This is a genomic window from Pseudomonas sp. Z003-0.4C(8344-21), from assembly GCF_900104975.1.
GTDB lineage: Bacteria > Pseudomonadota > Gammaproteobacteria > Pseudomonadales > Pseudomonadaceae > Aquipseudomonas > Aquipseudomonas granadensis.
In genome coordinates this window covers 3,703,571-3,816,422 of the sequence record NZ_LT629756.1, presented here as the reverse complement: position 1 = coordinate 3,816,422, position 112,852 = coordinate 3,703,571, and the positions used below count along the sequence as shown (strand labels likewise).

The window sequence follows — 112,852 nt, the reverse complement described above, 5'->3', positions numbered from 1 at the left end:
CTGACGGTGATTCCGGCGACGACCTGGCTCAACGGCAACACCGCCACCGCGCCGGTGTTGGCGGCGTATGTGCCGGGGTTGTCGCTGGAGCGCGCGCAGGCGCTGATCAATGAGCGCGATGCCGGGCGCTGGTTCATCAACCGGGGCGATTTCGTCAACCGCTTGCGCATGCCTGAGCTGGAGCTGACCACTGTGCGGGTCGGCATCACCAGTGACTGGTTTCGTCTGCGCGGCGAAGCGCGGCGCGATCAGCGACGGGTCAGGCTTGAGGCGTTGCTTCATCGCAGTCAGGACCGTTTGCCGCAAGTGATCTGGTCGCGGGTGGGTGCATGAGTCAGATCAGAGTGGCGCTGCCGCCATTGGCGGATCTTGACCTCGACAGCGAGTTCCGCGTTGCGTGGCTGGACCGTGCCGGTCAGGTCAGTCGTGAACAATCCATGAGCTTGAGGCAGTTGAGCCAAGTGCCGAAACTGCCGCCGCTGCTGTGTTTTCTGCACCCGGCGGACAGCCTGTTGGCGAGTATCGACCTGCCGCCGCTGCCGGCCACTAAAACCGCAGCGGCGGTGCAGTGCGCGGCGCAGGCCTTGGTGCTCGGCGACCTCAGCGAGATGCACGTTGCCCACGGGCCTCGCGACGAGGCCGGGCGGGTGCAGATCGCCTGGGCACCGCGTCAGCCGTTGCAGCAACTGGCGCAATTATTGAAACACGCGGGCCTGAATTTGCGAGGGCTTTACCCTGCGGCGTACAGCTTGCCGGTATTGCCGGGCACCGTCGCCTGCGTGCAGGACGGGCATCTGCTGCTGCGCGACAGCGTGCAGGCGGCGCAGGTGCAGCCCTTGTTCGACGAGGACGTCGACACGGCGATGTGGAAGCCGGGCACCACGCTGCACTGGATTGGCGATCAGGCGCCGGCGTCTGCCGAGTTGCCAATGGCCGATGCCCAGCGCTGGACCGGACCGTTGCCGGGTTGGGGCTTGCACGGCGCGGTGTCGCAAACCCCCGAGCATCGCGGTTGGGGCCGGGCAATCGGTTTGTTGGCACTGGCTGTCGCGGTGTGGGTTGTTGGCCTGAATCTGTACGCCGCGCGCGAAGCCAGCCAGGGCCAGCAGCTCAAGGCGCAGATGAGCCAGCGGGTCAAACAGGCCTTCCCGCAGTTGCCGGTGATCCTCAACCCGCTGCAACAGGCGCGGCAGCAATTGGCCGAGCGGCAGAAGGGCGCGACAGATGATCCGGCGCAAACCTTCAATCGCCTGGTGTTGCAGGCCGGCAGCGGCATGCCGTTCATGGCCGGCACGGTCGAGCGCCTGACCTTTGCCGACGGCACGTTGCAACTGGCGTTGCTCAGCGAGGCCCGGCGTAGCGGGAACAATCAGGATTGGCAAAGCACGTTGGCGCAGGCCGGCATCAGCGTCACCGCCGATGAGGAGGGCTGGATTTTGCGCCCGTCCGGCGAAGCCACCGCAAGCGACAGCGACGACAGCAGCGGAGCAAATGAAGATGAATAAGCTCGCGCCTTACCGCGCCAAATGGCAGCGCTTCAGCGCTCAGGTGCAGGCGCGCTGGCAGCCGTTGGCGCCGCGCGAGAAACGCATGGTTGGCGGCATGGCCGTGGCGCTGCTCGGCCTGCTGCTGTGGGTTGCGCTGATCCAGCCGCCGCTGAAAAAAATCACCTACTGGCAGGCCGAAACGCCGAAATTGCGCGCACAAACCGAAGCGCTCGAGGTGCTGCTGCGCGAAGTCAGCGTGCGCCCGGACGGGCAAAGCGTGGCCCAGGCGCTGGAGCAAACCCTGCAGGCCAGCAGCCTGGCCGGGCACTATCAACTGCAACCCGGTGAGGCCGGCGCCTGGCAACTGACCTTCGACGGCGCGCCAGCCGACGCCGTACTCGACTGGCTGCTGAGCACGCCGTCGCAACTTTCTCTGCAAGTGGTCGAGGCCCGTTTGCAACGCGCAGACAACCCCTCGACCGAAGTCACTGCCGGCACGTTGTCAGGCACCGTTCGCATGGATCAGGCGCTGGGCGCTAAGGAAGCTTCATGAAGGGGTCAGGATCCAAACCGGCACAACTGGCATTGCCGTTGTTGCTGATGGCGTTGAGTGCGTGCAGCAACACCGGAGCGCCGCAAAATCAGCCGCCGCTGCTGGTCGACAGTGAATTGGGCCGACCGCTGGCGAGTACCCAGCGCAGCGGCGACGCGGTGCTCGATCGCGAACGCGCGCAGGCGCAGGCGCGACCGGCACCCAAGCAATTGCACAACATCAGCAAAAGCGCACGTGCCGGTGCCGCGTCAACGGGCAGCACGTTGCCGAGCAATCCGTTGGGTGATCAACCGGTGACATTGAATTTTGTCGACGCCGATATTCCAGCGGTGGTGCGCGCATTGTCGCGTTCGACCGGCCAGCAGTTTCTTGTCGATCCACGGGTCAAGGGCACGCTGACGCTGGTTTCGGAAGGGCAGGTGCCGGCGCGGCAGGCTTACGACATGCTGCTGGCGGCATTGCGCATGCAGGGTTTCAGCGTGGTCGATGTCGGCGGCGTCGCCCAGGTGGTGCCGGAGGCCGATGCGAAATTGCTCGGCGGGCCGATCTACAGCGCCGATAAACCGGCCGGCAATGGCATGCTCACCCGCACCTTTCGCCTGCAATACGAAAACGCGGTGAACCTGATTCCGGTGCTGCGGCCGATCGTCTCGCCGAACAACCCGATCAACGCCTATCCCGGCAACAACACCATCGTCATCACTGACTACGCCGAAAACCTCACTCGCGTCGCACAGTTGATCACCAGCATCGATTCGCCAAGCGCGATCGACACCGACGTGGTGCAGATCCAGAACGGTATCGCCGCCGACATCGCGCCGATGGTCGCTGATCTGCTTGACGCACCGGGCAACGATCCGACGCAGAAAATCGCCGTGATCGGTGATCCGCGTTCCAACAGCATCATCATTCGCGCCGGCAGCCCCGAGCGCACCGAGCTGGCGCGCAACCTGATCTACAAGCTCGACAACGCGCAGAGCAATCCGAGCAACCTGCACGTGGTGTACCTGCGCAACGCGCAAGCGGCGAAACTGGCGCAAGCCCTGCGTGGCCTGCTCACCGGTGAGAGCGACAGCGGCAGCGGCGACAGTGCGCGCTCGGTGCTCAGCAGCATGGGCAGCAGCACCGGCGGCAACGCTGGGCAGGCTGGTCAGAGCGGCACACCCACCAGCGGCAATTCGACGACGACCAACAGCGGCAGCAGCGGCGGCAGTTACGCTCAGGGCAGCAGCGCCAGCAGCAGTAGCGGCGGGGCGCAGAGCGGCGAGCAGAACGTGGCGTTCACCGCCGGCGGCGTGACCATCCAGGCCGACGCCACCACCAACACCTTGCTGATTTCCGCGCCGGAGCCGCTGTACCGCAACCTGCGCGAGGTGATCGATTTGCTCGACCAGCGTCGCGCGCAAGTGGTGATCGAAAGTTTGATCGTCGAAGTCGGCGAGGACGATGCCAGCGAATTCGGCGTGCAATGGCAGACCGGCGATCTCGGCGGCAAAGGCGTGATCGGCGGCGCCAATCTCGGTGGTTCGGGAATCAACCTCAGCGGCAAGACCAGCCTTGATGTGCTGCCGCAGGGCCTGAACCTTGGCTACGTCAACGGCACCGTCGACATTCCCGGTATCGGCAAGATTCTCGACCTGAAAGTGCTGGCCCGCGCGCTGAAGAGCAAGGGTGGCACCAACGTGCTGTCGACGCCGAACCTGCTGACACTGGACAACGAAGCGGCGAGCATTTTCGTCGGCCAGACCATCCCCTTTGTCAGCGGCAGTTACGTCACCGGCGGCGGTGGCACCAGCAACAACCCGTTCCAGACCGTGACCCGCGAAGAGGTCGGCCTCAAGCTCAACGTGCGCCCGCAGATTTCCGAGGGCGGTACGGTCAAGCTCGACATCTATCAGGAAGTCAGCAGCATCGACGAACGCGCTTCCGCCAGCGCGAACGCGGCCGGCATCGTCACCAACAAACGCGCGATCGACACCAGCATTCTGCTCGATGACGGGCAGATCATGGTCCTCGGCGGACTGCTGCAGGACGGCTACAGCCAGAGCAACGACGCGGTGCCGTGGCTGTCGACGATTCCGGGGATTGGCGCGCTGTTTCGCAACGAGCGCCGAGCGATCACCAAGACCAACCTGATGGTGTTCCTTCGCCCGTACATCATTCGCGACAGCGAAGCGGGGCGCAGCATCACCCTCAACCGCTACGACTTCATGCGCCGCGCGCAGGGCGGTCTGCAACCGGAGCGCAGCTGGGCGATGCCGGACATGCAGGCACCGCAGTTGCCTTCGGCGGCGCAAGGTGTGCCGGCGGTGGTGCCGACTTCCGGCCCGCGTGCGACCATCAAGGCAGTGCCAATTCCGGGAGGCCCGCGCCTGTGAGTCGCTTGCCGTACGCCTGGGCCAAGGCGCAGCGGATTCTGCTGCGTGATGACGTGCTGACCGTGTGCCCGTCGACGCCGGGCTGGTCGATCAGCGAAGCGCGGCGCCAGTTTGGCGTGGCGCGGCTGGAGCGGGTGCGCGATGACGAACTCGACGGCTTGCTCGCCGCCGCGTATTCCGACACCGGCAGCGCTGCGGCCGTGGTCGGTGCTGCGGAAAACGAAGTCGACCTCGACCGCCTGATGCAGGACATGCCGGAAATCACCGACCTGCTCGACACCCAGGACGGCGCGCCGGTGATCCGCATGATCAACGCCTTGCTGACCCAGGCAGCGCGCGATGAGGCCAGCGACATTCACATCGAGCCGTTCGAAACCCATTCGGTGGTGCGCTACCGCGTCGACGGCACCCTGCGCGATGTGGTCTCGCCGCGCAAGGCGCTGCACGGCGCACTGGTGTCGCGGATCAAGATCATGGCCCAGCTCGACATTGCCGAAAAACGCCTGCCGCAGGACGGCCGAATCGCCTTGCGCGTGGCCGGGCGGCCGATCGATATTCGTGTGTCGACGGTGCCGACCGGCCATGGCGAACGGGTGGTGATGCGCTTGCTCGACAAACAGGCCGGGCGCCTGCAACTGGAAACCCTCGGCATGGACGCGCAGGTGCTGGCCAAGCTCGATCATCTGATCCGCCAGCCCCACGGCATCGTGCTGGTCACCGGGCCGACCGGCAGCGGCAAGACCACCAGCCTCTACGCGGCACTGGCACGACTGGACGCCAGCACCAGCAACATTCTGACCGTCGAAGACCCGGTCGAATATGACTTGCCCGGGATCAGCCAGATTCAGGTCAACGCCAAGATCGACATGACCTTCGCCCTGGCGCTGCGGGCGATTCTGCGCCAGGACCCGGACATCATCATGATCGGCGAGATCCGCGATCTGGAAACCGCACAAATCGCCGTGCAGGCCTCGCTGACCGGTCACCTGGTGCTGGCGACGCTGCACACCAACGACGCGGTGTCGGCGGTCAACCGCTTGATCGACATGGGTGTCGAGCCGTTCCTGCTGGCCTCGTCGATGCTTGGCGTGCTCGCGCAGCGACTGGTGCGACGCCTGTGCAACCAGTGCAAACAGGAAGACCCGGCCGCGCCCGGCACCTGGCGCCCGGTCGGCTGCGCCGCGTGCAATCAGACCGGTTACAGCGGCCGCACCGGCATTCACGAGTTGTTCTGTATCGACGACGACATCCGCACACTGATTCACCAAGGGGCAGGGGAGCAGGCCTTGCGCGCTTCCGCCGCCAAAGCCGGGATGTTCAGTTTGCGTGAGGACGGTGAGCGCTGGATCCGCAGCGGCGCCACCGCGCCGGAAGAAATCCTGCGTGTAACCCGGGACGCCTGATGAATCGCTATCGTTTTGAGGCCGCCGATGCCAGCGGCAAGATCGAGTCCGGGCATCTGGAGGCGGACAGTCAGGGCGCCGCGTTCAGTGCCTTGCGCGGGCGTGGTTTGACCGCGCTGTCGGTGCACAAAGAGAGCAATGTTGCCCAGCACGGCGGCGGATTGTTCAGTGCCAGGCTGTCGGACAACGATCTGGCCTGGGCCACGCGGCAACTGGCGAGCCTGCTCGGCGCGAGTCTGCCACTGGAAGCGGCGCTGAGTGCCACGGTCGAGCAGGCGGAAAAAAAGCACATCGCCCACACCCTCAGTGCGGTGCGCGCCGATGTGCGCAGCGGCATGCGCCTGGCGGAATCGCTGGCGGCGCGACCGCGCGATTTCCCCGAGATCTATCGGGCGCTGATTGCCGCGGGGGAAGAGTCCGGGGATCTGGCGCAGGTCATGGAACGCCTCGCCGACTACATCGAGGAGCGCAACAACCTGCGCGGCAAGATTCTCACCGCGTTCATCTATCCGGGTGTGGTCGGGCTGGTGTCGATCGGCATTGTGATTTTCCTGCTCAGTTACGTGGTGCCGCAGGTGGTCAGCGCGTTTTCCCAAGCGCGCCAGGATCTGCCGGGGCTGACCTTGGCGATGCTCACTGCGAGTGATTTCATTCGTGCCTGGGGCTGGTTGTGTGCGGCGATCATCGCCGGGGCGTTCTGGTGTTGGCGATTGTATTTGCGCAACCCGGCAGCGCGGTTGCGCTGGCATCATCGGGTGCTGAAGTTCCCACTGTTCGGGCGTTTTATCTTGGGCCTGAACACCGCGCGGTTCGCCTCGACCCTGGCGATTCTCGGCGGCGCCGGGGTGCCGTTGTTGCGCGCGCTGGAGGCGGCGCGGCAGACGTTGTCCAATGATCGCTTGAGTCTGAGCGTCAGCGAGGCGACCGCGAAAGTGCGCGAGGGCGCGAATCTGGCGGCGGCGTTGCGCGTCGAAAATGTGTTTCCGCCGGTGCTGATTCACCTGATCGCCAGCGGCGAAAAAACCGGCTCGTTGCCGCCCATGCTCGAGCGCGCGGCGCAGACCTTGTCGCGCGACATCGAGCGCCGGGCGATGGGCATGACCGCACTGCTGGAGCCGCTGATGATTGTGGTGATGGGTGGGGTGGTGCTGGTAATTGTGATGGCGGTGTTGTTGCCGATCATTGAGATCAATCAGCTAGTCCAGTAGCGGTGAGTCTGAAGTATTGAGGGTGGCCGGGGCCGGCCTCATCGCTGGCAAGCCAGCTCCCACAAGGAGCCAGGTTGACAATGCGAACTGCGACACAACACAAAACCCTGTGGGAGCTGGCTTGCCAGCGATGAGGCCAGTCAGGCCAATGAACAATTCAAAGTTTTTGCAAAAGATTCTCCATCACCCGACCCTCGCTTTCCCCGTCCTCGGGTTCTCCTTTCTGTCATCTGCAACCACCCGCCAACGGCTCCAGCCCGATTGCGCCAAAACCGCGAGCCAGACACTGCGCCAAACCCTGCAAACACCCGAGAAAACCCCTCTGAAAACAGCGTTCAGCTCCCGAGGTTTTTTCCTTTATCTGTCACCGGAAACTGCGAATTTCTCAGTGCGACTTAACCCAGGCCAGCCAGCGAGGGCCCGGTGAGTCCTCATAAAAGCGTCATGCAAGTCATCCGAAAACCTGTGTTCTCAACCGAGTTGAAAAGGAGATTCTTCATGTTCAAGCGCACTCTGATCGCCGCATCCCTGACCGTCGCCGCTCTGGCTTCCGCACAAGCCATGGCCGTCACCGGTGGTGGTGCTACTCTGCCTGCCGCTCTGTACAAAGGTTCTGCCGACAGCATCCTGCCGGCCAACTTCAGCTACGCAGCCATCGGCAGCGGCGGTGGCAAGACCGCTTTCCTGACCAACAACCCGGCTGGCTTCAACACCACCGGCACCGTGCACTTCGCCGGTAGCGACTCGATCCTCAGCGCTTCGGAAATCAGCACCTACAACACCAACTTCCGCAGCGCTTACGGCCCGCTGATCCAGTTGCCATCGGTGGCCACTTCGGTTGCCATCCCTTACAAAAAGGCCGGCCAGACTGCGCTGAACCTGACCAGCGCCCAGTTGTGCGATGCCTTCTCCGGCGCCAAAACCACCTGGGGCGCTCTGCTGGGCACTGCCGACACCACGCCGATCCGCATCGTTTATCGCAACGTTTCCAGCGGCACCACCGAAATCCTCAGCCGCCACTTGAACTCGGTCTGCCCGACGCAGTTCGCCACCAACTCGACGTTCACCAACGCTCGTCTGCCAGCCGGTTCGACGCTGCCTTCGAACTGGGTAGGCGTTGCCAGCACTGCCGAAGTCGCCACTACCGTGAACGCAGTTGACGGTTCGCTCGGTTATGTCGGTCCGGACGGTGTCGACGCTACCAGCAATGCTGTTGTTGCTCGCGTCAACGGTGTACAGCCGACGTCGGTGAACGTGACTCTGGCGTTGTCGTCGGTCGCTGCGCCTTCGACTGCCGCTCAGGCTGCAAACCCGGCCAACTGGTCGCCAGTAGTGGCTAACCCGGCTTCGGGTTACAAACTGGCTGCCTACACCAACTTCATCTTCGGCCAGTGCTACAAGGATGCAGCCGTGGCCGCGGATGTGAAAGCGTTCCTCACCACTCACTACAGTGTTCCGGGCAACAACGCTGCGGTTCAGGCGCACAAGTTTGTCGCCGTGCCTAGCGCCTGGAAAACCGCTGTGACTGCCAACTTCATCACCAACTCGTCGGGCAACAACCTGGACATCAACAACGCTAGCGTTTGCAACGCGATTGGTCGTCCTTTGTAAGATCTGAAAGCTGTGGGAAGAGCGGCGGCCTTTGGGTCGCCGCTTTTTTTTGGCTTTTGATGTACCTGGTCCAACTGTGGGAGCCAGCCTGCTGGCGATGGCTTTCTTTCAGGCGCTGGTTTTTTTTGGTTTGGGGTACATATCCGTTGCTGCGGTAACGGCGGCTTAGGGTTCCGCCCTGACGGCGGGTCACCTTTTTCAAACGCCAAAAAGGTAACCGAAAAGGCTTGCTCCTACGTTCGGCCCTCGCAGGCTCGGGTCCCTTCGCTGCGGAATCGATCCGGGCGCAGCGGCTACGGTTTGCTTCGCTGCACCTACTTCCGCTGTGTCTGGCTGCGCCAGACGGTCGCTACGCTCCCACGCCCGGATCGATCCCTCCACTCAGCCTTCCGATGTCGCTGGTTAGGCAAGATCAAGATCAAGTGCACTCGAGCTAACGCTCATTGTTGAGTGGTTAGAAGCGGGTGGTCGGCTTTGGATTTGTGGTGTGGATGCCCTCATCGGAACGACGCCCGCCCAGCCCTCTCCCGAGGGAGAGGGGGCCGATTTTAGTTGGCTTCGGAGTTTGCGTACGTCACGGTATCGCAGGTCGGTGTAGCTCTCACATCCACCCCAGTCAGTTCCCTCTCCCTCCGGGAGAGGGCTAGGGTGAGGGGGCGAGGCGGGCCGGGAATTTTGTCGTGAAGCAGGTTCCCGATTCGGCGTCTGACGTCACGTGCAGCGTGCCGTTGTGCGCGGTCGCTATCTGCGCGGCGATGTACAGGCCCAGGCCCAGACCTTCGCGGCTTTGCTCGGCTTCGGCGCGGGTGAACGGTTCGAACAGGCGTGGCAACAGTTGCGCCGGAATCGGGGTGCCGTGGTTGGTCAGGGTGATGACGATCTCGTCGTTTTCGGCAAGGGCCTTGAGCACAATCGGCGCGCTGTTCAAGCCATGGGTGGCGGCGTTGCTCAGCAGGTTGGAGAGCAATTGGCTGATGCGCAGGGCGTCGCAGTAGACTCCCGACGGTAAATCCAGATCATGAACAAACGTTGCCTGGGGATAAGCCGCCTGCGCTTCGGCAACGCTTAGTTGCAGGACTTGCTCCAGGTCGTGCACGAACTTGCGCTGGACCGGGATACCACTGCCCAGGCGACCGCGAGCGAAGTCGAGGATGTTTTCGATCAGTACGCCCATGCGCACTGAGCTGTTGCGAATCGCCGCGATCAGGTTCAGCGAGCGCTTGTCCTCGGTTCTGCTGTGCAGCAGGTCGGCGCTCATGCGCACGGCGCTCAGCGGGGTGCGCAGGTCGTGGCCCAGCACGGCGATGAATTGCTCGCGCAGGCGCCCGAGTTCGTTGGCGTTGCTCAGTTCGGCGGTGGTCGCTTCCAGACGATTCTGGGTATCGAGGCTCATGGCAATCAGTTGCGCGAACAGCGTGAGCGTCTTGGCGATGGCCGGTTCGTCGAGGTTTGCTGGCACCGAGTCGATCGCACAGAGGGTGCCGAAGAAGTCGCCGTTGGCCTGGATGATCGGGATCGAAATGTAGCTTTCCAGCCCGTAGGTCTTCGGCGTGTGGTGCACGGAGAAGATCGGGTGCGCACTGGCGTGGCCGAAGATCACCGGTTGCTGGTGTTGGCGGATTTCATGGCAAATGGTCGATTCGAGCACCAGTTCGCCGCCGGGCAACAGGCCGAAATCGATCGAGTCGTCTACGGCGCAGGCTACCCAGTTGCGCTCGGTCACGCGCGCCACCGCGGCGAAGCGCATGCCGGTGAGGTGTTTGACCATGCTCAGGATCACCGGCACCGCGTCAATGCGGTTGATGGCTTCGATGTCGGGGGCAAATGCCGGGTTGGTCATGGTGCGGTGCTTCTTGAGGAATTCGCTGGGAGACTATCGCGGATTGCGGTTGATGACTAATAGTCGGTAGCGAAAACAGGGCGCTGCGGACGGTTCCGGGGCGCCCTACGGGTAACGAATTTTTTCATATGAGCGGATGTGGGGGCATATCCGTTGCTGCGGTAACGGCGGCTTATGGTTTCGCCCTTACGGCGACTCACTTTTTTTACAAACGCCTAAAAAAAGTAAGCAAAAAAACGCTTGCTCCTGCGTTCGGCCCTCGCAGGCTCGGGTTCCTTCGCTGCGGGATCGATCCGGGCGCAGCGGCTACGGTTTGCTTCGCTGCACCTACTTCCGCTGTGTCTGGCTGCGCCAGACGGTCGCTGCGCTCCCACCCCCGGATCAATCCCTCCACTCAGCCTTCCGACGTCGCCGGTGAGTCAAGATCAAAAGCACTCGAGCTAACGCTCATTGTTGAGTGGTTAGAAGCGGGTGGTTGGCTTGGGATTGGTGGTGGATTCGCCCCTCACCCCAGCCCTCTCCCTCAGGAGAGGGAGCCGATTTGTGGGCTGTTCCAGACCTGTGTGCGACTCGGTATTTCACGTCGGCGTAGCTTTCGCATCCACCCCGGTCAGTCCCCTCTCCCTCCGGGAGAGGGCTAGGGTGAGGGGCTTTTGATTTTCAGGCTGATTTCAAGCCTCAGCTTCCAACGTCGCCGGTGATCAAGATCAAAAGCACTCGAGCTAACGCTCATTGTTGAGTGGTTTAGAAGCGGGTGGTTGGCTTTGGATTTGTGGTGTATTCGCCCGTCATCGGAACGCCGCCCGCCCAGCCCTCTCCCAAGGGAGAGGGAGCCGATTTGTGGGCATTTCAAAGTCTGAGTTCAACTCGATATTGCATGTCGGCGTATGCCTTCCAATCACCCCGGTCAGTCCCCTCTCCCTCCGGGAGAGGGCTAGGGTGAGGGGCTTTTGATTTTCAGGCTGATTTCAAGCCTCAGTCTTCAACGTCGCCGGTGATCAAACTGTGGGAGCCAGCCTGCTGGCGATGGCTTTCTTTCAGTCAATTCGATGTTGAATGTTCAACCGCTATCGCTTGCAGGCAAGCTCCCACAGGTTGAGCGCGTTCCGACTGAAAGAACGCGGTCATCCTGTGGGAGGTGCCGGCGAGGGCGGTATCAGTTCAGGTCATCTGCGCTATGGCGTTCCGGCACTTGGCTGGCTTCGTCGCCCCAGGTGCGATTGACCCGCTGGCCGCGTATTACCGCCGGGCGTTTGGCGATGTCTTCGGCCCAGCGCTGGACATGGGTGTATTCGTGCGCGGCGAGGAATTCGGCGGCGGAGTAGACGTTGTTGCGCACCAGTTGCCCGTACCACGGCCATACCGCGATGTCGGCGATGCTATACCCGTCGCCGGCAAGGTAAGTGTTTTCTGCGAGACGCTGATTGAGCACGTCCAGTTGCCGCTTGGCTTCCATGGTGAAGCGGTTGATCGGGTATTCCAGTTTTTCCGGGGCATACGCGTAGAAATGCCCGAAGCCACCGCCCAGATAAGGCGCCGAGCCCATTTGCCAGAACAGCCAGTTGAGTGTTTCGGTGCGTCCAGCTGGGTCTTTGGGCAGGAATGCGCCGAATTTTTCCGCCAGGTACAGCAGGATCGAGCCGGACTCGAACACGCGGATCGGTGGTTCGACGCTACGGTCCAGCAGCGCCGGAATCTTCGAGTTCGGGTTGATCTCGACGAAGCCGCTGGAGAACTGATCGCCCTCGCCGATGCGGATCAGCCAGGCGTCGTATTCGGCGCCGGCATGCCCCAGCGCCAGCAGTTCCTCGAGCAGGATGGTCACTTTTACGCCGTTGGGCGTGGCCAGCGAATACAGCTGCAAGGGGTGTTTGCCAACCGGCAGGGTCTTGTCGTGAGTCGGCCCGGCGATCGGGCGGTTGATGCTGGCGAAGTGGCCGCCGGACGGGGCTTCGTGTTTCCAGACTTTGGGCGGAACGTAAGGCGCATTGCTCATGAATCGGACCTCATCGTGGGCAGGCTGACAGTAGATGATCACCGTAAGGAAAATTTCCGGCGCGTGCCAGAGTTAGTTGCTGGCAGCAGACTCGTCCTTCGGCCAGCGTGCGGCCAGTTGCTGCGTCAGGTACGCTAGAAACGCACGGACTTTGGGCGTCATCGCCGCGCGTTCCTGCACGCAGGCGTAGATATCCATTGGCTCGGTCACTGCGCTGTGCGGGTTGTCGAACAACGGCAGCAGTTGGCCGCTGGCCAGATATGGCGCAGCGACGAACTCGGCCAGACGGGTGATACCCGCGCCATGCACGGCCATTTGCGTCAGCGCGTCGATATCGTCGCTGATCGCGCTGGCCTGGATGGGCGCGTCATAACGCTGCCCGTTGCGGACAAAACCCCAGCGCAGGAAGCGCCCGTCCAGCGGGTAACGAAAGGCCAGGCAGGCGTGGTGTTGCAAGTCATCAGGCGATTGCGGCCAACCGGCGCGCTCGAGATAGGCCGGTGCGGCGCAAAAAATGAAGGGCAACGAGACCAGCTTGCGCGCGACAATGCCGTCTTCGAGTTGCGGGCGGATGCGCAGGCTCAGGTCGATGCCATCCTGAATATGGTTGATCCTGCCGTCGGTGGTCGACAGCTCGATCAGCAGGCCTGGGTGTTGCGCGGCGAATCCGGTGATCGGGCCCGCGAGCACGTGCCGGCCGAACGCGGCGGTGGACGCGATGACCAGACGTCCTTTGAGTTCTTCCTGATCGCCGCAGATCGAACTCTGCGCAGATTCCAGATCCGCCGCAATCTGCCTGACCTTTTCGTAATACACCGCGCCGTTCTCAGTCAGCGCCATGCTCCGGGTAGTGCGTTGCAGCAGGCGTACGCCCAGATGCGCTTCGAGACGGTTGAGCGTCTGGCTCACGGCCGCCGCGCTGACCCCCAGCGATTTGGCGGCGCCGACAATCGAGCCGGATTCCACCACTTTGATAAAACTGGCAATCGCCGCGAGAAGATTCATTCAGGGGCCGTGCACCGCAGATTCGTAAGTTCTGCTTTATAAAGTACCTGCCGGTAGCCGTCTAGTTGCGTGCCGGCGGCGTTGCTAAGGTGCGGGCTCCCTGTCAACGCCAATGGAAAAAAGCCCTATGAGTGAAGCCACCGAAACCGCCATCTCCAGCCGCCGCAAGCTCTCGCCGCGAGCCACGCCGTATGTGTTCGCGTTGTACATGGCGACGATCATGGCCTTTCTCATGTCGCTGGTGATCACCGCGGCGAACGCCGGCATTGATAACGATTACCTGAGCAATGCCTTGCACGCCTACAAACTCGCGATGCCGGTGGCCTTTCTATGCATTCTGGTGGTTCGGCCAGTGGTGAGCAGACTCGTCGCGCTGACCGTGCACCCGCATCGCTGAGCGCTATCTGGCCCAGTGCTGCAACAGCGCGCCGTGCTCGCCCTGCACGGGGTCTTGCTGCGGGAATTTCACATTGGCGAGATTCTGAAGTTGCTCGACATTCGGCGCTTCAGTGCAAATATCGCCTTGCTGCCCCGGCGGATACGCGCCGACCACGAGAAAGTCGGGGCTGGATTCCAGGCTGCAATGGCCGGTGCCGACCGGCAGCAGCAGCACATCACCGGCACTGACTTGCACCTCGCGTCCACCGGGCCCGCCGAGCATCAGCCGGGCATGACCCTGGGCGACCCCCAGCACCTCATGGCCCTGGGTGTGGTAGTGGTGAAAATCGTAAACGTGGTAGCGAAACTGCGGCGGCCAGCCGTTGACACGAAAGGTCTGTTCGAACAGCGCGGCCGGGTCGTCACCTTCGAGGGCTATCGCGCTGGAATACACCAGCACCGGTAATTGCGGATTGTTCGGTACCCAGTCGTTACGCTCGAGCAAAAAAGAAGTTACGTCAGTCATCATTCGTCCTCCGGCGGTCGTTGTGCAGTCGACCGCGGGGGAGGGCGAACGCCTCAGAAAAACTCGTCGAATGGCTGACAAAAGGCTCTTCGATGCGTCATCCAGTCTCGCTGTCGAATCGCTCGCCAGTGCAAATCATCGAAACTTCGCCGTTCCGTCGATGGTCCAGACCCATACACCTGCCGGCGCGTGCCGCGTCGCAAATGCACCCTGTAAACGGTGAAAGGCGAGGATCAAGATGACGATGACAGTGGGAGATTTTCTGGTCGAACGGCTCAGCGAGTGGGGCGTGACGCGCATTTTTGGCTACCCGGGCGACGGCATCAATGGCGTGTTCGGGGCGCTGAGCCGGGCGCAGGGCAAGATCGAATTCGTCCAGGCGCGGCATGAGGAAATGGCCGCGTTCATGGCCTCGGCCCATGCCAAGTTCACCGGTGAGCTCGGCGTGTGCATCGCCACTTCCGGTCCTGGTGCGTCGCACTTGATCACCGGGTTATACGATGCGCGGATGGACCACATGCCGGTGCTGGCCATCGTCGGCCAGCAGGCGCGCACGGCGCTGGGCAGTCACTACCAGCAGGAACTCGATCTGGTGTCGATGTTCAAGGACGTTGCCGGCGCGTTCGTGCAGCAGGCATCGGCGCCGGCGCAAGTGCGCCATCTGCTCGATCGTGCGGTGCGGACGGCTGTCGGTGAGCGGCGAGTGACGGCGATTATCCTGCCCAATGATTTGCAGGACCTGCCCTACGAAGCGCCGCCCAGAGCCCATGGCACGGCGCATTCAGGCGTCGGCTACAGCAAGCCGAAAGTGCTGCCTTACGAGGCGGATCTGCAGCGCGCCGCCGAAGTGCTCAACGCCGGCCAGAAAGTCGCCATTCTGGTGGGCGCCGGGGCGTTGCAGGCGACCGATGAAGTGATTGCCGTGGCGGAAAAACTCGGCGCCGGGGTGGCCAAGGCGTTGCTCGGCAAAGCCGTGTTGCCCGACGAGTTGCCGTGGGTCACCGGCAGCATCGGCCTGCTTGGCACCGAGCCGAGCTACAAGCTGATGAGCGAGTGCGACACCTTGCTGATGATTGGTTCAGGCTTCCCGTATTCGGAATTCCTGCCCAAGGAAGGCCAGGCCCGTGGCGTGCAGATCGATCTGCAACCCGACATGCTCAGCCTGCGCTACCCAATGGAGGTCAACCTGGTCGGCGACGCAGCAGAAACCCTCGCCGCGCTGTTGCCGCTGCTGGAGAAAAAAGATGCGGGCAAATGGCGCAAGAAAATCGAAGGCTGGCGCGGTACCTGGGAGAAGACCCTGGAAAAACGCGCCATGGCCAAAGCCAATCCGATCAACCCGCAACGCGTGGTCTATGAGCTGTCACCGCGCTTGCCCGAGCAGGCGATCATCACCAGCGATTCCGGCTCGTGCGCCAACTGGTACGCACGCGATCTGAAAACCCGCCGGGGCATGAAATGCTCGCTGTCCGGCGGCCTTGCCTCGATGGGCGCCGCCGTGCCCTACGCGATTGCTGCCAAGTTCGCCTACCCCGAACGTTCGGTCATCGCGCTGGTTGGCGATGGCGCGATGCAGATGAACAACATGGCCGAGCTGATCACAGTCGCCAAATACTGGCGGCAGTGGGCAAGCCCGAAATGGATCTGCGCGGTGTTCAACAACGAAGACCTCAATCAGGTGACCTGGGAGCAGCGGGTGATGGAGGGCGATCCGAAGTTCGAGGCTTCGCAAAGCATTCCCGATGTGCCGTATCACCTGTTCGCCATCTCGATTGGTCTCAAGGGCATCTACGTTGATCGCGAAGAGGATGTTGCCGCCGCGTGGGAGCAGGCGCTGGCGTCGGATGTGCCGGTGCTGATCGAATTCAAGACCGACCCGAACGTGCCGCCGCTACCGCCGCACATCAAGCTGGAACAGGCGAAAAAGTTCGCCACCACGCTGCTCAAAGGTGACCCGGACGAGGCCGGCGTGATTGTGCAAACCGCCAAGCAAGTCCTCGGCGCGGTGTTGCCAGGCAAGAAATGAACAGCGATGAGCGTGCAGCGAAGCTGTTGATTGGCTGTGCCGGCTGGAGTCTGGGCCGTGAGTATTGGCCGCAATTTCCTTCGGTCGGCACGCATTTGCAGCGCTATGCGGCGCGGCTGAATGCGGTGGAAATCAACAGCTCGTTCTACCGTCCGCATCGACGCCAGACCTATGAACGCTGGGCGGACTCGGTGGCGGACGGTTTTCGCTTTTCGGTGAAAATGCCCAAACAGATTACCCATGAGCGGCGCTTGCTCGGTTGTGAAGTGCTGCTTGATGAATTCCTTGCGCAGTGCGGGGGGTTGGGGGATCGATTGGGGTGTCTGCTGGTGCAGTTGCCGCCTTCGCTGGCGTTTGATGCGCTTGGGGCGGAAGGTTTTTTCCGTGCTTTGCGTGAGCGCTTTAACGGCGCGGTGGTGCTGGAGCCGCGTCACGAATCCTGGGTGGCGGCTGAGCCGATGCTGGTCAGTCATCGAATCGCTCAGGCAGCGGTGGATCCTCCGCGCATCAGTACCGACAGCGAACCGCGAGGTTGGGCGGGGGTGCGGTATTGGCGGCTGCATGGATCGCCGCGGATTTATTTCAGCGATTATTCGGCGGATTTTCTTCGGGGGCTTGGGAAGAGGTTGCAGGCCGAGGCGGCGCAAGGTGTCGAGACCTGGTGCATTTTTGATAACACGGCGGGTGGGGCTGCTCTGGGAAATGCGTTGAGCCTGCAACAGCCCTCACCCTAGCCCTCTCCCAGAGGGAGAGGGGACCGACTGCGGTGTCTTTTGTCATACATCGACCTGAAGAACCGAGTCGATTATGGACTCGAAGCGAATCGTTCAGGTCGGCGCAGCTCTCCAATATTCCCCAATCGGTTCCCTCTCCCTCCGGGCGGTCCGACGTTTCGGGAGGGCCAGGGTGAGGGCAGACGGTCTCGAATCCGAAGAACATTCGGCGCCGAGCAGACTCTCCCTCATCACCTCGGGGCAGAACGGGCTACAACTGAAAAACCCCCTCAATTGCCATCCGCCACCTTGCGCTCGATCTCATCCACCTTGCGCTGCAGCTCTTCGGCGTCCTGCTCCTTCACCCGGGTCGACGACGGTGTAATGACCTTGTCCACGCCCTCGGTGGTTTCATCGCGATCTTCAAGCGCACGCTCCACCACATTCACCGGTTTACCGGAAGTGTCGGTAGGTGGGCCGTTCGGGGTTTTGTCGTTGTGGTTGCTGTTCATGGTGGTGACCTCCATTGGTGTAACCATTGGAGGCGTCACAAAGCGGCGGGTTCGATCTTTTTCAGCCGGCTGACAGCGAATGGCGCCCACCCATTGCAAGCGGGCGCCGTGATCACCGATCAGTCCTTGAGAATGTCGCGGTCCTTGGTTTCCGGAAGGAAGAACGTGCCGAGCACCGCTGTCATCACGGCGATGACAATCGGGTACCACAGGCCGTAATAGATATCCCCGGTGGCCGCGACCATGGCGAAGGCCACCGTCGGCAGGAAGCCGCCGAACCAGCCGTTGCCGATGTGGTAGGGCAGCGACATCGAGGTGTAGCGGATGCGCGTCGGGAACAGTTCGACCAGCCATGCCGCAATCGGCCCGTAGACCATGGTCACGTAGATCACCAGGATGGTCAGCAACAGCAGCACCATCGGGTAGTTGATCTTCGCCGGATCGGCTTTTTCCGGGTAACCGGCTTCCTTCAGCGCGGCGGCGAGGTTGGCGGTGAAGGCGTCGTTGCGCGCCTTGAAGTCGGCGGCGGGCAGGGCGCTGCCTTCGAAGCTCTCGATGACCTTGTCGCCGATGCGCACTTGCGCCACGGTGCCCGGTTCGGCGTTAACGTTTTCGTAAGGGATCGCGCGTTTCGCCAGCAGCGTCTTCGCCAGATCGCAGGAACTGGTGAATCGGGCCTTGCCCACCGGGTCGAACTGGAACGAGCACTGATCGGGATTGGCGATCACCTTGACCGGGTTTTTATCCTGCGCCACGAACACATCGGGATTGCCGTACTGGGTCAGCGCGTTAAAGATCGGGAAGTAAGTCAGCGCCGCCAGAATGCAACCGACCATGATGATCGGCTTGCGCCCGATGCGGTCGGAGAGGCTGCCGAAGATCACGAAGAACGGCGTGCCGATGATCAACGAACCGGCGATCAGCAGGTTGGCGGTCTGCGCATCGATCTTCAGCGTCTGCAACAGGAAGAACAACGCGTAGAACTGCCCGGTGTACCAGACCACCGCTTGCCCGGCCGTGCCGCCGAGCAGCGACATGATCACCACTTTGAGGTTGTCCCAGCGGGCGAAGGATTCGGTCAGCGGCGCTTTCGACGCCTTGCCTTCGGCCTTCATTTTCTGGAACACCGGCGACTCGCTCAGTTGCAGGCGGATGTACACCGAGACGATCAGCAGCAGGATCGACAGCAGAAACGGAATCCGCCAGCCCCACGCTTCGAACGCTTCCGTGCCCAGCGCGGTGCGGCAGGCCAGAATCACCAGCAGCGACAGAAACAGCCCGAGCGTGGCGGTGGTTTGAATCCACGAGGTGAAAAAGCCGCGCCGGTTGCGCGGCGCGTGCTCGGCCACATAAGTCGCGGCGCCGCCATATTCGCCGCCCAGCGCCAGACCCTGGAGCAAACGCAGGATGATCAGGATGATCGGTGCGGCGACGCCGATGGTCGCATAACTGGGCAACAAGCCGACAATGGCGGTGGACACGCCCATGATCACGATGGTGATCAGAAAAGTGTGTTTGCGCCCGATCATGTCGCCGAGCCGGCCGAACACGATCGCGCCGAACGGCCGCACCGCAAAGCCCGCCGCAAAGGCGAGCAGGGCAAAGATGAACGCGGTGGTTTCGTTGACGCCGGCAAAGAAGTGTTTAGCGATGATCGCCGCCAGTGAGCCGTAGAGGTAAAAGTCGTACCACTCGAAAACCGTGCCCAGGGATGAAGCGAAGATAACCTTGCGCTCTTCCTTGGTGATGCCGCCGCTGCGCGGTGGACTGCCGGTGGATGCTGTGTCGATTAAGGCCATGGGTGTTCTCCGTTGTGCTTATTGTTGTAGGCCGGAGTCCCCCGTTACTGCTTGTTCACTCTGGCCTTGTGGCAAATATCGCCCTTGCTGTCGCGTGTCGCGTGCACAGTCTGACCGCCTCGCCGGGCGGCGAGGTTTCCTCAAGCATAATCAGCTTTTGCCAGATATCCACTGAGCTGCCTGTAAACCCTAGGCCTTGACCCAGCGCTGGCGGCTCCAGGCACTCAACCAGTCGACCAGAAACACCAGCACCAGCATCGCCAGAATCACCGTACTGGCCTGGGCTTCCTGGAACAGGCTCAGGCTGACGTAGAGCATCTGCCCCAGCCCGCCAGCGCCGACAAAGCCCAGCACGCTGGCCATGCGGATGTTGTTTTCCCAGCGATACAGCATGTACGCGAGCAGTTGCGGCGCAAGGTTCGGCAGGGTGCCGTAGCAGAACGCGAGCAGCGGATTGCCGCCCTGCAAACGGATCGCTTCCGCCGGTTGCGGCGGGGTGTTTTCCAGCGCTTCGGCGAACAGCCGACCGAGCACACCGGTGGTGTGCAAGGCGAGGGCGAGGGTGCCAGCGTTGGGCCCGAGACCGGCCGCCAACACCATCAGCGCCGCCCAGACCAGTTCCGGAATCGCCCGCAAACCATTGAGCAGCAGGCGCGAAAGGCTTTGCAGCGGCCAGCCGAAACGCCCGGCAGCGGGCAGCGCCAGAACGATGCCGAACACCGCGGCGAGCAACGTGCCGAGTGCCGACATGGCCAGGGTTTCCAGCGAACCGTGCAGAATCGCTTTGAGATAGCCCGCGCTCAGATCCGGGCTGAGAAAGCGCTGCACATAAGCACCCATCTGCTTGAGGCTGGCAGCGCTGCCCAGTTCGCCGAGGTTGAGCCCCAGATAGCTGAACGATGCAATGACCGCGACGCCGATCGCCGCGATCAGCAGCAGATTGATCAGGCGATTCATGCCAGCCTCCAGCGCAGCAAACGGCTGAACTGGTCGGCCAGCAGCACCAGCAGCAGAAACATCAGCAGCATGCTCGCCACTTCGCCGCCAGCGAACATGCGGATCGACAAGTCGATCTGCTGGCCCAGACCTCCGGCGCCGACAAAGCCCATCACCACGGAAGCGCGGATTGCGCATTCCCAGCGATACACGCTGTAGGACAGCAGTTCTGCCGCGACATTGGGCAGGGTGCCGTAGGCGAACGCCGCCAATCGACCGCTGCCGGCCTGCATCAAGGCGTGGGCCGGGCGTTGGTCGGTGGACTCGTAAATCTCCGCGTACACCTTCCCGAGCATGCCGCTGTACGTGATGGCAATCGCCAGCACGCCTGCCGCCGGGCCGAGGCCGACCGCACGCACGAACAGCAGCGCCCAGACGATCTCTGGCACGCTGCGCAGGAAAATCAGCAAACCACGCACCGGCCAGCGCAGCAGCCGACCCAAGCGACTCGGCACGCCGCCCCGTGACGCCGCCGACAGCGACAACGCGCGGCTGGCGAGCAGGCTGGCCGGCACCGCCAGCAGCAGCGCCAAGGCCATGCCGGCCGTGGCAATTGCCAGGGTTTGCAAGGTAGCGGTGAGGAGGATCTGCATGAAAGCGGCGTCATGCGCCGGAGGCCAGAACTGCGCGACGAAGCGGCCCATCTCGTTCTGACTGTCGGGCAGTAACACGCCCAGATTCAGCTCGCTCAAATGAATGCCCGGCCACAGCACGGCAATCGCCAACAGCGTCAGAAGCAATCGCGGCCAGGCCGCCGGGTCGCGTGAATCGGCCTTCAGCATCGTGGGATCTGCATAGTCAGCGGCGCCATCGCCGCAGTCGGCGATTGCAGTTTTTCGTTGGCGTACAGCGCGTCGAGCATTTCCTGACTGACGTCCGCCGAAGGGCTGTCGAACAGGATCTGTCCGTCACGTAGACCAATGATGCGCGGGAAGTGCGACAGCGCCAGGTCCACCGCGTGCAGGCTCGCCACCAGGGTGACGTTATGCTCGCGAGCATGCCGCGACAGCACCGACAAGGTATGCCCGGCCATAACCGGGTCCATCGCCGACACCGGCTCGTCGGCCAGCAGCACTTCTGGCGCCTGATACAGCACCCGGGCGATGCCGACACGCTGCAACTGGCCGCCGGACAATTGCTGGCAATGCGCGAACAGCTTGTCACCGAGATCCAGCCGCGCAAGCGCCGCACGCGCACCGGCCACGTCCAGCGGATGCAACAGATTCAACAGGCTTTTTCCCAGACTCCATTGGCCAAGCTTGCCGGCCAATACCGCCGTGACCACTCGCTGACGGGGCGGCAGCGGCGGCGCCTGATGCACCAGGCCAATCCGCGCCCGCAGGCGTTGACGCTGGCGGGCGGACAAATGCCAGGCGCGTTCGCCGAGCACTTCGATGTCACCGCTGCTGGGCCGCAGTGCGGTGGACAGCAGGTTGAGCAGGCTCGATTTGCCGGCGCCGGACGGGCCGATGATCGCCACCTGCTCGCCCGCGGCAATCTGTAAATCGACAGAGCGAAGGGCATCGACGCCATTGGCATGGCGCAGGCTGCCCTGGTTGAGGCGTAGGGTCATTTCAACAATTCGGCGGCGCGGGCGGCTTCCTCGATGCCCTTGTAATTCTCGGGTTTGGTGTCGATGAAGCGGCTGGCGGCCTGCAGATCGAGGATCTTCTTCTGCTCAGGCTTGGCCGGGTCGAGATCGAGGAAAGCTTTCTTGATCTTCGCCGCGAGCGCCGGATCAAGGGTGCCGCGCACAGTCCAGTTGTAATCGAAGTAGGTCGGCGTGGTGGCGAAGACCTTGACCTTGTTGGTGTCGACCTTGCCAGCATCCACCAGTTTCTGCCAGACGCTGGCGTTTAGTACACCGGCATCGACCTTGCCGGCCTGCACCCAGGCGACGGTGGCGTCGTGGGCGCCGGAATAGGCGACACGGCTGAAATACGCTTCTGGCTTGATGCCGTCGTTTTTCAGCATGAAATAACGCGGCATCAGGCTGCCGGAAGTCGACGACACCGAACCGAAGGCGAAGGTCTTGCCCTTGAGATCCGCGAGGCTTTTGACGTTCGGGTCGGCCGTGATGAATTTGCTGGTGAACTGCGCGTCCTGCTCACGCTGGACCAAGGGAATTACTGGCGTCGTCGCCTCGGTCTTCAAACGTGCCTGAACAAAAGTGAAGCCACCGAGCCAGGCCATGTCGAGGCGATCGGTAGCCAAGGCTTCAACCACGGCCGGATAATCGGCCACCGGCACGAACTGCACCTTCATGCCCAGTTGCTGTTCCAGATACGCGCCCAGCGGTTCGAACTTGCGCAGCAGTTCGGTCGGCGCTTCGTCCGGAATCGCACTGACGCGCAACACATCAGCGGCTTGCGCCATCAGCGCAGACACGGACAGGACCAGGCCGGCGGTCAGTGCCAGGGTTCGTTTGAGCATGAAATTCTCCGTTTCGTAAGCGTCCAAAAGGCTGAAGTCGCGACGTGTGACGCACACTCAGGGTAGACGAGTCGGCGAGGTTATACGTATTCACACGCACAAAGGCCAGCGCCTTGGTCAGGCGCTCTGCCCAGGAGTGAAAGCTCCGGGGCCTTTTTGTTGAAGATAAAAAGATGCGATCGTTCCCATGCTCCGCGTGGGTATGCCTCAAGGGACGCTCTGCGTCCAGTGACGCGGAGCGTCACGGGCTGCATTCCCACGCAGAGCGTGGGAACGATCAGATGCCTCAGGTGAGCCCGTGATTGAGGATGGCTATGCAACCAGACACGGCTGGCCTTGGCAACCGGTCGGCTATGTCCGGGTATTTAGTCCTGGTCGTGGCGCGGCATGCGCTCGCTGATTCTGCCTTCGGTGTCGCGGTCGATAAGCGTGCGCAACGCAGCGAAAACCGGTGCGACGCTGGTGTGTTTCTGGCCGTAGGTGAGATTGAAGCGGTAGTCGAAATCTGCCGGATTGAGCCCCTGAGTGTGTTGCAGCAGGGTTTCCAACTTATCCAGCGCCTTGACCGCTCTTGCCTCGGCGGACTCAGCGTTTTCGTAATCATCCCAGAGCGCCAGAATCTCGTTTCTCAGCGGTTCGTCGAGTGAGCGCATCAGCAAGAGCAAATCGTTCCGCTCCTGCGCGCCCTTGTCCGGGAATGCCGCTTGATCGACGGCCGGGATATCACCGTTAAGCGCTTCGCCCAAATCATGAATGACGCACATTTTCAGCATTTCCAGCAGATCAAGCCCGGGCAATTCGTCAGCGAACACCATTGCCATCAGGCACAGGCGCCAGCTGTGTTCGGCGGTGCTTTCGGGGCGACCGCTGGACGTGTGTGCGCTTCTGAGCACGTTCTTGAGTCTTTCAGCCTCGCGGAGAAATTCAAGACGCCCGCTGATTTTTTCAAGATCCATAAACCTGCCCTTGGGGTTGACCGAAAGGCAAGCCTAGGACCGGGAGGCTGCAGCGTCCACGCATAAAATATGCGTTCAGAGCGTCTCGACCAGCCGTGCCGCAGTGCCGTCGGACAAGGCGATGCGCGTCCAGCGACACAGGCTCTGGCGAATCGGCACGAGCTCGGAATCGTTGCTGCCGGTGGCGAACTCCAGCGCCGGCGGTGCCTGGACTTCCCGCCAGCCCAGGGCATCGAGTGCTCGTTCATGGCGGGCGATTTCAGGCGTGACAAAACGCCAGAGCGACTGACCGAGCAGTTCGCTTAGCGGACTGGCGAACTGCGCGGCACGGGCAGGGGAGCAGGCGAGCAAACGGTGCGTCAGGTCGCAGACCAGATGCACTGGCCGCGCGCTGCCGCAGACCAGCCGGGCAAGGGCTTGATCGGCAGCCGTGTCGAGGCGCGCGGCCAGCAGTTGCTCCAGCTGCAGATGCGCCGCCGGATCCATCAGCAAAGCGCCGCTTTCCCAACGCGAAATAGTCGACTGCGTGACGTTGAACAGTTGCGCAGCATGGTCCTGCTTGATCCGGTGCAGCCGGCGCCAGCGGCGCAGGGCAATGCCAGGCAGGGCAGGTTTGAGCAAGGCTTCAGGCATGGCGATGGTCAGAAAGCAACAGGGGCCGACAGTCTGAAGACTAGCGGCCCCTGCAGCAAATCGACCTGACGATCAGGCAGCGTCCGGCAACCGGGCGATCACCTTGATCTCGAAATCGAACCCGTACAGCCAGGTTACGCCCACCGCCGTCACCGTCGGGTGCGGTGCATCGCCCCAGAATTCGCTCAGGACGACATTCCAGATGGTTTCGAATTTCGATTGCGGGTCGACGATGAAGATCGTCACGTCGACCACGTCCTCGAAGCTGGCGCCGGCCTCATCGAGGATCGCGTTGAGGTTGTGGAAAGCCTGGCGTACCTGATCTTTCAGATCCGGTTCTGGCGTGCCGTCCTCGGTGCTGCCGACTTGCCCGGACACAAACAGGAAACCATTGGAGCGAATCGCCGGTGAATAGCGGTGGCGCTCGTACAGCGTGCGGCGGGTCGGTGGGAAAACAACGTCGCGCTGAGTCATAAAGGTGTCTCCATCAGTAAGGTGATGGCGCCACTTTAGGTATTTGCAGCGGGCCGATAAACGCGCAAGCTTGGCGTTCACTGTTTGTAAATTCCAAACAATCGAGGCGCGCACCGTGGATCGTTTTGACGCAATGCAGGCCTTCGCCAGGGTGGTCGAGGCGGGGAGCTTCACCAAAGCGGCAGAAACCCTGCACATGAGCAAGACCACTGTGACCCAGCTGGTGCAACAGCTGGAGGCACGCTTGCGGGTCAAACTGCTCAACCGCACCACACGCAAGGTCAACGTCACCGCCGATGGCGCCGCTTATTACCTGCGAGTGGTCAAGCTGCTGGCCGACCTGGACGACGCGGAAACCAGCCTGCCGGGCGTTGCGGCAGTGCCGTCGGGGCGATTGCGTATCGATGTACCGAGTCCGTTTGCGCGGCATATTCTGGTGCCGGCACTGCCGGAGTTCCATGCGCGATATCCGGACATTCAAATCGACATGGGCGTCAGCGACCGCATCGTCGACATCATCGATGAGAACGTCGATTGCGTGGTGCGCGGGGGCGAACTGCTGGATCTGTCGTTGATGGCGCGCAAAGTCGCCGATCTGCCATTGGGCGTATTTGCCGCGCCGCAATATCTGGCTCGCGCTGGCACGCCTGAGCATCCGCGGGAGCTGGAAGACTCGCACCATCGGGTGGTCGGGTTTCTCTGGGCGCGTACGGGCAAACCCGTGCCATACGCCTTGGACAACGGCCGTGAACATTTGCAAATCAAGGGTCGCCATGTTCTGGCGGTCGACGACGGCAATGCCTATCTGGCGGCGGGTCTGGCCGGGATGGGGGTGCTTTGGCTGCCGACGTACATGTCCGATGCGCATGTTGCGCGCGGCGAACTGGTGCCATTGTTCGAAGGCTGGCGGTTGGAAAGCATGCCGCTTTACCTGGCGTATCCGCCGAACCGGCATGTCAGCTTGAAGTTGCGGGTGTTTATCGACTGGATCGTGGCGTTAATGGCGTGACGAGTCTGGTGCGCTTATTGCTTTACGCGAATCAATGTCGTCAAAAAAACAACGATCCCGTCGACCCGAACGCGAGCAATGATGAGATGCGCACGTTCGACTCAAGGAGCAATGCTCATAATGAATATGTACATCGATATTGTCGGCGCCTGCAATCTGAGCTGCCCGTCATGCCCAATGGGTAATTCGGAAAATCTCAATTTCAAAAAAGCCATGCAACTGGACATGTTCCGGCAGATTGTCGAAAAGGCCCGGTCGGAGGGCGTGCGGACAATCTTCCTCTATAACTGGACCGAGCCTTTGGTTCATCCGAAAATCGGCGAGTTTATCGAGATCATCAACGCCGCCGGCATGGCGAGCGGTATCAGCACCAACCTGAATCTGGCCAAGAACATGGAAAAGGCCTTGCTGGCCGAGCCGAGCTACTTCCGCATATCGCTGTCGGGTTTCTATCAGGAAACCTACAAAAAGGGCCATGTGGGCGGGGATATCGAAGTCGTCAAACAGAACATGATTGCCCTGCATGAGATCAAGCAACGCCTGGGCTTGAGCACCCGTGTCGATGTCTACTATCACCGCTACCTGGACAACATCGACGAAGAAGCACTGATGCGCGACTTCAGTGAGCGTCTCGGATTTGTGTTTACCACTGGCTATTCGGTGATGATGCCTTTGGAAAAGACGCTGGCAATCGTCGAGCGCGACCCCTCTGTTACGGCTACCGATTACGAAACCCTGAAACGCCTTGCATTGCCGCCGTACGATGACCTGGTCAACGTCATGCAGCAATATCCCAAGCAGGCGTGCCAGCTCAAGGATAACTGGCTGGTGATCGACTGCAATGGCAATACCGTACTGTGCTGCACGATCTTCAATCAGTCCGAGTATCAGGTCGGCAAGTATCTCGACATGCCGTTGGCCGAACTGACGCAGCGTAAATCGACCCAGCAAAATTGCGTGGACATGTGCAACCGCTGCGCGAAAAAAGGCTTGCACATTTATTCGACGTTTCCCAATCAGGGCGCACTCGAGCAACACGCCGTCAATCGCATCATTGATTTCGAACGCCTCGAAAACCTCGGGTTTCCCGTGGACAGCGAACGGCTGGGGCGTGCCGGCGAAGTCAGTGCGGAAAACTTCGACGAGGCGCAATACCTGCGCCTGAACGACGATGTCCGGGTTGCGGTTTCCAACGGGGCTTTCAGCAGCGGTTACCAGCATTACGTGCTTTGTGGCCGACTCGAGGGGCGAGCAGGCGCGGGGATGTTCTCGTTCGTTTGAGGCGCGGCTGATCATCCCGTCACACGCACGATTGACTCTTTACCGCTTCCGGCCAACTATCGGCGCACAACAACATGACCGATGGACTGAAACTTGACCGAACGACGCCAATTCAGCGGAGGCATGAAGGGCAAAAACCTCCGCTATCTGAATGAGCAAAGCGATAGCGCGCCGCTGACGCGCACCGGTTTTCTGCTGCTCGAACACTTCTCACTGCCGGCTTTTACCCAGACGCTGGACGCCGTGGTAACTACCAATCTGTTGCGCCCGGGGCTGTTTACTTCGCGCACGTTCGGGCTGGGCGAGGGCGAGGTCATCAGCGACCTGGGGCTGGTGATCCGTCCCGATGCACGCCTTGACGCAGCTGCGCTCGAAGATCTGGATCTGCTGGTGGTGTGCGGCGGTTATCGCACCGAGCTGCGCGCGAGCGATGGGTTTGTGCATGTGCTCAAGCTCGCGGCGGAGCGGGGCGTCAGTCTGGCCGGGTTGTGGAATGGTTCGTGGTTTCTCGGCCGCGCCGGGCTGCTTGACGGCTACCGCTGCGCGATACACCCGGAACATCGCCCGGCGCTGACCGAAATCGCCAAGGCCACCCATGTCAGCAGCGAACCTTATGTGATCGATCGCGACCGCCTCACCGCGTCGAGCCCGTCGGGGGCTTTCCATATGGCGCTGGACTGGATCAAGAGCCTGCACGGCAAGGCGCTGGTCGAGGGTGTCGAGGACATTCTCGCGTTCGAGGAGTCGCGCTACCGGCGGATCAAACCGGACGAAAACCTCTGCGTCAGTGCACCGTTGCGTGAAGTGGTCAAACTGATGGATGCCAACCTGGAGGAGCCGCTGGAACTGGAACAACTGGCGGTGTACGCCGGACGTTCCCGCCGTCAACTGGAGCGCCTGTTCAAGGAACAACTCGGCACTACGCCGCAGCGTTATTACCTGGAACTGCGCATCACCGAAGCCCGCCGCCTGCTGCAACACACCGAACTGTCGCAAGTGGAAGTGCTGGTGGCCTGCGGGTTTGTCTCGCCGAGTCATTTCAGCAAGTGCTACAGCGCCTATTTCGGGTATCGGCCTTCCAAAGAGAAGCGCTTGGTCAAATAACCCAAGTCTCCACCAACCTGAGTTCACCTCGGTATTCCAAGTCGGCGTATCTCTCCCAATCACCCCGATCAGTCCCCTCTCCCTCTGGGAGAGGGCTAGGGTGAGGGTCGCCCTCAAAGCAAAAACCAGGCGCAAAAAAAGGGCGCCTCATCAGGCGCCCTTTTTTATTCAAGCTTGATCCATAACCGATCAGCGCGATTTCTTGGCATTCGGCGTTGCCGCGTTGCTCAAGCCCTTCGCATTGTGATCCCCAGGCGTCGAGGCCGAGATCGCCGTAGCCTTGGCCACGCCGCGAGTATCTCTGGAGTTGGCGATGCCTGACGTGGTTGAGCCATGGCCCGTCTCACCGTTGCGATCGTTGCCATAGTGGTTACCGCTTTCGCCACGGTCGCGAACAGCCTTGCCGGCATGATCGCTGCTGAGTCCATTGCCACGGCCGTTGCTGTTGGCGCCGCCGTGATCGGAACCGCTGCGGCCACCGCCGATACCGCCGCCATGGCCACCGCCGTTGCCACCACCATTACCACCGCCGCCGCCATTACCGCCACCGCCACCATTACCACCGCCACCGCCGTCCTTCGCATAGGCAGCGTTCATGATCGAGAGATCAGCAGGGAGCAGCGGGGCGGCTCCGAGCATCATGGCGCAGGACATGACGGCAACGAGACTCTTGTTTTTTAACAGCATGATAGTGTCCGAAAGGGGCGGGTAATACCGCATGTACTCAGACGCCATCGGCTCGTTCTGGTTCAAATCCTGCGACAGACGGAGCGGCAACTTGCGGCGGTAGAAGTAGGCGCACCGCCGTCCCGGCCAATCGTGAGCAATTCAGGGCGTTTGCGGTGTTTAAACGTTCCTGCGCACGCCCGTTTAAGTTACACCAGTTGTTACGCCATAGCGGCTACAACACCTTGCGCCGTTGCCTACGCGTACGCCAGAATCCGCCGGCTTACGAGCCTTGAGGCGGGCTGTATCGTTTCCCTGTCACTGCAAAACAGTGATCGGGTTTGGTAGCCCGTTTCTCGACAAACGTTTGGCATCGCCAGAACCAGTCTCTTTCCGGGACTCGGTTTTATATGGTGGCCATGCGTGGGGCTCCTTCGGGGGCGCCGGGTTTTCTCTGTCTTGACCGGTCTACCAACCCACGTGTGGCCGCCACCCTTCGTTTGGTAGCGAAGTGATGGCTCTTTCATTTCCTCAAGACAAAAAGTGCTTTATGTTCAAAGTCACACCCAACCCGCCAGACACCGATCCAATCCCTTACGACGCCGCGCTTGAACCTCAAAACATCAAAGACGCCGCCGATCGCGCCATCAACTTCTACCTCAGTCCCGGGGCGCACAAGATTTCGATTCCCTCGCGCAACACCGGCAGGATCTACCTCATCGACCCCACCGTGGATAACGAAACGCTGCTCGTCGAAGCAACGGAAACCCTGTCCTCGGCCAGTGACATGGCTCGTGAACTCGCCGATTCGATTGACAGTTCCCAGCGCAAAAAAATGCTCATCCTGCGACCGGTGATCATGCTCAGCGAGCTGACGGTAAACCGCGTGCTGGATAATCAGCGCTTGCCCAACCCGTCGCAGTGACGATCATCCGTTAACGAGCCTTGAGGGGTTCCTGTCTGGAGTTGCAGCTGATGTCCAAGCCACCCGAAGCACCGCTCACTGACCCGGCTTCGCCGTACGCATTCCCCAACTCGCGAAAGCTCCACGAAGCGGCGGAACGCGCGCTTGACCATTACCTGCTGCCCGCCGCGATCATGGCCACGCCCTATACGCCCAGCCCGCTGTTCATGGTCAACCCGCAATCGGACGCCGAGACGTTGCTGACCAATGCCAGCTGTTCCCTGGCGTCCGCCACGGTCATGCTTGGCAATTTTGCGGGGGTATTGGAGGGCTCGCACCGTCAGACCTTGCTGGGCATTGCGCAGGTGGTCATGTTGGGTGAGCTGGCGGTGAACAAGGCGTTGGATCTGGTTGTGCCAACCGAGTGATCGCGCACGTTAGGCGGGCTTGAGGGTATCTGAACGGGCGTCATCGCGAGCAGGCTCACTCCTACCTTTGAAATGCGTTCCCCTGTAGGAGTGAGCCTGCTCGCGATAACGTCCGTTCAGGCAAAGAATCTGCAAGCTTTTACACTAAACCTGACCGTCCCTCGAGCCTCAAGCCCACCTTTAACCAATCAAGCAGTCAGCCGTTGCGGCTGACTGCTTTTGTGTTTCTACAGGTGATCAGCGTCGATGACAGCCTGCGCAAACGCCTTCGGATCTTCCTGCGGCAAGTTGTGCCCGATGCCGCCGCTGATCAAGCGGAACTGATATTTGCCGGTGAAGCGCTTGGCGTAATCCTCCGGTGCCGGGTGCGGTGCGCCGTTGGCGTCGCCTTCGAGGGTGATGGTCGGCACGCCAATCGACGGCGCGGTGGCGAGTTTCTGTTCCAGCGCCGCGTATCGCGCTTCGCCCTGCACCAGGCCCAGGCGCCAGCGGTAATTGAACACGGTGATCTCGACATGATCGGGGTTCTGCAAGGCCTTGGCGCTGCGATCGAAAGTCGCGTCGTCGAATTTCCATTGCGGTGAGGCGAGTTGCCAGATCAGTTTGGCGAAGTCATGGGTGTTCTTTTCATAACCGGCGCGACCGCGCTCGGTAGCAAAGTAGAACTGGTACCACCATTGCAATTCGGCTTTCGGCGGCAGCGGGTTTTGCCCGGCGGCCTGGTTGCCGATCAGGTAGCCGCTGACCGCCACCAGCGCCTTGACGCGTTCCGGCCACAGCGCCGCGACGATGTCCGCTGAACGCGCGCCCCAGTCGTAGCCGCCGAGCACGGCTTGCTTGATCTTCAGTGCGTCCATGAAGTCGATGACGTCACTGGCCAGCGCCGCCGGTTGGCCGTTGCGCAGAGTGTCTTTGGAGAGGAACTGCGTATCGCCGTAACCGCGTGCATAGGGCATCAGCACCCGGTAACCCTTGGCGGCCAGCAGCGGCGCGACTTCGTCGTAGCTGTGAATGTCGTAGGGCCAGCCGTGCAACAGGATCACCACCGGGCCGTTGGCCGGGCCGGTTTCGGCATAGGCGACGTCGAGCACGCCGGCCTTCACGTGTTTCAGCGGGCCGAAGGGCGAGGGCGCGGAATAGCTGATCGCAGCCGGTTCGGCGGTTTGCGCCTGAACGCTGGCGACAGTGCCGAACAGCGACAGCGCCAGGATCGACAAACCGAGTGCGGTTTTACGGGTGTGCAGTGCCTTTTTCATGGGGACGTCTCCTGTGCATGCCTTGGTCAAGGGGCTGTAATGAAACCTTGAAACCGTGAGTGCATTTGAGCGGATGGACGTATCCGGGCTGTGTCTGAAAGAGGCCTTGTTGCAAGGCGATGTATCGTCGTTGCGCACGTATACAGTGTGATACGCAGTGGCTGAAGGTGCCCGGCGCCGGGCTGTTTACCGATGAAAAAATTAAGTCGCTGTTTTAAAACAAAAAATATTTCACGTCGGGCTTCCCAAAGCCAAACAATGTTGGTAAATTGCGCCCCGTTCTCACAGCGAACCCAACGGGCCGCTGGAAAGAGCAGTAGGGGCGTCGCCAAGCGGTAAGGCAGCAGGTTTTGATCCTGCCATGCGTTGGTTCGAATCCAGCCGCCCCTGCCATATTCGAAAAAACGCCAACTTCGCAAGAAGTTGGCGTTTTTTTATGCCTGCGATTTGGCAAGGCACAGCAAGGCCAGCCTGCGCGGCGCCGAAGCACCGCGCAGGCCAGGCACTCAGTGCGGTGCGCGCGGGATGGTCTTCATCAGGTCTTCAGGGCTGATGTGGCCAACCACGCTGCCCGGTTGCGGCAGGTTGAGGATGTGGCCCTTCATCTTGCCGATGATGTGCATCTCGCACGGCTTGCAGTCGAACTTCAGCGTCAGCACTTCATCGCCGTGGATCAATTGCATCGGCGCGACTTTGGTGCGCACGCCGGTCACGCCTTTGGCCTGTTTCGGGCACAGGTTGAAGGAGAAGCGCAGGCAGTGCTTGGTGATCATCACCGGCACTTCGCCCGGCTCTTCGTGGGCTTCGTACGCCGCGTCGATCAGCTTGACGCCGTGACGGTGGTAGAAGTCGCGCGCCTTCTGGTTGTAGACATTGGCGAGGAAGGTCAGATGCGAATCCGGGTACACCGGCGGCGGGCTGGTTTCGGCCTTGCGACTGCCACGTGGATGCGCGGCGACGCGGGCAGCGGTCAGGGCTTCGATCACTTCACGGCGCAGCGCTTTGAGCTGCGAGTTGGGGATGAAGAATGCCTGCGGCGCATCGAGCTTGACGTCGGTGGCGTGGTACTGGGTGGTGCCGAGCTGGCCGAGCAGATCGCGCAACTGTTCCAGCGCTTGCTCAGGCTTGTTGGCCACGCCGAACGGACCGGGCAAGGTGACGCTGGCGCTGATGCCTTCTTCGCTGGTGGCAGTGATTTCCAGTTGTTCCTCGCGCAGACGCGCCAGCCAGCTCAGGGCCACGCGACGTTCCGAAGAAGTCTTTTGCAGCGCCTGTTGCCAGTTGTGGTCAAGGTTGCGGTTCAGCGGGTGATTCGGGCGCAGCTTGAACAGGCCTTCGGGCATTTCGTTCGGCTCGACGCGATAGCGGTAGCGCTTCTCGCCGTCTTCCTCGAACTCGCCTTTGGCTTCGGCGATGTTGGCGCGGAAACCGACCACTTCGCGTTTGACCAGCACGTTGAGGCCGTCACCGTTGGACAGCGGCTCGTGGGTCACCACCTGCATGTCACGCTTGCCGACTTTTTCGACCGTGCCAACCGGCAGGCCGGTGAAGGTAGGCGAGTCGAAGGCGCCGATGTCGATCTTGCGATCGGTGACGAAATAATCGGTGCTGCCACGGTGGAAGGTTTTTTCCGGATCGGGCAGGAAGAAATGCGCGGTGCGGCCGCTGGACGCGCGGGCGAGGTCCGGGCGATCTTCCAGCACGTCGTCGAGGCGCTGGCGGTAATAGGCAGTGATGTTTTTCACATAGCCCATGTCCTTGTAGCGGCCCTCGATCTTGAACGAGCGCACGCCGGCTTCGACCAGTGCGCGGATGTTGGCGCTCTGGTTGTTGTCCTTCATCGACAGCAGGTGTTTTTCGTAGGCGATCACGCCACCCTTTTCATCTTTCAGGGTGTACGGCAGACGGCAGGCCTGCGAGCAGTCGCCACGGTTGGCACTGCGGCCGGTCTGCGCGTGGGAAATGTTGCACTGACCGGAGAAGGCCACGCACAACGCGCCGTGGATGAAGAACTCGACGGCAGCGTCGGTCTCGTCGGCGATGGCGCGGATTTCCTGCAGGTTCAGCTCGCGCGCCAGTACCAGCTGCGAGAACCCGGCCTGATCAAGAAACTTTGCTCGCTCCAGGGTGCGGATGTCGGTCTGGGTCGAGGCGTGCAGTTCGATTGGCGGAATGTCCAGCTCCATCACGCCCAGGTCCTGAACAATCAGCGCGTCTACACCAGCGTCATACAACTGATGGATCAGCTTGCGGGCCGGCTCCAGTTCGTTGTCGTGCAGGATGGTGTTGATGGTGGTGAAAATGCGCGCATGGTAGCGGCGGGCGAATTCCACCAGCTCGGCGATTTCGCTGACTTCGTTGCACGCGTTATGGCGCGCGCCGAAGCTCGGGCCGCCGATGTACACGGCGTCAGCGCCATGCAGGATCGCCTCACGGGCGATGGCCACGTCGCGGGCAGGGCTGAGCAATTCCAGATGATGCTTGGGCAAGGACATAGTTTTTTTAGTCAGGCTGTCACGGTTAGGCGCGCATTCTACCCGCGAAACGCGCAGCCGGCACGCCTGCGCTGCCCGATGGCACAGAACCCAAGAATCACACAACCCCCTGTAGGAGTGAGCCTGCTCGCGATAGCGGTGGTTCAGCCAATATAAATGTTGAATGCATGGCCGCTATCGCCAGCAGGCTGGCTCCCACAGGGTTGTGTGGTGTTACAGACGTCAGGTCAGGCCTTGGCCGCCATCGCCGTGACTTCTACGCGCATCCCTTCAACCGCCAGCGCCGCCACGCCCACTGCCGCACGCACCGGCCATGGCTTGGCGAAGAATCGCTGGTACACCTCGTTGAATGCCGCGCGATCGGCCATGTCGGTGAGGTAAATGGTCAGGTGCATGACCCGGTCCATCGAACTGCCGGCACGCTCCAGCGCAACTTTCAGCGCTTGCAGGGTGCATTCGCTCTGGGTGGTGATATCGCCCAGTTCCAGGCTGCCGTCGGCGCGGGTCGGTATCTGGGTGGAAACCATGATTCCGCCGAAGGTCGCCACGTCGGAAGAGATCGAGTCGGCGTCCGGATCGGGGGTGAAGGTGATGTCTTGGTTGGCCATGGGAATCCCTTGTCTGAGCGAGTGAAGATCGCGGCAGTTTACAGCTTCCTCGCCCACGAGGCCTGTCTGGTTGATCGCCACTGCGGCAAAGTAGTTTGTATAAACGTGTATCAGATTGAGCGCGATACACAGCTGAACAACAAACTCAGGGCTTTGGACACATCCGCCCTACATCCAACCCGCACAGTAGCCCTCACCACATCACTGATCCAGAGGGCTACATATGAAACGTTCACTGTTACTCGCCAGCGCCATTTTCGCTTCGATGATCGGCATCGCCCACGCGGCCGACGCCCCGGCCAAGAGCTGGCAGCAAGGCTTGAGCCGCACCGATCTGGTCAAGCAGGATCTCGGTGCTGCCGACCGCGAAGTGGTTCAGGCACGCGTCGACTTCGAACCGGGCGTGACCTCGCCGCGCCATGCACATCCCGGCGTTGAAGTCGCTTACGTGATCAGCGGCACGTTCGAATATCAACTGGAGGGCAGGGCGCCGGTGACGCTGAAGGCGGGGGAGTCGCTGTACATTCCGGAAGGCGTGGCGCATGTCGCGAAAAATGTCGGCAAGGACAAGGCCTCGGAGCTGGCGACTTATATCCTCAAGAAAGGCGAACCAGTGCTCATCCTCAAGCCTTAAGGCGCTGCCTCAATGCAGAGTCGCCGCCCGGCGACTTTCGCCGATGCGGATGCGATCGAGCGCACGGTTCAAGGCATCGAGCGCATCGAGCAGGGCCTTGGCCTCGGCGACACGATCCTCGCCCCAGAGGCGCTCGGCCAGCCGGTTCAGGGCCTGGATCGAGCGCTCGATGTCGGCGGCGCTGGTCGGCTCTTTAGGAGTGGGGAGACTTTTCGGCATTCGCGACATCCTGCAAAAAATGGCTCAATCACGTCAGCGCTACTGACGCGACGCCGACCGATCAGCCGCGCTTGGGCAGTTTCCAGTCCGGCCGAATGAAGTGGCAGGTGTAGCCATTCGGAATCCGCTCCAGATAATCCTGATGCTCAGGTTCCGCTTCCCAGAACGGTCCGGCCGGTTCGATTTCAGTCACCACCGGGCCTGGCCAAAGCCCTGAAGCGTCGACATCGGCAACGGTGTCTTCAGCCACGGCGCGTTGCTCGTCGTTGAGGTAATAGATCGCTGAACGATAGCTCGGGCCAAGGTCGTTGCCCTGACGGTTGGGCGTGCTCGGGTCGTGAATCTGGAAGAAGAATTCGAGAATCTGACGGTAGCTGATCAAAGCGGGATCGAAGGTGATTTCGATGGCTTCGGCGTGGTTGCCGTGGTTGCGATAGGTCGCGTTGGGTACATCGCCGCCGGTATAACCGACGCGTGTTTCCAGTACGCCAGGGTAGCGGCGCAGCAGATCCTGCATCCCCCAGAAGCAGCCGCCGGCAAGAATCGCGGTTTCGGTGTCAAAGGTCATGGCGGTCATTCCTCTCGCAACGTTGGGGATTGTCATGGTTATGAGGGCGAGTTGGCCAATTCCAAGGTGCGGCGATGTAGAAAGCGGCGGGAGATTGCGAGGAAGTTGTCTTGCGTTGGATAAACGGCAGGGGAGCGAGGCTCCCCTGCAAATGGCGCATTAGCTGTTGCGCCCACCACCATGACTGTTTTCGCCACCCTTGCGCCCGGCTTCGGAAGCTTTTTCGCGGTCATTGGCAAAGTTGCCACCGCTGTTCTGGCCGCCTTTGCTGCCGGCCTCCGACGCGCGCTGCGGGTCGTTCTTGAAGTTGCCGCCGCTGTTCTGGCCACCTTTGCTACCGGCCTCGGCTGCACGCTCCGGATCATTCTTGAAGTTGCCTCCACTGTTTTGGCCGCCTTTGCTGCCAATTTCCTGGTAGAACTCTTTATCATGCGAAGCCGATGTTGCTTCCCCACCTTTTTTACCTGCTTCGTTGACGGACATGCTGCCTTGTTTATCTTGAGCCATTTTAAAACACCTCTTGCATATATACGCATTGATTCGAATTCAGGCTGCGCTTAGTTGCGCGCTGAAGTTGTTCGGACAAATGCCGTGGATACTGCCTGATGTTGTTTGTTGCAATGCTCGTTACTTGCCGGTTGGCTTGGGTTCGACTGTCAATCAGTTGGAACGCTCATCAGGCATGGATAACTGCCTTTCATGCTGATGACCGTTCCAGCTGTTTGATTTCGAAGGGCAGCGAGGCTGCCCTTATGCCGCCGGTCAAGACGACTTACGGCCGCCACCGTGGCTGTTCTGGCCGCCTTTACGGCCTGCTTCGGAAGCTTTTTCGCGGTCATTGGCGAAGTTGCCGCCGGATGCCTGGCCGCCTTTTTTACCCGCCTCGGATGCCTTCTCGCGATCGTTGGCGAAGTTGCCCGGATTTTTATTACCTGTAGTCATGATAGCTCTCCAATATCAATTAAGGTTTTCTTAAGTTGCCCATTTGTTGCAACGGACACTTACTCGGATAACGCGGCGGGGAAAATCGTTTGAAGATTTTTTTTGGTGCCCGATGAACGGTAGTGCCCGCGATGAAACTTATACAGACTGCTGTTTCAGGTGCCGCTTCGTATAAGTTTGCCGATGTTAAATTGATAGTTTGCAAGTGTGTTATAGCTTCGCTTCGTTTCGTTTAATTACCTTTCGTCAGTAGTGCGAGTGCATGGGTGGCGAGCGCAAAGTTCGGTTGATAGGGTGCAAGGGCGGCATACGAAACTGACAGTCAGGAACTGATCGCGAGGACATTGCCATGACCAGCAAGCATCAAAGCGGACATTCATTCGCCGACGATCCACAGAAAATCAAGGAGGCCGGTAAGAAGGGCGACACTGCGGTCGACGTCAAACTTGACCGAGCGGAAAAGGCACGCACGGGCGGGCAGCACAGCCATGGTGGAACCCGCACCGGCAAGGGGGACTGAAGCGATGTGTTGAAGGTCGATCAGCTGCGCGAGGTTTCCTCCAGCAGATGATCGACCACTTGCGACAGCGCAGAGCGCGGACCGGGCTGTTGCTGCAGAGCCTGGTTGAATACCGCCAGTTGTCGGTCGGCGCTGGTGCCGTCATTGATGATTCTGTGGGCGCGTTCGAACAAGGTCGGCATGCGCAGGTCGTCGGCGATTTCGGCGTAGCGTTCCTCAGCCAGCGCTAGCCACTGGCTGATTGAGCAAGGGCTGTCCTGGCCTGTGACGATAAACTTTCCATCGAGCCCCCAGCGCTTGGCGCGCCAGCGATTTTCCTCAAGTATCCAGCGTGCTGACGCGTCATAGGCTGAGCCGGGTTGCGGTTGGCTGCACGCATGCGCGACCAGTACGCGAAAGAATGCGGCGAGGGTCAGCGCATCTTCCACGCGCGGGCAGGCGTCGGTCATGCGCAGCTCCAGCGTCGGGTAGCGCACGGCCGGGCGAATGCCCCACCAGCATTGGCTGGGCTGGCTGATCACGCCGGCGCGGGTCAGAAAACCAACGTGATCGTCATAGGCCAGTTGATCGGCAAACAGCGGCGGCACGCCCATGCGCGGCCACTCGTCGCACGCAGCCTGGCGATAACTTTTGTAGCCGCTGTTGGCTCCGCCCCACAGTGGCGACGAGCAACTCAGGGCCAGCAGCAACGGTGTCCATGGCAACACTTCATTCATGATTTTGATGCGGTCGTGTTGTTCGGGCACTTCGACATGCACATGCAGGCCCGACAGCACGCTGCGCCGGGCGACGTGGCCGTAGGTGTCGAACAGTTCGTGAAAATGCGGTTCGTCGGTGGGGATCTGTTCGCGCCAGTCAGCCAGTGGGTGACTGCCGGCGCTGAGCAGGCCGAGGCCGAAAGGTTTGAGGGTGTTGTTCAGGGCCTGACGTGCGCCGGTCAGGTAATCGCTGGCTTCGACGAAATCGGTGAATACGGGTGAAGCGATTTCGAACTGGCCCTGGAACATCTCTGTAGCGAACGAGGCACCGATGGCTTTTTTGCAAGCTTCACGAGCCTCGGGAGCAGGGGCGCCAACCATTTTGCGGGTGTGCAGGTCGGTGACGAAATATTCTTCTTCGATTCCAAAGCGCGGTTCGGTCATGGCTGGGCTCGCTGGGCATTACAGGGTTCGTGGTAGTCGTGGCCAGCGATGGCGTGCAGGTAGGCCTGGTCGGCTTCGCGGCGCAGTTCTTGCCATTCTTGCCAGGTGATGATGCCGAGTCGGTCCATTTCGTCGCATTGGCGCAGGAGTTCTTCGTGGTAGCGATCGGGGCAGTCCATGCGCAGGGTGCGGTCTTGCAATGTTCGATGCCAGGTATCGAGGGCTTGCAGGCGGGTTTGTTGTTCGGCTGTCAGCAGGTTTTTATAGGCATTCATGGGGGCTGGCTCGCGGGTTGTTTTCTTTGTGAGCGCTTGGGGTTCGTGGAGGTTCAAGGGAAGTGATGGGGCGTGTGCCGTGGCGGCCTCTGGGCCGACCAGGCTTTGGTTGTTTTGGGTGTATATCCGTTTTTTTTGGTGTTGCGGCTGGCGGTTCCGCTTTTACAGCGGGTCACTTTTGCAGACGCCCAAAAGTAACCAAAACGCTGGGCCCCTGCGTTCGGCCCTCGCAGGCTCGGGTTCCTTCGCTCCGGGACCGATCCGGGCGCAGCGGCTACGGTTTGCTTCGCTGCACCTCCTTCCGCTGTGTCTGGCTGCGCCAGACGGTCGCTGCGCTCCCACGCCCGGATCGATCCCTCCACTCAGCCTGCCGATGGGGCCGGTTAGGCAAGATCAAAAGCACTCGAGCTGCGCTCATTGTAAGGAGTGGTTAGAAGCGGGGCGTTTGGCTTGTGTTTTGTGGTGTGGCTGCCCCTCACCCCAGCCCTCTCCCGAGGGAGAGGGAGCTGATTCGTGGGCCGTTCAAAACTTGTGTTCGACTCGGTATGTCTTGTCGGCGTATCTCTCGCATCCGCCTCGGTCAGTCCCCTCTCCCTCTGGGAGAGGGCTAGGGTGAGGGGCTTTTGATTTTGCTGTTTCTTTTGTCTGAGTTGCACTCGCGAACCGCTGCTTTCAATGAAGCAAATCGCGCAAACAAGCGAACCCGCACCTCCCGTTTCGCTTGTTCCCGCGACATAACCATTTGTCCTGAACCCGAATATTTTTTGAAATTTTCTCCGCAGCCAATGCTTCACAAAGGAGTGGGCAGTGACTTAACCGTTGAGACCGCCACACTCATTCAGACTGAGGAGATTTGTCATGTTTCTACATAACAAGCGACTTCAATACACCGTTCGTGTTGCGCAACCCAATCCCGGGCTTGCGAATTTGCTGTTGGAGCAGTTCGGGGGGGCGCAGGGTGAGTTGGCGGCGGCTACGCGCTATTTCACTCAGGCGTTGGCTGAGGATGATCCGGGGCGCAAGGATTTGCTTCTGGACATTGCCACGGAGGAGTTGAGCCACCTGGAGGTGATCGGTTCGATCATCGTCATGCTCAACAAGGGCGCCAAGGGCAAGATGGCTGAGGGCGTGGAAGAAGAGGGTGAGTTGTATCGTTCGTTGAACGGTGCCGGTAACGACTCGCACATCACCAGCCTGTTGTATGGCGGGGGGGCGCCGTTGACCAATTCGGCGGGTGTGCCCTGGAGCGCGGCGTATGTCGACACCATCGGCGAACCGACGGCGGATATGCGTTCCAACATCGCGGCTGAAGCGCGGGCGAAGATTGTTTATGAGCGGTTGATGAACGTGACGGACGATCCCGGTGTGAAGGAAGCGCTGGGCTTCTTGATGACCCGTGAAATCGCGCACCAGTTGTCCTTTGAAAAAGCCCTGCATGCGATTCAGCCGAACTTCCCGCAAGGCAAGAAACCCGGCATGCCGGAGTTCACCAACGTCTACTTCAACATGTCTCATGGCACCGAGAGCATGCGTGGGCCATGGAATCAGGGTGACGATTGGGAGTTTGTCGAAAGCCCAACGCCAGCGGTGGATGGCGGCGATGGTCTGGCGACGGTCGAGCTGGACAGTGCTGACGAAGCGCTGCTGGAGAAAATGAAAACCCGCACCATGTCCGATCCCAACAGCGAGCCGGTCACCGGTGCGGATCTGGGCGCCGGTACGCAGGTTCCGCCGTCGTTGTGACAGCGCGACACTGCCCGCCGAACTCCGCTCAAGCGCGCCACGCAATAGCGTGGCGCGCTTGAGCGGGACCACTGTGAAACCATCAAGAAGAGGATTCAATCATGGCCACTCCACAGGAAAATCTGCTCGACTGGCTGCGTGACGCCCATGCCATGGAGCAACAGGCCGAGCAAATGCTCAAGGCGCAATCCAAGCGCCTCGAGCACTACCCGCAACTGAAAGCGCGGATCGACCAGCACATTGAAGAAACTCTCGGCCAGCAGAAACTCATCGATGAGTGCCTGCAACGATTGGGTGGCGACTCGTCGACGATCAAGGATCTGGGCGGCAAGTTGATGGCGTTCGGTCAGGCCGTGGGTGGCTCGTTGATGAGCGATGAGGTGATCAAGGGCGCGATGGCCGGTTACGTGTTCGAGAACATGGAAATCGCCAGCTACACCGTGCTGATTGCTGCCGCCGAAGCGGCGGGTGACACCCAGACGAAAAAGGCTTGTGAGTCGATTCTGCCGCAGGAAGTGGCCATGGCCGACTGGCTGCTCAAGCACCTGCCACAGCTGACCGAGGCGTTTCTTGCTCGCTCGGCTGACCCCGACAAGGAAGCCAAGAAGTAACCCCAACGTGGAACCGGAACGTCCGTTCGCCAGGCGAGCGGACGTTTTTATTTTTCATTTATCGTGCGAGCGGGGCAGAGGGTTTCGCATCACCGGCTGCAACTGACCGTGCTGATCGAAGTGATAGCGCTGCAGGTCGCGCGCCAGAATCAATTGCCCGTTGTACAGCGCTGCCGCCTCACTGCGAACGTCTTCGATCGACGGATGTTGCGCCGGATTGGCCTGGTAGCGTGCGCTGAAGTGCGTCAACACCAGATTGCGCACGCCCACCGCTTCGGCAAAACCGGCGACCGCTGCGGCGCTGCTATGGCCGTAGCTGGCGCGGGTTTTATCGATGGCCGCTTGGATGAACGTCGCCTCATGCACCAGTACATCGGCTGAAGCGGTAACTTCCGCCAGCAGTTCCGGGCGGTCGTTGTCGCCACACACAATGATGCGCTGGGGCGCACGAGCCCTCAGTAAATAGTCCTGCGCGCGCAGCCAGCGCCCGTCGTGCAGCACATCCTGGCCGTGGGCGAGTTCGCCCCACAGCGGACCGCGTTCGATGCCTTCAGCGTCAAGCCGTTGAACATCCAGACGCGGCGCCGGATCGGCTTCGGTGAAGACATAACCGTGACACGGCACGCGGTGCGACAGCTCGACCGTGCTGACCTCGACGTTGCCGTTGCGCCAATGCTCGAGCGACTCGACGGCATGCAGATGAATTTCGAAGGGCAGATGCGACTGGGTCACCGCGAGGCTCAACGTCAGCCACGGATGCAGCGCCGCCGGGAGGATGATATCCAGCGGCCGCGATCGTCCAGACATGCCGGTACTTGCCAGTAAACCGGGCAGGCCCAGGCAATGGTCAGCATGGACATGGGTGATGAAAATTCCACGCAATTCGCTCAGCGACAACGGCGTGCGCAGGACTTGATGCTGCGTGCCTTCACCACAGTCGATCAGATACCAGCCTCTGCCCGACGCCTCGATCAATGCCGTGGCGCTGACATTGCGCTCACGGGTCGGCACGCCGGCAGAGGTGCCCAGAAACAACAAGTCCACGATAGTGTTCTCTCGCAATCATCAGGTGAAACGCATAAGACGGAATGGCCATGGGTTGTCGTCATCGACCGGCGCTTGCGTCCGGGAGTTCCGCGCTCGCAGCGGTGGCCAGTCGTTGTATGTACTGTTGCTCTAACGCCAAAAATCAAAAGCCCCTCACCCTAACCCTCCCGAAACGTCGGACCGCCCGTAGGGAGAGGGGACTGACCGAGTCGTTTGGGCGACGTGTGTCGTATTGGTGATGTCGCGGCGAATACTAAATCCGAATACCACCCAAATCGGCTCCCTCTCCTGGGGGAGAGGGTTGGGCGGGCGGCGTTCCGATGAGGGGAAAGCCTCACCACCTCACTAAAGCCGAACACCCGAACTCGTAGCAATGAACAAACAACCCGACCAAAAAAATCGAACGCTAACCCAACCACAACGTCCATCGCCATAACCCCCCAAAAAAACCGGAGAACCCAATGACCAACTACCCAATGGACGAAACCGATTCAGACCACCGCAACCGCCAGTTCGGCCAGGCCCTGGGGCTGGACGCCGACGAGGTCGAACTCTGGGTCAGCGCTATCGAAGAAGACGGCAGCGGCATGGGCTACGTCGTGCACTTTTCCGACGAGACGCCGGTCGATGTCCTCGCCAAAGTCCAGGGGCTGGGCGACGACATGACCATCAACGTTGGCCCCATCGACTGACAGCGCCGCCGCTCAAGGCCTAGTCGGCGCAATCAGTTTCCCGGCCGAAGGCTTGAGTTTTTCCTGAAGAGCCTTCGCCGTCTGCGCCTGCTTTTCGATGCCTGGCAGCGCTGATTTCGCGAAAGCCTTGAGCTGCGGGTTTTCCGAAGACATCGCCTCTTTCTTGAATAGCATGACCTTCTGCTCGAGGGTCTCGGCCTGGCTGTCGATGTAGGTGCGGTCGAACGATTCGTCACGCGATTCGAGGCGTAATTGCTTGGCTTTTCCGGCGGTCGAAGGTTCGGCCGGCACGTCCATCTTCAAGGTTTGCCCGAGCTGCTGCAGTTTCGGATAGAAGCGGTCGTGGTCAGCGATCATGCTTTTGGCGAAGTCCCTGACTTCGGGCAGTGCACTGTTTTCCATGGCTATCCGAGAGGCGTTGTTCTGGAACAGGCTCTGTTGCGCCGCTTCTTCGACGAAGGCATTGAGTGTGACGGCGTAACACAGGGCGACGGTCTGCAGGCTCAGGACCAGCGTGGCGAGGGCTTTTACTGCGAGCTTGTTCATGTCCGGCCAACCTCCGGGTCACGTTCTTTATCCGCAGGGCCGGGGGTTACGCGGGCGCCTTGTTGGTGGTCGTTGTTTTCGCGGCGTACGCGTTGATCGTCGGTCAGGCCGTCGGCTTCGGTGTTCGGCGTGGTTGGGGCTTGGTTGGGTTTTTCACCGGTCATGGGTTGATTCCTGAGTGGCTTGAATTGGCTGTGACGGCGGTCACTGAGCGGGTGTAGGCCGCGGTGGCGATTTCGATCAGGGTGTTGCGTTCGGGGGTATCGATGATGCCGCGGCTGCGGTAGTCGTCGGCGAGCCGGAGCAGTTCGTCGTATCGGTCTTCGGGTTCGCTGAAGGTGCTGGTGTTGGTCAGCAGGTCATGCCATTGGCTGTAGGCGAGCATTTTGGTTTCGTTGTACATGGCGTTTTTCCTCGGCCCTTTGTGGGGTAGAGGAGGGGCATTGGCGGGGTGTTCCCTGGGGGCGACGTACGGTTGGTTTTGGTTCTTTTGGGTGTTTGGGTTTTGGGTGAATATCCGTTGCTGCGGTAACGGCGGCTTAGGGTTCCGCCCTTACGGCGGGTCACCTTTTTCAAACGCCGGAGTGCCGGCTCAGCAAAAAGGTAACCCAAAACGCTTGCTCCTGCGTTCGGCCCTCGCAGGCTCGGGTCCCTTCGCTTCGGGATTGATCCGGGCGCAGCGGCTACGGTTTGCTTCGCTGCACCTACTTCCGCTGTGTACGACTGCGTCGTACGGTCGCTGCGCTCCCACACCCGGATCAATCCCTCCACTCAGCCTTCCGACGTCGCCGGTGAGTCAAAAGCAAGATCAAGAGCACTCGAGCTAACGCTCATTGTTGAGTGGTTAGAAGCGTGGGGTTGGCTTTGAATTGGTGGTGTGGCTGCCCCTCACCCCAGCCCTCTCCCGAGGGAGAGGGAGCCGATTTGGGTTGGCTTTGACGTGTGTGTTCGACTCGGTATTTCAGGTTTGCGTACTACTCCTGTTCACCGCGGTCAGTCCCCTCTCCCTCCGGGAGAGGGTTAGGGTGAGGGGTTTTGACCTTGATATGAATTGGCCGGATCAAGCCTGATCCAACGTCGCGGCAAACCCCTGATCTTCCCCCAGAAACCCGCCGCTCTGATGCTGCCACAGCCTTGCGTAAATCCCGTTCCTGGCCAGCAGTTCGGCATGGGTGCCTTGTTCGATGATGCGGCCTTCGTCCATGACAATAAGCCGGTCCATGGCGGCGATGGTGGAGAGGCGGTGGGCGATGGCGATGACGGTTTTGCCTTGCATCATTTCGTCGAGGCTTTCCTGGATCGCCACTTCGACTTCGGAATCGAGGGCGCTGGTGGCTTCGTCGAGCAGCAGGATCGGGGCGTTTTTCAGCATGACTCGGGCGATGGCGATGCGTTGGCGCTGGCCGCCGGAGAGTTTGATGCCGCGCTCGCCGACCAGGGTGTCGTAGCCGCTGTGGCCCTGGCGGTCGCTCAGTTGGTTGATGAAGCCGTCGGCCTGGGCGTTGGCGGCGGCGCGGTGGATGTCTTCGTCGCTGGCGTCGGGGCGGCCGTAGGCGATGTTGTCGCGGATCGAGCGGTGCAGCAGCGAGGTGTCCTGGGTGACCATGCCGATGGCGCTGCGCAGGCTGTCCTGGGTTACTTCGGCGATGTTCTGGCCGTCGATGCGGATCTGCCCGCTGTCGACGTCGTAGAAACGCAGCAGCAGGTTGATCAGCGTTGATTTGCCGGCGCCGGAGCGGCCGACCAGGCCGATTTTTTCGCCGGCGCGAATGTGCAGGCTCAAGCCGTCGAGGACCTGACGTTCGCCGTTGTAATTGAAGCTGACGTCGTCGAACGTCACCGCGCCGCCGCCAGGTACCAGCACGCCGGCGTTCGGTGCGTCCTGGACTTTCGGGCCGCGGGTGAGGGTGGCCATGCCGTCCTGCACGGTGCCGATGTTTTCGAACAGCGAGGTCATCTGCCACATGATCCAGTGCGACATGCCGTTGATGCGCAAGGCCATGGCAGTGATCGCCGCGACCGCGCCTGCGCCGACCTGGCCCTGGTGCCAGAGCCACAGGGCATAGCCGCCGGCGCCGATGATCAACGCGACCACCAGGGCCTGGTTGACGATCTCGAACTGACTGACCAGACGCATCTGGCGAAACCCGGTGAGTTTGAAATCTTCCATTGCCGCGCGGGCGAAATGCGCTTCGCGTTTGGAGTGCGAGAACAGTTTCACCGTGGTGATGTTGGTGTAGGCGTCGGCGATGCGCCCGGTCATCGATGAGCGCGCATCGGCCTGTTCCTGGCCGACTTTGCCCAGGCGTGGCACGAAGTACACCATCGCCAGCGCGAACAGCGCGACCCAGGCAATGAATGGCAGCATCAGCTTCAGGGCGAAGCCGCCGGCCAACGCGATGATGGCGATGAAGTACACGCCGATGCCGGGGGCGATTTCGATCAAGGTGAACAGCACTTCACGCACCGCCAGCGCGGTTTGCATGACCTTGGTGGTGACTCGGCCGGAAAACTCATCGGAGAAGAACGACAGGCTTTGCCGCAGCATCAAGCGGTGAAAATCCCAGCGCAGGCGCAGCGGCAGGTTGATCGCCAGGATCTGGTGCTGAACCATCGTGCGCAGCGCAACCAGCACGATGCTCACCAGCAGGACGATGCCGATGCCCCACAGCACGCGGCTTTCTTCGGCACTGACGCCGCCACCGGCCTGCCAGGTCGAGAGCAGGTCGACCACCTGGCCGAGGAAGGAAAACAGCCACGCTTCGTAGATCGACACACCGGCGCTGAGCAGGGCCAGCGCGAGGATATAGCCGCGCGCGCCGCGGGTGCACGCCCACAGAAAACGCGTCAGGCCCACCGGCGGTGGCGGCAATTCATCAGGCGGGAAGGGATCGAGTCTACGTTCAAACACGCGAAGCATTGCGCACTCCGAAAAGGATCAAGGTCGGGGGATTCTGCCACTTAACGGCGCCCTTGAGGGTTTGCCGGTCGATGTCAGGTCATCTGAACTGACCCTGAAACGGGGCCGCAGTGCCAATTGATTGTTCTTGCCGGGTACGCACTGACGCTTTCCTTGCCCAGTGTGTGCTGCAATTGATGAACAAGATCAAAAGCCCCTCACCCTAGCCCTCTCCCGGAGGGAGAGGGGACTGATCGGGGTGAATGCGAAAATCACGCCGACCTGAAATACCGAGTCGTACGCAGTTTCCGAAATGCCCACAAATCGGCTCCCTCTCCAAGGGGAGAGGGCTGGGGTGAGGGGCGAATACACTACAAATCCCAAGCCATGCGACGCTTCACACCACTCAACAATGAGCGCCAGCTCGAGTGCCTTTGATCTTGATCTTGCCTAACCAGCGACATCGGAAGGCTGAGTGGAGGGATTGATCCGGGCGTGGGAGCGCAGCGACCGTCTGGCGCAGCCAGACACAGCGGAAGGAGGTGCAGCGAAGCAAACCGTAGCCGCTGCGCCCGGAGCGATCCCGGAGTGAAGGAACCCGAGCCTGCGAGGGCCGCACGTAGGAGCAAGCCTTTTTGGGTACTTTTTCGGCGTCTGGAAAAAGTGCCTCGCCGTAAGGGCGAAACCGCCAGCCGCAACACCAAAAAAAAACGGATATTCACACAACCCAACCACAGCATGGCCGGCCCAAAGGCCGCCACGCCACAAAAAAGAGCCGCCCCCCGCTCAGGCATAAAACGGATAATCCACGTACCCGCGCTCATCGCCACCAAAGAAACTGCTCGGGTCCGGCGTGTTCAGCGGCAGGCTTTCGCGGATCCGCCGCGGCAGGTCCGGATTGGCCAAAAAAGGCCGGCCAAACGCGATGATGTCGGCACGCTCCGAGCGCAACGCCTGCTCGGCAGACTCGGCGTCGTAGCCGCCCGCAAGGATCAGCACGCCTTTCCAGATTCCGCGCAATTGCGCAATGATCGCGTCCCAGCGCGGGTCGAAATTCTCGTCCTTGACCGTGCCGACCATCGCCGGCTCGACCAAGTGCAGATACGCCAGATTCCACACATTCAGCGCCTCGACCAGATAGCCAAACGTGTCTTCTGGCGTGTCATCGCCCATGCCCATGAAGCGCCCCATCGGCGTCAGGCGTACGCCGACGCGTTCGGCCCCAACTTCGTCGGCCACGGCCGCCACCACTTCGAGCAACAGACGCGCGCGATTCTCGACGCTGCCGCCGTAGGCGTCGTCTCGCTGATTGCTGTTGCTGTTGAGGAACTGATCGAGCAGGTAGCCGTTGCCCGCGTGGATCTCCACGCCGTCCATCCCGGCACGAATGGCATTGCGCGCAGCGCGGCGATAGTCCTCGACGATGGCGGCGATTTCTGCGGTTTCGAGGGCGCGCGGTACCGGCACGTCACCCCAGACGCCATTGCCGTGTTCGTCAACGATGAAGGTCTTGCCGGGCACCGGCAGTGCGCTCGGTGCGACGGGCAGGCCGGCGTCCGGTTGAAAGCTCGGGTGCGAGACGCGGCCCACATGCCACAGCTGCATGAAGATCAGCCCGCCAGCGCCATGCACCGCGCCGCTGACTTCACGCCAGGCCTCGACCTGCTCATCGCTGTAAATGCCTGGCGTCCATGCGTAACCCTGGCCCTGACGGGAGATCTGCGTGGCCTCGGTGATGATCAGCGCAGCACTGGCGCGTTGGCGGTAGTACTCGGCGTTCATTGCGTTCGGCACGTCGCCGGGCTGACCGGCGCGCGAGCGCGTCAGCGGTGCCATGGCGACGCGATGGGAGAGGGTGTAAGGGCCGAGGGTGACGGGTTGAAACAGGCGGCGGGTCATGGGCAACTCCAGAAATTCAGCGATTGGATGCAGGCGCGACAGCCGGGCTGCGCACGCGGTAGAGCTACGTTAACCGGGCCGGGCGGGGGTGATAATTGGTGGGCAGCGCTACGCTGTTTTGCGTCTGGCGCAACGGCGCCCGCGTTCATTGGCGATGAACGCGGGCGGTGCTCAGGAGGGTTGGGTCGAACGGCTCAGCGGCAGGTTCAGCCAGCGCCGGCCGGTGGCATTGGCGACGGCATTGCCGAGCGCAGCGGCCATCGGCCCCTGGACAATTTCGGCGGCGCCGAGGAACGGTTCGCCGGGCTGGTCGAGCAAATGCACGTCGACTTTTTTCGGCAGTTGCGTGAAGCGCAGGATCGGATAGCCGCTCCAGTCGTAACTGCGAATGCCGCCCGCGTCGTAGGCGACTTTCTCGTACAGCGTCCAGCTCGCCGACTGCACGATGCCGCCCTCGACCTGATTGCGCAGGCCGTCGGGGCTGACGATCTGGCCGACATCCACCGCCGTCACCACATGCTCGATGCGCACTTCGCCGGTTTGCGGATGCACCCGCAGGCGCACGGCGAGGGCGCAGTAACCCATGATGTTTTTGTAGCGGGCGAAGGCGAAACCGATGCCGGCCCCGGGCTCGGGACTTTTTTGCGTCCAGTCGATGGCATCGCGCACCCGCTCGATCACCGCACGCGCACGCGGGTCGGTCAGATGCGCCAGGCGCAGGGCCACCGGATCGAGGCCGGATTTGTTTGCCAGTTCATCAATGCTCGCCTCGATCGCGAAAATATTGATGTGCGCCCCGAGCGAGCGCATCGCCGAGGTGCGAAACGGCATGGTGGTGACGAAGTTCATGTTGATCCGGGTCGCGCCGAGGTCATACAGCGGCACCGCGTTGCGGTCACCGTCGCCTTCGGGCTGGGCGATCGGCACCGAGGGCGCCGAGGTGAATGGCTGCGCCAACAGGCGCGCCGGCAACAAGCGCCCGGCATTGACGATGCGCTCGTTGTGCGGCGTGGTCCACAGTTCGTAGTTCCAGTCCTGCAGGCGATTGTTCGCCAGGCCGACGTCGACCTCGGCCACCATCGCCGAGCTGTACGGTTCCCAGAGATTTTCCTGCTCGCGCATCCACTGCACGCGCACCGGCGTGCCCGGCACGCGCATGGCGATCAACGCGGCGTCGGCGGCAGCATCGTCGGCACCGTTGTGGCCGTAACAGCCCGAGCCCTCGGTGTGGATGCAGCGCACCCGCTCCGGCGGCAGACGCAGCATTTCGGCGATGCCGGCGCGCAGCGGATAGACGCCTTGGGTATGCGTCCACACGGTCAGCACGCCGTCCTTGAACCAGGCCACGGCGCAGGACGGACCGATCGAACCGTGCATCAGGTATTGCTTGGTCACCCGCGCCTTGAAACGCGTTTCACTGGCGTTATTCACGTCGCCATTGTTGCTGATCGGATAGCGCCGCGAAGGCAGGCGCTTGAGCAAGGCATGAATATCAGCGGCCTCGGGAATTGCGTCGCCACCACGCCAGCGCGCAACCTCGCTGGCGCTGCGCATGGCCTTGATTGCTTGCCATTCGTCACGGGCAAGCACAGCGAGATAACTGCCGTCGCGGATTACCTTGACCACCCCGGCCAGTGCTTCAATGGCCGGCGCATCGAACGCCTCCAGTGTGCAACCCGGACGCGGCGGGCGAATCACCCGTGCATGGAGCATGCCGGGCAAGCGCATGTCCTGGACGAACGCGGCGCCGCCGCTGACTTTTGCCGGAATATCCAGACGCGGCAGCGAATGCCCGATCAGCTTGAAATCCGCCGCTGCCAGGCTCGGCGATTGCGCCTTGGCGTATTGGTGCACATCGACGTTGCTGACCGCTTCGGCGTAACTCATGCGGTGCCCGGTCGGTCCTTCGATCATTGCATCAGCGGTAGTCAGCTGCGCCGGGTCGACCTGCCAGCGGCGCGCGGCGGAGTCCATCAGCATCTCGCGCACTTGCGCAGCGGCATGGAACAGCGCGGTGCCGCTGTCGAAAATGCTGTGACTGCCGGCGGTGTAGCCTTCGTTGGGTGTCAGCGCGGTGTCGGCGGTGAGCAGGTTGATCGCACTGGCCGGCACTTGCAGGCGCTCGGCGGCGATTTGCAGCAACGCGGTCTTCACTCCGGTGCCCAGCTCGACCTTGCCGGTGTACACGGTGATACCGTCGGCGTCGATGCGAATCCACGCGTCGAGGTAGGGATTGGTGCGCAGGCTGCCCGGCAGATCCGGCGCGAGCACCACGGTGCCGAGCGTGTCGACTTCAGTGTCGGCCAGCGCCCGCCGCGCCATCGGCACCAGGGTGAAGGCCATCAGCAATGCGCCGCCGCGCAGGAATGCCCGGCGGCTCGGATTCAGACCGGTTGATTCGCTCATGACCGGCTCCCGTGTTGCCCGGCGACCAGGCTGATCGCCTCGATGATGCGCAAATGCGTGCCACAGCGGCACAGATTGCCGGCCATGTGCTCGCGAATGGTTTGCTCATCCGGGTGAGGATTTTGTTCGAGCAACGCTTGCGCACGCATCAGCATGCCGGCAATGCAGTAACCGCATTGCGCCGCCTGTTTCTCGATGAAGGCCGCTTGCAGCGGGCCCGGTTTTTCTGCACTGCCGAGGCTTTCCACGGTGCGGATCTGCTTGCCTTGCAGACCCGCGCAGGGCGTCAGGCAGGCGAATACCGGTTGGTCATCGACGATCACCGTGCAGGCGCCGCACTGACCCAGACCACAGCCGTACTTGGCGCCGTTCAGGCCCAGATGATTGCGCAGCGCATACAGCAGCGGCATGTCCGGCTCCAGCTCCAATGCCTGGGCGGCGCCGTTGACATTGAGGGTGATCTGGCTCATTTGGCCTCCTGACGTAACGCTTCAATAGTGGAAGAGAGGTCTGCCCAAGGCTGGTCTGGGCGCACCTGCTGGCGCAGATACACGGCCAGTGCGGCGAGCTGGCGGTTGTCGAGGCTGGCGGCGAACCCGGGCATTTGCGGTCCGGGCGAACCGGGCGTGGCCGGCAGCCCTTTGAGTACGGTCTTGAGGAAATTGCGCGAACTGGCCGCGTGCAGCGCCGAGGTGCTCTCCAGCGGCGGCCGCCCGTCGATCTCGCGCATCGGCGCGGCGCGACCATGGCAGCCGGCGCAGGCACTGGTAAACAGCAGCGCGCCTTGGGCAGTGGAGGCGGAATCGACTGGCGTTGGCGCCGTGGTTTCGGTAACCGTCGGCGGCTGCTCCAGGCTCAGCAGATACTCGGCAATCGCATCGGCTTCGCTGGCCGGCAGACGCGCCAGACTCAGGCTGACCGGGCGCATTGGGCCAGCCGCAGTACCGTGCCCGGCGACCACATCGGCACGCAGATAATCGACCAGTTGCTCGCGGTTCCACGGATTCGCCCGTTGCCCCAGACCGACCAGCGCCGGAGCCTCCCAGCCGTCGATGCTGCCGCCGTGCAGGTACTCGGAGGATTTCTCCGCACCGATCAGGTTGAGCGGTGAATGGCAGCCGGCGCAGTGCCCCGGCCCGTCGACCAGATAACGTCCACGGTTCCACGCCGCGCTGCGTTCGGCCACTGGCGTCAGCGGTTCGCCGTGCAGAAACAGCAGGTTCCAGAACGACACCAGCGGGCGAATGTTCATCGGGAAATTCATCTGGTTCTGCCGCGCCGGCGCCTGCACAGCGGGGCCGCTCATCAGGTAAGCATAGGCATCGGCGATGTCGTCGGCGCTCATGCGCCGGTAGTGCACGTAGGGAAATGCCGGATAGAGAAAATGCCCGTCACGCGCTATGCCCTGGCGCATTGCCCGCTCAAAAGCGGGCAGCGACCATTGGCCAATGCCGGTCTGCGCATCCGGGGTGATGTTGGTGCTGTACAGGGTGCCGAACGGTGTTACCAGCGGCAGTCCGCCAGCCAGATATTCACCGCCGGGGCGGGTATGGCAGACCGCGCAATCGCCGGCTTCGACGACTCGCGCACCGCGTTGGATCTGCGCCGTATCGAATATCGGAGGGCGCTTGATCGGCGCAATCGCCGGGCGCCACATCAACAGCACGGCCGCAATCAGAGCCACCGCAGCCAGCAGCGCAACGGCGATCCAGAAGGTGCGGGATTTCAGCCAGGGCAGGTTCATCAGAGCGAACCCGGCACAGGGCAAAACAGCGTGGGGAGGGATTGGCGAGTCATGCGAAGCTCCTTGTGGCGACCGGGGAAGGGCGCCGACGTCTGCGCCTCGGACAAAGCCTAGAGAACACTCGCGCGGCGGAGAATCCGCGCTTGGCGCAACAGCGCGTTGCGTCACAAGCAACGCCGTGTGCCGTTGCGCCACACGCATCAGTGCGTTGCCCGGCGCAGTGATTCTCGCGGCCCGGTGCTGGCCGTAGCCTTGGCTCACCTTTTCCAGACGCAATGAGGTGTCACCATGCTCACCGGCAATCCCGCCGCTACGGCCAAGGCCGAGCAACCCGCTTTACTCTCCGGCCTGATGGTCGCGTTCCTCGCATTCTGCTGTGGCGCAGTCGTGGCCAATCTTTATTACGCGCAGCCCATCGTCGAGTTGATCGCGCCGCAAATCGGCCTTTCCAGCGCGAATGCCAGCCTGATCGTCTCGCTGACCCAGTTCGGTTATGCCCTGGGCCTGCTGTTGCTGGTGCCGCTGGCCGACCTGATGGAAAACCGCCGTCTGGTGGTCGGTTTCACTCTTGCCGCGAGTGTCGCGCTGTTGTGCGCGGGGCTGACCCATTCGCCGTCGATGTTCCTGTTGTTTTCCCTGCTGATCGGCCTGACCTCGGTCGCCGTGCAGATCCTCGTGCCGCTGGCCGCGCATCTGGCGCCTGAAGCCACGCGCGGCCGGGTGGTCGGCAACATCATGAGCGGCCTGCTGCTGGGGATTCTGTTGTCGCGGCCACTGTCGAGCCTGTTGGTCGAAGTGTTCGGCTGGCGCGGGGTGTTTTTCAGCGCCGCCGGGTTGATGGCGGTCATTGCCCTGATCACTGCCGTTGCGCTGCCACGCCGTGTGCCGAGCCATAAAGCGACGTACACGGCGCTGATCGGTTCGGTATTTGCCTTGGCGCGCAAGCATGCACTGTTGCGTCAGCGTTCGCTGTATCAGGGGCTGCTGTTCGCCAGCTTCAGCCTGTTCTGGACCTTGGCGCCGATTGAACTGATGCGTCATCACGGCTTCAGTCAGGCGCAAGTGGCGATCTTCGCCCTGGTTGGCGCGGTCGGCGCGATTGCTGCACCGATTGCCGGTCGCCTGGCCGATGCCGGGCATGCAAGGCGCGGCACGCTGGTGGCGTTGCTGCTGGCTCCGATTTCGCTATTGATCGCTGCGCTGCCCGGCAGTGGCTACCTGTGGCTGGTGGTGTGTGCGGTGCTGCTGGATTTCGCCGTGCAGTTGAACCTGGTCCTCGGCCAGCGCGAGGTCTATGCGATCGACCCGCACAGCCGCGCGCGCCTCAATGCGGTGTACATGACCAGCATTTTCGTCGGCGGCGCCCTCGGTTCGCTGGTCGCCAGCCCGCTCTACGAGCACTTCGGCTGGAACCTTTCGGCGGTCGCGGTAGCGCTGTTGCCGGCCCTGGCGCTGGGGCTGTTCCTGAGCCACAAAGCCGATGCCTGAGTACGCGGCCCCTGCAGCCAAGCACGGCGATACAAGACGGCAAGCGCACGGTGATGCACAATCAGCGCCGTTCCTTTCCGACCGGACTCCGCTGATGGACAAGTTGCTGGCCTTGAAGATGTTTGTCGAAACAGTGCGCTGCGGGGGCTATTCCTCGGCGGCGCGCAAACTCGGGATCTCGACGTCTTCGGTGACCCGGCAGGTGGCGGGGCTGGAACACGAACTGGGCGCGAGCCTGCTCAACCGCACCACGCGCAACACCAGCGTGACGGTGGCCGGGCAGACCTACTTCGACAAGGCCGTGGCGATTCTCGAGGCCATCGACGAAGCCGACGCGGTGGTCGCTGACCGTGGCAGCGAGGCGCAAGGGCGGCTGCGCATCAGCGTGCCGGTGGAGTTCGGCCGGCGCCTTATTGCGCCACACCTGAGCCGCTTGCTGGCGCGCCATCCGGGCCTGGAAATCAGCCTGTCGCTGAGTGATCAGGTCAGCGACCTGCTCAGCGAACAGATCGACGTCTCGGTGCGCCTCGGCTCCTCGGTGGTCAGCGAGGACATCGTCAGCAAACGCGTCGGTCAGTTCCAGCGCTGGGTCGTCGCCAGTCCCGAGTATCTGGCGCGCAGTGCCGAGCTGTGCCATCCGCGCGACCTGCTCGACCATCAATGCCTGCGCTTCGATTACGCCGGCACCCACCAGCACTGGACCTTTCAGGGCGACGACGAAACCATCCAGCTCAACGTGCACGGGCGCCTGCAAAGTAACAATGCCGACATCCTTCGCGAAGCCGCTATCGACGGTGGCGGCGTGACGCTGCTGGCCGACTGGCTGGTTCGCGACGACGTGGCCGCCGGACGACTGGTGCGCGTGCTCGAGCAGTATCAGGTCAATCCCGGCACTGCCAGCACCTGCATCAACGCGCTGTACCTGCCCAACCACCGGGGCTCGAGCCGTATCAACGTGTTCATCGATTTTCTGCTGGAGATTCTCCAGCCGGCGGCTTGATCGACTGCTTTGCGGCGCTTGCTCTCGGCAGCATCGCCACGCCTGCAGCGAAGGCAAACGCGCACAGGGCGACGATCACCCCGGCGGTCTCCAGCACCGCGCCAAACAACGGCGTGCCGGCGGTTTGCCCCAGCGCCAGGACCAGAAACGGAATGCCCAGCCCCAGATCCGGACGATCCGGAAACAGGTTGATCCCCTGAATCAGATACACACCGGACGAGACGATGTAGGCCGCACCAAAAAGGCACATCGCCGCGAGTCCATAAACCGCTGAAACCGACGCCGCCGCCAATCCCAGTGTGCCAGTGGCAATCCCGGCCAGCGCCAACCGATGCGCGCGAGCGACGCCAAAACGACCGGTCAGTACGCCGGTGGCGCAGCCACTGATGCCCGCAGTGCCGAGCAATATCCACGCCCAGGCAATCGACCGATCAGAGAAACCAGCTTCAGCGCGCAGAATGTCGGCGCCGAACGTCCAGATGGCGGTGCTCGCCAGTCCCATCAGAAAGGCGCTGCAACACAGCGGCAATACACCGGGGCGGCGCAGCAGGGTCAAGGAAAACTTGCCCGTGGTTGCGTTTTCGCCACGGCGCGGTACGGCAAACCACAGCCACAGCGTAATGCCGACGCCCATCATCGCGAACAGCGCATACAACTGCCGCCACTGCCCTGAGGCGACCACCACGGCCAAACCGGAAAAAACGATGCCGGCAGCGGTGCCGGCGTTAATGAAGCCGTTGGCCCGCGCGCGCTGCGCCTCGGCAATACGGGCCGCCACCGCGCTGGCCAGCGGCGGTGAAGTGAGGCCGGTGCTCAATCCGGCGAGCGCCACGCCGCAGCCCAGCGCCAGGCCCGATTGGGCGAAGACGATCAAACCCATGCCGAACGAAGCGGCCGCACCGGCAAGCACCGTAAGTGCGCGCGGGCTGAGTTTGCCGTTACTGATGAATGTCGCGACGATGCCCACGCAGTAGGCCGCGAAGGCGCTGCCGCCGATCCAGCCGGCCGCCGAGACGCTGAGCGCCAGCTCCTGACGGATCTGCGGCAACAGCAGGCCGTAGGCAAACCGTGCCAGACCATAGGACAACGCCGTGAGGGCGAAAGCCGCCGCCACCAGGTTAGCGCCGCGCTTCAAAGCTTCAGCGCCCGATCAGGATTGGCGACGGCATGGTCAAGGTCATTTCGCTGCGGCGGAGGTTTTCTTGCGGGTTTTGCTCGCCGTGGCGGCGGGCGCCTCTTTGCTCTTTTTCCGTGGTGCCGGCGGCGCTACGCTGCTGGCGACGGAGCCGGGCAAGCCGTCGGAGTCGAAGGCATCGAGTTCGGCGCGGGCCTGGAACCAGTGATCGAAATCCTGTCCGTGCGGCCGGCCTTGCTCTTCCCAAAGGCGATAGGCGGTTTTGCGGATGGTTTCCTCGTCCATATCAATCTCTCCAGCGGGTAAAAAATCAGGGACTGCGCGTTACGGTGAAATCGGATCGCTGGCGGGGAAGGTTTCTTCCACCGCTTCGTCCAGTTTGGAATCACTGACGTTGCGCTCACTGTGCCCCAGGTTCTGCTCGCAGTGGCAACTGCTCGACGGGCAGGGCTGTCCATTGGGGTGAAGGTCGGCGCAGGCCTGACTGCAATAGCGTTTGCCGTCGCGCTCGACCGCGTTGTCGGCACTGCAGGTGCAGCCGGAGCAGGCGCATTGTGATGTTGAGGTGTCGTTAGCCATGTGGGCCTCCCGGTTGCTGATGGTTGTTGCGTTCATCAATTCTGATAACCGGCAGCGCGACAGGGTTTGAACGGATTTCTTCAGGACCGATGAGCGGTCGCTACGCGCTGGCTAAACGCTGAATGACGGCAGTACCGCGTTCAGCGCCAGCGACAGGTTCAACGCCAGAATCAACAGGATCGACACCACAAAAAGCCGTCGTGCCCAGGCTTTCGACGTGCGGCTGCTGACCCGCCGCGAGGCCAGGTATAACCAGTAGCCACCCAGGCCGACAATGACCAGCGGGTACGACACGTTGAGATTTGCCACCCAGCCCAACACGGCCGCGCTGATGAGGAACGCAAGCATGTACAGAATGATCTCGCGCCGTGCCTGATTCAGCGTCAGGGTTGGCAGCCCGGCGGCGCGGAAATCCTCGTGGCGCATCACGGTAATCGCGTGGGAATGCGGCATCTGCCAGCAGCAGAACACGATGACCAGCAACAGCGCGGTGGCGTCAAAATTGCCGGTCACCGCGCCATAGCCGATCACCGGCGGCATGGCGCCCGACAGGCTGCCAACCAGCGTGCCCCAATGCGAGCTGCGCTTCATCAGGCAGGTATAAACGCCTGCATAGATGATCAAGCCAATCGCCGCCAGCGCACAGGCCAGCGGCGTGGTGCCGGACCAGAGCAAGGCAAATCCGAGCAGTCCGAGCACGCCCGCATAACACAGCGCCGCCGGCACTGACACCGCACGGATCGCCAGCGCCCGATGACAGGTGCGGACCATGCGCCGATCGATATCGCGGTCGACGCAGTTATTGATCACGCAACCGCAAGCAATGATCAACGCGGTACCCATCACGGTGGCCGCCAGATGCGCGAGCGACAGAGGTCGCCCGGCAGCCGCGAGCAGGTAACCACCGAGTACCGATGCCAGATTGCCGAAGATGATCCCCGGTTTGGTCAGTTCAATGCCGACGTTGAGCGGTACCCTCCATTGCCTCAGTGCGCCAGCATGTTGTGGTGAATGCTGTCCATGATCCATAGCGAAAGCCCAACCAGCAGAAGAATGATGACCACCGAAAAGATCAGCGCAATCAGGTTCCAGCGCTGTTCCGAGGCGGTGTCCAGATGGAGGAAGTATTTGAGGTGGGCGAAGACCTGCACCACGCCGAGCGCCACCACCACCCACGCGGTGACGCTGCGCGGCAAGGTCGGAAACATCACCAGACCGAACGGAATCACGGTAAGGATCACCGAAATGATGAAACCGATCATGTACGAACGGCTGCTGCCGTGGCTGGTCCCGGCACTGCTGTGAACCTGACTTTGGTTATACATGTCACACCACCCCCAACAGATAAACCACGGTAAATACGCAAATCCATACGACATCGAGGAAATGCCAGAACAGGCTCAGGCAACTCAGGCGCGTGGTGTTGGTGTTGGTCAGGCCGCGGCTGCTGACCTGCGCCATCAAGATTGCCATCCACACCAGGCCGCTAAGCACGTGCGCGCCGTGGGTGCCGACCAGAGTGAAAAACGCGGTGAGGAAACCGCTGCGATCCGGGCCGTAGCCTTGTGCGATGAGGTGATGGAATTCGTTGATTTCCATCGCGATGAAGCCACAGCCCAGCACGAAGGTCACCGCCAGCCAGCGCAGCACATGGGCCTTGTCGTTGCGGTTCATCGCCAGCATGGCGTAGCCGTAGGTGATGCTGCTGAGCAGCAGCAGGGCGGTTTCAGCGAGGACGTAGGGCAACTCGAAAATATCGACAGTCGACGGCCCTCCGGCGACGCTGTCACGCAGCACGGCGTAGCCGGCGAACAGCGTGGCGAAGAGAATGCAGTCGGTCATCAGGTAGATCCAGAAACCGAACACCCGCATGGAACCGGCGTCTTCGTGGCCTTGCTCATGGCTGTGAGCGATGTCTTTTTCCAGGACGATATTGGACATGATCAAGCCTCCGCCAGGTCTTTGAGACGTGCTTTTTCGATCCGCGCCACTTCCTGCGCGGGGACGAAATAGTCGATGTCTTCGTCATAACTGCGCACGACCATGGCAACCACCGAGGCCACCAGACCGAAGATCGCCAGCCACCATATATGCCAGACCAGGGCGAAGCTGCAGATCAGCGCGAAAATGCTGATCACCAGACCGGCCGAGGTATTACGTGGCATGTGGATGGCGCGGTAATCGGTGTGGCTCAGGGTGCTGACGCCGCGCTCTTTCATGCCCCAGTAAGCGTCCAGATCGTTGACTTTCGGCTGCTCGGCGAAGTTGTAGAACGGTGGCGGCGAGGCCGTGGCCCATTCCAGCGTGCGACCATCCCACGGGTCACCGGTGAGGTCGCGATATTTCGCGCGGTTGCGGATGCTCACATACAGCTGCAGCGCCTGCGCGGACACGCCACAGAGGATGATGCCGACGCCGACCAGTTCCAGCAGCAGCCACGGTTGCCAGGCCGGGTTGTCGAAGTGGTTGAGGCGTCGGGTCATGCCCATGAAACCGAGCACGTAGGACGGCATGAAAGCGAAGTAGAAACCGATCAGCCAGCACCAGAAGGCGATGCGCCCGAGCCGGTCGTTGAGGCGGAAGCCAAAGGCTTTCGGGAACCAATAGGTCAGCCCGGCCATGTAGCCGAACACCGCGCCGCCGATGATCACGTTATGGAAGTGCGCAATCAGGAACAGGCTGTTGTGCAACAGGAAGTCCGCGCCGGGCACCGCCAGCAACACGCCGGTCATGCCGCCGATGCTGAACGTGACGATAAAGCCCAGCGTCCACAACATCGGCGTTTCGAAGCGCACCCGCCCGCGGTACATGGTGAACAGCCAGGTGAAGATTTTCACCCCGGTCGGCACCGCAATAATCATCGTCATGATGCCGAAGAACGCATTGACGTTGGCCCCGGCGCCCATGGTGAAGAAGTGGTGCAGCCAGACGATGAACGACAGGATGGTGATCGAGATCGTCGCCCACACCAGCGACACGTAGCCGAACAGACGCTTGCTGCTGAAGGTCGCGGCGATTTCGGAAAAGATCCCGAAGGCCGGCAGAATCAGGATGTACACCTCCGGGTGGCCCCAGGCCCAGATGAGGTTGACGTACATCATCGGGTTGCCGCCGGCCTCGTTGGTGAAGAAGTGCATGCCCAGATAGCGGTCGAGGGTGAGCATCAGCAGGGTCGCGGTGAGGATCGGGAACGCGGCGAGGATCAGCACCGAGGTACACAGGGCGTTCCAGGTGAACACCGGCATCTTGAACAGAGTCATGCCTTCGGTGCGCATTTTCAGAATGGTCACGAAGAAGTTGACCCCGGTGAGTAACGTGCCTATCCCGGATATCTGTAATGACCAGATGTAGTAATCGACACCCACCCCGGGGCTGTAGCCGAGTTCGGACAGGGGCGGGTAGGCGACCCAGCCGGTGCGGGCGAATTCACCGACGCCCAGCGAGATATTGACCAGCGCCGCACCGACCACGAACAGCCAGAAACTCAGCGCATTGAGAAACGGATAGGCCACATCGCGCGCGCCAATTTGCAACGGTACGACGATGTTCATCAGGCCGACCACGAACGGCATGGCCATGAAGAAAATCATGATCACGCCGTGGGCGGTGAAGATCTGGTCGTAATGTTCCGGCGGTAGATAACCCGGCCCGCCACTCGAGGCCATGGCCTGTTGGGTGCGCATCATGATCGCGTCGGAAAAGCCGCGCAGCAGCATGACCAGGGCGACGATGATGTACATGCAGCCGATTTTCTTGTGATCGACCGAGGTGAACCACTCGCGCCAGAGGTAACCCCACTTGCGCTTCCAGGTGACGGTGCCGACCAGGGCAAAACCCATCAGGCCAACGATGGCCAGGGTGTACATGACAATCGGCTCGTGCAATGGAACCGCGTCCCATGAAAGTTTCCCGAACATTGTTAACGCTCCTCGGCCAGCAGACTCGGTTGTTGATCGACACGCTTGTCGTCGCTGTTGCGTTGCACCTGGCTACCCGTGGGGCGCGGTGCCTTGTTCATGCCTTCGTACTTGTCGACGATATTCAGGAACAGTCGCTCTTGAACTTTCGAGTAATAAGTAATCGGGTGCGCAACCGAAGGCTTCGCCAGTTCGGCATAACTGTTCTGATCAAGTTGCTGGGGGGTGTTCCTGACCTTGTTTACCCACGCGTCATAGTCGGCGCCATTCAATGCCAGGGTGCTGAAGTGCATGTCGGAGAAGCCGTGGCCGTTATAGTTGGCGGCGATTCCGCGATATTGTCCGGCTTCATTAGCGATCAAGTGCAACTTGGTTTGCATGCCCGCCATGGCATATATCTGCCCGCCAAGAGCGGGAATAAAGAAGGAAGTCATGGCGGCGTCGGAAGTGACGGTGAAACTTACCGGTGTATTGACCGGCAGCGCTAGCTCATTGACCGAAGCAATGCCCAGGTCCGGGTAAATGAACAACCATTTCCAGTCCGTCGCGACGACCTGCACGTTCACCGGCGGGACATCGGAGTCGAGCGGTCGATAAGGGTCCAGCGCGTGCGTGGTTTCCCAGGTGACCCAGCCGAGCACGCAGATAATCAGGAACGGCACGCCCCAGACCACCGCTTCGATCTTGTGGGAACTGGCCCAGCGCGGCGAATACCGGGCTTTCTTGTTGGTGGCGCGATAGCGCCAGGCGAACAGGAAAGTCATCACAATGACCGGAATCACCACCAGCAGCATCAGGCCGGTCGCGAGGATGATCAGGTCGCGTTCATCCTTGGCCACCTGGCCCTTGGGGTTGAACACGATCAAGTTGCAACCGGCGAGAAGAACGCTGGTAGCGAGATAGGTCAGGCCATACCCAATGATTCGCTTCATACATGCTCCTGTATAAACGCCGATCCTCGTCCTGTGGCGGAACTGCGACGCACCTGAGTAAAACAATGAGTTGAGGTATTGCCGCTGCGTTTGTTTAAAGCGCAGCGAAGTTGCCTGCATCAATATTCAGGCGGCTGTAACAGTGGTTCATGTGAGCCACGATTTTTTGAATAAACCCTTGGGCATTGGTTTGACAAAATGTTACTGAACCTGACGAACGGTTGAACTAGCGAAGCGGCGGGGCAGAACTGGCGGACTATGCTGGAAATGACCTTTGGCAAATTCGGGAATCATCCAGCGACAGCCTGGGTCTTTGAATAAGCGGATTCAGATCAGGAGTACGACATGTTCAAACGCGGCGAGACCTACAACAAATGGAAGGCCACGGAGAGGGCGGAAAAGTGCCACACCGAAGAAGTTGAAAACGGCTGTCACATCGAGGTGCGGGCACGCGAGGCGGACGATGGCAACGTGGAAATGTTCATCAGCGTCTACACGGCGACCGGCGAATGCGCCTACGAGCGAATCAGAAAATTGCCCGGTATCGAATGGGAAGTTGAAGACGCGCTCAAGCGCGGCATCGATCAGGCAGAACGCATCGCTGGCGGCGAGTCGGGGCGATTGTCCTGTGCCGACGCGCACGGCCATGAGAATGAATGACAGCGCCGCTGACGCCGGCAAACGGCGTCAGCGGCGTTGCAACCTTCACGGCTTGAACACGGCGCGAATGCACTGATCGGTTTTCTCCTTGAACATCCGATAGCCTTCGGCGCCGTCCTCCAGGCTCATCGGATGGGTCAACAGCCATGACGGGTCCAGTTCGCCTTTCTGGATGTGCTCGAACAACGTCGGTGCGTAGCGTTGCCCCGGCTGTTGCCCTGAGCGCACGGTCAGCGCCTTGTTGACGATTGCGCCCATCGGGAATTTATCCAGCAACCCGCCATACACCCCGACCACCGACACCGTGCCGCCCTTGCGACAGGCGCGAATGGCCTGACGCAGCACGGTGCCGCGTTCGGTGTGCAGACGCAGCATCTGTTTGGTCTTGTCGTAGGCGTAGTCGATTTCTGTGCCGTGAGCTTCCATGCCGACGCAATCGATGCAGCGGTCCGGCCCGCGCCCGCCGGTCAGTTCCAGCAGCGCTTCGTGAACGTTGGTCTGCTCGTAATTGATCGGAATGGCGTTGCAGCGCTCTTCGGCCAGGCGCAGTCGCTCGGGGTAACGATCGATCGCAATGACCCGTTCGGCGCCGAGCAGATAAGCGCTGCAGATCGCCATGAGCCCGACGCCGCCACAGCCCCAGACCGCGACCGTTTCGCCCGGTTGAATGTCGGCGTTGTCGGCTGCGAAATAACCGGTGGGCGCGGCATCGGAGACAAACAGCGCCTGCTCGTCGCGCACGCCCTCGGGCACCTTGAACAGGTTGACTTCGGCGTAGGGCACACGCACGTAGGTGGCGTGGCTGCCGGGGTAGCCGCCGAACGCGTGGCTGTAGCCGATAATCCCGCAGCACGGTTGGCCGTAGGCGAGGTCGGTCACCGACGGATTGGGGTTGGAGTTGTCGCAGCAGGAAAAATCGCTGCGCTGGCACGGCTCGCAATTGCCGCAGCCGATGATGGAAATGGTGATGACCTTGTCGCCCTTGCGCAGGCCATTGACGCCGGGGCCAACCTCTACGATCTCGCCCATGAACTCATGGCCGATGATATCGCCCGGTTTCATCGCCGGAACGTAACCGCCGAGCAGGTGCAGATCGGAGCCGCAAACCGAGGACATCGTGACGCGGATGATCGCATCGCGCGGGTTGAGAATCGACGGATCAGGCACATTGTCGACTTGCAGATGGTTGGGTGCTTGCCAGGTGAGTGCGCGCATCAGTGAATCCCCCCTTCAATCGCCACGCCGGTTTTCACCGGTTGTTGACCGGCCGCGGTATGGCCGCTGTCGCCGTGGACATAAAAGAAATCATCGTCGCCTTCAGGGCGCATGCGGTTGTTGCTGACTTCGCCGGTTTCCATCTGTTGCTTCACCGCTTGCAAGCCATTGAGCAGCGCCTTGTCGCTGAACAGGCTGATTGCGCGGGCGAAGGCGTAACCGAGTTTGCCCATCGCCGGTTTGCACACGACCACCGCTTTGACCTGAGTGCCACGGTTGGCGGGGGCGGGGGTCAACGTCAGGGAGATGTCGTGTTGCCAACTGGATTGATCCGGGGTTTGCCAGTGCAGGGTGTTCGGGTCTTTGGCGGGCTGGCGGATCAGCGTCGTTTGCAGTTTGCGACCGGCGGGTGCGCGCAGCGTCCAGCAGGTGGTGTCGGGGCTGAGTTGTTCGACGCTGTCGACCCAGCGCAGCAGCGGCCCGATGTTTTCGACGCGGGTGATGAAGTCACGGACTTCTTCCAGCGGGCGGTTGATCGTTACGCTGCGGGTGATCGCTTCGCTGATCGGCCAGTGGTGTTCGCGGCTGAATTGCTGTTCGAACGGGGTAGGGGTGAGGGCCTGTTTCAAGCGGCAGTGGCCGGCGGCGCCGCGCCATACGCCGTATGCGCCGGCGACGATTTCCAGTGCGCCGGCGAGGCCGCCGGTGCGCCAGCCGTGCAAGAGCAGGGCGCCGCCGGCGGTGAGGGACAGGGCGCGTTCGGCGCCGCTCATTGCGCCGCGCTGGCCGGTGTCGTTTCTTGTGTGGGTGGCTATCAGTGGATGGTCAGTCATGTTGCGGTTCTCCATCGGTGTGTTTGCGATAGAAGAAATGCTGGCGTTTGCGGTTCCACTGGGTTTGTCGGTGGTGGGATGAAAGGTCGTCTGTGTGTGCGCAACACCCTTGTAGGAGTGAGCCTGCTCGCGATGACTTTCTTTCAGGCGCTGAGTTTTTTGGTTTGGGTACATATCCGTTGCTGCGGTAACGGCTTCTTATGGTTTCGCCCTTACGGCGACTCACTTTTTTTCAAACGCCAAAAAAAGTAAGCAAAAAACGCTTGCTCCTGCGTTCGGCCCTCGCAGGCTCGGGTCCCTTCGCTCCGGGATCGATCCGGGCGCAGCGGCTACGGTTTGCTTCGCTGCACCTACTTCCGCTGTGTCTGGCTGCGCCAGACGGTCGCTGCGCTCCCACGCCCGGATCAATCCCTCCACTCAGCCTTCCGACGTCGCCGGTGGATCAAGATCAAAAGCACTCGAGCTAAAGCTCATTGTTGAGTGGTGAGAAGCGGCGCATGGCTTTGTATTCGCGTCGTCGCTACCCCTCACCCCAGCCCTCTCCCTCTGGAGAGGGGGCCGATCTTTGGGCTTTTCAGAATTTGTGTTCGACTCGGTATTTCGGGTCGGTGTTGCTCTCACACCCACCTCGATCAGTTCCCTCTCCCTCCGGGAGAGGGCTAGGGTGAGGGGCTTTTGATCTTGATCGTTTGATTTTCAGGCAGGCAACCCAGATTGACCGCGCCCATAAAACCAACTGAACGCCCACCCCAACCCCGAACTCAAAAATTCCAGGCGAAACGCCCACAACCAAATCCGGGGGAGTGTATGTCTCGATTACCTGTCATTGCGGTCACGGCCAGTTGCTGGAAGATCGGTCCGCATGCGGTGCAGATGAATGACGACAAGAATTCGCGTGCGGTGGCCAGTGCGGCCGGTGGGCTGCCGCTGATTTTGCCGATGTTTCCTGATCTGCTTGATCCTGAGCAGATTGTCGCGAGTGTCGATGGTTTGCTGTTCACCGGTGCGCCGTCGAATATCGAGCCGTGTCATTACGGCGGGCCGCCGAGTCCGCCGGGGACTGAGCATGATCCGGCGCGTGATCATCTGACGCTGCCGTTGTTGCGCGTGGCGATTGCTGCCGGGTTGCCAGTGCTCGGTTTGTGTCGTGGGGTGCAGGAGCTGAATGTGGCCTTCGGCGGGACCTTGCACCAGCAGCTGGATGAGCCTGGCCCGGAGCATGAACCGCCAAGCGACGAGTCTATCGAAGAGCAGTACGCCAAGACCCACGACGTGACGGTGCAACCGGGCGGCGTCCTGGCGGGGCTTGGGCTTGAGGGGGCGATCAAGGTCAATTCCGTGCACGCCCAGGGCATCGCGCGGGTGGCTGAGGGTTTGCGTGTTGAGGCGGTGGCGGAGGACGGTTTGATCGAGGCGCTGTCGGTTGAGGGCAGCAAGGGATTTGCTTTGGGCGTGCAGTGGCATCCTGAGTGGCAGGTGCTGTCGCATCCGGAATATCTGAAGATATTTCACGCCTTCGGCGAGGCGTGCCGCCTGTATGCCGAACAACGTACCGCTGGGCTATAGCGGAGGGGATGTTAATAATGGTCAGCATTTAGGTGTCGGAGTTTAAACAAAAACAACATGTAACGAACAAGAGAAAAAAGCCCGTACAGGGTACGGGCAATTAAGGAGGGTACTCGTGAGCGACCTGCTTTTGGCAGGTCTGCTATTGGGAACGTACTGGCTGGAGTTGTTTCGTTTTTTCTTGAAGTTCATCTGACTAACGGTCACTTCTTTCAAAGCAGCGAAGAGTTAATATCAATCTGCCATTTTTTTGATATGTAACGGGTTTTGCTGACCGCCATAGCCAGTTGATCTGCGCGCACTGCAACGATCGTCCATAAGATGCGGGTGCGGCAGACATCAAACTAGCGCTTCGGCGGTGTTTTGAACTGGCTGTCGATCAGCATCATCTTCGCGGCGCAGAGCGCGAGGCCTTCATCAATGGCCTGCTCTTGTTGCAGCTTGATGCATCGCCCGCACAGCCCAGCATGGCCCGCGCCCGCCTTGTAGCGTTCCGCTTGCTGGGGGCTTTTGTACAGCCTGTTGCACCTTGTACAAGTATGCTGTTGATCATCGTCATCCATCACGCACTCTCCTGTTACGGCTCGATAGGCCAATTCAACCTTCGCACACGCTTCGGTGGTTTTGTATAAAAAACCGCGCGAAAAGCGCTTCGCTTATTAATTATTGAGGATCGGAAGATCAGGGTTTATTTGCACGTCAGTACAACTTTCGTGCCTGCGACTGCATGAGACGAGGTTTTGCGCGCAATGACACGGAAATGACAGGGCGAACGCAAACACGCTCAGGTTTGCACGCTGCAATTGCATCGCAAAGTTGTCAGGCAAGGGATCGTTAGTTGCCTTTCATTTGGCTGTTAAAAAAACATTACGCTCGACTTGTACAGATTTGGTGGCTCTGTATAGCTAGTTTTCAGGGCGTTGAAACGTATATCGAAATCCAGTCAAATTCTCTGAATTTCTCCGCGCGTGAAACATCCCTGTTTAGTAACAACAGGAGAGCCTCATGAGCCAAACAGAATTGTATGTGATCAACTACCGACTCCATGGCATGCCCAAGTCGTTCATTATCAGGACGAAACTGATGAACAACGCGGAAGCCTGGCAGTGGGCCAGTTGTGACGCGGGGTTGACCCCGATCCCCAAGCCCGGAAGGCCTCCCTTGAAGCGTTTTTCCAAACCGATGGCGGAGCGGTTCGGCGTGACCGACGTGCAATGGCGGGCCTCGAAGCCGGTGACCTGGGATGAGGACCTTGCGATATGACCAGACCCCTGTCAGACCCGGACCCCGACCCGCCCACCCAATGGGATGAAGCCATCGCCCGCAATACCGCGTTGTTCAGAGAGGCAGACCTGCTCGACGAGATCGCCTACAAGCTTATCCAGACGGGGGACGAAAATGCCGATGTCTGGTTGCGTTTCACTGAAGCAAAAGCGCTGGCCGATGCCAGGCGCAGGGCCGCTTACGAGGACTGGATGAACATCAAGCGGTTGATGGGCCGCCGCTGAGGCGGCCCGGCAGGCGTTTCCGGATCGAGTGTCAGGAGTGTCGTAATGTGTGAGTACATTGTTCAACACGCCGCCCCGCAGAAACTGGCGTCATGCTTTCTCGAAGGAAAGATTTCCCGTATCGAAGTGCTGGGCGTTGCGACCAACAGTAGCGCTGATGCCGATCATCGCCACAGCGGGCGCGGCGATCTGATCAAACCGGGCATGCAGGTCACCGGCATTCGCCATCGCGGCACAACCCTCGAGTGCCTGCCGGTACGCTGGGGCTGGTCGCCGTCGTGGTCGAGCGGGACGTTGCCGCCGCTGACGCATTTGCCGCTGCACCTGGTGATGCGCTCGAAAGTGTTCAACCGTGTCAAGCGTGACGGGCGCATGCTCGTCGCCGTCGAGGGCTGGTACGAGCCTCTGGACACCGGCATGACCGTGCACTCACGTAATCTGGCCTACACCACGTCGCGTCAGCCAGCCCCCATGTTCCTTGCGGCGCTTGCACAGGGCGGCGCCCCGAACGGATATGAAGGGCTGGCATTGGTGACTCATGAAGATGTCGAGATGAAACGCCAGCGGTTGCTGGCGTTTGCGGCGCAGGATGCGCTGGAATGGTTACGCCCCGACCTTGAGTGGGAGCAGGCGCGGGTGCTGGCGGTGCACTGCGCGGTGGTCGAGCCGCAGTTGGAGCATGTACTCACCTCCCAGCGAACCTTGCGTTTCAAGTAAACCGCCGCGCCATCGATTCGCACCGCTGCGCCGCCTCACGGCGCGCCGTCGCTCGGTTGATTTTTCAGGTATCGCACCAGCGTCGCGGCGCAGGCTTCGATCGCGCCATCCACCACCAGCTCGTAGCCATGCGTGTTCTCGGTCGGTATCGCCAGGCATCCGGCATGTGCGCTGACGCCTGAGCTCATCACCGCACTGGCATCGGAGGCGAAGTCCACCAGCAGGGCAAATTGCGGATCAAAGCCGCAATCCTTGGCGGCCGCGGCCAGTGCGGTCACCACATGTCTTGAGTAATAGCCTTTCTGGTCGCCGGTATTGATGATCGGGTCGACCTTCAACTGTGTCGCGTATTCGCTCATCACCGGACCGACTTCGACCGCAATGGTCGTTTCCCCGGGCAAATGCGCGGCGGCGTACATCGCGCCGGCGTTGCTTTCTTCTTCGAGGGTGGTGAAGACGAAGTAGGCGTCAAAGGGCAACTCGCTGCGCCAGTGTTGCACTTGCTCGACAGCTTGCAGCATGGCCACGACGGGCGCGCGGTCATCGAGAAAATGCGCGGCAATCGCATCGTTGACGCGAAACGGCGTTCGCCAGTGCTGGCTGAGCACCACCCGCGTGCCGGGACGGATGCCCATGCGTTGCAAGGCTTGCGGGTCCTGGCGGGTGATGATGTGCACGTCTTTCCATTGCACGGCGCCGCTGAGTACGTCCTGACCTTGCGGCGAGCCGGTGGTCGCGTGCATCGAGCCGAACGACAGCACGCCGGGCAGGATTTGCTCGTCGCCGAGAATGTCGACCGGGCATACGCCGAAGTTCACCGGATTGGCACCGCCCAGCGCCACCACCCGCAGAGTGCCGTCCGGCTCGATGCGTTTTACCACCATGGCGATTTCATCCATGTGGCCCATGATGCGCACCGCGCGGTTGGCATCGGCACTGGTGTTCCGGCCCTTGATCAAACCGATGACATTGCCGGCCGGATCGGTCCAGGTTTCATCGCAGTGACGCTGCAAGTGTTCCTGACAAATGCTCCGGACCTCGTCTTCCTGACCACCGGGGCCGCGCGCCATCAGCAGGCGCTTGAGCAGTGCTTCGGTGTTGGCCGTGGTCTCGCCATCGGCGGCCTGTTCGCGGGTTTTCGGCATCGCTTTCAGTCCTCTTTGACGTGCGCCCCGTTGCGGGCCGCTCTACGTTTAGGAAGGCATGGGCGTTAAAAATTCAATCGCAGGCGCCACGACCGGCGATTGAAGATTTCTTCGAACCTTCGTTCGCTTCGACCGATCACAACAGACACAACGATCATTTTTTCAAGCGGGGCACGGTGCGCCCGCAACAGCATGCCAGCGCGGTCAGAGGGCAAAATCGGCGCTTTCGATCCGGCAGTAAGGACGTAGAACATGAATCAACACAAGCCGGTCGAACAGATCATTGTCATTGGTGTTTCAAGCGGTGGACTGGCCGCATTGCGCGTGCTGCTGGAGCAGTTTCCACGCGATCTGCCGGCAGCGGTGTTCATCACCATGCACATCGGCGATCAGCCGAGCCTGCTGCCTAGCCTGCTGACGCACACCTCGTCGCTCGACATCAGTTTCGCCGCAAGCGGCGCCAGGCCAGCCAATGGCTGCGTGTACATCGCACCGCCGGACAAGCACTTGCTGATCAAGCGCGACACGGTGCAACTGGTGCGCAGCGCCAAGGAGAACCATGCGCGCCCGGCCATCGATCCGATGTTTCGCTCGGCCGCGACCAGTTACGGCGACAGAGCCATTGGCGTGATGCTGACCGGCGAGCTGGATGACGGCGTGGTCGGGCTGCAAGCGATCAAAGCGTATGGCGGTCAGGTGTTCGTGCAGGACCCGGACACCGCCGAAGCGCCGTCGATGCCACGCAATGCATTGCGGCATGTGCAGGTGGACGTGTGCCTGCCGCTGAACACACTGGGCACGGCGTTGGTCGAGGCGGTCCGGCAACGCGCGGACGGCGCTCATTCGTCGGTGCAGCCGCCACGCATCGAGCCGTACGCGACGGAAAACGAACTCACCGAAAGCCTCAGTCGCGGCGGCGCTTATGTCCTGGACGGGATCGGCAAGGTCGCCGGTATATCCTGCCCGGAATGTGGCGGGGCGCTGTGGGAAGTCGGCGATACCCCGCCGCGTTTTCGCTGTCACACCGGGCACGCCTACACCAGCCGCGCCTTGTTCCACGCCCAGAATGCAACCGTCGAAGAAGCGCTGTGGGTGGCGATTCGCGCCTTGCACGAAAAGCAGTTGCTGCTCGGGCGGCTGATGCAGAGCAGCAAGGACCACGGCCGCACCAGCGCGTTGAAGGAATACGAACTGACCAGCGAAGGTCTCGAGAACCACAAGGATACGTTGCGCGGCCTGCTGACGAGCCTGCGTTCGGTTGAATGATGACGAGGTCTGGATGGCAAACATGAGTGTCGACAGCAAAGCCCAGGTCGCCAGCATTTTTGAGCAATTGCTGAGTCTGCGCGAGAGCGTGAACACCTTGCGCGAGATCGAGGAGGGCAGCGCCACGCTGCGTGGCCAGCAGACGATGGACGTCGACGGCGCGTTCGATCTGGTTTTCGAAAAGCTGCAAGACAACATCGCCGGCATGGAGGAGGCACTGGCGACGCTGGCCGAAGCCACGGGCGACGTGCCCAAGTTCTAGTCTGCCGGGAGGAGCAAAGCATGGATCAGCAAAACAACGGGCTGGTGGTGATCTGCGGCGCCAGTGCCGGCGTCGGGCGCGCCACGGCGCAGCGTTTCGCCGCGGCCGGTTACCGCATTGGCTTGCTCGCACGCGACGAGGCCGGACTGGAGTCGACGCGTGACGAGCTGGCGCAATACGGGCAGGCAGTGAAGGCGATCAGCGTCGATGTCGCTGATGCGCCAGCGCTGGAAGCGGCGGCCATTGCGTTGGAAGAGGAACTGGGGCCGCTGCAGATCTGGGTCAATTCAGCCATGGTCACGGTGTTTTCACCGATCGAGAAGCTTACTGCAGAGGAAATCCGTCGGGTCACCGAAGTGACTTATCTCGGCACCGTCCACGGCACGTTGGCGGCGTTGCGCTTGATGCGCCCACGCAATGCGGGGCTGATCATTCAGGTCGGCTCGGCGCTGGCCTATCGGGCGATTCCGTTGCAGTCGGCCTATTGCGCGGCCAAGTTTGCCGTGCGCGGTTTCACCGATGCGTTGCGCTGCGAACTGCTGCACGAGCGCAGCCGCATTCGCGTGTGCATGGTGCAGTTGCCGGCGATCAATACGCCGCAGTTCGATTGGGCGCGCAACAAACTGGAAAAACGTCCGCAACCGGTGCCGCCGATTCACGATCCGGACGTCGCCGCGCGGGCGATCTTCAGTGTCATCCAGCGCCCGCCGCGCGAGTTGTGGCTGGGCATGGCGAGTATCAAGGCGATTGTCGGCAGTTGCCTGATTCCGGGGTTGCTCGACCGAATGCTCGCGCGCCAATGCTATCCGGGGCAGATGAGCAAGGAAGACGATAACGGCGAGCACGGCGACAACCTCTATCAACCGCTGAGTGGCGACCTGCACCGCGCGCGCGGACGCTTTGTCGGCCGCTCGCGCGACAGCGCGCTGGCGCTGACTTCGACTCAGGTGTCGGCATTGGCAGCGGCGCTGGCAGTAGTCGGCGCGCTGGTGTTGTTATGGTTTTGAAACGCTGCGACGAAACCAGCGGTAGCCAAAGCCGTTCAGTGTCAGCGCCTCGGTTTCGCTGACGGGCGAGGGATAGATGCCGTCCGCGAGGACTTGCTCGAAATCCTTCAGCTCTTTGTTCAACGCGCGATCGAGCGTGACAGCTTGCCGACTGAGGTTGGCCAGCACAACGGTGGTCGCTGCGCCAACATGGCGCATGGCAAACACCGCCGGATGCGCCTGCGCAAGGGGTTCAGAGGCGCCCCAGCCGATTTCGCCGAGCTGCGCCCGCAGCTGAAAGATCGCCTGGCAGCGCGCGAGCAACGACTCGGGATCGTCTTGCTGCGCGGCAACATTCACCCGCTGATAGCTGAACGGTCCGGCATCGATCAGCGGTGCCGGCAGCTTCGCTTGTTCCGCGCGGGAAAACCCGCCATTGACCTCTGCACTCCATTGCATCGGCGTGCGCACCGCGAGGCGTTCGCGCCGTCGCAGGTCGTCGCCCATACCGATTTCCTCGCCGTAACGAATGATCGGCGTGCCCGGCAACGACGCCAGCAGCGCCTGCGCCAAGGCCTGATGCCGCACGTCGCCATCGAGCATTGGCGCCAGCCGTCGGCGGATGCCCCGGCCATAGACACGCATGTCCTCTTGCGGGGCAAACACCTGCATGACTTCCTCGCGTTCGGCCGGGCTCAGGCGTTCCAGATCCAGCTCGTCATGGTTGCGCAGCCACACCGCATAACCAGCGCCATCCGGGGCGTGCGGGCGCTGGCGCAACGCGCGCAGCAGCGGTTCGGCACGCTCGCGGGCGAGGGCCAGAAACAGGTGATTGTTCATCCAGAAATCCAGCGCCAGTTGCAAGCGATTGCCGCTGCCGAAATAGTGCTGAAACCGCTGCGGTTCGACATCGACTTCGCCCATCAACAGGCATTCCGGGTTGATCGAACGCGCATGCGCGGCCAACCGTTCGAGCAGCCACACACCGCGTTCTTCCTCGCCGCCGCCGGCCTGTTCCACGGCGTGGGAGGCGGCGTCCAGACGAAACCCGGCAACGCCCAGGCGCAGCCAGTGGCTGATGATCTGTTCGATCTCGGCGATCACTGCCGGGTTTTGCAGGTTCAGGTCTGGCTCATGTCGGTAAAACAGATGCCGGTAGAACTGCCCGGCCTGTTCGTCCCATTGCCAGATGCTGTCTTCCACACCGGGAAAGATCGGCTGGTTGCCGTCGTCCACCGGTTGGTCCGACCAGATGTAATAGTCGCGATAGCGGCTGTGGCGATCCCGCCGCGCCTGCTGAAACCACGGGTGTTGGTCGCTGGTGTGTTGCAGCACCAGTTCCATGATCACTCGTATGCCGCGCTGGTTGGCCGCGTCGATCAGCCGGCGAAAATCCGCTTCGCTGCCGAAGCGCGGTTCCACGGCCTGGTGATCGCTGACGTCATAGCCACAATCGCGAAACGGTGAGCCGAAGATCGGCAGCAACCACAGCGCGCCGATGCCTAACAAGCGCAGGTGATCGAGGCGTTCGACGATGCCGGCAAGGTCGCCGCAACCATCGTCATTGCGGTCGAAAAACTGCGACGGATCAACTTGATAAATCACGGTGGTATGCGGCCATTCAGCACTCATGGGCAGTTCCTTTCTGACGCAGGATCAGCGCTTGTTGTGCGGCGACGAGGCCGGCGAAAGGTTGGTCTTCGCCGTGGCGATCACTGGCCACTTCGACAATCCACTCGCCGGTCAACACAAAGGCATGCTCGGCCGCGTCGAAGTTGACGCAGACGATGCGTTCGTCATCCTCGCAGTGGCGCCGATAAGCCAATAGCTGTGGGTGCGAGGGCAATTCCTGCCAGTCGCCGAGGCGCAAGGCTGCGCTCTCGCGGCGGCAATGCAGCAGGCGCCGGTACAGATTGAGCGTGGAGTCGCTGGCGCTTTCCTGAGTTTCCACCGCCAGCGCTTCGGCTTCAGGCGGGAAGGGCAGCCATGGCGCTTTGCCCGACCAGCCGTGCGGCGCCTGCGCCCGCCACGGTAACGGCGCGCGGCTGCCGTCGCGTCCGCCGGGGTCGACGCGGGTTTGCGCGTTGACCTGGGTGTCTTCCAGCGCCAGTTCGTCGCCCTGAAAAATGAACGGCGTGCCGCGCAGACTCAGCAGCATCACCGCCGCTGCGTTTGCGCGTGCCAGCGAGCCGCCGTAACGGCTGCGAATGCGGCTGTTGTCGTGGTTGGACAAGGCCCAGGTCGGCCACGCCGATTGCTCGCCGAGGCAACGTTCGACTTCCCGGATGCACAGGCGAAACACCACCGGGTCCCACGGCGCGTCGAGTGGCGGGAAGTTGAACGACATGTGCAATTCATCACTGGCGCCGTAATACGCCGCCACCCGTGCGGTCGAGCGGATGTTCACTTCGCCGATCAACACGCGGTCGCCGGGGTAATGGTCCACCAACCGACGCAAGCCACGCAGCACTTCGTGGCTGTAGGGCTGATCGTTGATCTGCACCATGGTTTCGCCGGCCATGCAGCGCGGGTCATCGGCGAAGGTCGGATCCTTGCCCACGCAATGCACCACATCGATGCGGAAGCCATCGACGCCACGGTCCAGCCAGAACTTCAGCACGTTGTGCATGGCCTCGACGACTTGCGGGTTGTGCCAGTTGAGGTCGGGCTGCTGCGGCAGGAAGAAGTGCAGATAGTATTGCTGACTGCCTTCATCCCAGGTCCAGGCGCTGCCGCCATCGATCGACGCGCGCCAGTTGTTCGGCTGGTCGCGCCAGAGGTACCAGTCACGCTTGGGGCTGTCGCGGCTGGCGCGCGATTCGATGAACCACGGATGCTGGTCCGAGGTGTGGTTGGGCACAAAATCCATGAGCAGTTTGAGGCCACGCTTGTGCGCCTCGGAAATCAGCTGATCGAGATCGGCCAGGCGCCCGAACAGCGGGTCGATGTCGGTGTAGTCGCAAATGTCGTACCCGGCGTCGCACATCGGCGACGGGTACACCGGTGATAACCACAACGCGCCAACGCCGAGCGCCTTGAGGTAATCGAGCCGCGCGATCAGCCCCGGAAGATCGCCGATGCCGTCACCGTTGCCGTCGGCAAACGAGCGCGGATAGACCTGATAAATCGCGACGTTTTTCCACCATGTCAAATTCTGCGTAGCGGACATGGTCCTCTCCTTGAATTTGCTGTGATGCGTTACTGGCGGCTCTAGCGCGCGGATTCAGGGCTGCTGGTAGTGCCCCGGGACATTGTCGCCTTCGTCAGGCTTGGTCCTTTTCTGCACCTGCACGTCACTCAAGCGTGCGTCCTTGAGTTCGGGAAATGTCTGCCTGAGCACGGCTTCCGCCTGCTGCGGATCGAGGCCGTCCAGATCCTCCTCCAGAGTGCGGCTCTGCGGCTGATTGTCGAGGATGAAACTGACGATGTAGCGGGGCTTATCGAACATGGTGGCCATCCTTTTGATGCGGGGCTGGGTGACTGTTTGGGTGGTGTTGACGCGGCGGATAAACGCCCGGCGCTTTCAGTGATGACGCTGAAGACCGGCGGTTGTTCCCTCCAATTGCCCAAGCGCAACGCCCGCCGTGCCATACGTCGATTCAGTCGAGCAGTGACCGCTCAGACCGGGTCAACCGCGCATAACGGTTCGGCAGCGCGCCCGGCGCGAGGGAGGTAAAACATGCGTGTGCATCATTTGAATTGCGGCTGTATGTGCCCGTTGGGCGGCGCGTTGTTCGATGGCTACAGTCGCGGCCTGACGGCGTCGGTGGTGTGTCACTGCCTGCTGATCGAAACCGCGAGCAACGGCCTGATTCTGGTCGACACCGGTTTCGGCCAGCAGGACGTCCAGCATCCGCAGCGCCTGAGCCGCTTTTTCCGCACGCTGAACAACATCCGTCTCGAACACCGCTTCACTGCGCTGGAGCAGATCCGCCGGTTGGGCTTCGACGCCAATGACGTACGCCATATTCTGCTGACCCATCTGGACTTCGACCACGCCGGCGCCTTGCAGGATTTCCCCCGGGCACGGGTGCACGTCATGCAGCAGGAACTGCAACATGCCCGTTCGGCCAGTGACTGGATCGAACGGCGGCGCTTTGTCCCGGCGCAATGGCGCGACGTCGAGGGCTGGGAGCTGTACGCGCCGCAGGGCGACACCTGGTTCGGATTCGATTCGGTACGCGCCGTGCTCGGCGCCGAAGAAGAAGACATCCTGCTGGTGCCGCTCAGCGGCCACACCCTCGGCCACGCCGGCATTGCCCTGCGCACCGCCGACGGTTGGCAGTTGCACGCCGGCGACGCCTATTTCCACCACGATGAAGTCCATCTGCCGAAACGCCGCTGCCCGCCGGGCATGCGCCTGTACCAATTCATGATGGACAGCGACCGCCAGGCGCGGCTGCACAACCAGCAACGCCTGCGCGAACTGGCCGCCGATGCGCGGGCGGCGGTGAAGATCTATTGCAGCCATGATGCGCGTGAGCTGGAACGGGCAATGCACAGCGGGGCAGATGCGGCGGCGAGATCGCCGGGGCAGGGGGATCGGTTGCGGCATTTGTGAGGGTTGCAACGGGTAAAAGCGGTAGCGCGACGCCGAAACGCCGTCGCGCGTGGGACTCGCCTCAGCGGTTGGCCTGGAGCCAACCCGCCTCAATGAAACGCACCGAACTCTCCATGGCCTGCTGACCTTCAGCAAGCATGCCGGCATAAAAGTGCCAGGCATGGAACATCGCCGGCCAGACTTCCAGATTGACGCGCACGCGGTTGTCGGCCAGGTGAGTGGCAAGGCGCATGGCATCACTGAGCATCAACTCGTTCTCGCCAATCTGCACCAGAATCGCTGGCAGACCGGTGACGTCGGCAAATACTGGCGAAGCCAGAGGATGGTTGGCCAGCGTGTTGCCGAGGAAGGCTCTGGCGAGAATGTCCAGCACCGCTTTGGAGTTCAGCGGGTCGAGCCCTTCACGGTTGCTCATGGACGCACCGCTGTGTTCCAGGTTGGCCCATGGCGAGATCGCAGAGCCGACCGCCGGCAGCGGCAGCCCTTTGGATTTGGCCGCGACCATGACGCTGACGACCATCGCGCCACCCGCTGATTCGCCGGCGAAGGCGATGTTGTGCGCGGGTATGTCCTGTTCCAGCAACCATTCATACGCGCGCAGGGTGTCGTTGATCGGTGCCGGGAACGGATGCTCGGGAGCGAGGCGATAGTCGGGCATGTACACTCGCGCACCGAGCATCTTCGCGTAATTGCCGCCGATGCCATGGTAGCCGTCAGGGCGCCCGACGATGTAGGCGCCGCCATGGATGTACATCAACACCGCATCGGTCTTGAGTTCGTCCGGGGTAACCAGTGTGCCGGGCACGCCGCCCATGTCGAGCGCTGCGAAGGTGACGCCGGCAGGCGCCGGATTCTGCGCGAGCATGCGGGCGTAGGCATCGCGGATGTCGCTCATTTGGGTGGTGGTATCGATACCTTTGAGCACCGGGACCAGATCGCTGAGGCTGTTGGCCCAGGTGTCTACCGCTGCTTGTACTTGAGTGTTCATGAGACCTCGATTCGGCGTTGGCTGAGAGAGTAGCTAATCGAGATGTTATGCTCAGTATTGGGGAATAGGGTTCCCCATAGCAGGCGCCAACCTGCCCGCACATCAACACTCAGAGGCCCCATGGAACTGCACAACCTCAACGATATTGCTGCGTTTGTCAGCTCGGTCAACGCCGGCAGTTTCACCGCAGCGGCGAAGCAACTCGGCTTGACGCGCTCGGCCGTCGGCAAATCGATCGTCAGGCTGGAAAGCCGCTTGCAGGTGCGTCTGCTCAACCGCACCACGCGCAGCCTGAGCATGACCGATGACGGGCAGATTCTGTATGAGCGGTGCGTTGGCATCCTGCAGGAACTCGATGCGGTCGAGGACGCCCTCGCATTTCGTCGAGCGACACCCAGCGGCCGATTGCGCATGAGCCTGCCCGTTGCCCTGGGCAGGCTGCACGTTGTCCATCACATCGAACGTTGCCTGAAAGACTGGCCGTCGCTGGCCATCGACGCAACGTTCTCCGACCGTCTGGTCGACCTGATCGAGGAAGGTTTCGACCTGGCCATTCGCATCGGCCCACCGAAGGACGACTCGGGTTTGCTCACGCGTACGGTGGCTTGCCAGCAAATGATCACCTGTGCATCACCGAAGTACCTGGCGGAACATTCTGCGCCGCAAACACCTGCCGATCTGGCAGATCACCCGTGCCTGCACTTTGTCAGCGGAGGCAGGTTGCTGCCGTGGAATTTCCGGGTGCAGGGGCAGCCTGTGCCGGTGATTCATGCCGGGCGCTTGCAGATGGACAGCGCAGAAGCGTTGCATCAGGCGACGGTCGCCGGTCTCGGCCTTGCGACGCTGCCGTCCTATGTGGTCAACGATGATTTGCGCAGCGGCGCATTGGTGCAACTGCTCGGTGCCTATGCCGAGGCCGCCGAACCGATCCGGGTGATCTACCCGAGCAAGCGGCATTTGTCGCCCAAGGTGCGCCTGTTCATCGACAAACTGGTGGAGGCGTGGTCACCGCCGCCATGGGAATGATTTCCGGCCGTGCGACCTGTGCCGATAATTCACAGCAGGTGTGATTAACCAGCTATATCCAGCAAATCTCGACGGGCCGTACTCTTGGTTGCGGTGGTGGAGGAACGTCTTGCGTGTTCATAAGCCACTGTAAATCCGCCGACGTCGGTGCTGGCACTGAGCTTCGGACGGAACAATAAAAATAATACCTGCGGGAGATACTTCTATGAGACTCGCTCGAGAGGAAGCCGGGGCCGCTACGGCCGCCACCGGAGGCTGGCTGAAATCTGCCTGCGTCCTGCTTTGCCTGTCCACCTCGATCGCCGCGCACGCAGACATCAAGCTCGGTGCGCTTTATCCCCTCAGTGGTTCTTTGGCGCTGCTCGGTGACGAGAGTTATCGCGGTCTCGAACTGGCGATCGCCGAGCGTAACGCCGCCGGCGGCCTCAAAGGCGAGCCGATCACCTTGCTCAAGGCCGACGCGGTCGATGCCGGTCAGGCGGTCGGTGCCGCGCGCCGGCTGACCTCGGTTGAAAACGTCACGGCGGTGTTCGGCAGCTATTCCTCGGCACTGTCATTTGCCGCCACACAAGTGACCGAAATGGCCGCCGTACCGTTCTTCGAGCTGGGGGCGGTGTCCGATCACATCACCGAGCGCGACCTGAGCTACGTAATGCGCAGCAACCCGACGGCGAAAAATTTTGCCGAAGGCACCATTACCGCCATCACGCAAATCATCAGCCCGGCACTCAAGGTTGATCCTCGTCAACTGAAGATCGCCATCATTCACGAGGATGCGCTGTACGGCACCACCATCGCCGGGTTTCAGAAAAAACTTGCCCAGGAGCAAGGCCTGAACGTGGTCGAGGTGTTGCCTTATTCAGCCAAAGCGGTCGATCTGTCATCGCTGATCCTGCGCTTGAAAGGTGCGCAGGCGGATGTGGTCTTGCAGACCAGCTACCAGAACGACACGACGCTGTTTTTCCGGCAGATCCGCGAAGCCGGTTTCAAGCCCAAAGCGGTGGTCGGTGCGGGCGGCGGTTATTCCATGCAGGACACGGTGAAAGTCGTCGGCGCGGACAATATGGAAGGCGTTCTCGATGTGGATTTTCCGCAGTTCCAGACCAATGAAAATGGCGCGCCGGGCATCGGTGCGTTTGCCAAAGCCTACAAGGCGCGATATGGCAGCGAACCGCGATCGGGTCACAGCCTGATCAATTATGTCGGGGCGAAAATCTTCCTTGATGCCATGCAATCCAGCCCGTCGCTGGCGGCCGACGATATCCGTGCGGCAGTGGCGAAGGTGGATATTCCGCTCGGTGGCACCGCCGCCGGCATCGGTGCGAAGTTCGGTGCCAACGGCCAGAACCAGCGCGCCAATACCGCGATCATGCAATGGCAGAGCGGGCAGCTGAAAACCGTCTACCCCGAAGCGGCGGCTGTCGCCAAAGCACACTTTTCCGACCAACCCTGAACCGTGCACTCGTGCTGAAGCTTGATTCCCGAGCTTCACGGGTTCGCTCGCTCGCAAAAAGAGGGCGCCAACTGTGGAAATTTTCATCCAGCTTCTGTTGAACGGCTTATTGCTCGGCGGCACGCTGGCCATTATCAGCATCGGCCTGACCCTGATCTTCGGCATCGTCAGGGTGGTCAACTTCGCCCATGGCGAGTTTCTGATGATCGGCCTCTATGCCGTTTACCTCCTGAACGCGCATTTCGGCCTGCACCCTTACGTGGCGATCATTCCCGCCACGATCCTGCTGTTTGCGGCGGGTGCGGCCATGCAACGGTTCATCATTCAGCCGCTGCTCAGCGCCGAGGGGCACATCCAGATTTTCGCCACCGTGGGCGTTTCGATCGCGCTGATGAACGGGGCGTTGCTGATCTTCGGTGCCGATGTCCTGACCGTGCGCAACATCAGTGTCGGCACCGGTACTGTCAGTCTGGGAGCCTTTCGCGTCAGCAGCGGGCAGTTGATCACCTTCGCCGTGTCACTGGCATTGGTTGCCGGGCTGCATTGGTTTTTGCAGCACACCTTTCTCGGTCGTGCCGTGCGGGCGACTGCGCAACATCGCAATGCGGCGCAGTTGATGGGCGTCAACGTCAAGCACATCTACATCTTCGCATTCGGTCTGGGCTGCGCCTGCCTCGGCGTCGCCTCAGGCCTTATCGCGCCGCAGTACCCGGTGTTTCCAACGGTCGGTACGTTCTTTGTCCTCACGGCATTCGTCATCGTCGTCCTCGGCGGATTGGGCAGTCTTTCCGGCGCTCTGGTCGGTTCGATGCTGATCGGCGTCGTCGACAGTCTTGCCGGTTACTACATCGCGCCGGATCTGAAGGAGGTCGTCTATTTCTCGATCTTCCTCGGCATCCTGGTGTTTCGTCCGACGGGGCTGTTTGGCGCCGGTCGCGGGTCTGAGTAAGGAGCATGGTCATGAATATTTGCCACCCGCGTGTGTATGTCAGTGCCTTGGTCCTGGCGCTGCTTCTGGTGATTCCGTTGAGCGTCGGCTCACCGTTCGTTTATCACCTGTTCATCCTGATTTGCAGTTATGCGGCGCTGGCCAGCGCCTGGAACATCGTTGGCGGTTTCGCCGGTCAGCTCTCGCTGGGCCATGCGGTGTTCTATGGTGTCGGCGCTTACACGACGACCTTGCTGATGATGAAACTCGGCATCAGCCCATGGATCGGCATGTTCGCTGGCGCAATTGTGTCGTCTATCGTCGCCGTGTTGATCAGTTGGCCGTGCTTCAGATTGCGCGGGCCGTTTTTCGCCCTGGCGACCATCGCCGTGCTGGAAGTCGTGCGCTTGATGGCGATCAACCAACACGACGTGACCGGTGGTGCTGCCGGTCTGGGCGTACCGCTGAAACTGGGCGTCGAATGGATGCTGTTCCGCCCGCGCTGGCCGTACCTGTTGATCGCCTTCGCCTTTCTGCTGATCACGCTGGCCGTGTCGTGGAAGATCAAGAATTCGCGCTTGGGCTATTACTTGATTGCCGTTCGTGAACGCGAAGACGCGGCGCATGCGGTGGGGGTGAATTCGGTCAAGGTCAAGTTGATCGCGGTGGTCCTGTCGGCATTCATCACCAGCCTGGTCGGCAGCTTCCATGCGATGTACCTGACCTTCATCGAACCCGGCTCGATGTTCTCCCTGGAAATGTCGATCCAGATCGCCATGTTCGCGTTGATCGGCGGCCTGGGTACTGTCTCCGGTCCGCTGATCGGGACGCTGCTGGTATTGCCGCTGGCCGAACTGGCGCGCGGCTGGCTCGGCGATCTGGGCAGCGGCGTGCATGGTCTGGTTTACGGGGTGGTGCTGGTAGCGGTGGTGCTGACCATTCCGCAAGGTGTGGTGGGGCGCTTCGGAACTCGGGTGTTCGGCTGGATCGACGCCTTGCCCGGTGGCCGGCGTGCCGCTACCGGTGCCGCGCCTGCGCTCAAGGCGCCATTGCAAAAGACGTCTTCACTAACCCGCGGCGAACCGCTGCTGGTTGCGGAGAACCTGCACAAGTTCTTTGGTGGCCTGCACGCGACCAACGATGTTTCGCTGACGCTTGCCGAAGGCGAAATCGTCGGGGTGATCGGCCCCAATGGCGCCGGTAAAACCACCGTGTTCAACCAGCTCTCCGGGTTTCTTCTGCCCTCCCGAGGCCAGGTCAAGGTTCGCCTGCCCAACGGTGACTGGGTGACCCCGACCAGCCCGGCGGAATTCGCCAGGGCAGGCATTGGCCGCACCTTTCAGATTGTGCAGCCGTTCGCCGACCTGAGCGTCTGCGAAAACATCATGCTCGGTGCCTTCATGCACACCGCGGACGCGAAAGAAGCGCGGGCGATTGCCGAGCAAGTCGCCGAACTGACCGAACTCACCGCACTGCTCGATACCCGGGCGCGCAACCTCACCGTCGGCGGCATGAAACGTCTGGAGATGGCGCGCGCCCTGGCCACCCGGCCACGGATCCTGTTGCTCGACGAAGTCATGGCCGGGCTCAATCCGACCGACGTTGCCAAGGCCATCGAGGTCATTCGCCGGGTGCGTGATTCGGGCGTCAGCGTGTTGATGATCGAGCACTTGATGCAAGCGACGATGAGCCTGTCGGACCGCATCGTCGTGATCAGCTCGGGCACGCTGCTGATGCAGGGCGCGCCAAACGATGTGATCAACGATCCGCAAGTCATTGAAGCCTATCTCGGCAAGGAGTACAGCCATGCTTAAACTCGACAGCGTGCACAGCGGCTATGGCGGCACGGAAATCCTGCGTGGCGTGTCCTTCGAGGTCAATGCCGGGGAAGTGGTGACCATCGTCGGCGCCAACGGTGCCGGAAAAACCACAACCTTGCGCAGTTTGTGCGGCATCGTCACGCCGTCACAGGGCACGATCGAGTTCGAAGGTCAGCGCATTGACGGGCAACGCCCGGACCAGATCGTCGACGCCGGCCTGACGCTGATTCCCGAAGGGCGGCAGCTCTTTCCGTTCATCAGCGTGCGCGACAACCTGTTGATGGGTGCCTACAAGCGCAGCGCGCGGGCGGGCTACAAAAAACGCCTCGACGATGTGCTGGATCTTTTCCCACGGGTGCGCGAGCGCCTGGATCAGAACGCCGGGACGCTGTCCGGCGGCGAGCAACAAATGGTCGCCATCGCGCGCGGCCTGATGGCCGGCCCCAAATTGCTGATGTTCGACGAGCCGTCACTGGGCCTGTCGCCGCTGCTGGTGTCGCAGGTGTTCGACATCATCGACAAGATTTTGCAATTGGGCACAACCGTGCTGATCGTTGAGCAGAACATCGTCCATACGCTGCGAATCGCCCATCGCGGTTATGTGCTCGAGAACGGTGAAGTGGTGCTCAGCGGCACCGGCCAGGAGCTGCTGGACAACCCTCACGTCAAACGCGCGTACCTGGGGCTCTGACCCCGAGCGCCGTTAATCATGAAGCGAAAGCGAGAACCGCGATGACATTTTCCAGACATACCGGCCGCACCGTTCTGGTGACTGGCGCCGCTGGCGGCATTGGCGCCGCTATTGCGCGGCTTTATTGCGAAGAGGGCGCTGTGGTGGCGTTGCTCGATGCTGACGCGGCGAAGGTGCAGCAGCAGGCCGCCGCCCTGCGCGAAGACGGATTCACCGTCGCTTGGGCGCAGGCCGATGTTGCCGATTATCCGGCGTGCGCTGCGGCCTGTGAGCGCCTGATCGCAGAGCTGGGCCCGATCGACACCCTGATCAACAATGCCGGCATTTCCCCCAAGCACGACGGCGCACCGGCGCCGATCTGGGCGATGACGCCGCAGGAGTGGGGGCGGGTAGTCGATATCAACCTCAACGGCTCGTTCAACCTCGTGCGCGTGCTCAGCCCCGGCATGGTCGAGCGCGGCTTCGGGCGCATCGTCAACATGTCGTCGGTGGCCGGTAGCGCGTTTTTGCCCATCGTCGCGGCCCATTACAGCGCGACGAAGGCGGCGATCATCGGCTTTACCCGGCATCTGGCGGGTGAACTGGGGCCGTACGGCATCACTGCCAACGCACTGGCCCCGGGGCGCATCGAAACGCCGCTGCTGCAGAGCGTTTCCGCGCAGGCCAATCAGGCGGTGGTTGAGCAGACGCCCTTGCGCCGCCTGGGCACACCGCTGGAAGTCGCCAGAGCGGCGTGTTTCCTCACCTCGACTGAAAGCGATTTCATCACCGGCCAGGTCATCGATGTGGCGGGCGGCTGGTTGATGCGCTGACAGGCGCTGACAAGATTCGGAGGGCGTTGATCATGATTAAAACCATGGGTTTCCCGGGGCGTTACGAGCAGGGGCCCGGTGCCTTGCAACAGCTGGGCCGGGTGTTGCGCGACATGGGCCGGACCCGGCCGCTGGTACTGTGCGACGAGTTCGTCGCCCGGCACCTGTGGCCCGACGTGGGTGCAGCCTTGCAAACGCACGGTTTCGAACCGGTGCACATCGAGTTTCCAGGCGAATGCACGCGCGGCGCGATTGCCGCGTTATCGGCGCAGGCTCGGGTGCATGCGCCAGACACCGTCATTGCACTGGGCGGCGGCAAGACCATCGATACGGCGAAGGGCCTGGCGGTCAAGCTTGATGTCCCGATCGTCGTCTGCCCGACCATTGCTTCGAGCGATGCACCGACCAGTCGGCTCATCGTTCTGTACGACGACGCGCATAAAGTCGTGGGGGTGGAGTTTCTCGCCATGAACCCCGCGGCCGTCATCGTCGATACCGAGGTCATCGTGCAGGCCCCGGCGCGTTTTTTTGCCGCGGGCATTGGCGATGCGCTCAGTAAAAAGTTCGAGGCCCACCAGTGCCACGCTGCCGGCGGCAACAACTCCTTCGGCACGCCGGCGCTGCACACCGCGCTGATGATGACCGACATGGTCTTCGAAACGCTGATGCAGTACGGCGTGTCGGCTTATCAGGCGGTGTGCCGACAGGAAGTCAACGACGATGTCGAGCGAGTCATTGAAGGCACCGTGCTGATCAGCGGCGTGGGCTTCGAAAGCGGTGGCTTGTCCTTGTCCCATGCACTGGTTCGCGGGTTGACGGCCATACCGGCGATGGCGTCGATGCTGCACGGTGAACTGGTGGCGTTCGGCACGCTGGTTCAAATGGCCGTGGAGAAGCGTCCCGTTGAGGAGATCGAACGGGTCGCGCGGCTGTTGCAGGCAGTGAAGCTGCCCGTGACCTTCGCTGAACTGGGGCAGAGCACACCCTTCAGCACCGCGCAGATCAACCTCATGGTGGAGGCGACCCTGTCGGCGGCGTACGCAAAAAACATGCACCCACCCCTGGATTACCAACGTCTGGTCAGCGGCCTGGCCGCTGCGGACCGCATCGGCTCGCGTTTGATCAAAGCCTGAGCCTGCCAGCCGTTGACCCTGTGCGCGTGCGTCACAGCTGGTGTGAAAAGGTAGCTGTTTTCACCCGCAGACCGACGCCATAACCTTTCAAGCAACCGAAATCAGCGCGCCATCCCGTGCGTAAGTTCGTGAATAAAACCGAGAGGCCTGACCATGAATACCCCTGTTAAACCTGATGAACTCGCGATTCCCTACCAGTTGCCGCAAGTGCCGTTCATGACGCCCGACATGGTGCATCCGAACGTGATGACCCAGTGGCTCGAGGACGATGAACTGTGGGTGCCAGTCACTCAGTCGGTTTCGTTCAAACCGTTGCTGCTCAATACCAGCGGCGGCTATTACATCAATCTGTTGCGTGTGCGTCAGGCGGGGGTGCTGTCGCGTCACCGGCATACCGGTGGCGTGCATGCGATCGTGCTCAAAGGCCGCTGGTACTACCTGGAACATGACTGGGTGGCTGAAGAAGGCTCCTTCGCCTACGAGCCGCCGGGCGAAACGCATACGCTTTTCGTGCCCGAAGACGTCAGCGAAATGATCACCTGGTTTCACGTTCAGGGCGGCTACACTTACGTCGACCCGCAAGGCGTCGCCGTAGGCTACGAGGACGTGTTCACCAAGCTCGAAGCCGCACGGGCGCATTACCAGAGCCTGGGTTTGCCGGACGACTATATCGAGCAGTTCATTCGCTGAGCCGAACCGTTAAAAAAGCGCGCTTCGGCGCGCTTTTTCATGGCGGTTCAGAGAACATCAGCCTGAAGAATCACGCAAGGATCGGCTATGGACAATTACTCTCAGCTACTCGCTTTCATCTGGTCTACCGAGTGCGGGAGCTTTTCGGCGGCTGCCCGTGCGCATCACATCACGCCCTCGGCGGTCAGCAAGTTGATTTCACGTCTGGAGGACCGCTTGCAGGTCCGGCTGTTCCAGCGTGGCTCGCGGGTACTGACGCTGACCGAGGAGGGCGCCGCTTACCTGCGCAGCGCCAAGGCGGTGGTGGAAGCCATGAACGAAGCCGACTCGCTGGCCGAAGCATTGCCCTCGAGGGTCAGCGGCACCCTGCGCATCCATACCATGACCTCGTTCGCCAAGCACCAGATCGTGCCGTGGCTGCCCGAGTTTCTGGATTTGTATCCGGCACTGGACGTGGAAATTCAGTTGGGCGCGCAGTTCGTCGATCATTTCGAACAGGGGCTCGATATCGCCATTCACAGCGGTGTGCTGCCCAGTTCATCCCGCATCGCGCGGCGCATCGGTGAATGCGAATGGCTGATCTGCGCTTCGCCGCAATACCTGGCACGGCACGGCACGCCCACCACGCCCAGAGACCTGCTCGAGCATCGCTGCTTCAATTTCAGTTTCGTCAGCCCGTGGAACAAGTGGTCGTTTTTGCAGGAGGGCGAGGGGGTGTCGGTCCCGGTCACCGCCAGTGCCTCGTTCACCCAGGGTGACCTGTTGCGCGACATGGCACTGTCCGGGGCCGGTGTGGTGAAGCTTGCCGACTTCCACATCGGTCTGGATGTCAAAGCCGGGACGCTGGTGCCCCTGCTGGAGTCATTCAAATCGGGCGTGGTTGAACCGATCTATCTGCTTTACTCCGACAGAAAGCACCTGAGCCCGCGCATCCGGGTGTTCATCGAGTTCTTCCAGGACAAATGGCGCCAGCATCCGTGGAAGGTGTCTTGAGCAACGATGAGCACCCATCCATTCAACGCCGCCCCGTGCGCGTACTGACATCCACCCACACCGCCAGCACCAGAATGCTGCCCTTGACGATCATCTGCCAGTAACTGTCGACGTCGAGCATCGACATGCCGTTGTCCAGGCTGGTGATCACCAGCGCGCCGAGCAGCGCGCCGTAGACAGTGCCGGAGCCGCCGCGCATGGAAGTGCCGCCGATGAAGCAGGCGGCGATGGCGTCGAGTTCGCCCATGCTGCCGGCCGAGGGTGAACCGGCGGCGAGGCGCGCGGTGTTGACCAGGCCGGCGAGGGCGCACATCACGCCCATGATCCCGAAAATCCACAGCTTGACCGCTTGTACGTTGATACCCGACAGGCGCGTCGCTTCCATGTTGCTGCCCACCGCATACACGCGACGGCCGAACACGGTCTGGCTGGTGACGTAGCTGAACACACCGAGCAGGGCCAGCAGCAGCAGAACCGGCACGGGAATGCCATCGTAGCTGTTGAGCGTCTGCACGAAGCCGGCCAGCACCGCGCCGATGACCAACACGCGGATCACGTCACGCGCCAGTGAATGCGCGGCGAGGCCGTGCAGGGCGCGGTTGCGGCGTTGTCTCCAGGTGAGGAATACGGTCAGCGCGAACAGCACGATGCCCAGCCCGGTGCCCATGGCGTGGGGCAGGTAACCCTGACCGATGTAGACCAGTTCCGGCGATACCGGGGCAATGGTGGTGCCGCCGGTAATCCCCAGCAAGATCCCGCGAAACGCCAGCATGCCGCCCAGGCCGACGATGAATGAGGGGATGCGCAGGTATGCAGTCATGTAGCCGTTGCCGAGGCCGATCATCAGCCCGCACAGGGCCACCAGACTCAGGTTGGCCAGCAGCGGGATGTGATAGACCACGTCGAGAATCGCCGCGAGGCCGCCGAGCAGGCCGAGCAATGAGCCGACCGACAGATCGATCTCGCCACTGATGATCACCAGCACCATGCCGCAGGCGAGAATCCCGGTGATCGACATTTGCCGCAGCAGGTTGGAAAGATTGCGCGGGGTGAGAAAACCGCCCTCGGTCTGCCAGCTGAAGAACAGCCAGATCAGCACCACGGCGAACACCAGCGCGAGCATTTTGTAGCGGGTGAACAGCTGTTTGACCTGATTCATTTACGCGGATTTCCGATCATTATTGTTATGGCTGCCGGGCTGGCTGAGTGCGGCGGCGAGCACCTGTTCCTGGGTCAGATCCTGATTGACGAAGTCGCCGCGCAACTGGCCTTCGCCGATCACCAGCACGCGGTCGGACACGCCGAGCACTTCGGCCAGTTCCGAGGAGACCATGATGATCGACACGCCGGCGGCCGCCAGCGCGCCCATCAATTTGTAGATCTCGTATTTGGCGCCAACGTCGACGCCGCGGGTCGGCTCATCGAGAATCAGCACCCGCGGCTTGGCCAGCAGCATTTTCGCCAGCACGGCTTTTTGCTGGTTGCCGCCGGACAGGCTGGTGATCGGCAGAAACGGGCTGGCGGTCTTCAGGTGCAGGCGCGCGATTTCCCGGTCGATGCTGCCCAGCTCGGCCTCGGCATCGATGCGGCTGAGTTTCGAGTAACTGTCGAGCACGGCGAGGGTGATGTTCTGGCCAACGCCGAGGTCGGGGATGATGCCCTGGCGTTTGCGGTCTTCGGGCACCAGGCACAGGCCGGCGCGGATCGATTTCAGCGGCGTGGCGGTGTCGATTGGCTGGCCGTCGAGCCAGACTTCGCTCTCATGGCGGCCGGGATACGCGCCATACAGGGCCGTGACCAGTTCGGTGCGGCCGGCACCGACCAGCCCGGCGATACCGAGGATTTCGCCGCGCTTGAGCACGAACGACACATCGTCGACCCGTTTGCGCTTGGGGTTGTCGACGTCGTAGCAGGTGATATGCCGCGCTTCGAAAATCACCTCGCCAATCTCGTGCGGCTCGGACGGGTAGAGGTTGCTCATTTCGCGGCCGACCATCTGGGTGATGATCTGCGCAATGTCCATGTCGGCCATGGCGGTGGTGGCGATGTGTTTGCCGTCGCGGATCACCGCAATGGTGTCGCAGACGGCGGCCACTTCATCGAGCTTGTGCGAGATGTACACGCAAGCGACGCCCTTGGCCTTGAGGTCGCGGATGATGTCGAGCAACACCTCGATTTCCGAACGGCTCAGCGCCGATGAGGGCTCGTCGAGGATCAGCAGGCGCGCCTGCTTGTTCAGCGCCTTGGCGATTTCCACCAGTTGCTGATAACCGCCGCCGTATTGGGAAACCGGCAGCGAGACGTTCATGTCCGGCACTTTCAATTCGCGCATCAGCGCTTCGGCGCGGTGGATCATCGCCGGGTAGTTCATCCGCCCGCCGGGTAGCGTCAGTTCATGGCCCATGAAGATGTTTTCGGCGACCGAGAGGTCCGGTACCAGAGTCAGTTCCTGATGAATGATGACGATGCCGGCGGCTTCGGTTTCGCTGATCGATTGCGCGCGTAGCGGTTGCCCGTCCCAGAGGATTTCACCGTCCCAGGTGCCATGTGGATAGACCGCCGAGAGGATTTTCATCAGCGTCGATTTGCCGGCACCGTTCTCGCCGCACAGGCCGACGCACTCACCGGGTCGGACCTTGATGTCGATGCCGTTCAGCGCTTTGACACCGTTGAAGGATTTGACGATGCCGTTCATTTGCAGCAAATAGTCGGACATGGAAAAGGCTCGTATACCAAGGACTCAAACACCAGACCTGTAGGAGTGAGCCTGCTCGCGATAGCGTCAGTTCAGACACTGCACGGCTGGCTGATCCGCGGTCATCGCGAGCAGGCTCGCTCCCACAGGGTTTCTGTTTAACCGCAGATCCGCGAATGGATCACAGCCCGAACCTGTAGGAGTGAGCCTGCTCGCGATAGCGTCAGTTCAGACACTGCACGGCTGGCTGACCCGCCGCCATCGCGAGCAAGCTCGCTCCCACAGGGTTTCTGTTTAACCGCAGATCCGCGAATGGATCACAGCCCGAACCTGTAGGAGTGAGCCTGCTCGCGATAGCGTCAGTTCAGACACTGCTCGGTTGGCTGATCCGCCGTCATCGCGAGCAGGCTCGCTCCCACAGGGTTTCTGTTTAACCGCAGATCCGCGAATGGATCACAGCCCGAACCTGTAGGAGTGAGCCTGCTCGCGATAGCGTCAGTTCAGACACTGCTCGGCTGGCTGATCCGCCGCCTTCGCGAGCAAGCTCGCTCCCACAGGGTTTCTGTTTAACCGCAGATCCGCGAATGGATCACAGCCCGAACCTGTAGGAGTGAGCCTGCTCGCGATAGCGCCAGTTCAGCCACTGCTCGGCTGGCTGACCTGCCGCCTTCGCGAGCAGGCTCGCTCCTACCAGGGTTTCGGACTAACCGTCCTGATCACTGCCCGGCAATCTGTGCCTTGGTGTAGAACCCGTCCTGTTCGAGCAAGTCGATATTGTCCTTGGTCAGCGGGGTGGGCGTGAGCAGGATGGTGTCGACTTTTTTGCTGCCGTTGTCGTACTGCGAGGTGTAGGCGGGTTTTTCGTTGCGCGCCAGTTGCACCGAGAGCTTGGCCGCTTCGGAGGCGATGAGTTTCAGCGGCTTGTACACGGTCATGGTTTGCGTGCCGGCGATCACCCGCTTGACGGCGGCGAGGTCGGCGTCCTGCCCGGAAATCGGCACCTTGCCGGCCAGTTGCTGCGCGGCCAGGGCCTGGATCGCACCGCCGGCGGTGGCGTCGTTGGAGGCGACGATGCCGGCGATTTTGTTGTCGTTGCGGGTCAGGGCGTTTTCCACAATGCTCAGCGCTTCGGTCGGGTTCCACTCCTTGACCCACTGCTGGCCAACGATCTTGATGTCGCCCTTGTCGATGGCGGGTTGCAGCACCTTCATCTGGCCTTCACGAAGGATCTTGGCATTGTTGTCAGTGGGCGCGCCACCGAGCAGGAAGTAATTGCCCTTCGGCGCGGCCTTCAGCACGCCGCCGGCCTGCATCTCGCCGACCTTTTCGTTATCAAAGGAAATGTACGCATCGACATCGGCGTTGAGAATCAACCGATCATAGGACACGACCTTGATTCCGGCCTTCTTCGCTTCGGCCACGGCATTGGTCAGCACGGTGGCGTTGAACGGCACGATGACGATCACATCGACGCCACGGGAGATCAGGTTTTCGATCTGCGAAATCTGCTTCTGCTCGTTGGCATCGGCCGACTGCACGAACACCTTGGCGTCCATTTTTTCCGCCGCCGCAACAAAGTAATCGCGATCGCGAGACCAGCGTTCCAGCCGCAGGTCATCGATGGAGAAGCCGATTTTCGGGTGGGCAGCGTCAGCCAGTACCGGTAGCGAAAGCAGTGCCAGAGCACTGGCCAGGAGCGTACGTTTGAGGTTCTTCATGGTGGTGCGTCCTTTTATTTTTGTTTGAAAGACACGGCCTGACGATGAATATCGGGCTGGTAGAACTGTAGAGAATTTGCCGGCGCCGCACGCACAGAATTGTCGTGCAATTGTCACAGCGGCGAGGCGCCGGCAGACTCCCTCGGGGTCAGCGATAGATAAAGCGGTTGACGATGTTCTCGAGCATTTCCTGACGGCCGCTGACGGCCTGCGGGTTGAGCTCGTTGGTGAAAGCGTGCTCGGCCAGTGACTCAAGATTGAAGTCGCCTGCCATGACCGCTTGACCAAAAGGCTGCTGCCAGCCGGCGTAGCGTTGATCCTTGAGCGCTTGCAACTGATCGTTCTCGATCATCGCCGCGGCGCGTTCCAGCGACTGGGCGAGCACGTCCATGGCGCCGACGTGACCATGAAACAGATCGACCTCGTCGAGGCTCTGCCGGCGCACCTTGGAATCGAAGTTGAAACCGCCATTCTTGAAGCCGCCAGCCTTGAGGATTTCATAGGTGGCGAGGGTCATTTCTTCGACGCTGTTGGGGAATTGATCGGTGTCCCAGCCGTTTTGCGGATCACCGCGGTTGGCGTCGATGCTGCCGAAAATTCCCAGCGAGGCGGCGGTGGCGATTTCGTGATGGAAACTGTGGCCGGCCAGCGTCGCGTGGTTGGCCTCGATGTTGACCTTGATTTCCTTTTCCAGACCGAACTGCTGCAAAAAGCCGAACACCGTGGCGCTGTCGTAATCGTATTGGTGTTTGGTCGGCTCTTGCGGCTTGGGTTCGATCAGCAGATCGCCCGTAAAGCCGATCTTGTGCTTGTGCTCGACCACCATGCGCATGAAGCGCCCAAGTTGTTCGCGCTCACGTTTGAGGTCGGTGTTGAGCAGGGTTTCGTAGCCTTCACGACCGCCCCACAACACATAGTTGGCGCCTTTCAGGCGTCGGGTCGCGTTCATCGCGCTGAACACCTGAGCCGCTGCGCAGGCGAAGATTTCCGGGTCCGGATTGCTCGCGGCACCAGCGGCAAAGCGCGGATTGCTAAAGCAGTTGGCGGTGCCCCACAGCAGCTTGATGCCGCTTTGTTCCTGATGTTGCTCGAGGTGGTCGACCATTTGCGCAAAGTTGTTGCGGTATTCCTTCAGCGACTGGCCTTCAGGGGCGACATCCGTGTCATGAAAGCAGTAGTAATCGATACCCAGTTTGCTGAAGAACTCGAAGGCCGCCGAGGCTTTGCCGATGGCCACTTCCATCGGGTCACCGGCATGGTGCCAGGGGCGTTTGAACGTCCCCGCACCGAACACGTCGGAACCCGGCCAGACGAAGGTGTGCCAGTAACAGGCGGCCATGCGCAGGTGTTCGCGCATGGGTTTGCCGAGGATCAGTTTATCGGCGTCGTAATGGCGGAAGGCGAGGGGCGAATCGCTGTCTGGACCTTCATAGCGGATCGGGGCGACATCGGGAAAGTACGGCATGGACGGTGTCCTTGTTGTTCTTGGCGGTGTCTCGATACTAGCAATGGCCCCGGGGGCGAAGATTATGAAAATCACCAACACACAGTGCGATTTTGCGTATTGAGATTCGCTGCGCTCGCGCCTAGTCTGTGCCGACCGCCTCCAGGAAAAGAGGCTTTGAACGCGCCGAAAACAATGAAAACACTACCGCCTGTTCACCGCATCGCCCTGTTGTTCAACGGCAGCAAAATCTACGACCGCGGCATCATCGCCGGCATCGGCAACTACCTCAGTAGCACCCGCGCCTCGTGGGATCTGTTTCTGGAAGAGGACTTTCTCTGCCGCTTGAAAGGCATCGAACGCTGGCAGGGCGACGGGATCATTGCCGACTTCGATGACCCGCTGATCGGCGAGGCCCTGGCCGACATCCAGTTGCCGGTGGTGGCGGTGGGCGGCTCCTATGAAGATGCGCGGGCGTACCCGAAAGCGATCCCGTATGTCGCCACCGACAACAACGCCCTGATCACCCTGGCTTACAACCACCTGATCGAAGCGGGGCTGCAGCGCTTTGCCTTTTTCAGCTTGCCTGAGGCGCAGGCCAATCGCTGGGCGCAGGAGCGGGAAAAAGCCTTTCGCCGGCTGATGCAACGTGACGGCCTGCGCGCCGAGGTCTATCGCGGCATGGGCACCAGCGCGCCGCTGTGGGACAGCGCCGTCGAACAACTGATCGCCTGGCTGCAAGCCTTGCCCAAACCGATCGGCATCATCGCCGTCAGCGACGCCCGGGCCCGCCAGTTGCTGCAAGCGTGCCTGACCGCCGGCATTGCCGTGCCTGAGCAGGTGGCGTTGATCGGCATCGACAACGACCCGCTCACGCGCAGCCTGACGCGAGTACCGTTGAGCTCGGTGATCCAGGGCACCGAAACCATGGGCCGCACCGCCGCGCAACTGCTGCACCAGATGCTCCACGGCATGCCTGCCAGCGGCACGCAGATTCTGGTGCCGCCGGATGCGGTCAATGTGCAGGTGTCGAGTCTGCACCAGCCGTTGGGCAATCCCTACGTGATGCAAGCGCTGCTGTTCATCCGCCAATATGCCTGCCAAGGCATCAAGACCGCGCAGGTCGCGGCCTACGTCGGCATCTCGCGCTCCTCGCTTGAAGCGCATTTCCGTCATGAGCGCGGCTGCAGCGTCCACGACGAAATCCTGCGCTTCAAACTGGCGGCGGCGACCAGCGGCCTGGAGAACCGCGACGCCGCAATCGTCGACGTGGCCCGCGCCTGTGGCTTCAAATCGGCGCAATACCTGCACACGGTGTTCCGCCGTGAGTTGGGTTGTACGCCGCGCGAATATCAGCAAGGGGCGCGTTAGCGACTAGGCTGACGCTTTCGCCTCAGCCTTGACCGCGTTTTTGCGATACGTGAGCAACACAATGCCGGTGACCACAATCACTCCGCCGAGCACCTGGCCCTTGCTGAGCATCTGGTCGAGCACGATCCAGCCCATCAGCAATGTCGCCAGCGGCTCGATGTTCATCACCGGCGCATTGCGCGGCATGTCCAGCCTTGGCACGGAAATGAACAGCACAATGAAACCGGTGCCGTACAACACCACCAGCGTGGCCAGGGCCAGCCAGCCGGTCGAGGTCGCCGGCAGGTTCAGGCCGCCGGGCAGGGCACCGGTGAGGCCCGCCAGATTGACGCTGCTGAACACGATGAAAATGGTCAACAGACTGCGCGCCGAACCGCGCACCTGAGACAATTTGTGGTCGGTGATCCACAGCGCACAGGCGAACACACTCGCCGCGCAGAAGGCGAGCGTCACGCCCAGCCACCAATCCGCGCCGACGCTGCCGGCGTTCGACAGGCGCCCGGGAACGTCCAGCACAAACACCAGACCCACCAGAATCAACCCCATCAACAGCGCGGTGCGCGCGCTCGGCCTCGGCCCGCCCATCGCCCAGGTGAGCAATGCCAGCAGAATCGGAAACACATTGGCGACCAGCAGCGCCAGCGCCACCGGCACCCGCGCCACGGCGGAGTACAAACACAAACTCTGCGCCGTGATCAACAGCCCCAACAACAGTTGCCAACGCCAGGCCCCGGGCGGCAGACGCAGGCTCTGTTTTTGCCACAACACCAGCATCGCCAGCACCAGCAGCGTTCCCCCGGAACGCATCAGAATGGCGAGCAACACTCCGGCACCATCATCAAACGCGACCCGAGCAGCGACATGGTTGCCGGCGAAGGCACAGCCCATGCACAACAGAATGAGCACGGCGAGGTGGCGAGGGAAGGGGGGCGGTACGGTCGGTGCGATGGTAGAGCGGGACATGGCAGTTCTCGAAAAGTGGCCATTCGGGATGGCGCGGGATTTTTATTATGTTGTCGTACAACTGCGCTGTTTGTACCGTATCGGGCAGGGGTGGGCAAGGGTGCCTTAGACCAAAGAAGCTCGTTCCTTGGCCGCCATTGGCGATTTTCTGATGGTTACGTTTCGGGTTGGAGATCGTATGACTCGACCGATCAGGGCGCCGCAATCGCCAGAATCTGCTCCGCCAGCCACGCCAGCGCCGGGTCGTGCTGGCGATGGCTCAGATACACCAGATCGAGCTCGAACGGTTCCAGCGCGAACGGCAATTCATGCAGGTCCAGCGGCAGCAATTCGGCGAACTGCTGCGCCAGTTGCGTCGGCAGCACCACGCACAGGTCGGTGGCGGCGGCCAGGTGCGCGGCTTGCAGGTAGTTCGGCGTGGTGTAGACGATTTGCCGTTCGAGGTTCTGCTCGGCCAGCCACTGATCGACCATGCCGCGTGTCTGCCCGCCGTGGACCCAGAGGTGGCGCAGTTGCAGAAAGGTTTGCAGGTCGAGCGCGCCGCTGATCTGCGGATGCTCGCGGCGCACGGCGATGCGCAAGGTTTCCCGGCGCCACAGTTGCCGAGTGAAACGGGCCGGCACCTCGTTGAAACGGCCGAGCACCATGTCGAGATCGCCGCGGTCGAGCGCCTCGACCGGCAGGTTCGGCGTCAGGTGGGCGACGTCGATGCGCAGCTGCGGCGCCACGCTTTGCAGGCGCGCGAGCAAGGCCGGCATGCACAGTTGTTCGACGAAGTCGGTCAGGGCGATACGCAGTTGCCGACGGCTGTGTTGCGGCTCGAAGGCTTCGCCACTGCCCAGGGTTTGCTCGATCTGCCGCAGTGCCGCGCGAATCGGCCCTTCCAGCGCCAGCGCACGCGGCGTCGGGCACATGCGTCGGCCGACCCGCACCAGCAGCGGATCGTCGAGCAGGTCGCGCAACCGCGCCAGGGCGTTGCTCACCGTCGGTTGCGTCAGTGCCAGCCGCTCGGCCGCGCGCGAAACGTTCTGTTCACGCAAAAGCATATCCAGCACGCGCAGCAGATTCAGATCGAAGTTGGAAATATTCATGCGCGGAATATATGCCATGGGAATTCTAAATTTCAAAAATATCTGAACGCTGCTTAGGGTGGCGCTTGTCCTTTATTGATTGGAGCGCTGCGCGTGACTACGTCTTCGAACTACCAGGCGCCTTTGCGCGACATGCGTTTCGTCTTGCACGAACTGTTCGACGTCAGCGCGCACTGCCAACAATTGCAGGTCGAACTCGACCGCGACGTCCTCGACGGCATTCTCGAGGAAGGCGCGCGGTTCACCGGCGAAGTCATCGCACCGCTCAATCGCAACAGTGACGAGCAGGGCTGTCAGTTGCACGGTAGCGAGGTGACCACACCGGACGGTTTTCGTCAGGCCTATCGACAATACGTCGACAACGGTTGGGCGAGCATGACCGGGCCACAGGCGTTCGGCGGCCAGGGCGTGCCGCAGATGGTCTCCGCGTGCTTTCACGAAATGCTGATGTCGGCGTCGCTCGCTTTTCGGGTTTATTCCGGGCTCACCGAAAGCGCTGTGCTGGCGCTGTACCGCCATGGCAGCGCGGAACTGAAGCAAGCGTATCTGGCGAACCTGATCAGCGGCGAATGGACCGGCACCATGTGCCTGACCGAGCCGCAGGCCGGCACCGATCTGGCCCTGCTGCGCACCCGCGCCCAGCCTGAGGCCGACGGCAGTTACCGCGTTACCGGCAACAAGATTTTCATCAGCGGCGGCGAGCAGGACCTGACCGACAACATCATTCATCTGGTGCTCGCGCGCCTGCCGGACGCACCGCCGGGCGTGAAGGGCATCAGCCTGTTGCTGGTGCCGAAAGTCCTGCCCGATGGTCAGCGCAACACGCTGAGCTGCGGGGCGCTGGAACACAAGATGGGCATCAAGGGCACGTCGACCTGCGTGATGAATTTCGATGGTGCGCAGGGCTGGCTGGTGGGCGAAGCGAATCAGGGCCTGGCGTGCATGTTCACCATGATGAACGACGCCCGTTTTCAGGTCGGTCTGCAGGGCCTGGGCATTGCCGAAGCGGCGTTTCAGGGCGGCCTGCGTTATGCGCGGGAACGCTTGCAGTCGCGTTCGCTCGCCGGTGCTGTTGCGCCGGAGCAGGCCGCCGACCCGATCATCGTCCACCCCGACGTGCGGCGCATGTTGCTGACCCAGAAAGCGCTCACCGAAGGCTGCCGGATGCTTGCGGTGTACACCGCGCGGCAACTCGATCTCGAACAAGCCATGGGCGCGGATCATCAAGCGGCAAAGCGTCGGGCGGCGCTGTTGATTCCGATCGTCAAGGCGTTCTTCACCGATGTCGGCCAGGAAGTCGCCAGCCTCGGCGTGGCGCTGTACGGTGGCCATGGCTATATCCGCGAGTGGGGCATGGAACAGCTGATGCGCGACAGCCGCATCACTCAGCTCTATGAGGGCACAAACGGCATTCAGGCGCTGGACTTGATCCGCCGCAAACTGCTCGGCGACGGTGGCGCTGAACTCAATGGGCTGATTGACGAGTTTGCGCAACTGGCCGAAGCCGCCCAGGCGCATAAACCGCTGCGGAAAATGGCCCAGGCGGTCAGCCAGCGCTTGAGCGAATGGCGCGAGCTTGGCCAAGCAGTCATCGCCGCGTGTCAGCGGGATCCGCAGGAAATCGGTGCGGTGTCGGTGGATTTCCTCGCCTATTCAGCCTACGTCCTGCTCGCCGGTTTCTGGCTGCAAGCGGCGACCCGCGCGCAGCAGGCGTTGGCCCAAGGCAGTGCTGACAGTGGCTTTTACCAGGCCAAGTTGCACACCGCCGACTTCTACTGGCGGCGCCTGTTGCCGCGCGCGGGCGCCCATCGCGACGCCGTGCTCGGCGGGGCGAACTGCCTGATGGCAATGGCGGCCAGCGACTTCAGTTTCTGAACCCCAGACCGGATAACCATAAGGAGTCGTGCCGATGCAATCCTTCAGCTTTGCCACCACCGCGCAGATCCTCTGCGAAGCCGGCGCCGCACAGCGACTGGCCAGCCTGTGCCGCGAGCGCGGCGCACGGCGGGTGTTGATCGTCACCGACCCGGGGATCGCCCGGCTCGGTTTGCTCGATGACGTGCTCCCGGGGTTCAGCGCGGCGAAAGTGGCGGTGGCGATTTTCAGTGACGTGAGTGCCGATCCCCATGAACACTGCGTAATGGCGGCGGTCGATCGCGCCCGGCACATCGGCGCCGACCTGATCGTCGGGTTCGGCGGCGGCAGCTCGATGGACGTCGCCAAACTGGTTGCGTTATTGGCCCATCCCGGCAACAGCCAAACGCTCACGCAGTTGTACGGTGTCGATCAGGCCAAGGGCCCACGGCTGGCGCTGATCCAGGTGCCGACCACCGCAGGCACCGGTTCGGAGGTCACGCCTATCGCCATCGTCACCACCGGCGAAACCAGCAAAATGGGCATCGTCTCGCCGTTATTACTTCCGGATCTCGCCGTGCTCGACGCGGTGTGCACGCTGGGCCTGCCGCCGCAGGTCACGGCAGCCACCGGTATCGATGCGATGGTCCACGCGATCGAGGCCTACACCAGCAAACTCAAGCGCAACCCGCTGTCCAGTCTGCTCGCCCGCGAGGCGTTGCGCCTGCTGGCGACCCATCTGGACCAAGCGGTGCACAACGGTGGCAACCTCGACGCGCGGCAAGCCATGCTGCTCGGTGCCTGTCTTGCCGGGCAGGCGTTCGCCAATGCGCCGGTGGCGGCGGTGCATGCCTTGGCCTATCCGTTGGGCGGGCACTTTCACATTCCCCACGGCTTATCCAACTCGCTGGTGCTGCCGCATGTGCTGCGCTTCAACCTGCCAGTGGCCGAGGCGGATTACGCTGAGCTGGCCGTGCCGTTGCTCGGCGAGCGGCTGCGTATTGGCGATCGGCGCAGCCAGGCCGAGCAGCTGATTACCGAACTGGCCGAGTTGGCGCCGCGCTGCGGACTGCCCCATCGCCTGCGCGATGTCGACGTGCCCGAAGATTGCCTCGCACAACTGGCGCGTGACGCGATGCAGCAGCAACGCTTGCTGGTGAATAACCCGCGAGAGGTCAGCGAAGCCGACGCGCTGGCAATTTATCAGGCGGCGTGGTGATGGGGCATGAGCGGTGAGGGCAGGGAGGCTCAGTTGTAAGCCTCCGATCAGGTGAGTAAGCTGCCGGGATGAACCAGACCTCAGCTTCCTCATCCTTCCCCGGCGCGCGCGGCCCGGTCGATCACGAGATTCGTGACCAGATCGTCGCGGCGGCCAACGAGCATTTCAGCCAGTATGGCTACGGCAAAACCACGGTGTCGGACCTGGCCAAGGCCATCGGTTTTTCCAAAGCGTACATCTACAAGTTCTTCGATTCCAAGCAGGCGATCGGCGAGGCCATCTGCGGCAACTGCCTGGGGCAAATCGTGGCGGCGGTGGAACTGGCAGTCAGCGCAGACGGGCTGTCGCCGACCGAGCGCTTCCGCCAGTTGGTCAAAACCGTGATTGCCACTGGCGTCGAGCTGTTCTTCACCGACCGCAAGCTCTACGACATCGCGGCCTTTGCGGCCGGCGAGAACTGGCCCAGCGCCCAGCGTTACGACGCCCGGATCAAAGGCTTTATCACTGACATCGTGCGTGACGGACGCACGGCCGGTGAGTTCGAACGCAAGACGCCGCTGGACGAAACCGTCGACTCGATCCATCTGACGCTGCGGCCCTTCGTCAATCCGCTGATGCTTCAACACAACCTGGATTTCATTGAGGTGGCGCCGACGCTGACCTCGAATCTGATTCTGCGCAGCCTGATGCCTTGATGCTGCGTTGATCCTCCTCCCAAGCAATTCATGTTCTCGACGCAAACTCGCATCGAGAACGTATTCACCACAGTCAGAAAGTGACTATTGACGTAAATGGTCACATGGATAATATGGGCCGCTGCGGTTCTTCATGTTCCATTTCAGAAACACCCATAGAGTCCTGATAATGAAAAAAACAATGCTCAAGCATCCCCTCGGGCTGGCTGTCGTGCTCGCGTCTTCCAATGTGCTGGCGGGCGGTTTTGCGCTCAATGAGCAAAGCGTCAGCGGGATGGGCTCGGGGTTTGCCGGTCGCTCGTCGTCCGCCGAAGACGCCAGTACGGTGTTCGGCAATCCGGCGGGCATGGCGCGGCTGAAAAGAGAGCAGGTGAGCGTGGGGCAGGCGACGCTGTTCGCCAAGTCGGATATCAGCCAGACCCGCAGTACCTTCGGCGGCAAGGAAGACGGCGACATGGTGCCGACCACCACGGTGCCCATGGGTTATTACGTCAAACCGATCAATGAGCACTGGGCCTTCGGTGTCGGGTTTTATGTGCCGTTTGGTTTGATTACCGATTACGACCGCGGTTTTGCCGGGCGCTATTACGCCAATAAAAGCGAAGTCACAACGCTGACGTTCCAGCCCACCCTCAGCTACGCCTTCAACGACAAGGTGTCGATCGGTTTCGGCCCGACCATCAACCGCATCAGCGGCGAGCTGTCAGGGATGGTCGCCAACCCGCTGAGCCCCGGGCGCAATGACGGCAAAGTCAAAAGTACTGGCGACGACACCGCGCTGGGCTTCAACGCAGGCGTCATGGTGCAGGCGACCGAGCAGACGCGCCTGGGCCTGACCTACCATTCCAAGGTCAGCTACCACCTCGATGCGAAAACCAAAGTCAGCGACGGCATCTTCAACCTGCTCGGCGTCAGTGGCCGCAGCTACGACGCCTCGCTGGATGTCGACACCCCCGAGTCGGTGGACTTCTCGGTGACCCATCAACTCAATCACGACTGGACGCTGTATGCCGGCAGTACTTGGACGCGCTGGAGTCGCTTCAAGGAGCTGACCATCGAAAACAGCGGATTGCCGCCGTTGCTCAGCGGCCAGTTGGGCACCATCAGCGAAGAACAGAACTGGCACGACACGTGGGCCCATGCGATCGGCGCGGCGTATCAGCTAAACAACCAATGGGTGCTGCGTGCCGGGTTCTCGGTTGATCAGTCGCCGGCCAACAACACCAACCGCGGTCCGCGTATTCCTACAGGTGATCGCAAGGTGTTCAGCCTCGGTGCCGGTTGGACGCCGGCGGAGAATGTCACCATCGATGTGGCCTATTCCTACCTGCAGGAAGAGAGCGTCGAGATCAATCACACCGCAGCCGACAAAGGTGCGTATAGCGCCCAATATCGCAACAGCGCCAGTGGGCTCGGCACGTCTGTCAGCTACCGCTTCTGATCCAGCGCTGCGGTGCAGGGCGGGCCTGATGTAAGGCCCGCTCGATTTCGCCTGTCACAGCGACTCAGCGCGCCGCGACAGGCGAGGGCTCGGCGGGTTGCCAGCCACCGCCCAAGGACTTGAACAACGCCACCGCCGCGCGGGTTGATTCGGTTTGCGCTTGCGCCCGGGCATCGGCGGTTTGCAGTAACGTCTGATCCGCCCGCAGCACATCGATCAGGCTGGCGGCGCCTTTCTCATAAGCACTGAACGACGATTGCCGAGCCTCGGTCAACGCCGCTTCGCCGGCACCAAGGGTGCTGGCCTGGGCTTGCCGATTGACCTGTGCCGACAGCGCGTTCTCCACATCTTCCGTGGCGCGCAGTACCGATTGGCGGTAAGCGGCCAGCGCTTCGGCTTGCTGACCTTTGGCCTGATCGATCTGCGCGTCGATGCGCGCAAAGTCAAAGAGCCGCCAGCGCAGGCCGAGCAGGGCGGCGGACTGGCTCGCGCCGCTGGAAAAGAGGTTGCCACCGGACACCGCCGTCGCACTGCCGAGCAAGGCACCGAGGGAAAATTTCGGGTAGTACTCGGCCATGGCGGCACCGATGCGCGCATTGGAAGCCGCCAGTCGCCGCTCGGCGACGATCAGGTCAGGCCGACTGCGCAGCAAGTCGGCAGGTGTGGCCAATGCCTGCGAGGGCGGCGTGGCGGGAATGCTTTCCGCTTGGGCCAGTTGCACTCGATGCGTACCCGGTGGCGTACCGAGCAGCACATCCATGGCATTCATTGCAGCATCCATACCGGTTTGCAGCACCGGTACGCTTGCCTCGACTTGCGCCAGTTCGCCTTCGATTTGCCGCACCTGATAGCTCGCCGCCAAGCCCTTGCTGTAGAGCAATTGGACTTTTTCCAGCAGGTCACGCTGGGTTTTGACCTGTTGCTCGGCAATGTCCAGGCGTGCCTGCAAGCCGCGCAGGGTGACGTAGGTATCCGCCGTTTGCGCCGCGATCGCCAGGCGTGTCGCGCTGAGTCCTGCTGCGGATGCCTGGTACTCGGCGAGCGCAGCCTCGCGCTCCCGGCGCAGTCCGCCAAACACATCCAGCTCCCAGCCAGCCTCGAGATTGACCTCATAAGAACTGCCGTAACGGTCATACCCGGGAGACGAATTCAGCACTTGGCCGAGTGGCGTTTCCACCGATTGGTAAGCGCGCGCGGCCTGTCCGTTGACACTCGCCGAAGGCAGCAGCGCGGCATTCGCAGAGCCCAGCCCGGCGCGTGCCTGGGTGACTCGCGCGGCGGCCTGCGCCAGGTCCAGGTTCTGCGCCAGTGCCTGAGTGATCAAGGCGTCCAGCAGCGGGTCATTAAAGCTTTCCCACCAAGTAACAAGGCTGGCTGCAGACCCGGCCATGGCAGGCTGGCGCTGGTAATGCTCCAGCAGTGGGGCGGCGGGGCGCTGGTAGTCGGGGCCGACCGTGCAACCCGCGACCAAACCGACGCTGACCAAAAGAGTGATGGGGCGGAGGAGGTGCATGGAAATTCCTGTGTGGGCTTGGCAACGCTCAACGAGCGAAGCGAAAATCTGGCAGTTTGTGACTGTTGACGATATTGGTCACAGGGCTGAGAATATGATGATCATCCTATTTTAGTAAAGGAAATCCATGCGCCGGCTCAGACCTTTTCCCTTCGCAGCCTGTGTGCTGCCCCTCGTCCTGACGGCGTGCGGTGATGCTTCTACGACGAAAGACCCGCGCACCCTTGCGCCGCTGGTGAGGTCGGCGGTCGTGCAGCTTGCCGAGGATGGCTCGCGGTCATTCACCGGTGTGGTGGCGGCGCGGGTTCAGGGTGACCTGGGCTTTCGCGTTTCGGGCAAGGTCCTTGAGCGTTTGGTCGACACCGGTCAGACGGTCAAGCGCGGGCAGCCGCTGATGCGCCTCGACCCGGTCGACCTTGGCCTGCAAGCGCGAGCGCAACAAGAAGCGGTCACCGCCGCCCGCGCCCGGGCCAAACAGACCGCCGATGACGAAGCACGCAATCGCGAACTGGTCGCCGCCGGCGCGATCTCGGCCTCGGCCTACGATCAGATCAAAGCCGCCGCCGACAGCGCCAGGGCGCAACTCCGCGCCGCTGTCGCCCAAGCGGACGTCGCGCGCAACGCCTCGGGTTATGCGGTGCTGGTGGCGGACGCCGACGGCGTGGTGGTGGACACCCTCGTGGAACCGGGGCAGGTGGTCAGCCCCGGGCAACCGGTGGTTCGACTGGCGCGCGCGGGTCAGCGGGAAGCAATTGTTCATCTGCCGGAGACTCTGCGTCCGGTCGCAGGTTCGACCGCTCAGGCCAAGCTGTATGGCGATCCGGCGGCTGCGGTATCGGCAAAACTGCGCCTGCTGTCCGATTCCGCCGACGCCACCACTCGCACGTTCGAGGCGCGCTATGTGCTTGAAGGCAAGCTCGCCAATGCGCCGATCGGTTCGACCGTCACCGTTGATATCGCTCAGGTTTCCGCACAACAACAAGCGTTGAAAGTGCCGATCGCGGCGCTGTACAACGCAGGCAAGGGCACCGGCGTGTGGGCGATTGCCGGTACACCAGCGAAAGTGACCTGGCGCGCCGTTGAAGTATTGGGGTTGAGTGACGATTCGGCACGCATCGCTGGCGAACTCAGCGTCGGTGAGCCGATCGTTGCGCTCGGCGCGCACCTGCTGCACGAAGGCGAGGAAGTGCGCTTGCTGGCCCGCGATGACGCCCAGGTTGCCGGGAGTCGTCCATGAGCGAGGGTCGATTCAACCTTTCCGCCATTGCCGTTCGCCAACGCGCGATCACGGTGTTCCTGATTTTTCTGATTGCCGTCGCCGGCACCCTGGCGTTCTTCAAGTTGGGCCGGGCCGAAGATCCGCCGTTCACCGTCAAGCAATTAACCGTCATCACCGCATGGCCGGGCGCGACCGCGCAGGAGATGCAAGACCAGGTTGCCGAACCGCTGGAAAAGCGTCTGCAGGAACTGAAGTGGTACGACCGCACGGAAACCTACACCCGCCCAGCGCTGGCATTCACCATGGTGTCGTTGCTCGACAGCACACCGCCGTCGCAGGTGCAGGAAGAGTTCTATCAGGCGCGCAAGAAGCTCGATGACGAAGCGATCAAACTGCCGGCGGGCGTTATCGGGCCGATGGTCAACGACGAGTTCTCCGACGTGACGTTCGCGCTGTTTGCCCTGAAGGCCAAGGGCGAGCCGCAGCGCTTGCTGGTGCGCGATGCGGAGTCTTTGCGCCAGCGCCTGTTGCATGTGCCGGGGGTGAAAAAGGTCAACATCATCGGTGAGCAGGCCGAACGCATCTTCGTCTCGTTTTCCCATGATCGACTGGCGACGCTGGGTCTGTCGCCGCAGGACATCTTCGCCGCCCTGAACAGTCAGAACGTGCTGACGCCCGCCGGATCGGTCGAAACCAAGGGGCCGGAAATCTTTGTCCGGGTCGATGGCGCGTTCGACACCTTGCAGAAAATCCGTGACACGCCGGTTGTCGCGCAGGGTCGCACCCTCATGCTTTCCGACGTGGCCACGGTCGAGCGCGGCTACGAAGACCCGGCGACGTTTCTCGTGCGTAACAACGGCGAGGAAGCGCTGCTGCTCGGCGTGATCATGCGCGAGGGCTGGAACGGTCTGGATCTGGGCAAGGCGCTGGATGCCGAAACGCTCAACATCAATGCAGAAATGCCGCTGGGCATGACCCTGTCGAAAGTCACCGATCAGGCGGTGAATATCGACTCGGCGGTCGGCGAGTTCATGGTCAAGTTCTTCGTCGCGCTGTTGGTGGTGATGCTGGTGTGCTTTCTCAGCATGGGCTGGCGTGTCGGCGTGGTGGTCGCCGCAGCGGTGCCGTTGACCCTGGCGATCGTCTTTGTGGTGATGGCCGCCACTGGCAAAAACTTTGACCGGATTACCCTCGGCTCGTTGATTCTCGCGCTGGGCTTGCTGGTCGACGACGCGATCATCGCCATTGAAATGATGGTGGTGAAAATGGAGGAGGGCTATGACCGCATCAAGGCGTCGGCCTATGCCTGGAGCCATACCGCAGCGCCAATGCTCGCCGGTACGCTGGTGACGGCGATAGGCTTTTTGCCGAACGGTTTCGCCCAGTCCACGGCGGGCGAATACACCAGCAACATGTTCTGGATTGTCGGCATCGCCTTGATCGCTTCGTGGGTCGTTGCGGTGGCTTTCACGCCGTATCTGGGAGTGAAGCTGTTGCCGGACATCAAGCAAGTCGAAGGCGGGCACGCGGCGATCTACGACACGCCGCGCTATAACCGCTTCCGCAAAATTCTGGCGTGGGTGATCACCCGCAAATGGCTGGTGGCGGGCACGGTTGTCGCGCTGTTTGTCGTCGCGATCCCGGGCATGGGATTGGTAAAGAAGCAATTCTTCCCGACCTCTGACCGCCCCGAAGTGATGATCGAAGTGCAAATGCCCTACGGCACCGCGATCGAGCAGACCAGCGCCGCCACGGCCAAAGTCGAGGCGTGGCTGCAAAAACAGGCTGAGGCAAAAATCGTCACGGCCTATATCGGCCAGGGTGCGCCACGGTTTTTCCTGGCCATGGCGCCCGAGTTGCCGGACCCGTCATTCGCCAAGATCGTCGTGCTGACGGACAACCAGGACGCCCGCGAAACCCTCAAGTTGCGTTTGCGCGAAGCGGTTGCTCAAGGCCTGGCCCCGGAAGCGCGCGTGCGTGCGACACAAATCGTCTTCGGCCCGTATTCGCCGTTCCCGGTGGCGTACCGAGTGATGGGCCCCGATCCGGCCAAATTGCGCGACATCGCCGAGCAGGTCCGCAGGGTGATGCAGGACAGCCCGATGATGCGCACCGTCAACACCGACTGGGGGCCGCTGACGCCGACGCTGCATTTCAACCTCAATCAGGATCGCTTGCAGGCGGTCGGGCTGACCTCCAGCGCCGTGGCCCAGCAGTTGCAGTTCTTGCTCAGCGGCGTGCCGATCACGGCGGTGCGTGAGGATATCCGTTCCGTGCAGGTGGTTGGCCGTGCCGCAGGCAACATCCGCCTGGACCCGGCGCAGATCGAAGGCTTCACCCTGGTCGGTGCGGCCGGGCAACGCATTCCGCTGTCGCAGATTGGCAAGGTCGAGGTGCGCATGGAAGATCCGATCCTGCGCCGCCGCGATCGCACCCCGACCATCACCGTGCGCGGCGACATCGCCGAAGGCTTGCAGCCACCGGACGTCTCCGGCGTGATCATCGAGCAATTGCAGCCGATCGTTGCGCAACTGCCTTCCGGTTACCGCATTGAACAGGCCGGCGCCATCGAGGAATCCGGCAAGGCCGGCAAAGCGATCTTGCCGCTGCTGCCGATCATGATCGCCATGACGCTGCTGATCATCATCGTCCAGGTGCGCTCGATCTCGGCGATGATCATGGTCTTCCTCACCTCGCCACTCGGCTTGATCGGCGTGGTGCCGACGCTGCTGATCTTCAATCAGCCGTTCGGCATCAACGCACTGGTCGGGTTGATTGCACTGTCGGGGATTCTCATGCGCAACACGCTGATCCTGATCGGGCAGATTCATCACAACGAGCAAGAAGGCCTCGCGCCTTTCGACGCCGTGGTCGAAGCCACCGTGCAACGGGCAAGGCCAGTGCTGTTGACCGCACTGGCGGCCATTCTGGCGTTCATTCCGCTGACGCACTCGGTGTTCTGGGGCACGCTGGCGTATACGCTGATTGGCGGCACGTTTGTCGGAACGATAATCACGTTGGTGTTCTTGCCGGCGATGTATGCGATCTGGTTCAGGATTCGGGCGGAGAAGGAGGGCCAAGCGAAGAGGTCGAATATGGCGTAGGGGATTCGAGAGTGCGGGCGTGCCCATCTGTGGCACACCCGTATTTGCGATCTTCGAAGAAGTTCGACGCAATTAGCCGTTTCGCTGTTAATCCTTGGATCCAATCATTGACTCACTATATCGCTAGTAGACAAACGGTAGGCTCAGCCTATTGCTAAAAATGATGGCGCAATGACATATTGCAGCACCTTCCCTCACTACATGATGTGCCGAAAATGCGCCCCCTCAAGTCACTTGTTGCAGCGTCGATGCTGCTCAGCGGGTGCAATGGAATGCCAGTCGCTTTTGTTCAGGATCCTGTTTTAGACCAAGCCTTTGTCGTTCACTCCGGCGTGCCTTTGCCTTACGTGCTGATGGGTTCGGCTGTGCAATGGAATGAAGAATTTGCCGTGACGGTGAAGCACATTCCTTACCTGTCGGGCGCGGTTTTCCAGGGACAGGCTGACGTGCAGTTCTTCCGGCACAAGGCCGGCAGTGTGCCGGCGTGGCGCGGTTACAGGCCGGGTGAGGAGCTGACGTCGGTGGGCTTCAATTCGCTGTACATGTCGGTCAAGGGCACCGGCCAGGCGTTGCCGGCGATGGTTCGCCTCGACGTCAAAGAGGGCAACGTGCTTTACGGCACTCATAATGGCGCGCTGGCCAAAGGCATGTCCGGCGGGCCAGTGTTTTCCGCCGATGGCAAGGTGGTCGGCATCAACGTGGCGTTTCTGACCCGTGACGACGTCAGCCGGCTCAAGCGTAAAGACTTGCTTGATCAACCGCGCGTGAGCATTTTCCTGCCGTACGCGGAAATCAATCGCGAGTGGACGCGCTATCAGGCCAGCCTCGCGCCGATCGTGCCGCCGGCGACCAAGTTCGCCAGCCGCTGATCAGCGTTCGCGCAACGCTTCGCGGGCGCGGTTGAGCGGTTTGATCAGGTAGTCGAGCACGGTTTTTTCGCCGGTGCGAATGTCCACCGTGGCGATCATCCCGGGGACGATGGCAAAGCGTTTGCCGGCCTTGTTGCGCAGTTCATCCGACGCAGTGCGGATGAACACGCGGTAGTAGAAAATTTCCGGCTTGGCTTCGTCCTGAATCGTGTCCGGGGAGATCGTCACCACTTCGCCGTCGAGGCTGCCGTAGATCGAGTAGTCGAAAGCGGTGATTTTGACCTTGGCCGCCTGGCCCGGATGAATGAAGGCAATGTCGCGCGGTGAGATGCGCGTCTCGATCAGCAGTTGTTCATCGAGCGGCACGATCTGCATGACCTGACCGTTGGGCGCGATGACGCCGCCGATGGTGCTGACTTCGATGTCCTTGACGATCCCGCGCACTGGCGAACGCAGGGTCAGGCGTGACAGCGAGTCGGTGCGCCCACGGATCACCGCTTCGAGCATCTGCGCCTCGGCATTGGCTTTGGCCAGGTCTTCGCGGGCGCGCACCATGTAATCGGAACGCGCTTCGGTGGCCTTCAATTCGAGTTCGGAGCGCTGGCGGGTCAGGCGCAAGACTTCGACCCGGCTCGAGGCGCCGATCTTCGCCAGGTTTTCGGTGATCGCCAGTTCGCTGCGCACCAGTTTCAACGAACTTTGAATGCCGTCGAGGGTTTCCGCCAAGCCTTTGCGGCGGGTCTGGAACAGCTCGGTTTCGGCGCGGATCAGCTCGGGAAAGTCCTGTAGCGAGGGATCGAACGTCAGCGGTTTTTCGCTGACTTCGGCCTGCAAGCGATTGACGCTGGCCAGCGCCGCGCGGTACTTGGCCGCGCTTTCGCCGACGTTGGACTGGTTCCTCACCGGGTCGAGCTGGGCGAGAATCTGCCCGCGCTCGACCAAGGCGCCTTCGCTGACATTGAGCTGCTCGAGAATGCCGCCCTCCATCGACTGGATCACCTGTTCACGAGAACTCGGCACGACCTTGCCGGTGCCGGTCGAGACTTCGACCACTTCAAACCACGCCGCCCAAGCGATGAAGCATGCGAGCATCAATGCGCAGCCCCAAATCACCTTCGCCCCTCCGGCGATGGCGCGCTCGTCGCGGCCGTCGAGGTAGGACATTGGGTCCGGCACGTCAGTCATCATCGGTTTCATACCGCCACTCCTTTGCCGGGTGCGCGCAACCGCGCCAGCGCGGCGTCGCGATGGTCATCGATGACGATGCGCCCGTTATCGAGGACGATGATCCGCTCGACTAGTTGCAACACGCTGACCCGATGCGTGGCGACCACCAGCGTGCGGCCCTGGGTCCAGGTCGCGAGTTTTTCCAGCAGCAGACGCTCGGTGACGTCATCCAGCGCCGCCGTCGGTTCGTCCAGCAACAGCACTTGCGGCTGACGCAGCAACAAACGCGACAGCAGCAGGCTCTGACGCTGACCGCCGGACAAACCGAGGCCGCCTTCAAGCACCAGATGATCCATGCCTTTGGGCAACTGACGAACGAATTCGAGCGCGCCGGTAACGTTCAGCGCGGCGATGATTTCCTGATCGCTGGCCTGACCGGCGCCCAGGGTGATGTTGTCGCGCAGGGTGCCGTGAAACAGCCGTGCCTGTTGCGACAGCAGGCCGACGTCGCGGCGCAGGTCGGCCGGATCCAGATGCGCCAGGGCGATGCCGTCCAGTGTGGTTTCACCGCTGCTCAGATCCATCGCACCGCCCAAGGCCTGCAGCAAAGTCGATTTGCCGGCGCCGTTGCGGCCGAGCAGGGCGATGCGCTCGCCGGGGCGGATGGTCAGGTCGATGGCGTTGAGCGCCGGGGCCGATTCTTCGCTGTAGCGGAAACTCGCCTGGCGCATCCGGTAGTCGCCGCGAATCGCCGGCAGGTGCACGCGCTGGCTGCCCTCGGGATGATCGACCGGCATCTGCATGATCCGGTTCAAGCCTTCCAGCGCGACCTTGGCCTGCTGCCAACGGGTGAGCACGTGGGTCAGTTGCGCCATCGGCCCCATCATCCGTGAGGACAGAATCGACGCCGCGACGAGGCTGCCGGTGGTCAGGTCGCCGGCGATCACCATCGGCGCGCCGAACACGATCACCACGGCGAAGACCGCGCCTTGCACGTTCTGCGTCCACGCCACGAGGCTGTTGGTCAGGGTGCGCAAACGCAGGCTGCTGTCCGCCGAGGCGGCGTTGTACTGATTCCATTGTTGCTGGAAGCGCTGCTCGGCCTGCAGCGCCTTGATGTCGTCGAGGCCCTGGATGCTTTCCACCAGCATGGCGTTGCGCAGCGCGGCTTCGCGCATCGAGGCATTCGCCAGTTTTGCCAGACGCGGTTGCGCGATGATTCCCGGCAACAGCATGAACACCAGCGCTACCAGCGGAATCAGCACCAGCGGCCCGCCGATCAAATAGAACACCAGCAGGAACAGCAGGAAAAACGGCATGTCGGCCAGCGCCGTGGCGGTGCTCGAGGTGATCAGGTCGCGGATCTGCTCCAGCTCGCGCAGTTGCGAAATGAACGAGCCGGTGGACTTTGGCCGGGCGGAATTGCGCAGGCGCAAGGCGTGGCCGAACACCAGATCGGACACCCGCAAGTCAGCACGCTTACCGAGCACATCGGTGATGCGCAGCCGCAGAATGCGCATGACGAAATCGAACAGCAGCGCCAGCATCACCCCGCCGAACAACACGTACAGGGTTGGCAAGGATTCGGCTGGAATCACCCGGTCGTACACCTGCATGGAAAACAGCACCCCGGCCATGCCCAATAGATTGGCCACCAGCGAGGCGATCATCACCTGGGTGTACGGCCGCAGGTCGGTGAGGACGATGCGGCGGAACCAGTGTTCGTCGTAAGGCTTGATGTAGTCGTTGGTGCGAACGTCGGAGACCGGTTGGGTCGGGCGCAAAATCACCGTGCGCAGCGCCTGCTCGGCGAGCACGGCCGCGTCCATCCGGCTCTGCAAGCCTTGATCGCCACTGAAGCAGATCCCCAGTTCGCCGGTCTCGCCGATGCTTTCCAGCACGCCGACCTGACCGTCGTGCAGTTGCACCACCAGCGGCGTGCGCCAACGGCTCAGGCTCTTGTTGTCGAACACCGCGAATTTCACGCTCAAACCGGCCTGACGGGCCATGTGCCGGACCACTTCTTCGACGCGGCCTTCGCTGTGTACCGAAGCCAGGCGCACGCTTTCCGGCGAGACGTCGAGTCGATAGTGGCGGGCGACCTTGAGCACCGCTTCCAGCCACGGCGAATAATCTTCCCGCGCCTCGGCAGCCACGGGTTCGGGGATAGTGATGCTGGCGTCGGTCATGGCAGGATCTCGACATTCTGGATGGCGCTGTGGTCGATGCCGAAGACCCGGCGAATCGCCCCGCTGTTGTAGAAGCAATCGATCTGCAGGCGTTGCAGATCGGCCTGGGTGTTGACCAGATCAAAGCGCGACTGGTGGATTTCCTGCTCGGCGTTGAGCAAGTCGAGCAGCGGCCGTGTGCCCAGTTCCAGGTACTGGCGGCCGTACAACATACGCGCTTCGGTGATGCTGGTCTGGCGAAATTCCAGCGAGCGCAACCGACGGTTCAGGCCCGATGTCTGCGCCTGGGCTTCCGCCAGACCTTGGCGGGCTTGCAGTCGGGCGAAGTCTTCGGCCGAGTCTGCGGCGGTCAAGGCATGCCCGGCGGCGCGGCTGCGGGCGCTGATGGCGCCGCCCTGATAGATCGGCACTTCGAGGTTGAGGAAGATGCCGAGCTGGGTGCGATCGGCGCGCGAATTCTGATCGTCGTAATGATCGTCGAGGTATTGATTGACCGACGGTTGCAGCGACAGGGTCGGGTAGGCTTCGGCCTTGGCCTGTGCCAGTTCGGCCTGGGCCTGGGTGCGTTGCGCGGCGGCTTGCAGGACGGCGGGCAGGGCATCGGAGATCTGCGAAGCGTCGCAGGCCTGAGTCAGCGTCGGCGCGGCGGCGTCGCTGACTGCCGGGGGAGTGCGGCGACCGAGCAAACTGGTCAGGGTCGCTTGCCAGCGTGCGTATTGCGCTTTGAATTCCTGCAACGTGGCGGTCGCGCCTTCGGCACGGGATTGCGCCTGGACCACATCGGAACGGGTGCTGGCGCCCATGTCGTTGCGTTGTTTGGCGAGGTCGACAATGCCGCCGATGCCCTGAATCTGTTCGCGGGCGACGTCGAGCAGGCGTTGATAGCGCTGCACTTCGATGTAGGCCTTGGCGGTGTCGCGGGCCACATCGTCGATCGCCAACAAAATTCCGGCCTGACTACGCGCCACGCGAGCGCGGGCCGCGTCGACCGAGCTGGACACTTTGCCGAAATCGTAGAGCATCTGCTTGAGGGAAATGTTCACCGACTGGCTGCCGGCATCGCTACCGTAACCGCTGGTGTAACCGCCCTTGATGCCGCCGGTGACCTGCGGGTAATAACCGGATTCGGCGACATTGACGCCTTCGCCTTGCTGGAACAGCGTGCCGATGGCTTCGCCGATGCGTGGATGCCAGTCGACGGCCAGGCGCACGGCTTGTTCCAGGCCCAAAGCGTCCGTAGCGGCGGACGCCTTCGAAGCTGGGGCAGGGCGCTGACGGCTGTCATTGCCTGCCGGTTGTTGCAGTTGCGCCGGGCTGATGCTGCGCAAACTGCTGTCGAGATTGTCGTCGGCGCGAACGCCGACGGTGAAAGCGGGGTAGAGGCCGATGGTCAACAGGACCACCGGCCATTTCTGGCGAAAAACTGACTCC

Annotated in this window: 106 protein-coding genes and 1 tRNA gene (2 of these 107 cut by a window edge); 49 read left to right on the top strand and 58 right to left on the bottom strand. The window is 61.7% G+C overall.

Annotated elements, in window-relative coordinates:
* From gspK to BLU24_RS17235, 7 genes are all read left to right on the top strand, one after another.
* A protein-coding gene (gene gspK / locus BLU24_RS17265; RefSeq protein ID WP_093102056.1) for a type II secretion system minor pseudopilin GspK crosses the window boundary here: on the top strand, positions 1 to 333 show its final stretch. The gene continues 627 nt to the left of window position 1, outside the view; only the last 333 of its 960 coding nucleotides appear in the window; the start codon falls outside the window, past its left edge; the stop codon is at positions 331 to 333.
* Entirely contained in the window at positions 330 to 1,505 is a 1,176-nt protein-coding gene (gene gspL / locus BLU24_RS17260) for a type II secretion system protein GspL (protein WP_093102053.1), read from the top strand. The genes gspK and gspL overlap by 4 nt, the downstream gene beginning before the upstream one ends.
* Positions 1,498 to 2,040, top strand: coding sequence for a type II secretion system protein GspM (gene gspM / locus BLU24_RS17255; protein WP_093102051.1), 543 nt, complete (start codon positions 1,498 to 1,500; stop codon positions 2,038 to 2,040). The genes gspL and gspM overlap by 8 nt, the downstream gene beginning before the upstream one ends.
* Complete coding sequence (gene gspD, locus BLU24_RS17250) at positions 2,037 to 4,418, top strand: type II secretion system secretin GspD (protein WP_093102049.1); 2,382 nt, start codon at positions 2,037 to 2,039, stop codon at positions 4,416 to 4,418. The genes gspM and gspD overlap by 4 nt, the downstream gene beginning before the upstream one ends.
* Positions 4,415 to 5,821: a type II secretion system ATPase GspE gene (gene gspE, locus BLU24_RS17245; protein ID WP_093102047.1), complete on the top strand. Its 1,407-nt coding sequence runs from the start codon at positions 4,415 to 4,417 to the stop codon at positions 5,819 to 5,821. The genes gspD and gspE overlap by 4 nt, the downstream gene beginning before the upstream one ends.
* Complete coding sequence (gene gspF, locus BLU24_RS17240; protein WP_093102045.1) at positions 5,821 to 7,029, top strand: type II secretion system inner membrane protein GspF; 1,209 nt, start codon at positions 5,821 to 5,823, stop codon at positions 7,027 to 7,029. The genes gspE and gspF overlap by 1 nt, the downstream gene beginning before the upstream one ends.
* A gap of 498 nt (positions 7,030 to 7,527) precedes the next feature.
* A complete protein-coding gene (locus BLU24_RS17235; protein ID WP_090282984.1) occupies positions 7,528 to 8,640 on the top strand; it encodes a substrate-binding domain-containing protein in 1,113 nt (370 codons plus the stop codon).
* Between the two features lie 643 nt (positions 8,641 to 9,283).
* Here BLU24_RS17235 and BLU24_RS17230 read toward each other — a convergent pair.
* From BLU24_RS17230 to BLU24_RS17220, 3 genes are all read right to left on the bottom strand, one after another.
* On the bottom strand, positions 9,284 to 10,480 hold the full coding sequence (locus BLU24_RS17230; protein WP_093102043.1) for a GAF domain-containing sensor histidine kinase: 1,197 nt from the start codon (positions 10,478 to 10,480) through the stop codon (positions 9,284 to 9,286).
* A gap of 1,156 nt (positions 10,481 to 11,636) precedes the next feature.
* Complete coding sequence (gene yghU, locus BLU24_RS17225; RefSeq protein WP_093102040.1) at positions 11,637 to 12,476, bottom strand: glutathione-dependent disulfide-bond oxidoreductase; 840 nt, start codon at positions 12,474 to 12,476, stop codon at positions 11,637 to 11,639.
* Positions 12,477 to 12,548: 72 nt separating this feature from the next.
* Positions 12,549 to 13,481 (bottom strand): LysR family transcriptional regulator, encoded by a 933-nt coding sequence (locus tag BLU24_RS17220; RefSeq protein ID WP_093102038.1) that lies wholly within the window; start codon positions 13,479 to 13,481, stop codon positions 12,549 to 12,551.
* 127 nt (positions 13,482 to 13,608) lie between these two features.
* Here BLU24_RS17220 and BLU24_RS17215 point away from each other — a divergent pair, with 127 nt between their 5' ends.
* The gene (locus tag BLU24_RS17215; RefSeq protein ID WP_090282988.1) at positions 13,609 to 13,878 is read left to right on the top strand and encodes a DUF2798 domain-containing protein; all 270 of its coding nucleotides are present in this window, start codon (positions 13,609 to 13,611) and stop codon (positions 13,876 to 13,878) included.
* A gap of 3 nt (positions 13,879 to 13,881) precedes the next feature.
* Here the strand turns inward: BLU24_RS17215 and BLU24_RS17210 are convergent, their stop codons facing one another.
* Positions 13,882 to 14,388, bottom strand: a complete 507-nt coding sequence (locus BLU24_RS17210) for a cupin (RefSeq protein WP_442965755.1) — start codon at positions 14,386 to 14,388, stop codon at positions 13,882 to 13,884.
* 235 nt (positions 14,389 to 14,623) lie between these two features.
* On the opposite strand from BLU24_RS17210, the gene BLU24_RS17205 reads away from it, so the two are divergent.
* Both BLU24_RS17205 and BLU24_RS17200 read left to right on the top strand, forming a co-directional pair.
* On the top strand, positions 14,624 to 16,411 hold the full coding sequence (locus BLU24_RS17205; protein ID WP_090282989.1) for a thiamine pyrophosphate-requiring protein: 1,788 nt from the start codon (positions 14,624 to 14,626) through the stop codon (positions 16,409 to 16,411).
* A complete protein-coding gene (locus tag BLU24_RS17200; protein ID WP_093102035.1) occupies positions 16,408 to 17,145 on the top strand; it encodes a DUF72 domain-containing protein in 738 nt (245 codons plus the stop codon). Before BLU24_RS17205 ends, BLU24_RS17200 begins: the two co-directional genes overlap by 4 nt.
* Positions 17,146 to 17,414: 269 nt before the next feature.
* Here the strand turns inward: BLU24_RS17200 and BLU24_RS17195 are convergent, their stop codons facing one another.
* The 9 genes from BLU24_RS17195 to BLU24_RS17155 form a co-directional block, all read right to left on the bottom strand.
* Positions 17,415 to 17,636 (bottom strand): hypothetical protein, encoded by a 222-nt coding sequence (locus tag BLU24_RS17195; RefSeq protein ID WP_090282991.1) that lies wholly within the window; start codon positions 17,634 to 17,636, stop codon positions 17,415 to 17,417.
* A 119-nt stretch (positions 17,637 to 17,755) separates the two neighbouring features.
* On the bottom strand, positions 17,756 to 19,435 hold the full coding sequence (locus BLU24_RS17190; RefSeq protein WP_093102033.1) for an MFS transporter: 1,680 nt from the start codon (positions 19,433 to 19,435) through the stop codon (positions 17,756 to 17,758).
* Between the two features lie 189 nt (positions 19,436 to 19,624).
* Complete coding sequence (phnE, locus tag BLU24_RS17185) at positions 19,625 to 20,392, bottom strand: phosphonate ABC transporter, permease protein PhnE (protein ID WP_093102031.1); 768 nt, start codon at positions 20,390 to 20,392, stop codon at positions 19,625 to 19,627.
* Entirely contained in the window at positions 20,389 to 21,213 is an 825-nt protein-coding gene (locus BLU24_RS17180) for a PhnE/PtxC family ABC transporter permease (protein WP_093102028.1), read from the bottom strand. Before BLU24_RS17180 ends, phnE begins: the two co-directional genes overlap by 4 nt.
* Positions 21,207 to 22,004 (bottom strand): phosphonate ABC transporter ATP-binding protein, encoded by a 798-nt coding sequence (locus tag BLU24_RS17175; RefSeq protein ID WP_093102026.1) that lies wholly within the window; start codon positions 22,002 to 22,004, stop codon positions 21,207 to 21,209. Before BLU24_RS17175 ends, BLU24_RS17180 begins: the two co-directional genes overlap by 7 nt.
* Positions 22,001 to 22,864 (bottom strand): putative selenate ABC transporter substrate-binding protein, encoded by an 864-nt coding sequence (locus BLU24_RS17170; RefSeq protein WP_093102024.1) that lies wholly within the window; start codon positions 22,862 to 22,864, stop codon positions 22,001 to 22,003. The genes BLU24_RS17175 and BLU24_RS17170 overlap by 4 nt, the downstream gene beginning before the upstream one ends.
* Before the next feature lie 365 nt (positions 22,865 to 23,229).
* A complete protein-coding gene (locus BLU24_RS17165) occupies positions 23,230 to 23,820 on the bottom strand; it encodes an HD domain-containing protein (protein ID WP_093102022.1) in 591 nt (196 codons plus the stop codon).
* 75 nt (positions 23,821 to 23,895) lie between these two features.
* A complete protein-coding gene (locus BLU24_RS17160) occupies positions 23,896 to 24,453 on the bottom strand; it encodes a helix-turn-helix domain-containing protein (protein WP_093102019.1) in 558 nt (185 codons plus the stop codon).
* Positions 24,454 to 24,525: 72 nt separating this feature from the next.
* The gene (locus BLU24_RS17155; protein ID WP_093102015.1) at positions 24,526 to 24,927 is read right to left on the bottom strand and encodes a RidA family protein; all 402 of its coding nucleotides are present in this window, start codon (positions 24,925 to 24,927) and stop codon (positions 24,526 to 24,528) included.
* 115 nt (positions 24,928 to 25,042) lie between these two features.
* Here BLU24_RS17155 and BLU24_RS17150 point away from each other — a divergent pair, with 115 nt between their 5' ends.
* From BLU24_RS17150 to BLU24_RS17140, 3 genes are all read left to right on the top strand, one after another.
* Positions 25,043 to 25,936: a LysR family transcriptional regulator gene (locus BLU24_RS17150; protein ID WP_093102010.1), complete on the top strand. Its 894-nt coding sequence runs from the start codon at positions 25,043 to 25,045 to the stop codon at positions 25,934 to 25,936.
* Between the two features lie 120 nt (positions 25,937 to 26,056).
* Entirely contained in the window at positions 26,057 to 27,217 is a 1,161-nt protein-coding gene (locus BLU24_RS17145; protein WP_093102007.1) for a radical SAM/SPASM domain-containing protein, read from the top strand.
* 93 nt (positions 27,218 to 27,310) lie between these two features.
* The gene (locus BLU24_RS17140) at positions 27,311 to 28,321 is read left to right on the top strand and encodes a GlxA family transcriptional regulator (RefSeq protein ID WP_172833279.1); all 1,011 of its coding nucleotides are present in this window, start codon (positions 27,311 to 27,313) and stop codon (positions 28,319 to 28,321) included.
* Between the two features lie 189 nt (positions 28,322 to 28,510).
* On the opposite strand, the gene BLU24_RS27895 is transcribed toward BLU24_RS17140, so the two are convergent.
* A complete protein-coding gene (locus tag BLU24_RS27895; protein ID WP_093102004.1) occupies positions 28,511 to 29,008 on the bottom strand; it encodes a hypothetical protein in 498 nt (165 codons plus the stop codon).
* Positions 29,009 to 29,537: 529 nt separating this feature from the next.
* Between BLU24_RS27895 and BLU24_RS17130 the strand changes: the two genes are divergently transcribed.
* Positions 29,538 to 29,912 carry a DUF6124 family protein gene (locus BLU24_RS17130; protein ID WP_093102002.1) on the top strand — a complete coding sequence of 125 codons (375 nt, stop codon included), beginning with the start codon at positions 29,538 to 29,540 and terminating at the stop codon, positions 29,910 to 29,912.
* A 50-nt stretch (positions 29,913 to 29,962) separates the two neighbouring features.
* A complete protein-coding gene (locus BLU24_RS17125; protein WP_093101999.1) occupies positions 29,963 to 30,319 on the top strand; it encodes a DUF6124 family protein in 357 nt (118 codons plus the stop codon).
* Positions 30,320 to 30,546: 227 nt separating this feature from the next.
* Here BLU24_RS17125 and BLU24_RS17120 read toward each other — a convergent pair whose 3' ends face one another.
* Positions 30,547 to 31,575, bottom strand: coding sequence for an alpha/beta fold hydrolase (locus BLU24_RS17120; protein WP_093101997.1), 1,029 nt, complete (start codon positions 31,573 to 31,575; stop codon positions 30,547 to 30,549).
* A 318-nt stretch (positions 31,576 to 31,893) separates the two neighbouring features.
* On the opposite strand from BLU24_RS17120, the gene BLU24_RS17115 reads away from it, so the two are divergent.
* Positions 31,894 to 31,968: transfer RNA gene (locus BLU24_RS17115), tRNA-Gln, on the top strand.
* A gap of 113 nt (positions 31,969 to 32,081) precedes the next feature.
* Here BLU24_RS17115 and BLU24_RS17110 read toward each other — a convergent pair.
* Positions 32,082 to 34,070: a peptidase U32 family protein gene (locus tag BLU24_RS17110; protein ID WP_090283004.1), complete on the bottom strand. Its 1,989-nt coding sequence runs from the start codon at positions 34,068 to 34,070 to the stop codon at positions 32,082 to 32,084.
* A gap of 227 nt (positions 34,071 to 34,297) precedes the next feature.
* A complete protein-coding gene (locus tag BLU24_RS17105) occupies positions 34,298 to 34,678 on the bottom strand; it encodes a RidA family protein (protein ID WP_090283006.1) in 381 nt (126 codons plus the stop codon).
* 223 nt (positions 34,679 to 34,901) lie between these two features.
* Here BLU24_RS17105 and BLU24_RS17100 point away from each other — a divergent pair, with 223 nt between their 5' ends.
* Positions 34,902 to 35,312: a cupin domain-containing protein gene (locus BLU24_RS17100; RefSeq protein WP_093101994.1), complete on the top strand. Its 411-nt coding sequence runs from the start codon at positions 34,902 to 34,904 to the stop codon at positions 35,310 to 35,312.
* Positions 35,313 to 35,321: 9 nt separating this feature from the next.
* Here the strand turns inward: BLU24_RS17100 and BLU24_RS17095 are convergent, their stop codons facing one another.
* The 4 genes from BLU24_RS17095 to BLU24_RS17080 all read right to left on the bottom strand — a co-directional run bounded on the left by BLU24_RS17095 (position 35,322) and on the right by BLU24_RS17080 (position 37,041).
* Positions 35,322 to 35,531, bottom strand: a complete 210-nt coding sequence (locus BLU24_RS17095; protein ID WP_093101991.1) for a hypothetical protein — start codon at positions 35,529 to 35,531, stop codon at positions 35,322 to 35,324.
* Positions 35,532 to 35,592: 61 nt separating this feature from the next.
* Positions 35,593 to 36,099, bottom strand: a complete 507-nt coding sequence (gene msrA, locus BLU24_RS17090) for a peptide-methionine (S)-S-oxide reductase MsrA (protein WP_093101988.1) — start codon at positions 36,097 to 36,099, stop codon at positions 35,593 to 35,595.
* Between the two features lie 159 nt (positions 36,100 to 36,258).
* Positions 36,259 to 36,606, bottom strand: a complete 348-nt coding sequence (locus tag BLU24_RS17085) for a general stress protein (RefSeq protein WP_090283013.1) — start codon at positions 36,604 to 36,606, stop codon at positions 36,259 to 36,261.
* Positions 36,607 to 36,861: 255 nt separating this feature from the next.
* Positions 36,862 to 37,041 (bottom strand): general stress protein, encoded by a 180-nt coding sequence (locus BLU24_RS17080; RefSeq protein WP_093101985.1) that lies wholly within the window; start codon positions 37,039 to 37,041, stop codon positions 36,862 to 36,864.
* Between the two features lie 349 nt (positions 37,042 to 37,390).
* Here BLU24_RS17080 and BLU24_RS27660 point away from each other — a divergent pair, with 349 nt between their 5' ends.
* Positions 37,391 to 37,561, top strand: coding sequence for a general stress protein (locus tag BLU24_RS27660; RefSeq protein WP_157720685.1), 171 nt, complete (start codon positions 37,391 to 37,393; stop codon positions 37,559 to 37,561).
* Positions 37,562 to 37,581: 20 nt separating this feature from the next.
* On the opposite strand, the gene BLU24_RS17075 is transcribed toward BLU24_RS27660, so the two are convergent.
* Both BLU24_RS17075 and BLU24_RS17070 read right to left on the bottom strand, forming a co-directional pair.
* Complete coding sequence (locus BLU24_RS17075; protein ID WP_093101982.1) at positions 37,582 to 38,703, bottom strand: carboxylate-amine ligase; 1,122 nt, start codon at positions 38,701 to 38,703, stop codon at positions 37,582 to 37,584.
* Entirely contained in the window at positions 38,700 to 38,978 is a 279-nt protein-coding gene (locus BLU24_RS17070) for a hypothetical protein (RefSeq protein WP_093101979.1), read from the bottom strand. The genes BLU24_RS17075 and BLU24_RS17070 overlap by 4 nt, the downstream gene beginning before the upstream one ends.
* An 858-nt stretch (positions 38,979 to 39,836) precedes the next feature.
* Here BLU24_RS17070 and BLU24_RS17065 point away from each other — a divergent pair.
* Positions 39,837 to 40,721, top strand: a complete 885-nt coding sequence (locus BLU24_RS17065; protein WP_090283018.1) for a manganese catalase family protein — start codon at positions 39,837 to 39,839, stop codon at positions 40,719 to 40,721.
* Between the two features lie 101 nt (positions 40,722 to 40,822).
* Positions 40,823 to 41,332 carry a ferritin-like domain-containing protein gene (locus tag BLU24_RS17060; RefSeq protein ID WP_090283019.1) on the top strand — a complete coding sequence of 170 codons (510 nt, stop codon included), beginning with the start codon at positions 40,823 to 40,825 and terminating at the stop codon, positions 41,330 to 41,332.
* A gap of 54 nt (positions 41,333 to 41,386) precedes the next feature.
* Here the strand turns inward: BLU24_RS17060 and BLU24_RS17055 are convergent, their stop codons facing one another.
* Positions 41,387 to 42,376: a ribonuclease Z gene (locus BLU24_RS17055; protein WP_093101976.1), complete on the bottom strand. Its 990-nt coding sequence runs from the start codon at positions 42,374 to 42,376 to the stop codon at positions 41,387 to 41,389.
* A gap of 464 nt (positions 42,377 to 42,840) precedes the next feature.
* Between BLU24_RS17055 and BLU24_RS17050 the strand changes: the two genes are divergently transcribed.
* On the top strand, positions 42,841 to 43,071 hold the full coding sequence (locus tag BLU24_RS17050; protein ID WP_093101972.1) for a hypothetical protein: 231 nt from the start codon (positions 42,841 to 42,843) through the stop codon (positions 43,069 to 43,071).
* Between the two features lie 12 nt (positions 43,072 to 43,083).
* On the opposite strand, the gene BLU24_RS17045 is transcribed toward BLU24_RS17050, so the two are convergent.
* From BLU24_RS17045 to BLU24_RS17015, 8 genes are all read right to left on the bottom strand, one after another.
* Positions 43,084 to 43,617 carry a DUF4142 domain-containing protein gene (locus tag BLU24_RS17045; protein WP_093101969.1) on the bottom strand — a complete coding sequence of 178 codons (534 nt, stop codon included), beginning with the start codon at positions 43,615 to 43,617 and terminating at the stop codon, positions 43,084 to 43,086.
* Positions 43,614 to 43,781 (bottom strand): hypothetical protein, encoded by a 168-nt coding sequence (locus tag BLU24_RS27655; protein WP_157720686.1) that lies wholly within the window; start codon positions 43,779 to 43,781, stop codon positions 43,614 to 43,616. The genes BLU24_RS17045 and BLU24_RS27655 overlap by 4 nt, the downstream gene beginning before the upstream one ends.
* Positions 43,778 to 44,020: a hypothetical protein gene (locus BLU24_RS17040; protein ID WP_093101966.1), complete on the bottom strand. Its 243-nt coding sequence runs from the start codon at positions 44,018 to 44,020 to the stop codon at positions 43,778 to 43,780. Before BLU24_RS17040 ends, BLU24_RS27655 begins: the two co-directional genes overlap by 4 nt.
* Positions 44,021 to 44,677: 657 nt before the next feature.
* On the bottom strand, positions 44,678 to 46,537 hold the full coding sequence (locus tag BLU24_RS17035; RefSeq protein ID WP_093101961.1) for an ABC transporter ATP-binding protein: 1,860 nt from the start codon (positions 46,535 to 46,537) through the stop codon (positions 44,678 to 44,680).
* 765 nt (positions 46,538 to 47,302) lie between these two features.
* Complete coding sequence (locus tag BLU24_RS17030) at positions 47,303 to 48,415, bottom strand: alkene reductase (protein ID WP_093101958.1); 1,113 nt, start codon at positions 48,413 to 48,415, stop codon at positions 47,303 to 47,305.
* 171 nt (positions 48,416 to 48,586) lie between these two features.
* Positions 48,587 to 50,821, bottom strand: coding sequence for a xanthine dehydrogenase family protein molybdopterin-binding subunit (locus BLU24_RS17025; RefSeq protein ID WP_093101956.1), 2,235 nt, complete (start codon positions 50,819 to 50,821; stop codon positions 48,587 to 48,589).
* Positions 50,818 to 51,291, bottom strand: coding sequence for a (2Fe-2S)-binding protein (locus tag BLU24_RS17020; protein ID WP_093101954.1), 474 nt, complete (start codon positions 51,289 to 51,291; stop codon positions 50,818 to 50,820). Before BLU24_RS17020 ends, BLU24_RS17025 begins: the two co-directional genes overlap by 4 nt.
* A complete protein-coding gene (locus BLU24_RS17015) occupies positions 51,288 to 52,565 on the bottom strand; it encodes a c-type cytochrome (RefSeq protein WP_093101953.1) in 1,278 nt (425 codons plus the stop codon). The genes BLU24_RS17020 and BLU24_RS17015 overlap by 4 nt, the downstream gene beginning before the upstream one ends.
* A gap of 288 nt (positions 52,566 to 52,853) precedes the next feature.
* On the opposite strand from BLU24_RS17015, the gene BLU24_RS17010 reads away from it, so the two are divergent.
* Together BLU24_RS17010 and BLU24_RS17005 are read left to right on the top strand one after the other, a co-directional pair.
* The gene (locus tag BLU24_RS17010; protein WP_093101952.1) at positions 52,854 to 54,053 is read left to right on the top strand and encodes an MFS transporter; all 1,200 of its coding nucleotides are present in this window, start codon (positions 52,854 to 52,856) and stop codon (positions 54,051 to 54,053) included.
* Positions 54,054 to 54,147: 94 nt separating this feature from the next.
* Positions 54,148 to 55,053: a LysR family transcriptional regulator gene (locus tag BLU24_RS17005; RefSeq protein ID WP_093101951.1), complete on the top strand. Its 906-nt coding sequence runs from the start codon at positions 54,148 to 54,150 to the stop codon at positions 55,051 to 55,053.
* Here the strand turns inward: BLU24_RS17005 and BLU24_RS17000 are convergent.
* The 8 genes from BLU24_RS17000 to cyoA all read right to left on the bottom strand — a co-directional run bounded on the left by BLU24_RS17000 (position 55,013) and on the right by cyoA (position 61,616).
* The gene (locus BLU24_RS17000; protein WP_093101950.1) at positions 55,013 to 56,188 is read right to left on the bottom strand and encodes an MFS transporter; all 1,176 of its coding nucleotides are present in this window, start codon (positions 56,186 to 56,188) and stop codon (positions 55,013 to 55,015) included. The two genes, BLU24_RS17005 and BLU24_RS17000, sit on opposite strands and share 41 nt — an antisense overlap.
* A 42-nt stretch (positions 56,189 to 56,230) precedes the next feature.
* Entirely contained in the window at positions 56,231 to 56,473 is a 243-nt protein-coding gene (locus BLU24_RS16995; RefSeq protein ID WP_090283032.1) for a DUF2934 domain-containing protein, read from the bottom strand.
* A gap of 39 nt (positions 56,474 to 56,512) precedes the next feature.
* The gene (locus tag BLU24_RS16990; protein ID WP_093101949.1) at positions 56,513 to 56,767 is read right to left on the bottom strand and encodes a metallothionein; all 255 of its coding nucleotides are present in this window, start codon (positions 56,765 to 56,767) and stop codon (positions 56,513 to 56,515) included.
* Positions 56,768 to 56,878: 111 nt separating this feature from the next.
* A complete protein-coding gene (gene cyoE / locus BLU24_RS16985; RefSeq protein ID WP_093101948.1) occupies positions 56,879 to 57,796 on the bottom strand; it encodes a heme o synthase in 918 nt (305 codons plus the stop codon).
* On the bottom strand, positions 57,754 to 58,092 hold the full coding sequence (cyoD, locus tag BLU24_RS16980) for a cytochrome o ubiquinol oxidase subunit IV (RefSeq protein ID WP_093101947.1): 339 nt from the start codon (positions 58,090 to 58,092) through the stop codon (positions 57,754 to 57,756). Before cyoD ends, cyoE begins: the two co-directional genes overlap by 43 nt.
* Position 58,093: 1 nt before the next feature.
* Positions 58,094 to 58,708, bottom strand: coding sequence for a cytochrome o ubiquinol oxidase subunit III (locus BLU24_RS16975; protein WP_093101946.1), 615 nt, complete (start codon positions 58,706 to 58,708; stop codon positions 58,094 to 58,096).
* A gap of 2 nt (positions 58,709 to 58,710) precedes the next feature.
* On the bottom strand, positions 58,711 to 60,684 hold the full coding sequence (gene cyoB, locus BLU24_RS16970; protein ID WP_093101945.1) for a cytochrome o ubiquinol oxidase subunit I: 1,974 nt from the start codon (positions 60,682 to 60,684) through the stop codon (positions 58,711 to 58,713).
* Between the two features lie 2 nt (positions 60,685 to 60,686).
* Positions 60,687 to 61,616, bottom strand: coding sequence for a ubiquinol oxidase subunit II (cyoA, locus tag BLU24_RS16965; RefSeq protein WP_093101944.1), 930 nt, complete (start codon positions 61,614 to 61,616; stop codon positions 60,687 to 60,689).
* A 345-nt stretch (positions 61,617 to 61,961) separates the two neighbouring features.
* On the opposite strand from cyoA, the gene BLU24_RS16960 reads away from it, so the two are divergent.
* Entirely contained in the window at positions 61,962 to 62,276 is a 315-nt protein-coding gene (locus BLU24_RS16960) for a hypothetical protein (protein ID WP_093101943.1), read from the top strand.
* A gap of 45 nt (positions 62,277 to 62,321) precedes the next feature.
* On the opposite strand, the gene BLU24_RS16955 is transcribed toward BLU24_RS16960, so the two are convergent.
* The gene (locus tag BLU24_RS16955; protein ID WP_093101942.1) at positions 62,322 to 63,491 is read right to left on the bottom strand and encodes a zinc-dependent alcohol dehydrogenase; all 1,170 of its coding nucleotides are present in this window, start codon (positions 63,489 to 63,491) and stop codon (positions 62,322 to 62,324) included.
* Positions 63,491 to 64,324, bottom strand: coding sequence for an SRPBCC family protein (locus BLU24_RS16950; RefSeq protein ID WP_093101941.1), 834 nt, complete (start codon positions 64,322 to 64,324; stop codon positions 63,491 to 63,493). Before BLU24_RS16950 ends, BLU24_RS16955 begins: the two co-directional genes overlap by 1 nt.
* Before the next feature lie 807 nt (positions 64,325 to 65,131).
* Here BLU24_RS16950 and BLU24_RS16945 point away from each other — a divergent pair.
* Positions 65,132 to 65,890, top strand: a complete 759-nt coding sequence (locus BLU24_RS16945; RefSeq protein ID WP_093101940.1) for a gamma-glutamyl-gamma-aminobutyrate hydrolase family protein — start codon at positions 65,132 to 65,134, stop codon at positions 65,888 to 65,890.
* A gap of 344 nt (positions 65,891 to 66,234) precedes the next feature.
* On the opposite strand, the gene BLU24_RS16940 is transcribed toward BLU24_RS16945, so the two are convergent.
* Positions 66,235 to 66,453, bottom strand: a complete 219-nt coding sequence (locus BLU24_RS16940; protein WP_093101939.1) for a hypothetical protein — start codon at positions 66,451 to 66,453, stop codon at positions 66,235 to 66,237.
* 442 nt (positions 66,454 to 66,895) lie between these two features.
* Here BLU24_RS16940 and BLU24_RS16935 point away from each other — a divergent pair, with 442 nt between their 5' ends.
* The 3 genes from BLU24_RS16935 to BLU24_RS16925 are packed head-to-tail and all read left to right on the top strand — an operon-like array spanning position 66,896 to position 68,115.
* Positions 66,896 to 67,153: a DUF6555 family protein gene (locus BLU24_RS16935; protein ID WP_093101938.1), complete on the top strand. Its 258-nt coding sequence runs from the start codon at positions 66,896 to 66,898 to the stop codon at positions 67,151 to 67,153.
* The gene (locus BLU24_RS16930) at positions 67,150 to 67,398 is read left to right on the top strand and encodes a hypothetical protein (RefSeq protein ID WP_093101937.1); all 249 of its coding nucleotides are present in this window, start codon (positions 67,150 to 67,152) and stop codon (positions 67,396 to 67,398) included. The genes BLU24_RS16935 and BLU24_RS16930 overlap by 4 nt, the downstream gene beginning before the upstream one ends.
* 45 nt (positions 67,399 to 67,443) lie before the next feature.
* Positions 67,444 to 68,115, top strand: a complete 672-nt coding sequence (locus BLU24_RS16925) for an SOS response-associated peptidase family protein (protein ID WP_093101936.1) — start codon at positions 67,444 to 67,446, stop codon at positions 68,113 to 68,115.
* 35 nt (positions 68,116 to 68,150) lie between these two features.
* Here the strand turns inward: BLU24_RS16925 and BLU24_RS16920 are convergent, their stop codons facing one another.
* A complete protein-coding gene (locus BLU24_RS16920; RefSeq protein WP_093101935.1) occupies positions 68,151 to 69,260 on the bottom strand; it encodes a M28 family peptidase in 1,110 nt (369 codons plus the stop codon).
* A 252-nt stretch (positions 69,261 to 69,512) separates the two neighbouring features.
* Between BLU24_RS16920 and BLU24_RS16915 the strand changes: the two genes are divergently transcribed.
* The 3 genes from BLU24_RS16915 to BLU24_RS16905 are packed head-to-tail and all read left to right on the top strand — an operon-like array spanning position 69,513 to position 71,795.
* The gene (locus tag BLU24_RS16915; RefSeq protein WP_093101934.1) at positions 69,513 to 70,526 is read left to right on the top strand and encodes a chemotaxis protein CheB; all 1,014 of its coding nucleotides are present in this window, start codon (positions 69,513 to 69,515) and stop codon (positions 70,524 to 70,526) included.
* A gap of 22 nt (positions 70,527 to 70,548) precedes the next feature.
* On the top strand, positions 70,549 to 70,788 hold the full coding sequence (locus tag BLU24_RS16910) for a hypothetical protein (protein WP_093101933.1): 240 nt from the start codon (positions 70,549 to 70,551) through the stop codon (positions 70,786 to 70,788).
* A gap of 20 nt (positions 70,789 to 70,808) precedes the next feature.
* Positions 70,809 to 71,795, top strand: a complete 987-nt coding sequence (locus BLU24_RS16905) for an SDR family oxidoreductase (RefSeq protein ID WP_093101932.1) — start codon at positions 70,809 to 70,811, stop codon at positions 71,793 to 71,795.
* On the opposite strand, the gene BLU24_RS16900 is transcribed toward BLU24_RS16905, so the two are convergent.
* From BLU24_RS16900 to BLU24_RS16890, 3 genes are read right to left on the bottom strand one after another with little or no spacing between them, the layout of a single operon-like run.
* The gene (locus BLU24_RS16900; protein WP_093101931.1) at positions 71,784 to 73,406 is read right to left on the bottom strand and encodes an alpha-amylase family protein; all 1,623 of its coding nucleotides are present in this window, start codon (positions 73,404 to 73,406) and stop codon (positions 71,784 to 71,786) included. The genes BLU24_RS16905 and BLU24_RS16900 overlap by 12 nt on opposite strands.
* Entirely contained in the window at positions 73,396 to 74,943 is a 1,548-nt protein-coding gene (locus BLU24_RS16895; RefSeq protein ID WP_093101930.1) for an alpha-amylase family glycosyl hydrolase, read from the bottom strand. Before BLU24_RS16895 ends, BLU24_RS16900 begins: the two co-directional genes overlap by 11 nt.
* Before the next feature lie 54 nt (positions 74,944 to 74,997).
* The gene (locus tag BLU24_RS16890) at positions 74,998 to 75,222 is read right to left on the bottom strand and encodes a hypothetical protein (protein WP_090283051.1); all 225 of its coding nucleotides are present in this window, start codon (positions 75,220 to 75,222) and stop codon (positions 74,998 to 75,000) included.
* A gap of 231 nt (positions 75,223 to 75,453) precedes the next feature.
* On the opposite strand from BLU24_RS16890, the gene BLU24_RS16885 reads away from it, so the two are divergent.
* On the top strand, positions 75,454 to 76,335 hold the full coding sequence (locus BLU24_RS16885) for an MBL fold metallo-hydrolase (RefSeq protein ID WP_093101929.1): 882 nt from the start codon (positions 75,454 to 75,456) through the stop codon (positions 76,333 to 76,335).
* Between the two features lie 61 nt (positions 76,336 to 76,396).
* Here BLU24_RS16885 and BLU24_RS16880 read toward each other — a convergent pair whose 3' ends face one another.
* Positions 76,397 to 77,323 carry an alpha/beta hydrolase gene (locus BLU24_RS16880; protein ID WP_172833278.1) on the bottom strand — a complete coding sequence of 309 codons (927 nt, stop codon included), beginning with the start codon at positions 77,321 to 77,323 and terminating at the stop codon, positions 76,397 to 76,399.
* A 120-nt stretch (positions 77,324 to 77,443) separates the two neighbouring features.
* On the opposite strand from BLU24_RS16880, the gene BLU24_RS16875 reads away from it, so the two are divergent.
* The 9 genes from BLU24_RS16875 to BLU24_RS16835 all read left to right on the top strand — a co-directional run bounded on the left by BLU24_RS16875 (position 77,444) and on the right by BLU24_RS16835 (position 86,869).
* Positions 77,444 to 78,349 (top strand): LysR family transcriptional regulator, encoded by a 906-nt coding sequence (locus BLU24_RS16875; protein WP_093101928.1) that lies wholly within the window; start codon positions 77,444 to 77,446, stop codon positions 78,347 to 78,349.
* A gap of 205 nt (positions 78,350 to 78,554) precedes the next feature.
* On the top strand, positions 78,555 to 79,802 hold the full coding sequence (locus BLU24_RS16870) for an ABC transporter substrate-binding protein (RefSeq protein WP_093101927.1): 1,248 nt from the start codon (positions 78,555 to 78,557) through the stop codon (positions 79,800 to 79,802).
* Positions 79,803 to 79,875: 73 nt separating this feature from the next.
* Positions 79,876 to 80,751: a branched-chain amino acid ABC transporter permease gene (locus BLU24_RS16865; RefSeq protein WP_093101926.1), complete on the top strand. Its 876-nt coding sequence runs from the start codon at positions 79,876 to 79,878 to the stop codon at positions 80,749 to 80,751.
* A gap of 11 nt (positions 80,752 to 80,762) precedes the next feature.
* Positions 80,763 to 82,544, top strand: a complete 1,782-nt coding sequence (locus BLU24_RS16860; protein ID WP_197677832.1) for a branched-chain amino acid ABC transporter ATP-binding protein/permease — start codon at positions 80,763 to 80,765, stop codon at positions 82,542 to 82,544.
* Entirely contained in the window at positions 82,537 to 83,241 is a 705-nt protein-coding gene (locus BLU24_RS16855; protein ID WP_093101924.1) for an ABC transporter ATP-binding protein, read from the top strand. Before BLU24_RS16860 ends, BLU24_RS16855 begins: the two co-directional genes overlap by 8 nt.
* 41 nt (positions 83,242 to 83,282) lie before the next feature.
* Positions 83,283 to 84,053: an SDR family oxidoreductase gene (locus BLU24_RS16850; protein ID WP_093101923.1), complete on the top strand. Its 771-nt coding sequence runs from the start codon at positions 83,283 to 83,285 to the stop codon at positions 84,051 to 84,053.
* 32 nt (positions 84,054 to 84,085) lie between these two features.
* Positions 84,086 to 85,186, top strand: coding sequence for a glycerol dehydrogenase (locus BLU24_RS16845; RefSeq protein WP_093101922.1), 1,101 nt, complete (start codon positions 84,086 to 84,088; stop codon positions 85,184 to 85,186).
* Positions 85,187 to 85,339: 153 nt separating this feature from the next.
* Positions 85,340 to 85,876, top strand: a complete 537-nt coding sequence (locus BLU24_RS16840; protein WP_093101921.1) for a 2,4'-dihydroxyacetophenone dioxygenase family protein — start codon at positions 85,340 to 85,342, stop codon at positions 85,874 to 85,876.
* 87 nt (positions 85,877 to 85,963) lie between these two features.
* A complete protein-coding gene (locus BLU24_RS16835; protein ID WP_093101920.1) occupies positions 85,964 to 86,869 on the top strand; it encodes a LysR family transcriptional regulator in 906 nt (301 codons plus the stop codon).
* A gap of 22 nt (positions 86,870 to 86,891) precedes the next feature.
* Here the strand turns inward: BLU24_RS16835 and BLU24_RS16830 are convergent, their stop codons facing one another.
* The 4 genes from BLU24_RS16830 to xylA form a co-directional block, all read right to left on the bottom strand.
* The gene (locus BLU24_RS16830; RefSeq protein ID WP_093101919.1) at positions 86,892 to 88,028 is read right to left on the bottom strand and encodes a sugar ABC transporter permease; all 1,137 of its coding nucleotides are present in this window, start codon (positions 88,026 to 88,028) and stop codon (positions 86,892 to 86,894) included.
* Positions 88,029 to 89,585: a D-xylose ABC transporter ATP-binding protein gene (gene xylG, locus BLU24_RS16825; RefSeq protein WP_093101918.1), complete on the bottom strand. Its 1,557-nt coding sequence runs from the start codon at positions 89,583 to 89,585 to the stop codon at positions 88,029 to 88,031. It lies immediately after the preceding gene.
* A 695-nt stretch (positions 89,586 to 90,280) separates the two neighbouring features.
* Entirely contained in the window at positions 90,281 to 91,282 is a 1,002-nt protein-coding gene (gene xylF, locus BLU24_RS16820) for a D-xylose ABC transporter substrate-binding protein (protein WP_090283055.1), read from the bottom strand.
* Between the two features lie 148 nt (positions 91,283 to 91,430).
* Complete coding sequence (gene xylA, locus BLU24_RS16815; protein WP_093101917.1) at positions 91,431 to 92,747, bottom strand: xylose isomerase; 1,317 nt, start codon at positions 92,745 to 92,747, stop codon at positions 91,431 to 91,433.
* A 174-nt stretch (positions 92,748 to 92,921) separates the two neighbouring features.
* Here xylA and BLU24_RS16810 point away from each other — a divergent pair, with 174 nt between their 5' ends.
* Positions 92,922 to 94,097, top strand: a complete 1,176-nt coding sequence (locus BLU24_RS16810; RefSeq protein WP_093101916.1) for a XylR family transcriptional regulator — start codon at positions 92,922 to 92,924, stop codon at positions 94,095 to 94,097.
* Between the two features lie 3 nt (positions 94,098 to 94,100).
* Here BLU24_RS16810 and BLU24_RS16805 read toward each other — a convergent pair whose 3' ends face one another.
* On the bottom strand, positions 94,101 to 95,060 hold the full coding sequence (locus BLU24_RS16805) for an EamA family transporter (RefSeq protein ID WP_093101915.1): 960 nt from the start codon (positions 95,058 to 95,060) through the stop codon (positions 94,101 to 94,103).
* Positions 95,061 to 95,251: 191 nt separating this feature from the next.
* Entirely contained in the window at positions 95,252 to 96,169 is a 918-nt protein-coding gene (locus tag BLU24_RS16800; protein ID WP_093101914.1) for a LysR family transcriptional regulator, read from the bottom strand.
* A gap of 114 nt (positions 96,170 to 96,283) precedes the next feature.
* On the opposite strand from BLU24_RS16800, the gene BLU24_RS16795 reads away from it, so the two are divergent.
* The 4 genes from BLU24_RS16795 (at position 96,284) to BLU24_RS16780 (ending at position 101,360) form a co-directional block, all read left to right on the top strand.
* Positions 96,284 to 98,026 carry an acyl-CoA dehydrogenase C-terminal domain-containing protein gene (locus BLU24_RS16795; protein WP_093101913.1) on the top strand — a complete coding sequence of 581 codons (1,743 nt, stop codon included), beginning with the start codon at positions 96,284 to 96,286 and terminating at the stop codon, positions 98,024 to 98,026.
* 34 nt (positions 98,027 to 98,060) lie between these two features.
* Positions 98,061 to 99,224 (top strand): iron-containing alcohol dehydrogenase, encoded by a 1,164-nt coding sequence (locus BLU24_RS16790; protein ID WP_093101912.1) that lies wholly within the window; start codon positions 98,061 to 98,063, stop codon positions 99,222 to 99,224.
* 68 nt (positions 99,225 to 99,292) lie between these two features.
* Complete coding sequence (locus BLU24_RS16785) at positions 99,293 to 99,919, top strand: TetR/AcrR family transcriptional regulator (protein ID WP_093101911.1); 627 nt, start codon at positions 99,293 to 99,295, stop codon at positions 99,917 to 99,919.
* Between the two features lie 169 nt (positions 99,920 to 100,088).
* Complete coding sequence (locus BLU24_RS16780) at positions 100,089 to 101,360, top strand: OmpP1/FadL family transporter (RefSeq protein ID WP_093101910.1); 1,272 nt, start codon at positions 100,089 to 100,091, stop codon at positions 101,358 to 101,360.
* Between the two features lie 64 nt (positions 101,361 to 101,424).
* On the opposite strand, the gene BLU24_RS16775 is transcribed toward BLU24_RS16780, so the two are convergent.
* Positions 101,425 to 102,873 (bottom strand): efflux transporter outer membrane subunit, encoded by a 1,449-nt coding sequence (locus BLU24_RS16775; RefSeq protein WP_093101909.1) that lies wholly within the window; start codon positions 102,871 to 102,873, stop codon positions 101,425 to 101,427.
* A 127-nt stretch (positions 102,874 to 103,000) separates the two neighbouring features.
* On the opposite strand from BLU24_RS16775, the gene BLU24_RS16770 reads away from it, so the two are divergent.
* The 3 genes from BLU24_RS16770 to BLU24_RS16760 all read left to right on the top strand — a co-directional run bounded on the left by BLU24_RS16770 (position 103,001) and on the right by BLU24_RS16760 (position 108,065).
* The gene (locus BLU24_RS16770; protein ID WP_093101908.1) at positions 103,001 to 104,110 is read left to right on the top strand and encodes an efflux RND transporter periplasmic adaptor subunit; all 1,110 of its coding nucleotides are present in this window, start codon (positions 103,001 to 103,003) and stop codon (positions 104,108 to 104,110) included.
* Positions 104,107 to 107,196: an efflux RND transporter permease subunit gene (locus BLU24_RS16765; RefSeq protein WP_093101907.1), complete on the top strand. Its 3,090-nt coding sequence runs from the start codon at positions 104,107 to 104,109 to the stop codon at positions 107,194 to 107,196. The genes BLU24_RS16770 and BLU24_RS16765 overlap by 4 nt, the downstream gene beginning before the upstream one ends.
* 272 nt (positions 107,197 to 107,468) lie before the next feature.
* Positions 107,469 to 108,065, top strand: a complete 597-nt coding sequence (locus tag BLU24_RS16760) for a trypsin-like peptidase domain-containing protein (RefSeq protein WP_157720856.1) — start codon at positions 107,469 to 107,471, stop codon at positions 108,063 to 108,065.
* Here BLU24_RS16760 and BLU24_RS16755 read toward each other — a convergent pair whose 3' ends face one another.
* The 3 genes in view from BLU24_RS16755 to BLU24_RS16745 are tightly spaced (at most 5 nt apart) and all read right to left on the bottom strand, a layout consistent with a single transcriptional unit that may run on beyond the window.
* Positions 108,066 to 109,253: an HlyD family type I secretion periplasmic adaptor subunit gene (locus BLU24_RS16755; RefSeq protein ID WP_442965786.1), complete on the bottom strand. Its 1,188-nt coding sequence runs from the start codon at positions 109,251 to 109,253 to the stop codon at positions 108,066 to 108,068. It abuts the gene before it with no gap.
* Positions 109,254 to 109,258: 5 nt separating this feature from the next.
* On the bottom strand, positions 109,259 to 111,421 hold the full coding sequence (locus BLU24_RS16750) for a type I secretion system permease/ATPase (RefSeq protein WP_093101905.1): 2,163 nt from the start codon (positions 111,419 to 111,421) through the stop codon (positions 109,259 to 109,261).
* Positions 111,418 to 112,852 carry the 3' portion of a TolC family outer membrane protein gene (locus tag BLU24_RS16745; protein ID WP_093101904.1) on the bottom strand. It continues 2 nt past the right edge of the window, so only the last 1,435 of its 1,437 coding nucleotides appear in the window; the start codon is cut by the window's right edge — 1 of its three bases falls inside, at position 112,852; the stop codon is at positions 111,418 to 111,420. The genes BLU24_RS16750 and BLU24_RS16745 overlap by 4 nt, the downstream gene beginning before the upstream one ends.

Coding starts and splice junctions, on each gene's coding strand:
- gspL (WP_093102053.1), top strand. CDS start 330: ATGAGTCAGATCAGAGTGGCGCTGCCGCCATTGGCGGATCTTGACCTC.
- gspM (WP_093102051.1), top strand. CDS start 1,498: ATGAATAAGCTCGCGCCTTACCGCGCCAAATGGCAGCGCTTCAGCGCT.
- gspD (WP_093102049.1), top strand. CDS start 2,037: ATGAAGGGGTCAGGATCCAAACCGGCACAACTGGCATTGCCGTTGTTG.
- gspF (WP_093102045.1), top strand. CDS start 5,821: ATGAATCGCTATCGTTTTGAGGCCGCCGATGCCAGCGGCAAGATCGAG.
- BLU24_RS17235 (WP_090282984.1), top strand. CDS start 7,528: ATGTTCAAGCGCACTCTGATCGCCGCATCCCTGACCGTCGCCGCTCTG.
- BLU24_RS17230 (WP_093102043.1), bottom strand. CDS start 10,480: ATGACCAACCCGGCATTTGCCCCCGACATCGAAGCCATCAACCGCATT.
- yghU (WP_093102040.1), bottom strand. CDS start 12,476: ATGAGCAATGCGCCTTACGTTCCGCCCAAAGTCTGGAAACACGAAGCC.
- BLU24_RS17220 (WP_093102038.1), bottom strand. CDS start 13,481: ATGAATCTTCTCGCGGCGATTGCCAGTTTTATCAAAGTGGTGGAATCC.
- BLU24_RS17215 (WP_090282988.1), top strand. CDS start 13,609: ATGAGTGAAGCCACCGAAACCGCCATCTCCAGCCGCCGCAAGCTCTCG.
- BLU24_RS17210 (WP_442965755.1), bottom strand. CDS start 14,388: ATGATGACTGACGTAACTTCTTTTTTGCTCGAGCGTAACGACTGGGTA.
- BLU24_RS17205 (WP_090282989.1), top strand. CDS start 14,624: ATGACGATGACAGTGGGAGATTTTCTGGTCGAACGGCTCAGCGAGTGG.
- BLU24_RS17200 (WP_093102035.1), top strand. CDS start 16,408: ATGAACAGCGATGAGCGTGCAGCGAAGCTGTTGATTGGCTGTGCCGGC.
- BLU24_RS17195 (WP_090282991.1), bottom strand. CDS start 17,636: ATGAACAGCAACCACAACGACAAAACCCCGAACGGCCCACCTACCGAC.
- BLU24_RS17190 (WP_093102033.1), bottom strand. CDS start 19,435: ATGGCCTTAATCGACACAGCATCCACCGGCAGTCCACCGCGCAGCGGC.
- phnE (WP_093102031.1), bottom strand. CDS start 20,392: ATGAATCGCCTGATCAATCTGCTGCTGATCGCGGCGATCGGCGTCGCG.
- BLU24_RS17180 (WP_093102028.1), bottom strand. CDS start 21,213: ATGCTGAAGGCCGATTCACGCGACCCGGCGGCCTGGCCGCGATTGCTT.
- BLU24_RS17175 (WP_093102026.1), bottom strand. CDS start 22,004: ATGACCCTACGCCTCAACCAGGGCAGCCTGCGCCATGCCAATGGCGTC.
- BLU24_RS17170 (WP_093102024.1), bottom strand. CDS start 22,864: ATGCTCAAACGAACCCTGGCACTGACCGCCGGCCTGGTCCTGTCCGTG.
- BLU24_RS17165 (WP_093102022.1), bottom strand. CDS start 23,820: ATGGATCTTGAAAAAATCAGCGGGCGTCTTGAATTTCTCCGCGAGGCT.
- BLU24_RS17160 (WP_093102019.1), bottom strand. CDS start 24,453: ATGCCTGAAGCCTTGCTCAAACCTGCCCTGCCTGGCATTGCCCTGCGC.
- BLU24_RS17155 (WP_093102015.1), bottom strand. CDS start 24,927: ATGACTCAGCGCGACGTTGTTTTCCCACCGACCCGCCGCACGCTGTAC.
- BLU24_RS17145 (WP_093102007.1), top strand. CDS start 26,057: ATGAATATGTACATCGATATTGTCGGCGCCTGCAATCTGAGCTGCCCG.
- BLU24_RS27895 (WP_093102004.1), bottom strand. CDS start 29,008: ATGCTGTTAAAAAACAAGAGTCTCGTTGCCGTCATGTCCTGCGCCATG.
- BLU24_RS17130 (WP_093102002.1), top strand. CDS start 29,538: ATGTTCAAAGTCACACCCAACCCGCCAGACACCGATCCAATCCCTTAC.
- BLU24_RS17125 (WP_093101999.1), top strand. CDS start 29,963: ATGTCCAAGCCACCCGAAGCACCGCTCACTGACCCGGCTTCGCCGTAC.
- BLU24_RS17120 (WP_093101997.1), bottom strand. CDS start 31,575: ATGAAAAAGGCACTGCACACCCGTAAAACCGCACTCGGTTTGTCGATC.
- BLU24_RS17110 (WP_090283004.1), bottom strand. CDS start 34,070: ATGTCCTTGCCCAAGCATCATCTGGAATTGCTCAGCCCTGCCCGCGAC.
- BLU24_RS17105 (WP_090283006.1), bottom strand. CDS start 34,678: ATGGCCAACCAAGACATCACCTTCACCCCCGATCCGGACGCCGACTCG.
- BLU24_RS17100 (WP_093101994.1), top strand. CDS start 34,902: ATGAAACGTTCACTGTTACTCGCCAGCGCCATTTTCGCTTCGATGATC.
- BLU24_RS17095 (WP_093101991.1), bottom strand. CDS start 35,531: ATGCCGAAAAGTCTCCCCACTCCTAAAGAGCCGACCAGCGCCGCCGAC.
- msrA (WP_093101988.1), bottom strand. CDS start 36,099: ATGACCTTTGACACCGAAACCGCGATTCTTGCCGGCGGCTGCTTCTGG.
- BLU24_RS17085 (WP_090283013.1), bottom strand. CDS start 36,606: ATGGCTCAAGATAAACAAGGCAGCATGTCCGTCAACGAAGCAGGTAAA.
- BLU24_RS17080 (WP_093101985.1), bottom strand. CDS start 37,041: ATGACTACAGGTAATAAAAATCCGGGCAACTTCGCCAACGATCGCGAG.
- BLU24_RS27660 (WP_157720685.1), top strand. CDS start 37,391: ATGACCAGCAAGCATCAAAGCGGACATTCATTCGCCGACGATCCACAG.
- BLU24_RS17075 (WP_093101982.1), bottom strand. CDS start 38,703: ATGACCGAACCGCGCTTTGGAATCGAAGAAGAATATTTCGTCACCGAC.
- BLU24_RS17070 (WP_093101979.1), bottom strand. CDS start 38,978: ATGAATGCCTATAAAAACCTGCTGACAGCCGAACAACAAACCCGCCTG.
- BLU24_RS17065 (WP_090283018.1), top strand. CDS start 39,837: ATGTTTCTACATAACAAGCGACTTCAATACACCGTTCGTGTTGCGCAA.
- BLU24_RS17060 (WP_090283019.1), top strand. CDS start 40,823: ATGGCCACTCCACAGGAAAATCTGCTCGACTGGCTGCGTGACGCCCAT.
- BLU24_RS17050 (WP_093101972.1), top strand. CDS start 42,841: ATGACCAACTACCCAATGGACGAAACCGATTCAGACCACCGCAACCGC.
- BLU24_RS17045 (WP_093101969.1), bottom strand. CDS start 43,617: ATGAACAAGCTCGCAGTAAAAGCCCTCGCCACGCTGGTCCTGAGCCTG.
- BLU24_RS27655 (WP_157720686.1), bottom strand. CDS start 43,781: ATGACCGGTGAAAAACCCAACCAAGCCCCAACCACGCCGAACACCGAA.
- BLU24_RS17040 (WP_093101966.1), bottom strand. CDS start 44,020: ATGTACAACGAAACCAAAATGCTCGCCTACAGCCAATGGCATGACCTG.
- BLU24_RS17035 (WP_093101961.1), bottom strand. CDS start 46,537: ATGCTTCGCGTGTTTGAACGTAGACTCGATCCCTTCCCGCCTGATGAA.
- BLU24_RS17030 (WP_093101958.1), bottom strand. CDS start 48,415: ATGACCCGCCGCCTGTTTCAACCCGTCACCCTCGGCCCTTACACCCTC.
- BLU24_RS17025 (WP_093101956.1), bottom strand. CDS start 50,821: ATGAGCGAATCAACCGGTCTGAATCCGAGCCGCCGGGCATTCCTGCGC.
- BLU24_RS17020 (WP_093101954.1), bottom strand. CDS start 51,291: ATGAGCCAGATCACCCTCAATGTCAACGGCGCCGCCCAGGCATTGGAG.
- BLU24_RS17015 (WP_093101953.1), bottom strand. CDS start 52,565: ATGAACCTGCCCTGGCTGAAATCCCGCACCTTCTGGATCGCCGTTGCG.
- BLU24_RS17010 (WP_093101952.1), top strand. CDS start 52,854: ATGCTCACCGGCAATCCCGCCGCTACGGCCAAGGCCGAGCAACCCGCT.
- BLU24_RS17005 (WP_093101951.1), top strand. CDS start 54,148: ATGGACAAGTTGCTGGCCTTGAAGATGTTTGTCGAAACAGTGCGCTGC.
- BLU24_RS16995 (WP_090283032.1), bottom strand. CDS start 56,473: ATGGACGAGGAAACCATCCGCAAAACCGCCTATCGCCTTTGGGAAGAG.
- BLU24_RS16990 (WP_093101949.1), bottom strand. CDS start 56,767: ATGGCTAACGACACCTCAACATCACAATGCGCCTGCTCCGGCTGCACC.
- cyoE (WP_093101948.1), bottom strand. CDS start 57,796: ATGGATCATGGACAGCATTCACCACAACATGCTGGCGCACTGAGGCAA.
- cyoD (WP_093101947.1), bottom strand. CDS start 58,092: ATGTATAACCAAAGTCAGGTTCACAGCAGTGCCGGGACCAGCCACGGC.
- BLU24_RS16975 (WP_093101946.1), bottom strand. CDS start 58,708: ATGTCCAATATCGTCCTGGAAAAAGACATCGCTCACAGCCATGAGCAA.
- cyoB (WP_093101945.1), bottom strand. CDS start 60,684: ATGTTCGGGAAACTTTCATGGGACGCGGTTCCATTGCACGAGCCGATT.
- cyoA (WP_093101944.1), bottom strand. CDS start 61,616: ATGAAGCGAATCATTGGGTATGGCCTGACCTATCTCGCTACCAGCGTT.
- BLU24_RS16960 (WP_093101943.1), top strand. CDS start 61,962: ATGTTCAAACGCGGCGAGACCTACAACAAATGGAAGGCCACGGAGAGG.
- BLU24_RS16955 (WP_093101942.1), bottom strand. CDS start 63,491: ATGCGCGCACTCACCTGGCAAGCACCCAACCATCTGCAAGTCGACAAT.
- BLU24_RS16950 (WP_093101941.1), bottom strand. CDS start 64,324: ATGACTGACCATCCACTGATAGCCACCCACACAAGAAACGACACCGGC.
- BLU24_RS16945 (WP_093101940.1), top strand. CDS start 65,132: ATGTCTCGATTACCTGTCATTGCGGTCACGGCCAGTTGCTGGAAGATC.
- BLU24_RS16940 (WP_093101939.1), bottom strand. CDS start 66,453: ATGGATGACGATGATCAACAGCATACTTGTACAAGGTGCAACAGGCTG.
- BLU24_RS16935 (WP_093101938.1), top strand. CDS start 66,896: ATGAGCCAAACAGAATTGTATGTGATCAACTACCGACTCCATGGCATG.
- BLU24_RS16930 (WP_093101937.1), top strand. CDS start 67,150: ATGACCAGACCCCTGTCAGACCCGGACCCCGACCCGCCCACCCAATGG.
- BLU24_RS16925 (WP_093101936.1), top strand. CDS start 67,444: ATGTGTGAGTACATTGTTCAACACGCCGCCCCGCAGAAACTGGCGTCA.
- BLU24_RS16920 (WP_093101935.1), bottom strand. CDS start 69,260: ATGCCGAAAACCCGCGAACAGGCCGCCGATGGCGAGACCACGGCCAAC.
- BLU24_RS16915 (WP_093101934.1), top strand. CDS start 69,513: ATGAATCAACACAAGCCGGTCGAACAGATCATTGTCATTGGTGTTTCA.
- BLU24_RS16910 (WP_093101933.1), top strand. CDS start 70,549: ATGAGTGTCGACAGCAAAGCCCAGGTCGCCAGCATTTTTGAGCAATTG.
- BLU24_RS16905 (WP_093101932.1), top strand. CDS start 70,809: ATGGATCAGCAAAACAACGGGCTGGTGGTGATCTGCGGCGCCAGTGCC.
- BLU24_RS16900 (WP_093101931.1), bottom strand. CDS start 73,406: ATGAGTGCTGAATGGCCGCATACCACCGTGATTTATCAAGTTGATCCG.
- BLU24_RS16895 (WP_093101930.1), bottom strand. CDS start 74,943: ATGTCCGCTACGCAGAATTTGACATGGTGGAAAAACGTCGCGATTTAT.
- BLU24_RS16890 (WP_090283051.1), bottom strand. CDS start 75,222: ATGTTCGATAAGCCCCGCTACATCGTCAGTTTCATCCTCGACAATCAG.
- BLU24_RS16885 (WP_093101929.1), top strand. CDS start 75,454: ATGCGTGTGCATCATTTGAATTGCGGCTGTATGTGCCCGTTGGGCGGC.
- BLU24_RS16880 (WP_172833278.1), bottom strand. CDS start 77,323: ATGAACACTCAAGTACAAGCAGCGGTAGACACCTGGGCCAACAGCCTC.
- BLU24_RS16875 (WP_093101928.1), top strand. CDS start 77,444: ATGGAACTGCACAACCTCAACGATATTGCTGCGTTTGTCAGCTCGGTC.
- BLU24_RS16870 (WP_093101927.1), top strand. CDS start 78,555: ATGAGACTCGCTCGAGAGGAAGCCGGGGCCGCTACGGCCGCCACCGGA.
- BLU24_RS16860 (WP_197677832.1), top strand. CDS start 80,763: ATGAATATTTGCCACCCGCGTGTGTATGTCAGTGCCTTGGTCCTGGCG.
- BLU24_RS16855 (WP_093101924.1), top strand. CDS start 82,537: ATGCTTAAACTCGACAGCGTGCACAGCGGCTATGGCGGCACGGAAATC.
- BLU24_RS16850 (WP_093101923.1), top strand. CDS start 83,283: ATGACATTTTCCAGACATACCGGCCGCACCGTTCTGGTGACTGGCGCC.
- BLU24_RS16845 (WP_093101922.1), top strand. CDS start 84,086: ATGATTAAAACCATGGGTTTCCCGGGGCGTTACGAGCAGGGGCCCGGT.
- BLU24_RS16840 (WP_093101921.1), top strand. CDS start 85,340: ATGAATACCCCTGTTAAACCTGATGAACTCGCGATTCCCTACCAGTTG.
- BLU24_RS16835 (WP_093101920.1), top strand. CDS start 85,964: ATGGACAATTACTCTCAGCTACTCGCTTTCATCTGGTCTACCGAGTGC.
- BLU24_RS16830 (WP_093101919.1), bottom strand. CDS start 88,028: ATGAATCAGGTCAAACAGCTGTTCACCCGCTACAAAATGCTCGCGCTG.
- xylG (WP_093101918.1), bottom strand. CDS start 89,585: ATGTCCGACTATTTGCTGCAAATGAACGGCATCGTCAAATCCTTCAAC.
- xylF (WP_090283055.1), bottom strand. CDS start 91,282: ATGAAGAACCTCAAACGTACGCTCCTGGCCAGTGCTCTGGCACTGCTT.
- xylA (WP_093101917.1), bottom strand. CDS start 92,747: ATGCCGTACTTTCCCGATGTCGCCCCGATCCGCTATGAAGGTCCAGAC.
- BLU24_RS16810 (WP_093101916.1), top strand. CDS start 92,922: ATGAAAACACTACCGCCTGTTCACCGCATCGCCCTGTTGTTCAACGGC.
- BLU24_RS16805 (WP_093101915.1), bottom strand. CDS start 95,060: ATGTCCCGCTCTACCATCGCACCGACCGTACCGCCCCCCTTCCCTCGC.
- BLU24_RS16800 (WP_093101914.1), bottom strand. CDS start 96,169: ATGGCATATATTCCGCGCATGAATATTTCCAACTTCGATCTGAATCTG.
- BLU24_RS16795 (WP_093101913.1), top strand. CDS start 96,284: ATGCGTTTCGTCTTGCACGAACTGTTCGACGTCAGCGCGCACTGCCAA.
- BLU24_RS16790 (WP_093101912.1), top strand. CDS start 98,061: ATGCAATCCTTCAGCTTTGCCACCACCGCGCAGATCCTCTGCGAAGCC.
- BLU24_RS16785 (WP_093101911.1), top strand. CDS start 99,293: ATGAACCAGACCTCAGCTTCCTCATCCTTCCCCGGCGCGCGCGGCCCG.
- BLU24_RS16780 (WP_093101910.1), top strand. CDS start 100,089: ATGAAAAAAACAATGCTCAAGCATCCCCTCGGGCTGGCTGTCGTGCTC.
- BLU24_RS16775 (WP_093101909.1), bottom strand. CDS start 102,873: ATGCACCTCCTCCGCCCCATCACTCTTTTGGTCAGCGTCGGTTTGGTC.
- BLU24_RS16770 (WP_093101908.1), top strand. CDS start 103,001: ATGCGCCGGCTCAGACCTTTTCCCTTCGCAGCCTGTGTGCTGCCCCTC.
- BLU24_RS16765 (WP_093101907.1), top strand. CDS start 104,107: ATGAGCGAGGGTCGATTCAACCTTTCCGCCATTGCCGTTCGCCAACGC.
- BLU24_RS16760 (WP_157720856.1), top strand. CDS start 107,469: ATGCCAGTCGCTTTTGTTCAGGATCCTGTTTTAGACCAAGCCTTTGTC.
- BLU24_RS16755 (WP_442965786.1), bottom strand. CDS start 109,253: ATGATGACTGACGTGCCGGACCCAATGTCCTACCTCGACGGCCGCGAC.
- BLU24_RS16750 (WP_093101905.1), bottom strand. CDS start 111,421: ATGACCGACGCCAGCATCACTATCCCCGAACCCGTGGCTGCCGAGGCG.